Below are 107,564 nucleotides of genomic sequence, written 5' to 3'. Positions count from 1 at the left end.
ACTGAACGACTTATCACCAGTAGTGTTCGAACAACAAACTGTTAAATTATAAGTTCCAACTTTTGGGGTACGCCTCAGCTTTGGCTTCAAAATGGCCCATGGCGTTCCAGCATTTTAGGAACCAACCGGCAGGCGGCAATTTCAACTAGTACCAAGCGTAGTGTCTATTTAGTCGTAAATCACTAAATTTCACTAAAGGGCCCAGCATTAACAGACAACGACTATTAATTGGATTATAATAATTGAGAATCTGTATGCAGGTAAAGGGAGAATTTGGTTGATGAAGATGTTTAAGGAGATTATGAGCTGGGTGATACCAATCATCGTGGGGCTACTGATTGCGTTACTTATTCGGCGGTTTGTATTTACAATGGTCCGGGTCGATGGCCCGTCAATGGAAGCTAATCTGGAAAACAATGAGCGGGTCGCCGTTGTGAAGACCGTGGCGATCAAGCATTTGAGCGTGATTGTCTTCAATGCGTATCGGGTTGATCCGGATGCGACTTCGAAAAACGTGAAGTATGTGAAGCGCGTGATTGGCATGCCTGGGGATACAGTCAGTTCGCGGGATGGTCAGCTCTATGTCAATGGTAAGCAGGTCAATCAAAGGTTTATTAGCCAATTTGAGCGTACGCAAGGGACCGGTGACTGGAACCTACAAGGCTTGTCCAATAAGAATGAATGGTCGATTCAGACGACGAAGGTTCCTAAGCATAGTTATTTTGTCTTAGGGGATCATCGTTCGGTCTCGAATGACAGTCGGTATTGGGGCTTTGTGCCAGCTAAAAAGGTTTTAGGTGTCGTGAAGGTCCCATTCTGGGATACAAGCGCGACTAAGCGGCATAATGTAAATGCAATTGGATATTAAAAACGTAATCGTTGCGCAACTAACCGTTTTGGTTAGTTTGCGGAACGATTTTTGTTTAGATAAATAAACAAATCTGTGGTCACTAATTGAAATCGCTTTAAAACAAGGCTAAACTGAAGGCAAGTTAATTAACAAACATGCGCTGCTGGGAAGTATCGGTAGTGCCGAAAAACTTAAAATGGGGGTCATTAGAATGGCAATAGCATTAACACAATCAGCTTTGGCTGCCATGCGTGCAAAACAAGCTACTGATCCGGTGGGGCCAGTATTGACGCGGACAATTACCAAGAATGGTTTAAAAGCCGCCAGTTATGATCAGACGGCGGCGAGCCGATTAGACCGGACATTTTCAGTGGAAGTGCCGACTGGTAAGGTCAGCAATCAGAAGCATAGCGGTCGTTGCTGGGAGTTCTCATTATTGAACACGTTACGGCATAAATTTGCCGCTAAAAATCATGTTAAGGATTTTGAATTATCAGAAAGCTATTTATTTTTCTGGGATAAAATTGAACGAGCAAACAGTTTTTACCGCAATGTGGAACAAACGGCGCGGCAACCGATCAATGATCGACTCGTTCAGTTCTTGTTCGACAATCCGGGTGAAGATGGTGGTCAATGGGCGATGGCAGCAGGACTTGTACAAAAATACGGCGTTGTTCCCGCTAGTGCCATGCCTGAGACGTATAACAGTAACAACACCAGTGATTTTCAAGCCGTTTTGTCGCGGAAATTACGCAAAGATGGCTTAAAGTTACGGCAATTAGTCATGGATGGTGCGAGTGAAGCTGAGTTACAGTCTTTAGAAAAGTCGATGTTACAAGAAGTTTATCGGCTAGCGGTTTATGCTTTCGGCGAACCACCGACCAAGTTTGATTTGGAATACCGAGATGACGATAAAACCTATCACCGAGTCGCAGATCTCACACCACAAGCGTTCTTTAAGGATTATTTTGCAACAGATCTGGATGATTATGTGGTCGTCACGAACTCGCCGGATAAGCCACTGAATCAGTTGTATAGTTTACTAGACGAAGACAATATTATCGGTGGTAAAAAAATTACCTTCTTGAACGTTGATATGGGTGTACTGACCGATGTGGCGGTCCAACAATTACAAGCCGGCGAAACTATTTGGTTCGGGAATGATGTTTTGCGGCAACTAGATCGTAAAGCAGGTTATTTAGATGCGCATTTATATGAAACGGCTAAGTTGATTGGTGTTAACGATCATTTAACGAAGGCGCAACGGCTACAGACGGGTGAAGGCGAAGTCAGCCATGCCATGACTTTGACGGGCGTTGACTTGGTGGATGATACGCCAACTAAATGGAAAGTTGAAAATAGTTGGGGAACCGCTAATGGCGATCAAGGTTACTTTGTGATGAGTCAGGATTGGTTTAATGACTATGTCTATGAAGTGGTCGTACACAAGCGGTTCTTAGCCCCTGAATTTCAAGCATTATTGACGGAACCAGCTAAACGGTTGCCAGCTTGGGATCCGTTGCACTAAGCTATTAGGAGGAATACGTCCATGAGTGTTTTTGCAGATCGGTTAAAAACGGCAATGCAACAAGCCAATGTGACTTCCGCCCAATTATCAAAGCAAACGGGTATTGGTCGCTCCTCAATCAGTCAATGGTTGAGCAGCAAATATGTGGCGAAGCATGATAAGGTTACGACCTTGGCGCAAGCATTGGCGGTTAATCCAGATTGGTTGTTAGGCACTGAACCCGTTGTTGAATCAACAACGGACAGTCCGGTCACGCCGGTTATTGATGATGAGTTAACAACGTTGTGGCAACAATTAGACGCGGTGGGTCAACAGAAATTACTGAAAAAGGCCCGTAAGTTAGTGGCAAAGCAGGCCCAGCCAACAGTTAAACCTAAGAAAAAAGGCAAAAAGAAAAAAGCAAAGAAAAAGTAAGCTTTAAAAAAGAACAAGTTGACTGTTTAGTCAGCTTGCTCTTTTGCTTTGCATTATTTAGTAGGCCATTGTTCCCAATCACGAGCCCAGATTAAGCCCATCACGCCTTCGCCAACATGCACACCGACCACTGGGCCAATTTCGCCTTCAACGATCTTAATACCTGGAAAGCTAGCTTCTAGGTCAGCGGTCCATTCAGCTTGCATCTTGGGATTATTCCCATTTTCGATAGTGACCCGTAGCGGATAATCGGCGGCATCAATGGCCGCCGCTAGCTTGGCCTTGATAGCTTGATACGCTCGCCGCATCGTTCTCTCTTTTTGAATCGCCACGATTTTCCCATCTTCAAAGGTCAGGACGGGTTTGATACGTAAGAGGTTCCCGACTAAACCGGAAGCGTTTGATAAACGGCCGGTACGCACGAGGTGACTGAGATTGTCAACGACAAAGTAAACCTCAGTCGTGTCGCGCAATACTTCTAATTGTGTGATGACTTGCTCAGGTGTTTGCCCCGCAGCGATTAACTTAGCGGCTAATAAGGCCATATACGCTTCACCGCCCGCAGTAATCAAGGAATCAAACGGGTAGACTTTGATATTCGTAATATTGGGTAAGTAGCTCTCCAGATTCGTGATGAAGCTGGTGATTCCAGAAGATAGGTGGATACTGATAACGGCATCGTAACCTTCAGCGGCTAATTGGTCGTACATTTGTTGCATTTGTCCCAACGTGATTTGTGTCGTTGTTGGCAATTCGGGCGCAGTGCGCATCCGTTCGTAGAATTCTTTGGACGTCATTTCAACATTTTCTAAATATGTTTGTTGGCCAAAGATGACCGTGATCGGTACAACGTGAATGTCGTACTTTTTGATAGCTTCTGCTGATAGATAACTTGCACTATCGGTTACAATTGCTGTTCGCATGGTTCCCCTACTTTCATCATGACAGATTATTACCGTATTATACCGCTACTGCGGGTTTGAAGCTAGTTAAGGGGCGTGTCAGAGGTGCTAAATAAATGACAGCTATGAGGCCTTGATTAAAGTCCAAAAATAATCAGTATAGCCTGCTGAGGCGATTATAGAATGAGGTATCACAAAAGTCTGTTTTAAGGAAAATTAATTAGTATACTTGAAGGATAGGCTAATCGTTAAAAGATTGTTTTTTATCCAGCAAACTCGCATAATAAGAAGCAATGACGGACGCAATGGGGGTGCTGAATAATGGCAATGATTCAAATTAAACCGGCAACGGCAGCAGATTATGCAGCCTTAGCACAGATCTATCTAATTGATCGGCAACAGGATTTTCCTTGGGTGACGCAGCCAAAGTTAGCTGATTTTGAGCAAGATAGTCGCGGGGAATTGATTCTGGTGGCCTGGATTGATGGTCAGCAGGCCGGTTTTAGTTCATTTTATCGGTTAGCTAACTTTATTCATCTACTATTTGTCGCCCCTGACTTTCGACAACAAGGGGTCGGCGCGGCCTTGCTAACGGAATTACGGCAGTATGCCACGGCCCCGTTAACGTTGAAATGTGTGATGGAAAATGAGTCGGCGTTGCGGTTTTATCGTCGGGTTGGCTTTCAGATTGTTAAGGCGGACCGCGATGCGTTACCGCCAAATTATACGTTGCGGGATACGCATACTGAGCAGTATATTCGTATAAAACAAGATAGTTCAGAAAACTGAATTTAACTATCAAAAAAAGTGAACTGGGGTTTCCAGCTCACTTTTTTATGATTGAGATTATTTAACGCGGACAAAAACAGCTTGGGTGACGTCTTTATCAACGTCGCGGGCCACATGGTAGCCTGTTAATTGTAGCTTGCCATTAGTGCCGTTAACGGTCTTTTTCAAGGTTAACGTCTGAGCAAAATCAATACCAGAGAGCTTCCCTTTGAGTTTGACGACCGTTTGTTGTTTTTTATTCTGGCTGACCGTGTAATTGACGGTACCAGAGACGTTCAAATTATTAGCCTTTTTAGCAGCGGCTTTACTACTATAAAACTTTGGAATGTTATAAATGACGACTTTACCGTTCTTTTTGAAGTCATAAGCTTCCATGCCGTTCCCACTGTTCGGCTTCTTGATACTACCAGCAATATACCATAAACGGTTGGTTACCCGGACCGTCTTCTTAACGTAAGCGGGCTTTAAAGCTGCTTGCGTTGTTGGTTGACTACTACTGGACTTAGTCGTCTTGCTGCCATGCTGATTAGTTGCTAACCAGCCCCCGATCACGATTACGGCCACAACAACAATGGTCCCAATAATCGCCCATAAACGATTCTTTTTCATTTCTATTCACCTCATATTTTCCAGCCTATTATATCATAGTCGTCTGAGAAGGCTGGGGCGTCGGGAAAAGCTTAACTGGGATTTTAAAACAATCTCATCTTTTTTTAATAATTTAGCTTGACAAGTCGAAAAACCGGCGCTAAACTCTAATCATTAATTAAATTTAGATTAAAGACTTCGAGAAGGAACGGTATTAAGATCACCTAGTTAGCGAGCTGCAGATTGGTGCAAGGCAGTCATGGCGACTTAATATAAGATCACCTTTGAGTTGAACCCCGAAAGCAATGGAGGCGGTTCTGGATGGTGCCCATTAGTGTACCGGCGTATCGCCGTTTGGCTGTACGCGCTAAGGTGTTGGCTGTGAGGTCAACGCGAACAAAGGTGGTAACCCGTTTTATCAACGTCCTTTAACGAACTCAATGGAGCTCGTGAAGGACGTTTTTTTGTTGTCAATTAAAGGTGGTGAGGACAGTGGAATCGGACATTCGGGTGGCTAGTTACCCAAGGGGCGTAAGTCGGATAGCTAGCCGATTGGTCAACCAAACTTTGCGGATTCAAGTCCTCCAAAGATGGTTAATAGTAGGTCAATACTAAGTTAATCGGGACACATAACGCGTCGCATTTAGACGCTCACATCGTAACAACACATAGTACTTTAAGGCCGCGGCATGCGGACACATAATGAAAAACATAGAAAAGAACATAGAAAAAAACATATTTTAGCATACACATAGCATAGTAACTAAGTACCAACACATAGAAATGGAGATCACGCTTATGACAACAACGACTACTGAAACAGAAACACAATTTGCCCAACAATTATTTGATGCTTACCAGACACAACATGCGTTAACCATGGCCGACTTTACTGACACCGTTGCAGATGAGGATGCAGCTTATCGCGTCCAAGCGCAACTGACCACTCTCAAGAATCAACCGGTTGGCGGTTATAAAGTGTCGTTAACTAGCGAAGAGACCCAAAAAATGTTTGATGCGCATGCACCGTTGTACGGAGCACAATTCAGCAATCATTTCTTAGCGGCGCCCACGACGGTGCGGTTAGGCCAGTTAATGACGCCACTAGTAGAAGTTGAATTGGTCTTTAAAGCCAAGGAAAAGCTTTCACCGGATGATTCTTTAGATGAGTTACGGCATAAGACGACGGTTGCACCGGGACTGGAACTACCAGATTCACGTTTTGCTGACTGGTTCCCAGATTTACCGAAGAACTTAGTGGTGGCCGATGCCGCGGTTGGCGGGTTAGTGGTCTATGGTGAAGAACGCGATACTGATCAGCAGTTTGCTTCCGTTGATGCGGTGGCGACTGTCAAATGCAGTCTTACGCATGATAATGAACATTTAAAAGATGGGGTGGCCAGTGAAGTTTTAGGCAATCCGTTAAAATCATTGCACTGGTTAGTGGGCAAACTGGCGGCGCAAGGCAAATCGTTAACAGCTGGTCAACGGGTTTCTTCCGGGACCTTTGTCTTACCACCATTCTTAACGGCTGGTCATTGGCAAGCTGATTTTGATCAAAACCTTGGCAGTGTCCAACTCGATGTGACTAACGATTAAGCTTCTATAGTAGATAAACGATTTCTAACACGATTAAAAAATAAAAAGCGATCGTTATTGATGAATTTTCATCAGTGACGGTCGCTTTGATGTTTCACGTGAAACAATTATTTTTTGATTCGGTGGTAATCGGCATCGAAGTAGTTGCCGTTACGAATATCATCTGGTAAACCGGCGTAAGGCGCTTCACTAATGACCTCATCGTTGTCTTGGCCAGCGTTACCCATGTAAGTGATCGTCGCAAATTCAGGGACGACCAGTTTAGGATAAGTGGCATACTTTTCACGGGCCGCTTCCATGACATCAATATGTTCATTTTGGAAGGTAACGGTGATTTCAGGATGTTCTTGAACCCATTTTGGGAAGAAGATGGTCCCATTGACTTTGCCTTCATTAGGTAAGAAGTCTAAAGCAACGTCGGTTCCGGTTGGTTCTGTCCAGGCGACTTTATAAATACCAGCGGTTAACATCACGATGTTAGCTTCTTGATCTTTGACCCAACGACCGGCCACCATGCCGCCGTGAATCCGGTAATCAACGGTATGGTCATTCTTGGCATACCATTCGTATTCCCAGCCATTATCGTAAGTATAAATAAAGTGGGTGCCTAAAAAGTCGTCTAAAGTTTTAAATGTTTTGCTCATTTTTGTCAAAGCCTTCTTTGTTTAAATTAGGTTAATTAAAACGTGTAATTAATGACATGTTTTAAACAACAAGGTTAGTGTATACTGAAGTTAACATTTCGTCAAGGGGGTTGCTCGTATGGCACAGAAAAACAAACTGCAATTTATTATTTTAGGTTTGCTCAATCAACAACCATTAACCGGGTATGATCTGACTAAAGCGTTCGATAATGAGATCGGTGAATTTTGGCAAGCTCAGCATAGCCAAATTTACCCACAACTAAAGCGGTTGGAAGACCAAGGTTATATCACGCATGAAGTGACAATTAGCGGGGCTAAGCTGGAAAAAAAGCTGTATCATATTACGGCTACCGGGGCACAGCTCTTGCATACTTGGATTAGCGATGGCACCCCGGATTTGACGGCGACCAAGGACGAGTTTATTTTGAAGCTGTATTTTATTCGGACTAGTCGTGACCCCCGCTTGGTACCGATGCTATATGAACAGCGACGGCTGCACACAGATAAGTTGGCACACTTGCAAGCACGGTTAAAAATGGTCTTTCCAACCAAGGCTAGCCAGACTGAAAATTACGGTCATTATTTGATCTTACAGCATGCGATTGGTCGGGAAGCTTACTATGTGAACTGGCTGCAACAGACGTTACTTGCCATTCCAAAAGCACGTTAGGTCGACCTAAACAAACCGGCGAGCCGTAGTTGAAACTGTTATAATAACAGTGGCAGATACCAAGTCAACTCAATGCGGAGGTACGAAATATGGAGAGCAGTAAAATGAATGATCCATTGATTTATCGACGGGTCTTATTAACCGTGGATGAAGATGATAATACGTCATCAGAACGGGCATTTCGTTATGCAACGACCTTAGCGCACGATTATGATGTGACACTGGGAATCGTCTCAGTAATGGAAAGCGAAGATATCAATATTTTTGATTCGCTGACCCCTTCAAAGATCGACGCCAAACGAAAGCACGTGGAAAATGTCGTGCAAAGTTATGTCCAATTGGCTGAAAAGGCCGGCATCAAAAAGGTTGAACCGCTCGTTTATGAAGGCGGAGATGTAGACGACGTGATTTTGGAGCAAGTGATTCCTGATTTTAATCCCGATTTGTTAGTTACTGGGGCCGATACGGAATTTGCACACTCGAAGATTGCGGGCGCGATTGGGCCACGGTTAGCACGAAAAGCACCTATCTCAGTTATTGTGGTGCGGTAACTAAAAAAACTAAATATCAACCCCTCAGGAGTTGGATGTGGAAAGAGGGCGGACCGTTTTGAAACCGAAAACGGACGAAAAAAAGCAGACCAGTAAGTTCATTAAAGAAACTGGGACCCAACGAAAGAGCCTAGATGAAATCAATGGCACGATTGAAGTGCCGGAAAATAAAGGTTATTTCCGGACATTGCTAGCCTATACTGGACCAGGGGCCCTGATTGCGGTCGGGTACATGGATCCCGGGAACTGGATCACCTCGATTGGTGGGGGTGCGCAGTTCAAGTACACCTTGCTGAGTGTCGTTTTACTATCTAGTTTGATTGCGATGCTCTTGCAAGCGATGTCGGCCCGGCTCGGTATTGTGACCGGCCGTGATCTCGCGCAGTTGACGCGGGAGCGGACGTCCAAGTGGGCGGGTATTGGCCTGTGGATCATTACAGAATTAGCAATTATGGCGACTGATATTGCTGAAATTATTGGGTCTGGGATTGCGTTGGAATTATTGTTCGGGTTCCCACTGATTGTCGGGATTACGATTACGGCTTTTGATGTGTTGATCCTCCTCTTCTTAATGAAGTTGGGGTTCCACAAAATCGAAGCGATTGTGGCCACTTTAGTTGCGGTCATTTTGTTAGTCTTTGCCTATGAAGTCTTCTTATCGAAGCCCGATGCTTTAGGCGTTTTAAGTGGTTATGTACCGCGAGCTAAGATCTTAACGAATCAACCGATGTTGTACTTGGCGTTGGGGATCGTTGGGGCCACGGTGATGCCACATGATCTGTACTTGGGGTCATCAATTTCACAGACCCGGAAGTATGACATTCACGATGAAGCCTCTGTCAAAAAGACGATTCGCTTCACCATCGCGGATTCAAATATTCAACTAACATTGGCATTTGTGGTCAACAGCTTGCTCTTAATCTTAGGTGCGGCGCTGTTTTATGGCACGCACAGTAGTTTGGGCCGTTTCGCAGATTTATTCAATGCATTGAGCAACCCACAGATTGTGGGGGCGATTGCCAGTCCGATGCTGAGTATGTTGTTTGCGATTGCGCTGTTAGCTTCTGGTCAAAGTTCTACGATTACCGGGACGTTAGCCGGGCAGATCATCATGGAAGGCTTTATTCATTTGCGAATGCCATTATGGGCGCAACGGTTATTGACGCGGCTGATGTCGATTACGCCGGTCTTAATCTTTGCAGTTTACTACCATGGCAATGAAGCTAAGATTGAAAGTCTCCTGACGTTGTCACAAGTCTTCTTGTCGATTGCGTTGCCATTTGCGATGATTCCGCTGATTATCTTTACGAGTGATAAAAAGCTGATGGGATCATTTGCGAACCGGAAATGGGTCAAGTATACGGCTTGGGTCGTCGCGGTAGTGTTAATTATTTTGAATTTGCAATTAATTTGGACGACGTTAACTTAAGGTTATTGAAGAGTATCGGGATTAACCGATGCTCTTTTTTGACCCACTAGGTTTGGTGCTAGTTGGTTTAAATTGTCACTCTGGCCCGCCCGCCGTTAGTTAATCGGAACTAATAATTATCTATTGTCGACCACAAATTTAGGAACCAATTAGCAGGCGACAATTTCAACTAGTGCCAAGTGTAGACACACTAAAAAGCAGTTCACGGGAAGTTTTCCGATGAACTGCTTTTTAAAGTTGGATGATTGTTAATCAGGTCGTCGAACTAAGCCAAAAAGGCATTGGCGCGTTCAACGAAATCAGGGCCATTTTGGAAGATACTACCGTGGCCAGCGTCGGGATAAATCACGAGATCGCTATTAGCTAGTTGTTGGTGCAAGTCGTAAGTATTCGGCTTGGTTGGGACCATCCGATCATGGTCACCGTTGATGACTAAAACCGGCTGCCGAATGACAGAAAGGTCAGCCGGTTGGGCCCGGCCCCAGCGATTGATCGCTCTTAATTGACGCCGATAAGCGCCCCAAGAAATCGTGCGGTCACGCTGTTGTTGACGTCGTTTGAGACGCGTTATAAATTGTTTGGCACTGGCTTTGCCATTAACGGTTCGGGTAAAGAATAAGGTTGTTTTGATATCGGTAAAGGTGACGAGGGCGCGAACCAAATCCAAGTCGGAAATCTTGGTCACATTTTCGATCCCTTCGCCACCACGAGGGCCAGTTCCCGCTAAAATAACGCGCTGAACCGCTTTAGGTTGTTGAAGTAACATTTCTTGCGCGACCATGCCGCCCATTGAAAAGCCGAGGAGGTTAACCTTAGTCAGCTTAAGGGCTTCGATAAATTGCCACGCATCCTTGGCCATGCCTTGAATGCTGCTTGGAACTTTTCCAGTTGAACTGCCAACGCCTTGATAATCAAAGGTGATGACGCGCTGATGTTGGGCCAGACCGTCAATAACTTCTGGATCCCAATTATCCAAGTTAGCCGAGAGATGCGTCAAGGTAACTAGTGGGATGCCAACTGGGTCGCCTAAATCACGATATGCATAGGTGACGCCATTGTTGCCTGTTATTTTTTGGGTGGGTGCTTTCGTATAATCAAAGTTTCTCATAGTAGTTACCTTCCTAAAATTTGATGAGGACTTTCCCTTTAGGGTGTCCGTTTCCAACTAGCGCTAAAGCTTCATTTACTTGGTCAAGGGTAAACTCAGTCGGATCAATCGCTGGGATAATGTTTGCTTGTTCCACAATCTTGGTGATTTTGGCTAGCTGTTCACCATCACTGCGGACAAAAATAAAGTGATATTGGACGCCGGCTTTTTTGGCTTGACGATCAAGTGAGGCCCCCGCCATTGAAAAGAGTAGTGTCTTGAAAGCTGATAACTGGTGTTGTTGGGCAAAACGGCGATTAGGACCGATGCGTAATGAGAGTAAACGGCCACCGGGTTTCAAAACGGATAATTCATGAGCTAATTCGCGTTTGCCAATGGTATCAATCACAAAATCAACTGGCGCAAGGTGTTCCCAATAATTTTCTTTTTTATAGTTGAAATATTGTGAGACGCCCATAGCTGCAGCACTTTGTTCCCCGCGTGCATTTCCGCTGACCATCACGTTTAGCCCTAGGGACTTGGCAATCGGAATGGCAAGTTGCCCAAAGGAACCGGAACCGCCAGGAATCATGACAGATTGACCAGGGTGTGCCGCTAATTCTTCAGTGAATCCTTGATAGGCTGTCAGACCGGTCAAGGCAACGGCCGCACTATGGGCAAAGTCAAGATTCCTAGGTTTTAAGGCGACGGCGTTCTCGTCAATGGCAACATATTCGGCGAAAGCACCAATCTTTGTCAGTGGTAATCGTGAATAGATCTCATCTCCGACTTGGAAGTGCTGCACTTGTGACCCAACTGCGGTGACGATCCCAGCTAATTCGTTACCCATGGTTACAGGCATCGGATAATTTTGGATCAACTTCACACTGCCACTGCCAATCAAGTGTTCCAATGGATTGACCGCGGCCACTTTAACTTGAACGAGGACTTCATGGTCATATGGCACTGGTTTAGGAATGTCGCGGACGACGAGTTTGAAATTTTTGTCATATTTCATTAATTGCGCTGCTTGCATGTTTAATAAGCCCCTTTTTATCTGACTCAGGTAATATTTTGTCGTTTTTGTAACTGAAACTAGCATAACAAGAAAAGTTACAAAAATCAAATAAAGTAACTTTATTAATTGAATTATGTTAAACTAAGCTCAATTAAACGCTTAAGGAGAGGAAAAATGGCACGAAATACACGCGACAACATTATTGCCACGGCTGAGATGTTAATCACTCAAGCCGGTAATGGCGGAGTGACCCTTAACCAGATTGCGGCCCAACTTGGAATGACCCATGCGGCTATTTATAAGCACTTTCGCAACAAACAAGCCCTTTGGGAAGCAGTCGCTGCGACTTGGTTTAAGCGGGACATCATCGATAAGATTCAACGCACAACGGCTGGAACACCGGCCGAACAATTGCATGCTTGGTTGTGGGCGTTCGTTACGGCTAAAAAAGGAACCTACAATACGAATCCACAACTATTTATGCTCAATACCCAATACATTGATAACCAACCGTTAGCTTTGCGAGCGGTCTTAATGGATGCTTACCGGGTGATTGATACGATCATGAACTATCATGATGAAAATTATGCCCGCGCTGAACTCATTTTGTCGACATTTGCCACGTTTACGCTACCTAACTTTAAAGCAACTTGGAATGCCCCTGGTTACCAAGCTCGGTTTGAGCGGCTCTGGCGGTTGATTGAGAAAGGCTTGTAATTGGGCTTGATCATTATTGAGTCGTTGATATGAATAGAAGAGACAAGAAAGGACCTGGGATTATTTCCAGGTCCTTTAATGTTACTGGGTAACTTATCGGTAGTAATAGCGTCTTAAAATCGCGTAGAAATTTTCATGAGAACCAGCCACTAGTAGCAAAACGGTTGTTGCGTCGTTAATGACGTATGCAATGTGATAACTAGTGCCGTGATACTTAAATGTTTGAACGTAAATACCATGTAAATCACCAGACTTTTCTATTTCGGCAGTTGGGTTAATCGCGATAACTTGGTAAATAATATCGACAAAATATTGTTTTAATCTGGGATCCTTAAGCTTCTTTAAATAGTTTTTGACTAGTCTGGAAGGTTGAATATTATAAGCCAATTTCATGCTCAAAGTCTGACTTTGATAGGGGCGCTTCGTTGGCTAGTGTTTCCTTGGCAATCTTTTCAAAAGTTTGAGGAACACTTTGTTGTCGTTTCTTGAATTCGTGTACGAGGTTGTAAGTTGGTGTACCTTCTGCAATGAGGTCAGTTAAAATATCAGCGTCAAAGTTAAAAATTGGATTATCATCGGTGAAACGATAAAAAATACCTTCAGTGGTTAGCTCTGGTTCAACGGTAACGCCGGCTTGAATATTGAATTTGCTGGGAACAGTTAGGGTGATTGAGTTCCCTTGCTTACGGGTTTTTGTTCGGTTTTTCAATGCGCTCATCTCCTTAATGTACAAACTAGTAATTACATTTAAAGAATAGCACATTAATGATGTCATTACTAGTTTGTACTTTGGCCATTTTCGGGTCATAAGATGGCCCACTTATACGCTAAGCGGCCCGTCTTGTTAAGAAACAAACTTAACAGCCGAACTTTTCTGTTGACAACAAATGCCGACAAATCAACGTTTTAAAATAAAACTAAAAAAACTATCAAACTAATTTTTAGAAAACGCTTGCAAAATCACAAGCCAATCGTATAATAGAGCTTGTAAATTAATTCACAAGGAATTTTGAAACGGAGGAACGCACCATGCTCAAAGAAAACAAGACAAAGGCAACCACTGTAGAAACTGAAGTCGACCAACTAGTGCAACGTTCTAAGAAAGCCTTGGCGGTATTGAAAGACTATTCACAAGAACAAATTGATAATTTATGTGAACAAGTAGCCGTTGCAGCTCTAGATAATCATATGAAATTGGCTAAAATGGCCGTTGAAGAAACCAAGCGTGGGGTCGTGGAAGATAAAGCGATCAAGAACATCTACGCCAGTGAATATATTTGGAACAGTATCCGTCATGACAAAACCGTTGGGATCTTGGAAGACGACGATGAAACCCAAATGATGAAGATTGCTGAACCTGTCGGGATCGTAGCTGGGGTTACCCCAGTAACTAACCCAACGTCAACGGTTGTTTTCAAGAGCTTGATTTCATTAAAGGGTCGTAACACCATTGTCTTTGGCTTCCATCCACAAGCTCAAAAATCTTGTGCCGAAGCTGCTCGCATTCTCCAAACGGCGATTGCTGCGGCTGGTGGCCCAGCTGATGCGGTCCTCTATGTTGAACATCCAAGTTTGGAAGGTACCAATGCTTTAATGCATCATCCAGATGTTGCCACCATCTTAGCAACTGGCGGTCCTAGCATGGTTACCGCCGCTTACTCATCAGGTAAACCAGCCTTGGGTGTTGGTCCTGGTAACGGCCCAACCTACATTGAAAAGACAGCTAACCTCAAGCAAGCCGTTAATGACATTGTCTTATCAAAGACTTTCGATAATGGGATGGTTTGTGCGACTGAAAACAGTGCGATTGTGGACGCTGATATCTATAGTGATGTTAAAGCTGAATTCAAACGTTTAGGTTGCTACTTTGTTAAACCAAAGGACATTGCTGCATTAACGGAAGCTGTTATCGATCCTAACCGGCACACCGTTCGTGGCCCAGTCGCTGGTCAAAGTGCTTATAACATTGCGAAGATGGCTGGCTTAACCGATGTACCAAAGGACTGCCGGGTCTTAATCGCTGAAATTAACGGCGTTGGCTTGAAGTTCCCACTTTCAGGCGAAAAATTATCACCAGTCTTGACCCTTTACAAATCAAAGGATCATAAAGAAGCCTTCAAGATTTCTGACGAACTCCTTCATTATGGTGGCTTAGGCCATACTGCTGGGATTCATACCGAAGATGACGACTTAGTTAAAGAATTTGGCTTAGCAATGCCAGCTTGCCGGATCTTAGTTAACACCCCATCATCAGTTGGTGGTATCGGGAACATCTACAATAATATGCAACCTTCCTTGACCTTAGGGACTGGCTCATATGGTGGTAACTCAATTTCACATAACGTCTCAGATATGGACTTGATTAATATCAAAACAGTTGCGAAGCGTCGGAACAACATGCAATGGGTAAAAATGCCTCCCAAGGTCTACTTCGAACGTAACGCCGTTCGGTATCTAGAACATATGGCAGGAATCAAGCGCGTCTTCTTAGTATGTGACCCCGGGATGGTCAAATTCGGTTATGCTGACCGCGTTACCGCTGAATTAGAGAAGCGTGACGAACCAGTCGACATCGATATCTTCTCTGAAGTTGAACCAAACCCATCAACGGACACCGTTTACAAAGGGGTTGCCCGGATGAAGGCCTTTGAACCTGATACAATCATTGCTTTAGGTGGTGGGTCCGCAATGGATGCGGCCAAAGGGATGTGGCTCTTCTATGAACATCCAGAAGCTTCATTCTTAGGCGCTAAGCAGAAATTCTTGGATATCCGGAAGCGGACTTACAAGGTCCCAGTTGCTAGCAAGGTAACTTATATCGGGATTCCTACGACGTCTGGGACTGGTTCTGAAGTAACGCCATATGCGGTTATCACGGACTCCAAGACCCATGTTAAGTACCCGGTAACTGACTATGCGATGCAACCAGATATCGCCATCATTGACCCACAATTTGTTGAAACGGTTCCAGCACGGACAACGGCTTGGACTGGTTTGGATGTCATTACCCATGCCACTGAATCATATGTTTCAACGATGGCTTCGGACTACACTCGTGGCTGGTCAATTCAGGCCTTACAATTAGCCTTCAAGTACTTGAAAGCCTCATATGATGGTGACAAGTATGCACGTGAAAAGATGCATAATGCGTCAACCTTAGCTGGGATGGCTTTTGCCAACGCCTTCTTGGGGATTAACCACTCCATTGCCCACAAATTAGGTGGGGAATTCAATCTCCCTCACGGCTTAGCCATTGCAATCACTTACCCACAAGTTGTTCGTTACAACGCCGAAATTCCAACCAAGTTGGCAATGTGGCCGAAGTATAACTACAACACCGCTTTGGGCGACTATGCTAACATTGCACGGGCGTTAGGCTTACCAGGTAAGACTGATGAAGAATTGAAGGAAAGTTTGGTTAAAGCATATATTGATTTGGCACATTCAATGGATGTTACCTTATCATTAAAGGCAAACCGGGTTGAGAAAGCTCATTTCGATCAAAGCGTTGATCACTTAGCTGAATTAGCTTACGAAGATCAATGCACGACCGCTAATCCTCGTGAACCATTGATTAGCGAATTAAAGACCTTGCTCGAACGTGAATGGGACGGCGAAGGTGTTGAAAAATAAGGCTTCTATCCGATTCACCTTGTTGAATTAATTAAAATCGGACTAAAAGTGGACCGCACTTGGCGGCTTAGCTTCGGCTAGGCACGTCGGGTGCGGTTCTTTTTGGCTAGAGTGGGACAAAAGGTGACAGGTTGTGAGCATTAACCCAAAAGCCATGACTATTCTTGGGTATGGAATAGTCACGGCTTTTGGGTTAAGCGGAGCAAACTGCCTTTTGTCGCACGGTTTAGCTATTAAGATAGCGACAAAAAGATCGGGATTACTTACGCTTGATACGAGTTGGATATGATTGCCTGGAACGTGGTGGCTGCGGTTGTCAGTCAAAGTACGGTCTCACAAGCGGGGCTTTATCTAAGTCGCCAAATCACGACTAAGATAAATAACACCGCTGAGCCAATTCTGGGCCGCCCGGCGTTAATTATTGGCTACCATGTTAATACATTGTAAAAGGTAAATGTCAATTTTAGAGATTACCCAACGTAGTGGTTGCCTTTTGATTAAGTAAACTAGACTAAATGGTAAAGTTGACCGCAAATGAATAAACTCTTGGCGGTTGCGTTTAAAATCGGAAATACTAGGTTATTAATAATTGCCATCGCGATGGTTAGTAGCGTCGTGGTTATAATCACGACTAATTAAATTCAACCACAAAAAAAGTCCGTTGTGGGACAACGGGCTTAGGTTGTTTTAAAAGCAACAAGATATTATAAAACTTCTTAGGTCGCGTCACAATCAATAAGCGTACGTTGCAAGTATTGATTGAAGCCAAGGACTAGCGTGATTCCTGTCATGCTAGTCCTTTTGTGTCGTCACACAAACGACCCTATACATATAGTATACGTGAATGTAGCGTTTAGTCAATTAAAGTCATACGGTACTTGGCTAAGTTTAAAACTGGAAACGTTAGGTTAAAGATAACCAGTGTAGTACAATTAAATCGGCAACAATTTCTGTGTGCGATTGCTGGTGGCGCGTCCTAAATATAGGAGGTGTTGCCAGTGGATGAGTATTTGCTTGGCAATTTAGTTAGGAGACGGGTCTTCAGTTTGTTCTTCATCAAGCTGAACGTCGCAAAAGCGTTGAGAGAATTTCGAAAATTAGCACACGACGTTCAGTTAGTATTGATCGTTGCTATGGTTATTGCCATTGCAATTATCGGTACTGTCATCGTGCTAAGCGCGACTAATTAGAGATCCAGCCACAAAAAAAGTCCGTTGTTTGTACCAACGGGCTTAAGTGGTTTTTAGCTTCATTTAGCAAGAAACTTCTTAGGTCGCGTCACAACCAATACGAGCACGAAGCAAGCATTGATTGAAACCAAGGACTAGCGTGATTCCCGTCATGCTAGTCTTTTTGTGTCATTACACAAACGATCCTATACATATAGTATACGTGAATGCAGCGTTTAGTCAATTAAAGTCATACGGCACTTGGCTAAGTTTAAAACTGGAAACGTTAGGCTAAAGATAACCAGTGTAGTACAATTAAATCGGCAACAATTTCTGTGTGCGATTGCTGGTGGCGCGTCCTAAATATGGGAGGTGTTGCCAGTGGATGAGTATTTGCTTGGCAATTTAGTTAGGAGACGGGTCTTCAGTTTGTTCTTCATCAAGCTGAACGTTGCAAAAGCGTTGAGAGAATTTCGAAAATTAGCACATGACGTTCAGTTAGTATTGATTGTTGCCGTGGTCATTGCCATTGCAATTATCGGTACTGTCATCGTGCTCAGCGCAACTAATTAGAGATTCAGCCACAAAAAAAGTCCGTTGTATGCAGCAACGGGCTTAAGTGGCTTTAAAATGTAATAATTATCAGAAGCTTCTTAGGTCGCGTCACAACCAATACGAGCACGAAGCAAGCATTGATTGAAACCAAAGGCTAGCATGAGTCCAATCATGCTGGTCTTTTTGTGTCGTGACACAAACGATCTTACAGTTTTATTATACTTGATTACGTTTTCCAGTCAACTAAAGCAAAGCAGTATTGACGGTTGAGAAATGGCTTTTGGAGTTTAATGGGATCGCGTGATAAAATAGTGTCCATTAATCAGTGGACACTTAAAAGAAAGCGCTAACAATATTAACTGATATATTTGAAAGCAAGGAGGTCAGCCAGCATGCGCACAACGACTTATCAAATGATTTTAACTTATTTAGCGAGTCAGTCACAGTACGTTAAAGCTCAGACCGTCGCGGATTATTTTGGGGTTTCTGCCAAGACGATTTATCGGGCTATTCATTATCTTAATACGTTAATGGCTCAACCGGTAGTTATAACGGTCAAAGGGAAAGGGGTCAAGCTGACGCCTAATCTGGATCAGGCGGCTTTAACCACGCAATTGCAAGCAACGGGTTATCCAGCGGCTCAGCGGCGACGATTATTAGCTTTGGAGTTACTCTATCGATCCCCTAATCATCAACGCTTAGCTGACTGTGCGGCTCATTTTTTCGTCAGTGAATCGGTTATTAGTATGGATTTGGTGAAGCTGGCGCAGCAATTACAATCATTTCAATTGAAGGTCAGTCGTAGTGCACATCATGTGACCATTCTGGGTAACGAAACGGCGGTACGTAAGGCAATCTTGGCACAAACTGATCAAATGCGGGCAATGCAATTAATGGATGCCAGTAGTTCTAACCGGGTTATGGAACCAGCTAATCAGATTGACGTCTTGTTCATTACGAACGAGATTGAAAAGATTGAACGGCTGCTCCAAATTAAACTACCGCATCCTTACGATATCAATTTGTTTACGCATTTGCATATTTTGGTCCAACGTACGCGTACGACCGGGACCGCCCGGCTTTCACAAGTGCAGCTGACTGCCAATGAGCAACAGTTGATTACTGCCAATAACACTGTTTATCAAGTGTCAAAAGTGATCAAGCAGGATATTGAACAGTTTTTAAACGTTAGCTTGTCGGCAGTAGAAGCGTTCTATGTGTTTGAGTATTTAATTTCGTCGCATTACTATGAGCGGCTACCCAAAGGGCAAACACAATTACCACTAACGGCGCAAGTGGTCGCGCGCTACCTCCAATTAGTCCCGTTATTTTTAGCGCATCCGCTTGATTTTAGTCCGATTCGCCCGGCGTTGACCGCGCATATCGGGCCAATGCTGAATCGACTGCAACAACAAATTGTGATGAAGAACAACTTGTTAACGGCTGTTCAAATGGAATATCCACAACTGTTTGCGGCCGTGCAAAAAGCATCGCTTAAAATCTCAGCGGAGTACCAGTTAGCACCGGTGCCGTTAGATGAAGTTGCGGCGACAACGGTGTACTTTGCCACTGAACTGGAACGGCATCCATATCAGCTGAAAACGCTAATTATCGGGGATACTCGGATTGGGACGGCTGAGTTATTGCGCAGTAAGGTCACGCGTTTATATCCGGAATTGCAAGTTGTGGGCGTGCAATCCAAGCGAGACTTTGAACAACATCCCGTCCCAGCTGTCGCGTTATTACTGGCGACGACATTGGTTGACAGCGACTTGCCAACGGTCATGATTAGTCCCATCTTGGGTGCTAGTGATCGTGCACAAGTCCGGCAAAAGATTCGTGAACTGCGGGTGGCTCGTTAATGAAGGGGTCACCAGCAACTTAAATGAAGTAAAGGTGGCTCAACAACATGCGATTTGATGAAATTGATCAGTTAGCCGTGAATACGGTGCGAATGTTAGGTATTGATAGTATTGAGGCGGCTAAGTCGGGGCATCCGGGGATTGTCTTGGGGGCTGCACCGATGAGTTATGTCTTGTGGAACTATTACTTAAAAGTTGATCCAAACCAACCGAATTGGGCTGACCGTGACCGCTTCGTCTTATCGGCTGGTCATGGTTCGGCAATGCTTTATAGTCTGTTACATCTTAGTCATTATGCGGTCAGTTTAGATGATTTGAAACATTTTCGGAAGTTAGGGTCGAAGACACCAGGTCATCCGGAGTATGGGGTGACGCCCGGAGTGGAGGCAACGACCGGACCATTGGGCCAAGGCTTCGGGATGGCAGTTGGGATGGCGATGACCGAAAAGCATCTGGCCGCACAATATAATCGGCCAGGATTACCGATTGTTGATCACTATACCTATGTGGTAGCGGGTGATGGTGACTTGATGGAAGGGGTATCGCATGAGGCCGCTAGTCTGGCTGGTCATTTGAATTTGAATAAGTTGGTTGTTTTGTACGATTCCAATGATGTCGTATTAGATGGTCCACTCAGTAATAGTTTTAGTGAAGATGTGGCAGCCCGCTTCAAGGCTTATCATTGGAACGTCTTGCAAGTTGCTGATGGGACCGACTTGGCTGAGGTTAGCGATGCCTTACAAGCTGCTAGATCGAATCAACATGGGCCAACCTTAATTGAAGTTAAGAGTACGTTGGGCTACGGATCGCCACAAGCCGGGACGTACAAAGTTCATGGGTCGCCATTGGGTCAGCAAACGACTGCCACTAAATCAGCATTAGGCTGGGAACAACCGGCTTTTACGGTCCCAAGTGTGGTCGCGGATCGATTTGCTAACGAAATTGTGGCTCGCGGCGAAACGGCCCAAGCAACTTGGCAAGCCCTATTCGATCGTTATCAGCACCAATATCCGGTCTTAGCACAACAGTTCCAAACAGGACTAATGGGTCAGCTGCCAGCTAATTGGCAAACGCCTTTGCAAGCCGTACCGGCTAAAGGGGATGAGGCTACTAGAGCTAGTAGCTCTCGGGTCTTACAAGCTGCTGCGCAAACAGTACCAAACTTATGGGGTGGTTCGGCCGACTTATCATCATCTAATAAGACATTCATCCAAGGTGAACAATGGTTTAGTAATAATCAGCCGTTGGGACGTAACATTGCGTTTGGCATTCGGGAGTTCGCGGAAGGTACGGTGATGAATGGTATCGCGCTACATGGGGGTACTCGAATCTTTGGCAGTACGTTCTTAGTCTTTGCGGACTATATGAAGCCAGCAATTCGCTTAGCGGCGTTGCAAAAGCTGCCTGTGATTTATATCTTTACGCACGATAGCATTGCGGTTGGTGAAGATGGGCCAACGCACGAACCAATTGAGCAAGTTGAAAATCTGCGTAGTATTCCAGGTTTGACGGTCATTCGACCAGCAGATTTGCGGGAGACCAAAGCCGCTTGGCAATTTGCGTTAAGCCAAACGACGGGACCAACCGCCTTGATCTTATCGCGGCAAGCCGTACCACAACTGACGGTTAAGGCACCAGCGGCATTGCAATTGCTGGACGGCTATATTGCCGCGCCAGCCAAGCAGTCAGCGGCGTTGACAATTCTGGCAACTGGGTCAGAAGTCGGTTTGGGCTTACAGGTTCAAGCTGAACTTGCAGCCCAGCAGATTGATAGTCAGGTCGTTTCGGTGCCGTCGTATGAACGCTTTAACCAGCAGTGTGTAGCTGATAAGCAAGCGTTGATTGGTGATTCGGGCCATCCGCGGGCGGCAATCGAATTCGGTGTCGGCAATTACTGGCACCGTTATGTTCAACAGCCGGAACTGGTCTTTGGAATTAATCAATTTGGTGTGAGTGGATCAGTGGACGAGGTGTTGCGCAGCTTTGAGATGACCCCAACCGTGATTGCTCAGCAGATTGTTGCGGCGATGGGTTAAAAAGGAAGTTTAAGGGTTAGAAGTCTTGATTCATAATGAATTGAGGCTTCTTTTGTGAACTAGGTGAAGATTGGCGCGACTTGGCAAAAGTATTGAAACAGTTCGATCGATTAGATCACGACGTTCAGATTGTGCTAATTATCGCAGTGGTTATTGTCATCGCGATAGTTAGTAGCGTCGTGGTTATAATCACGACTAATTAAATTCAACCACAAAAAAAGTCCGTTGTGTGCTCAACGGGCTTAGGTTGTTTTAAAAGTACCAATCAACAATGAAACTTCTTAGGTCGCGTCACAATCAATAAGCGCATGTTGCAAGTATTGATTGAAGCCAAGGACTAGCGTGATTCCCGTCATGCTAGTCTTTTTGTGTCGTCACACAAACGATCCTACTCCTACATTATACGTGATTAGGACCACTAGTCAATCAATTAAAAGACGACTCTGTTAAATGGGTTGATAGGCTTATTTAACTGCACCAACAGCATCAATAAAACGGGTGGCAATTTCAAGTGGCCGTGTAATTGCGCCCCCGATGACCATCCCAGCTGGATGCAGGCTAGCAACTTGCTGGGCCTGTTGCGGTGTGTGGATTCGGCCTTCCGCGATGACATCAATGTGATGGTCGATTAATTGTTGAATCAGTTGCATATCTGGTCCGGTTAATTGCGGGCTTTCAGCTGTATAGCCGCTTAAAGTTGTCCCAACAAAGTCAACGCCGCACTGCCAAGCATTCAAACCTTCTTCAAGCGTCGCGGTATCGGCCATGAAGAGTTGGTGTGGGTATTTCGCTTTAACTTGGGTGATGAAGTCATTAATGGTTAAGCCATCATGGCGTGGACGTAAGGTACAATCGAGTGCAATAACGGCCACTCCTGTTGCGGCTAAGGCATCAACTTCCGCCATAGTTGCTGTGATAAAGGGCTTTTCGGGCGGATAGTCTTTTTTGATAATGCCAATAATCGGTAGATCCACCGCGGCTTGAATTTCTTTGATATCACGAATTGAATTGGCACGAATCCCAACGGCGCCAGCTTGCTGGGCGGCCTTAGCCATTAACGGCATCACGCCCCCGGTTGGGCTATATAGCGGTTCGTTTGGCAGTGCTTGGCAAGAGACGATGACGCCGTGGCTTAGTTGTTTTAAAAGTTGTGTTTTAGTAATCATTCCAAAATCCTCCATTTTATAAAATATATGGATTCTATCTCCAAAACAACCATAACATGTCATTAGCCTTAGGTAAAGCGCTTTCCTGACATTTTGGAGTAATTATCCAAAAGTGGCGTATAATATAGGCCAAAAGGATGGTGACGAAGATGCGCTATGATCACTTGATTCAGGAACATTACCCAACCTTAACGCGGTCAGAAAAAAAGGTTGCGGATTACGTCCTCAAAGTCGGCAGTCAGTTGATGTACGCCACGATGAGTGACATTAAGGCGGCTACTAAAGTCGGGGACGCCACAATTATCCGTTTTTGTCAGAAATTAGGTTATAACGGCTTTTCTGACTTTAAAATTGAAATTGCCAAGGAAGATTTTACTCAGCAGGAACAGACCCGGCCGACCGATTATTACGATGAGATTAGCCAGCACTTGCAGGAGGCCTTAACTGCGACGGCGAAGCTCATTGAACCGGCCAGATTGAATCAGGCCATCGATTTGTTGAGTCAAGCACACAAGGTCTACATTTTTGGAGTCGGTGGCAGTGGTCAGGTCGGGGCATCATTTGCTGCGATTCTATTGCGAGTGGGCATTCAAGCGACTCCGGTTGGTGATCCGCATATTCAGGCTCAGGTTGCCTCGTTACTTGCACCTAGTGACCTAGTGATTGGCTTGTCATTGACGGGACGTACGAAGGATACGTATGATTCGCTGAAGATTGCTAAGGATAACGGTGCGCGGATTATTGCGATAACTAATAATCTAAATAGTCCAGTGGCTAGCTTAGGGGATGTCATTCTGCAAACCGCGATTGAAGAGTTCTTAAACGGGGGCTCCGTAGCGGGACGCATCTCGCAACTGTATATTTGCGATGTCTTGACGCAAGGGTATGAGAATCGCAATCAAGTAGATGCGGTCGCCTTGCGAGAGAAAGTTTTGCGGTCGATTATTGATAAAAGTATTGATTAGAAGTTAGCTAGTCGCAAACTTTGTTGCAGCTAGCTGTTTTTATGTGGATAGAAAGGGTGGTCCAAGATGTCTAAAAAGCCAATTATCCCAGTGCCCAGCGGAACCGTTCAGCTAGACTTAGCTACTTTTCGGCAATGGCAACAAGTGATGATGATGATTAATGCGGCTAGTTGTGGTGCGACGGATCAACAAGTGCAATTCGATACAGCTAAGATCGAAAGCATGCTGACCTATTGTGTTGGGTTAACGCAATCGGGTAAAACGGCGCAGTTAGTGACTCATGCGGTTAAAGCAACGACTAAGCTGATTGTGTCGCCAACGGTTGCGGGTGGGGCCGACCTACTAGCCGATGACCAGTCACACGCCAAGCAAAGCCAACTCTCGGAAGCAATCATGCGGCGTTACCACTTACATGCAGGTGACGTGATTACAGTGACGTTGAGCCCGATGGTCATGTTGATGAGTTACAAAAGGTGGCTCAAGTTACTCTGAATAATGATTTGGACGGGTTATCACATGCGTTGGTTGAAGCGGGTGATGAACTTGGGCTACCAGGGCATTTAATGGTTAGTCATAATCAAACGACGACGCTAACGGATAGTAGTGGGATGCCGTATCCATATGTGATTCCAGCAGCGGTCGTGACAGCGTTCAAGCTAAAAGCAGGTGACCAAGTTGATTTACGTTGGTATCATGATGAGCTAATGACGATGCAGGTTATTTGGCGATACTAGATAAAGAAGATTGTTCAAGCAAAATAAATAACAGCTAATTATTCAAGCAAAATAAATAATTAGCTGTTATTTATTTTGCTTGAATACAAGGTTCTGGGCATGATTTATCAAAAAAGCAAATGTAAGCGTTGACATTTTGAAGGCAAAGGCATATGATACAAATGTTCAGTAATAAAACATATGTAAGGAGCGAGTTAATCATGACATTATATCAACAGTTAGAAGAACGCGAAGCAGAAGGTAATCCAATCAAAGTAGGTGTTATTGGCGCCGGTCAAATGGGCTTTGGGATGATTTCACAAATTGCCGGTATTCCGGGGATGGTTGTCAAAGGAATTAGTGATATTAATATTGATAATGCAAAAAAAGCTATGGAATCATTCAATGCTAATTCAAAGAAACCCGAAGAAATTTTAATTTCTACTGATTTTAAAGAAATCGTTCATTCTGATCAAGTTGAAGTAGTTGTTGATGCCACTGGGGTAACCGAAGTTGGTGCTCAATTGGCACTAGAAACATTAATTGCAAAAAAACATCTAGTTCTCTTGAACGTTGAAATTGATGTTACGATTGGACCGTTAATGAAGAAATTATATGATGCTGGGAATCTTGTTTATACCGGATCTGATGGTGATGAACCAGCTGTTACTACAGGTTTGTTTGAATTCGCCAAATCAATGGGCATGAAAGTTTTAGTTGCCGGTAAGGGGAAAAATAATAAGATTCGTCTAGAAGCTAACCCGGATACTGCGAAGGCTGAAGCTGATAGTAAACATATGTCACCACATATGTTAGCTGCCTTCCAAGATGGTACAAAGACGATGGCTGAAATGACACTATTGTCTAATGCAACTGGACTTTTACCTGATATTACCGGTATGCATGGTATTAAAGGTGATTTAGATAAAACAGTAGCTGACTTGGATCTTAAAGAAAATGGTGGGGTCCTTGATAAGTTTGGTGTTGTTGAATATGTTGATGGTATTGCACCAGGGGTCTTTGTAATTGTTGAAGGTCAAAATGAAGGCGTTGCCAATGAGATGAATTATTTGTTAAAGAAGGGTGATAGAAAACATCATATTCTTTATCGGCCATTCCATTTAGCTAGTCTTGAAACGCCATTAACAATTGCCAAAGCAGTTATGAATCATGATCATGCGATTGTTCCAATTGGTGCACCAGTTTCAGAAACAATTGCTGTTGCTAAAAAAGATATTAAAGCTGGAGATGTCATTGATGGAATTGGTGGTTACTCAGTTCGTGGTGTAATTGAAGCACATAAGGACTTTGTAGTTAATAATCATATTCCAGTTGGTTGTGTTACTGGCCAGACGGTTGCCTTAAAGGATATTAAAGATGGTGAAGCTTTGACCTCTGAAAATACGCAATTAGATAGTAGTGCAATGGTTGTTAAATTACGTCAATTACAAGATAGTGTTTTTGCTGGTAAATAAAAAAGTAAATTTGTACAATAAAGCCAGAGTATATTTAAATAAATAAGAAAAATGGTCACACGTATTTTAAAGTATATGGAATACCTGACAACTACTAAATCTATGCACGTATTTACAGGTTAGGAGATTGGTTGTACGTGTGCAACCATTTTTCTTTTTTATATTAATTGTAAGCGCTAACAACAGGAGAAGTTAAAAATGAAAACTAAAATTACAATGGTTGGTCAAGAAGTTCAGGAATTATTAGATGGTGGTGTTTTGATTATGTTTAATCCAAATGCACCACAGGAACTAAAAGATGTTGCAGCATTACATGAGAAACAATCTGATGAACAAGATGTGTTGCGTGTTGGTGGGACGATTAGTTTTGGTGATCAAGAGTTTAAGATCGATTTTGTTGGTAGCGAAGCTAACAATAATTTCAACGAATTGGGTCACTTGTCTGTCTATTTTAATAATACTGATGAAGATACTGGTAAACTACCAGGTTCGATTTTTGTTTCATCTAGCAAAATAAAAGCGCCGGTAATTGAGCCTGAACAAATAGTTTCTATTGATTAGAGCTGTTATTCACGAATATTGAACGGAGGAAAAAGATGGATGCTTTAACTAACGCAGCCTCGGCTTTTATTGGACTTTTCAAAGCTGGCGGAAATGTTTTTATGAGTTATATGACTGGCATTATTCCGTTGCTGATTGCATTGATTACTGCAATTAATGCTTTGGTAAAGTTTATTGGAGAAGACCGAGTCAATCGGTTTATGGCAAAGCTAACAAAGTTTGCAATTTTACGTTATACAGTCTTACCAATTCTGGGGGTATTCTTTTTTACAAATCCAATGTGTTATACGGCTGGTCGTTTTTTACCGGAAAAATATAAGCCAGCCTACTATGATTCATGTGTTTCTTTTCTACATCCGGTTACAGGATTATTCCCGCATGCTAATTCAGCAGAGCTATTTGTCTTTTTAGGAATTGCTAATGGGTTTACTAAGGCTGGAGGAGATCAAGCTAAGCTGGCGCTACTGTATGCATTGTCGGGAATTGTCATTATTTTTATTCGAGGATTAGTTACCGAACGTTTTAGTATGTATTTCTTTAAACGTAATGGGAATACGAAAATCTTGAATCAGAATACTGATGTTAATGATTTAAAAAAGACAAATGCACAGGAGGCCTAAATCATGAGTTATAGTAGTGTGAAAATTTCAAAGGGTAACCATGGTTGGGGTGGCCCTCTAACTGTTACACCAACTGATGAAAAGCCATATGTAATCAGCGTAACCGGTGGTGGAATTGACCCTGTTGCTCAAAGAATTGCTGATTTAACAGGAGCAAAAGTGGTAGATTCTTTTGCTAATCCAGTGCCTAAAGAAGAAACTTGCGCTGCAGTTATTAATTGTGGTGGTACGGCGCGGAGTGGTGTTTATCCTAAAATGGGGATCTTAACGATTAATACTGTAGCTATTACACCAGCAGGACCACTATCTAAATTTATTAAAGAAGATATATTTGTTTCAGGTGTAACCGCGAATGATGTAGCTAGTACTGAAAATATTGAAATTCCAAAAGAATTACAGGAAAATATTGCTTCGCCTGAAGTATCACAAGTTAAGAATGATGCAGAAAAGGTTGCACAGGATTCTAAGGGACAAGAAGAGAGTCGATTATTAAGATTAATTGATGCGGTTGGTAAGGTTGCCGGGGACTTTGTTAATACTTTCTATCAAGCTGGTCGTGATACGATAGATACTTTAATAAAGAATGTTTTACCATTTATGGCGTTTGTTGCTACATTAGTGGGTATTATTAATTATTCCGGTATTGGTAAAGTACTGGCCAATATTTTAAGTCCGTTAGCAGGAAATATTGTTGGATTAGTTATTTTGAGTATTATTTGTGCTTTGCCGATTCTTTCGCCAATTTTGGGACCGGCTGGCGTTATTGCTGCAGTTGTCGGAACGTTGATTGGGCAACAGATTGGTACAGGAATCGTACCAATGTATCTAGCTTTACCAGCATTATTTGCGATTGATGCACAGGCTGGATGTGATTTTATACCAGTTGGTTTAACTTTAGGCGAAGCTGAACCCGATACCATTACTTCTGGAACACCAGCAATTCTATTTTCTCGTTTATTTACGGCTCCATTAGCAGTCCTAATTGCATATGGATTTTCATTCTTATTGAGATAAGTGAGGTGTTTTAGCTATGAGCGGCTTAAGTTTTGTACTTTTTTTAATGGTAATTATTATTTCTAAGCAAGCTTTAAGCATACTTAACAGTAGAATTTATGTAAGTGAGTATCGAAATGTTGTTCAAAATAATTTAGATGGTTATTTAGGTGTTGGCACTTTTCAACCTAAATTAGGAGTTGGACAAGTCTGTTTGGTAGTTATTGATAGAAATGGTGTTATTAACGATTGTCGCTTAATTAAAGGAATCTCAATATTTGCTAGATTTCATAAATATACTCCGGTCATAGCACGTTCCATTACAGATGAAGTTATTGATAATGATCAACATCATAAAGTACTATTAACGGCAATTGAACATGCTCAACAGCAGATAAATTAGGAGTGTGTTTTTGGAACTTGTTGTGTAATTGGCAAGTTTATTTGTTAGAACTAAATTAAAGTTGCCTAAAATAATTATCTGCAAACTGTTCAGAGCGTAACAAATTGTTTTCTTATACTATAATTATGAATGATGAGTCTAAAAAAGCAATTATCAATAGTTAGGCAACTTACGTTAAAATTTAGTGAGGCAAATATGACAAAAAATGAATTAACTAACCACGATCAACTTTTGAGGGCTGCAATTTTGTATTATGAACAAAATATGACCCAAGAGCAGGTCGCTAAATCCATTGGTGTATCACGCCCAGTAGTTTCAAAATTATTGCAGCGGGCTCGCGATAATCATTTAGTTGAGTTCTTTGTTAAAGATCCAGATAAGCAAAATTGTGAATTAGAGTTGGAAATTCAGAAAAAGTATAACTTGAATAGTGTAAAAGTAGTTTCTACACGTTTTAATCGCACTTCTAGTTCTGTTCTTAGTCAGGCAGGTTTCTTGACGGCACAATATCTACGTTCAATTATAAACAATGTGAGTAGTATTGGTATTGGTTGGGGAAATGCTATTTCGTATTTTGTAGCTGAATCTGAATATATAACAGCAGGAAAATTAACAGTTGTACCATTGGTTGGTGGATTGGGGCTCCTTAATTTAGATATTCATGCTAATCATTTGGTAGCAGAGTTGGCAAGTAAACTTGATGCTCGGTACTCTACTTTTTATGCACCTGTTATAGCAGATTCTGAGGAATCTGCTGGAGAATTAAGGAAGTCATCGCTTGTGTCTTCTGCACTAGATGCTGCTAAGAATGTGGATGTTGCATTCATTGGTGTGGGTAATGATGTAGAAACATCAACATGGCGTAAACTTGATTATATTACGGAAAGTGAAACGCAAGAGTTAACAGATGCAGGTGCAATTGGTGACGTGGTGGCAGATTTTTTTGATGATAAAGGTTGTACGGTGCATACCGATTTCTCTAATCGATTGATAGGTATTACAATTGATGATTTGAAAGACATCAAGAATGTAGTTGTCACTGCTGTTGGGGAAAAGAAAGCTAAGGGAATTAAGGTATTATTAGAAAACCATGTTATTAACACACTAATTATTGATCGAGACATTGCTGAGAAGGTGGTTTAAATAATTAGGTAGTGAATATTCTAAATTATAAGGAGTTGCAAAACAATGAGTGAAACAATTACCAAAGACAATTCTGTTGATTATTCTTCAGATGAATACTTAAACCGCGTTGACGCGTACTGGCGGGCTGCCAACTATGTTTCTGTTGGTCAACTCTACCTATTAAATAATCCATTATTAAGAGAACCACTTAAGGCTACGGACGTTAAAGTCCATCCAATCGGCCACTGGGGGACGATTGCCGGCCAAAACTTTATTTATGCCCATTTAAACCGGGTCATTAATAAGTATGGCTTGAACATGTTCTACATTGAAGGACCAGGTCATGGTGGCCAAGTCATGGTTTCAAACTCCTACTTAGATGGGACTTATACTGAAACCTATCCAAAGATTACCCAAGATACTGCCGGGATGAAGCGTTTATTCAAGCAATTCTCATTCCCAGGCGGCGTGGCTTCCCATGCTGATCCTAAGACACCAGGTTCAATCCACGAAGGTGGCGAACTTGGCTACTCAATCTTGCATGGTGCCGGTGCTATTCTTGATAACCCTGGCTTAATTGCCGCTACCGTTGTTGGTGATGGGGAATCCGAAACTGGCCCATTGGCAACTTCTTGGCAAGTTAACAAGTTCATCAACCCAATCACCGATGGGACCGTCTTACCAATCTTGAACTTAAATGGTTTCAAGATTTCTAACCCAACTGTCCTTTCACGTGAATCACATGAAGAACTTGAAGACTACTTTAAGGGCTTAGGCTGGGATCCTCACTTTGTTGAAGGTACTGACCCTGCTAAGATGCACAAAGAAATGGCTGCTGAATTGGACAAAGTCATCGAAGAAATCCATGCTATTCGTAAGAATGCCAAGGATAACCATGATGAATCTCGTCCTAAATGGCCAATGATCGTCTTCCGCGCACCTAAAGGCTGGACTGGTCCTAAGACTTGGGACGGCGAACCAATCGAAGGGTCATTCCGGGCTCACCAAATTCCAATTCCTGTCGACCGTAATCATATGGAACATGCCGATAAGTTGGTCGCTTGGCTCAAATCATACAAGCCAGACGAATTATTCGATGAAAACGGGACTTTGAAACCTGAAATTGCTTCATTAGTACCTGCAGGCAACGCTCGGATGGCTGCTAACCCCGTTACTAACGGTGGTAAGTTAACCAAAGACTTAATTACACCAAACATCGATGATTATGCTTTAGATAACAAGGATCACGGTAAAGAAGACGGTTCAGATATGACTGAACTTGGTAAGTATATCCGTGATTTAATCGAATTAAACAAAGATAACAAGAACTTCCGTGGTTGGGGTCCTGATGAAACCTTATCTAACAAGTTAGGTGCGGCTTTTGAAGACACGAAGCGTCAATGGCTAGAACCAATCCATGAACCTAACGATGCCTTATTAGCACCTGAAGGCCGCATCATCGACTCCATGTTGTCAGAACACATGGACGAAGGGATGTTGGAAGCTTACAATTTAACTGGTCGTTACGGTTTCTTTGCAAGTTACGAATCATTCTTACGCGTTGTGGATTCAATGTTAACCCAACACTTCAAGTGGTTACGGAACTCGCATGAAGAAACCCCATGGCGGGCTGATGTCCCTTCACTTAACGTGATTGCTTCATCAACGGCCTTCCAGCAAGATCATAATGGGTACTCTCATCAAGATCCAGGTATCATCTCACACTTGGCTGAAAAGAAGACCGAATACGTTCGGGCTTACTTGCCAGGCGATGCCAACACCTTGATTGCCACCTTTGACAAGGCGATCCAAAGCAAGCAATTGATTAACTTAATCATTGCCAGCAAGCACCCACGTCCACAATGGTTCACGATGACCGAAGCTAAACACTTAGTTCGCGATGGTCTTGGTGTTGTTGACTGGGCAAGTACTGATAATGGTGAAGAACCTGACGTTGTCTTTGCAACTGCTGGTTCCGAACCAACCACTGAAAGTTTAGCAGCGGTTTCAATCTTGCATGCAGCCTTCCCAGAAATGAAGATTCGTTTCGTGAACGTTGTCGATATCTTGAAGTTGAAGAAAGACGACCCACGTGGCTTGACTGATGCTGAATTTGATTCATTCTTTACTAAAGACAAACCAGTTATCTTCGCATATCATGCTTACGATGACTTAGTAAAGACCATCTTCTTCGATCGTCATAACCATAACTTACACGTTCATGGCTACCGCGAAGAAGGCGACATTACCACCCCATTCGATATGCGGGTCCGTAATGAACTCGACCGTTTCCACTTAGTTAAGGCTGCCATCTTAGCAACCCCAGCTTATGCCGAAAAGGGTGCTCATCTTGTTCAAGAGATGAACGACATGCTCGACAAGCATCATGACTTCATTCGTGCTGAAGGTGCAGATCTCCCTGAAGTTGAAGATTGGAAATGGACACCATTAAATTAGTTTATTAAACCTCCTTATGGATTAAAATTTACAAATGTGATAAGAGCCTTGCAAGGTTATGTGACTTTGCAAGGCTTATTTATAATATACTTGATTTATTAATGTTGTATAGAGATTTTTGCTTCTAGAAAGGAATGAAATTAATGGCGTACAAAACAGTTCTGTTTGATATTGATAATACGTTAATTGATTCAGCAAAAGTTATTGCACAAGTCTTACAAAGTGTAGTTTCTGCTAAGAATAAGGAAATACCATTGATAGAGTTTCGGAAAAGAATTGGGAAACCTGCGGGTGAAATCTTAAAGGACTTGGGTATTGATGAAACGGCACAAATTATAGATGAGTACGAAAAGAAACTGCAAAAAGCGACTCGTGAGTTAAAATATTTTCCAGGAATTGAGCAGCTTATAAGACAGCTAAATCGAATGAATGTTCAAATAGGTGTGGTTACCTCTAACAATCGGAAACAGTTCGATTCAGAAACGGAATATTTATCGTTAGTGTCAAATATTGAGATGGTCACAACATCTGATTTAACAAAATATCCCAAACCAAGTGGTGATCCATTAATCTATACAATTAAAAAGTACGGTCTTAGGCGTGATTATACACTATATATTGGAGACAGTATTTTTGATATGCGGTCAGCTATGGAAGCGGGGATTGATTTTGCTGCAGCTGGTTGGGGAGCTTTTGACGATACAGTGTTTAGTGGTGCAGAGTATGTGTTAAGACAACCGGAAGAACTATTACAAATTATTAGTCAAGATTAGTGAGCGGGCTGTTTTTACCAATTTTCTCATAGTATTTTGTTTGAGCACGTTAAACCTGATGTATTCACAAAAAAGAAAAGTCATGATGAAATTGTAAAGCTTTAACAATGTCATGTTTATCCATAATAAAAACCTCACCAAATTTATTTGATGAGGCAATCATATCTTGTTTAGTTGGCACTTAGAAGACGGTCAGTTATTGGGTGCTTACGATTATTTTCGTAAAAATATAAATGTTCTTGGATTAAATTAAAAAATAATGATAAAATTATTTTAAATTAAATTTAGATTAGAGGACAAGCTATGAAATATGCAATGATTGGTACTTGGCGAATGGCACAGGACGGTGTGGTAGCTGCTTTGCCAAGTTTAGCCCAAGGTGGAATCGCTGGCGATGCGGTTGAACAGGCAATTATGACAATTGAAGATTACCCTTATTTTAAATCAGTTGGATACGGTGGGTTACCTAACGAACATGGAATTGTTGAAATGGATTCAGCTTTTATGAACGGCGATAACTTTCAATTAGGTGCCGTTGGTGGTGTTCGCAATATTGCCAATCCTATAAAGCTTAGTCGTTTGCTTAGCCAGCAACGGGTCAATAATGTGTTAGTTGGTGCGGGGGCAGAAGAATTTGCGGATGAACATTTATTGCCACGTAAAGGTATGCTGTCAGCGCGTGCAAAAAAACGCTGGGATAAAAAAGTTGACCAGGTTAAACAGGGTGGAAGATTAACGCCGTATGATGGCCATGATACGGTTGGTATGTTGGCATTGGACCGATCTGGGTCAATGGCAGTGGGAACTTCGACATCAGGGCTGTTCATGAAGCATGCAGGTCGTGTCGGTGATTCACCTCTAGCAGGCAATGGTTTTTATGTAGATAGCCAAGTTGGTGGTGCAGCGGCGACTGGGTTAGGTGAAGATATGATGAAACGTCCACTTTGTTTTGAGATTGTTCAAGCTATGGAACGTGGTGCTAATGTTCAAACAGCGGTTGATCAGACGGTCTATCCGTTTATTGAAAAATTGGGCCAACGTAATGGGCAAGTTGGTGAATTTTCATATGTGGCTATGGATAATCAAGGAAACTATGCGATTGCTACCAATGTTGAGTTTTCGTTTGCTGTTGGGAATGAGTATTTAAAACCAACAGTGTATGTTGCGATACCAGGAGAACTTGGTAAGGTGGAGATTAAACCGGCTACGCAGGCATGGTTAGATGCTTATTTGGCACGAGTTCAAGCAGAGGTGAAATAAAGGATGTCAGTTTTTAATTTTAAAACAGCATTAAAACAACAAGAGCCAACTTTTCTAAAAATATTAGCGCAGGTGATTGCTGTTCCTAGTGTACAGGGATCAGCTAAACCCGATGCACCATTTGGTGTTGAGCCTAAACGAGTCTTAACGACGGTTTTGAATATTGCTGAGAAGATGGGATTTGAAACTCATAGCGTTAATAATTGTGTTGGTTGGGTCCAATATGGCGAGGCACCTGAATATATAGCAGTATTAGGACATTTAGACGTAGTTGCAGCGGGAACAGGCTGGGATACTGATCCATTTAAACTCACAATTAAAGACGACTATATGTATGGTCGTGGTACATTAGATAATAAAGGACCGATTATGGGTGCATTATTTGCTTTGAAATTAATTAAGGAGCAGTCTCTAAATTTAAAGCACAGCATTCGCCTGATTTTTGGAACGAATGAAGAGTCTGGTAGTGCTGATATTCCGTTTTATAACCAAGCCGAACAAGCTCCTATTGGTGGTTTTACACCTGACTGTAAGTATCCGGTTGTCTATGCAGAGCGTGGCATGCTAGGATTCCGAGTAACGGCTGAAATCACGGATGGATCATTAGCTAATATTCGATCAATTACGGGCGATTTTAATGGCAGCTATATTCCCGATGCCGCTGTGGTGAACTTGTCTGATGGGATGACCAAGAATTATGTTGGTAAAAAAGCACCTAGCAATGCGCCTGATTTGGGAGTTAATGTCATTAAACAGATTGCGGCTGATTTGAAAAAGCAAGCTGGTCAAACAGGAGAATTCTTTAATTGGCTTAATGTGATTTTACAAGATACAACTGGAAAAGCATTTGGTTTTGAATATCAAGATCAAGCGTCTGGTATGACTCAGTTCTCACTTAGTATTTTGACCAAGACAGCAACAACTTTGGCGGTAGATGTGCGAGTTCGCTATCCTGTTAGCGAAACACGTACTCAGCTAGTAGATGCAATTAAAGTAAAATTACCAGCTGGGTTAATACTAACAATTACACGTGATTTTCCATCAATGTATAAAGATCCCACTTTGCCGATGATTCAAATCATGCAACGGACGTATGAACAAGTTATGCAAACTGATGGGAAACCGGTGACCACTACTGGTATCACCTATGCGCGTAGTTTGCCGAATATTGTTGCATTTGGACCGTCATTTCCAGGACAAAGAGGAATTGCACATAAAGAAAATGAATGGTTAAAATTATCAGATTGGCGCAAGATGATGGAAATTGATTATTTAACAATGATTTCATTAGCAAATGAGTTATAATCTAATTGTTTTTAATAAATATTAAAATTAAATTAAAAAGTTATTGTTATTTTCTAACCAAAACTTTAGAATAGACCTAAGTTCATTTCGGGGAGGAAAGGTCTATGAAGAAACAGTGGTTAATTGGTTCAGCTTTAGCTGCAACATCATTTTTACTAGTGGCGTGTGGTAATAATACAAAAACTAGTAACAGTAATGCACAACAAAAGATGAATTTATCTGTAGTTAGTGAAATTGCAACGATGGATCCATCGCATGCTTCGGATACAACGAGTATGCAACAATTGGAAAATACTGGCGAAGGCTTTTTGCAGTTAGGTAAAGATAGTAAGATTGAAAATGAATTAGCGACGAAGATTCAAGAATCAAAGGATGGTAAAACCTACACGTTCACATTGCGGCACGATGGTAAATGGAACGATGGGGCAAAATTAACGGCACGAGACTTTGTTTATGGTTGGCAACGGACGATTAATCCTAAGACTGCTTCTGAATATGCCTATTTGTATTCAGGTATTCAAAATGCGGATGCAATAATGAACAACAAAAAGAATTATCAATCATTAGGGATTAAAGCTGTTGGCAAATATAAAGTAGTTGTTACTTTGGATCATCCTATTTCTTACTTTAAGTTGTTAATGGCGATGCCGGTCTTTTATCCGCAACAGAAATCAGCGGTAGATAAGTTTGGTAAAAAGTATGGTACTAGTTCTAAATATATTGCTTCTAACGGACCCTTTGTTCTAAAAGGTTGGAATGGAACTAACAATACCTGGAAGTTAGTTAAGAATCAAAATTATTGGGATAAAAAGCATGTTAAACTCAGTTCGGTTGGTTTCCAAGTTGTTAAGAGTCCAACGACCTCATTTAACCTCTATCAAACGGGTAAGTTAGATCAGACCCAGCTATTTGATCAACAAGTTGCTAATAAGAAGCATGCCTCGGACTTCGTACTTGAAAAAAATGCTTCCATGCTTTATTTACAGATGAATATGAAAGCCCAAAACGCAACCTTGAGGAAGGCTTATAATAATATAAATATTCGAAAAGCTTTGTCGTTAGCATTAAACCGAAAGCAGTTGGTTAATAAAGTTTTGGCAGATGGGTCATTAGCACCCAAAGGTTTTGTAACTGAAGGTCTGTCTAAGAATCCAACAACCGGTGAAGATTTTGCTAAAGAGTCAGCGGTTAAAACGAGTGTTAGTTATAATTTAACTGAAGCTAGAAAGTATTGGAAGAAAGGTCTGGCTGAGATTGGTGTCAAGAAGTTATCAATGAATCTATTGTCAGATGATACTGATACGACTAAGCAAGTCGCTGAATATGTCCAAGGCCAGTGGAAAAAACTGGATGGGTTGAATGTAACACTGTCTAATGTGCCTGCTAAGACTCGGATTGATCGTTCTAGCAAGGGTAATTTCCAAGTTGTTATTTCTGGTTGGGGTGCGGATTTCTCGGATCCAGTAACGTTCTTGAACCTTTATGATAAGGGCAATTCTGGTAATGCCGGTAACTGGAATAATGCAACGTATGACAAGTTGCTCACTAATATTAATGGTGTTGATTCAACTAATCCTACGAAGCGTTGGCAAGATATGGTTAAGGCAGAAAAGGTTCTAATGACTGAGCAGGCAGCAATTCCTCTGTATCAGAAGTCAAATGCTTTCTTGCGTAGCAAGAAAATCAAGGGATTGATTACTAATTCAGCTGGTCCTGCCCATAATTACAAATTTGTCTCTATGAGTAAATAGTGGTGAAAGAATAAAGGAGTGAGCTGCATTTTGGCAATCAAAAACTATTTAGCCATAGATATCGGCGGTACGTTTTTAAAATATGCGCTCATTCGAGCTGATGGTCAGATAATCATTAAAGGGAGTAATCCAACTGCTAAGTCTGGTCAAGAGCCTTTTGTTGCACAGATTGTTGATTTGATTCAACGACATCAAGATCAAATTAGTGGGGTCGGATTCAGTTTGCCTGGAGTAGTCGATGCTCAAGCGGGTAAAGTCATTAGTTCTGCTACATTGCCATTTCTGGAAGGTAGTAATTTTATTAACTTGATTCAAGCCTTTTTTCCGAGCCTATTAATTACGATTGAAAATGATGGTGATGCTGCGGCTTTGGCTGAAAGATGGCTTGGAAATCTAGCTGGTATTGATAATGGTGCAATTTTAGTGCTTGGCAGTGGTGTTGGTGCCGCGATTTTCATTAACGGTCAGTTATTTCAGGGAAGCCATTTTGTGGCGGGTGAACCGAGCTTTATGATTATTGATCGGACTAAGGGAATAACGCCGGCCAGTACGGCTGCCAGTCTTTCAGCAGTGGGAATGGTTCATCAGATTGGTAAAAAATTAGGTTTAATTGATCCAACCAATGGATATGACGTTTTCCGAGCGATTAGTGAACGTCAAGAGGTTGCTATTAAAATCTTTCAGCAATTTTGCCAAGAAGTGGCGGTTTTAATCTTTAACATGCAGTCAACATTAGATTTAGAACGGATCATTATTGGTGGAGGTATTAGTGCTCAGCCGCTGGTAGCGAAACAGATTCAGCACGAGTTTGATCAACTTAAGCAAGTAACGCCGTTATCTGCTAGAACAATTGTCACGCCAGAGATTATGAATGCTCATTTACAAAATGGCGCAAATCTTATCGGAGCTGTTTATCGATTAAGTCAAATGAGTCAGTAACTGCTAGAATCAAAGATTAGAAGTTTTATTGAGGTCTGTTTGATTATCGAAAAGATGGTCAAACAGGCCTTTTCTATATTAACAAAGCAAAGTGCCATTAGGTTACTAGTAGGAGTGAGACTAGTAACCTAATGGCACTTTTGTGGAATTATTATAAAGTGGTTCACTTAAATAACTTTGTCTGGATTCAGAATATGATTAGGATCCAGAGCGGTCTTGACCGCACGCATAGCAACTAAATCGGCATCTGAAGTTGTGTTTTTTAAATAATTGCGTTTGGCATAACCAATTCCATGTTCCCCAGACACTTTACCATCTAGGGCACTAGCTTTAGCATACAAAGCATTGAAGACCGTGGATAATTTGGCTTTCCAGGTCGTATCATCATAGTCATCTTGGCAAATGTAGAGGTGTAAGTTGCCATCACCAACGTGACCAAATCCCGGAATGCGAATTTTTTCTTTTTTAGCTAAATCATGCGTATATTGCACAAATTCTGCAGTTGCGCTACGTGGTACGACTGCATCTGCTTCGTCCATATCAGGGGTTGAGGCCTTGATAGCTTCCAGGAAGGTATCACGTGCTGACCATACTGCTTTTTTTAGTTCATCAGTATCAAGCACGTAAGCATCAGAAGCACCGTTATCTAAGCACAATTCTGCGATAGCTTCGTAGTCGCTTTCAACGATTTCGTCACTCTGTTCATCAAACGTTAAGAGCAAGTATGCTGCAGCACCAGATTGTGGGAATTTTTGTGACGCAAAACTTTCCCAACATTTGACAGAATCAGCTTCAAAGAACTCCACAGCAGTGGGTTGAATACCGGATTGTAGAATCTTTGGTACGGTTCCTAGGGCAGCTTTAAAGTCATCAAATGGCACCATTAAGCTAGTATTAGCTTTAGGTAGTGGTCGGATACGCAAAGTTGCTTCAGTGATAATTCCTAGGATGCCTTCAGAGCCAATAAAGAGGTCCTTCAGGTCTAATCCGGAACTGGTCTTAACAATCTTACCACCAAGTTTTAGCACGTCTCCTTGGGGCGTTACGACAGTCAGTGCACGCACTGATTCTCGGGTAACGCCGTATTTAACGGCACGCATTCCACCAGCATTAGTAGCAATATTCCCACCAATTGAGGCTGTTTTTTCGCCAGGATCAGGTGCATATAGGAAACCTTGATTGGCAGCGTAGGTCGCAACATCCTTCAACATTGCTCCAGCTTCAGTAGATAAGGTTAAGTTATCAGCATCGAGTTCTAAAATCTGATTCATTGCCGACAGATCAATTAGTATTCCGCCTTCCATTGGAACACAGCCACCAACTAATCCAGTCCCAGTCCCGCGCGCGGTTACCGGAATTTGATATTGATTAGCTAACTTCATAACTAATGAAACTTCTTGCGTTGTCTTAGGCCGGACAACGATATCTGGCAAATGTTGGAATGATTCCATTTCATCATGACCAAAATCAGGATTGATTTGGTCACCAAATAAAAGTGACTGATCGTCAAAAGTTTCTCCTAATTGCTGATAAATAGTCTGGTAATCAGTAGTTGTTGTAACTGTCATAAATAATCCTTCTTTCTATTTATGCCTCATAAGATTCTTTGGCACCTTTTAAATAGTCGATAAAGTGTTGAACGACCGGTGATAATTGCCGGGTATGATTATAAGCAATGTAGACCATGCGAGTATCACTAGGAACATCGAGTGGAATCTTTTTGAGATTGAATGTGTCTAATAACATTGTATTAGCAACAATCCCGACGGAACCATTTTCGGCAATTTGACCGGCAATGGTAATCTCACTGTCTAATGCTTCAGCAAATGATAAGTTAGGACACTTAGCATTTAATTCCTGATGAACTGCGTTACCAATTGGCGTATTGGTGTCATAGGTGACTAAGTCATAGGGGCGGAGCATGTTAGGATCAATCAACGTTTCTTTAGCGAGGGGATGATCGGGTTGAACAATGACCATAACTTTCTCGGAAAAGAATGGGATAAATGAAAGATCCTTGTAGTCGGCATCACGTGAACAGATGCCGACATCATAGTTTCCATTGGTAAGGCCTTCCAAAATTGGCAATGAGAATTCATCATGCAAAATGAAATATGGTGAACTTGTATTGTTGGTTTGGAATTGTTTGATTAACTTAGGTAGTCGAGTCCCAATTGAAGTTGGAATACAAGCAATATTAATAATTCCCGCATCACTCTTGATCTTTTGCTGAAGTTCCCGCTTACCTTCATCCAAAATGTTAAGCGTTGAGCATGTCGTATTATAAAACATTCTTCCATATTCGGTTAATTGGACATTTCTTCCTGATTTCTTAAACAACACGCAACCTAATTCTTTTTCCAAAGACTTCATGGCGTTGCTCAAACTAGGTTGACTAATGTAGAGTTTCGCAGCAGCTTTTGTATAATGTTGATATTCTGCTAATGTCCGGAAATAATAGAGCTGATTTAAGTTCAACAAAAATCCCTCCTGGTAGCGTACTAATTTATTTAACAATTATTATCTATCTATATAATACAATGAAAACGGTTTCCATTGAAAATAGACTTTGACTATGATTATATAGTCTTTTGCTATGTCAAGCAAAGACACCTAGAGAAACCCGGGTTTTAAAAACAAATTTGATAAAAAAATCACAAAAAAAGTTGATGGTTAAATAGGTCAATCACGCTTTTTAAAGCCGAAATAAAAGGATTATTCAAAAAAGTTATCGATTTCGCATTTTTAAGAATTTTTAATTTGTGAGGTAACACACTACACTAGAACTTGTAAGAAAGCGATACCAATTCACCCCGAAAGGAAGGAGGTTCGTGATGGAAACAACTAATGCAAAAGTAGTTCGACGATCGCATGTGTTTACCGCCGCGTTCCTGATTATCTTTTGTTGTGCAGCATCATCAGCTTTTTCAGTCTTTTCAGTTCCGTTACAACATGCAACAGGAGGCACTGAGTCTCAAGTTGCATTGACGTTAACCTTGTATGAATTTTTCATGGCGTGCTTCGGAGTGGCCTCTGGGCACATAATGGATAAGTTCGGTGCCAAGAAGTTAATGTATTTTGGTGGATTAATCTTCGGGCTGGGCTGGTTGTTAACCGCTTTCGTTCATAATTTATTTTTCCTTTACATCACTGTTGGTTTGATGGCCGGCGCTGGGAATGGGATCATGTATAATCCCGCCCTACTAACTGCCTTGAAATGGTTCCCAGAAAAACGGGGTACGGTTTCAGGTTTCTTGTTAGCCGCCGCATCATTAGGACCGTTAGTTTTGGCTAAAGCTGGCGCAATCCTATGTGACCAATATGGGATGAATGGGTTCATTCCAATCGGATTAGCATATCTCGTCATCTGCTGGGCAGTTGGTTGGATGATGGATACGCCAACGGAGCAAAATCAGGATAAAAGTGCAACGGATCCCGCCGCACCTGTCAATGATTACACTCCTCAAGCGATGCTTAAGACGTGGCAATTCTGGTTATTGTTATTATTATTCTCAATTGCTTGTACGGCTGGGATTATGTTGATTGGATCGTTATCAATGATTGCGCAAGTGCAACTTAGCATGACGCCAATTGTTGCTGCTAACATGGTTGTTGTTAATACTTTGGCTAACTTTGGTGGTCGGATCTTAACTGGGACGATTACTGATAAGTTGGGTCAAACTAAGACGCTAGCTGGTATCTTAGCATTAACGATTATTGGTTTAGCTGGTTTGAGATTCTCAACTGGCTTGGTTAGCTTCACGATCTTCTTAATCCTTTTAGGAGCTTCGTTCGGTGGTGTCCTAGTGGTCTATCCGACCTTGACTGGGAATGCCTTTGGGACGACTCATTCGGGTATTAATTATGGTTTAATGTTTTTCGGTTATGCAATTGGCTCATTAGTTGGTCCTCAAATTGCAGCTTTGTTCATTAATAAAGGTGCTGGGACCGCAGCTTATTATCCTGCCTACATGGTTGCCATTGGTGTAGCTGTAGTTGGTCTGATTATTGATTTGTTCTTGATGGCGAAAGGCGTCGGAGCATCACAAACTAAGGAGAGTGCAAAATAATGGAAGCAACAGAAAAATTACCTTATGAACCAACCAAAAAATTAGTTCACACAAAACCAGGTACAAAGATGACGAATGAAGAATTCGCATTGTACTTGAAACAAATTAAGCATTTAGCAGAAAACGAATTCGATTACTTACAAAAAGAAGTCGAAGTTACGAACCGTTTCCCAAAGAAGTTCTTTGAATTAGCAATTGATAATGACCTTTATCGTTTCGCTTTACCATTGAAGTATGGTGGCTTTGGCTTAACTTGCAACCAAATCTTCCAAGTACAAGAAATGTTCTCACGTGGCCCTGGTGGTATGCGGATGCATTTACACTATGCAGCTGATTTGAACTGGCGGATTATGGATGAATTCGGCCAACCAGAATTAAAGGCTGAAGTCATGCCAAAGCTACAAGATAAAACCATCTTCACTTGTTTCGCTTTAACTGAAGAAAGTGGCGGTACTGGCGCTGACTTGCATACGACTGCTGTTAAAGACGGTGATGACTACATTCTTAATGGTGAAAAGACTTTAATTTCACATACTGACTGCAGTGACGCTGCTTATGTAATCGCTGTCACAGATCCAGATGCTGAAGGTGACAAGCGTTTGAGTGCCTTCTATGTACCTGTTGACACCCCAGGATACGAAATTGTACCAATGCCTCATATGATGGGTTGCCGTGGTGCTGGTCATGCCGGCTTGAAGTTTACGAACATGCGAGTTAACAAGAAGTACTTGCTTGGTAAGGAAGGCGACGGTTTACACGTTGCGATTGCTTCATTATCAATTTCACGTGCTCACATTGCCTCAAGTAACTTAGGAATGAGCCAACGGATGCTTGAAATGTCAATTGCACGGGCTAAAGATCGTGTAACCTTTGGCAAACCACTTGTAAAACGTCAAGCTATCCAACAAGAAATTGCTGATATGGGTACTGAAATCTTTGCCTTACGGACTATGCTTCACAACTTAGCAGAACAATATGACCGTGGCGAAGATATTGAAGAAAAGGCTGCAATGTGCAAGCTATTCAGTATTAACACTGTCAAGTTGGTTTCTGACTATTGCCTTGAAATCTTCGGTGGGATTGGCTACTTTGAAGACAACCCTTACGGCCCTGTTGAACGGATGTATCGTGATTGCCGTGCAATGTGGCTTGAAGAAGGTCCACGTTCAGTACAACGTTTAACGGCAGCTCGTAAGCTGATCGCTAACGACGGGATTATCGAATAATAAAAACGCACATAACATGCCGATAGTATAGGTGAGAACCAACACATGCTATCGGCATGTTTACTTAGGAGGAAGTTTTCATGAGTAAAACTTTAGATGGAGTACGTATTGTTGACATGACAACGTTTTTGGCAGCACCAACCGTTACCCGAGTTTTGGGTGAATGGGGCGCTGACGTCATTAAGGTTGAACCTCCAAAGGGCGATGCTGAACGGACACAAGGTGCCGTTTTCAACATGCACTATTCAGATGACGAAAACTTAGGCTTTGATATTTCAAACCTAAACAAACGTTTTGTTACTTTAAATCTGAAAAAAGATGATGGGCGGCAAGCCTTTTACGACTTATTGAAAGATGCCAATGTCTTTGTAACTAACGTTCGGACAAAGTCACTGGAACACTTAGGAATTGATTATGAAACATTAAAACAAAAATTTCCAAAATTGATTTTTGCACAAGTTCTAGGCTATGGCGAACATGGTCCACAAAAGGATGCTGCTGGCTTTGATGCAACGTCTTATATGGCTCGTGGTGGTGTTTTAGGAACAACTTTGGAAGCTGGTCAAAGCCCAATGAACCCTGCTAACGGTTATGGTGACTTCCAAGTCTCCATGTGTTTAGCTGCTGGTATCTGTGGCGCCTTATTAAAGCAAGCTCGCGAAGGTAAAGGCGATAAATTGACCGTCAGCTTACATCACGCGGCAATCTTCATGCAAAATGTTGCCATGGTTTCGGCTCAATATGGTAACGAATATCCAAAGAGTCGTTTGAATGTCGCTAACCCATTCAATGATTGCTTTAAGACTAGTGATGATCGTTGGTTCGTAATGTGTGTTCCAGTCTTTAACCGCGACTATAACAAAGTTATGACGCTAATTGGTCGTAAAGATTTAGTTGATAATAAGCGTTACAACAATATTGACCATATCAATGCTGAGAATTTGAATAAAGAATTTATTGGTATTTTGGATGAGCAGTTCAAGAAGCAACCATTACAGCATTGGGTTGATATCTTTAAAGAAAATGATTTACCACTCGAAGCTTGCTATGTACCAACTGAAATCTATAAAGATGATGAAGCTTTGGATAACGATGAATTACGGAAGATTAAATTCCCATCTGGTAATGATCGTATGATTCCTACGAACCCAGTTCGTTTTGCATCGATGGGAAATCCAGATTTGAAAGTTTCACGGCCACAAGGTGCTGACACTAAGAGTGTCTTGAGTGAAATTGGTTATTCTGATGAAAAGATTAATCAACTATTGGATGATGGGGCAGCTGCCACTACTAGACATATTGGCGACCCTGTTAAATAGAAGGGTGTGAATTAACGATGGCATTGTTATATACGGATGAACAAAAAGATTTTTTGAAAATGGTAAAGGAATTTGCCGATGAAACTTTAACACCAGAAGTTGTTAAAGAATGTGATGAAAAAGGTGAATGTCCAGAAGAATTATTCAAACCAGCTTTTGATATGGGACTTCATATGTTGGAAATCCCTGAAAAGTTTGGTGGGGCTGGCTTATCATATGCAACCACTGCAATGATTTTTGAAAAATTAGCTAGTTATGATCCTGGGTACGCGATTACATTAGTCTCAACTTTCGTGGCACTACGTTCAGTAATGATTGCTGGGACCGATGAACAGGTTCAACATTTTGCTGATATTATTGCACCAGGTAAGTTTGCTGCGTTCGCTTTAAGTGAATCTAACGCAGGTACTGATGCGGGCTCTGTTCAAGCAACAGCGACTCGTGAAGGCGACGATTATATCTTAAATGGTGATAAAACATTTATTACTAATGGTAGTTTAGCAGATGTTTTTGTTGGTATTTTCCGGACCTCTGATGATGGCAATAAGGGCTTGAGTGCCTTTATCGTTGAAAAGTCACGTGGTGGTATTGCAGCTGGTAAGCATGAAGATAAGATGGGCTTGCGGCTCTCTAACACGACTGATGTTACTTTTGACCATGTTAAAGTACCAGCAGCTAACCGGATTGGTGATGAAGGCCATGGATTAAAAGTTGCTTTAAATAGCTTGAACTTATCTCGTGCCTTTGTTGCAACCTTGGCAGTTGGGATTATGCAACGTGCCTTGGATGAATCAGTTAAGTATGCCAAGTTACGTAAACAATTTAATCGGCCAATTATTAAGTTTGAAGCAGTTCAAGAAATGCTAGCCGATATGGCAACTCAAACTGAAGCTTCACGTTTAATGGTTAATAACACCATGAAAATGATGGATGAAGGTAGTCTGGTTCGCAAGGAAGGCGCTATGACCAAGACATTTGTTACTGATGCCGTTCAAAAAGCAACATCAGATGCCGTTCAAATTTTTGGTGGTTATGGTGTTTCGAAAGATTACCCAGTTGAAAAATTGATGCGGGATTGCAAAGTCTTCCAAATCTTTGAAGGTACAAATCAAATCCAACGCGTCACCATCGCGAATGAATTAAATCGTGAATATAGCGATTAGGAGATGAATCTCATGAATAGTCTAGTCTTTATTAAAGGGGTGATTGTCCCCACAACAAAACCAGAATTAGATGATCAAGGGCAACTAACAGCTGAAACTAGTGGTGCAATTTTAAACCCAGCTGATAAGAATGCGATTGAAGCAGCTTTACAATTAGCTGATGGGCAAAACGGTACGGTTACGGTAGCTTCATATGGTAGTGCAGATGCAACTGAAAAAGCACTGAGAGCAGCTTTAGCATTAGGCGCAACCAGAGCTGTAACGGTGAATAGTGATTTATTAAAGGCCGGTGCTGACAATAATAGTGCAGTTGGGGTTGTTCTAGCTGAGGCAGCCAAAAAGTTAGGTGATTTTGATGTTATCTTTACAGGTGATCAAGCACTAGATACACCGCAAGGCTATGTTAGTGCATCGATTGCCAATAGTTTGGGATTACCATACTTTGATGATGTTAATGCTTTAAACGTTGATGGTGATCAATTATCCTATGTAACCTTATGGGAAAAGGGTGAATTAACTGGCAAAGTGCAAACACCAGCTGTGATCTCTGTTACAGAAGATATCAACAAGCCTCGGCTACCAAGTTTCAAAACTAAGATGGTTGCAAAACGTGCTGAATTAGAAACCGTTACTATTGATAGTATTACTGTGATTGACCAGGATGCTTGGAATCAATTAAGCTCTGAAGCGCCAACAAGTCGGTTGGCATTCATTCCAGAGCAGAAGAAACAAGCAGTTATTTATAAATTAGCTGATGATGATCAATCAGTTAGCAAGCTAGTTAATCAATTACAGACACAAGGAATTTTATAAAAGGTGGTGTTTACCATGACGAAGCAACCAATTTATTTAGTATTATTAGCTGATCCGAAATTTGAAGATAAAAATTTGAATTTGATTCATTTCGCGCAAGATAATTTTGATGGCAATGATTTAAATGCGGTGGTGGTAGCACCATCTGATCAAGGTATCGAAGAAAAGTATGGAACGGCCGGATTAAAAGAGATTGATATTCTGGCGTATGCACAATTTTCAAAAATTAATCTCGCACAAACCACCAATGCGTTAAGCGAGTACTTTGCTGGACAAGCCCACTCTTTGATTTTATTTGCTAATGATAAGGGTGCCACAAGTATTGCAAAGCGCGTTGCAGCTGAGTTAAAAGAAAACTTCATTATGCAAGTTAATCAGCTGACGGTTACGACAGATAGCATCGTTGCACAAAAGAAAGCTGAAGAGGCAACAATGTTACAGCAAGTAGCCTTGGCTAGTGATGCCAATGCCGTTATGACTTGTGATATGACTGGGGTCAATGAACAAGTTGTAACTGGTTCAGCAGCAAAAGTGGCAGTTAAGGCTGTGGATAATCCAGCACAAGCTGATCAAGTCGATTATTCTGCTTTACCACTTAAGAAAAATGATTTGGAAAATGCAAAAGTTGTTGTATCCGGTGGTCGTGGCATGCAAGGTCCAGAAGGATTTGAATTGTTGCAACAACTAGCTGATAAGTTACATGGTAGTTTAGGGGCTTCACGTGTTGCAGTTAATGCTGGCTGGGTCGATAAGTCGACGATGGTTGGCCAGACTGGCAAAGTTGTTGCGCCTGACGTCTATATCGCAGTTGGTATTTCGGGTGCATTGCAACACACTGTTGGGATGGATCAATCAAAATGTATTATTGCCATTAATACTGATCCAGCAGCGCCAATTTTTAAGTTAGCAGATTACGGGATTATTGGTGACGGCGAAACCGTGGTTAAGCAATTGTTAAGCGAGTTGTCGGCACCGGTACCAAGTTAAAAGGAGGTCCGGCATAATGATTGGTTCATATAAATTACCTACAGCCAGTACCTTTCCTCTAACCATTGCGGAAGTCTGGCAGGAACGTTGTGAAAAGACACCTGATAAAATCTTTTTGGCTCAAGCAGATCGTCAAGTTACTTACCGTGAGTTTGATGAATTGAGTGAACATGCTGCCAAGTTTTTAGATAAATTGCAATTAACAGCAGGTGATGTAGTTGCAGTACAAATGGCAACTTGCATGACTGAAGTGCAATTAATTATTGCTTGCCTGAAACGTAAGATTACGGTGCTCCCATTAAATCCGCATTTGGATCAAGAAGAAGCGGTCGCGTTAATTGGTAGATTTCAACCAGATTTGATTGTTACCCAAGCCGATGGTCGCAATTCATTGAGCTTTGAAAATATCAGTCAGATTGATTATATGACCAATCGAACTAAGCTTAATCAAGTGCCATTAATCCTGTTAGAGCCTACTAATAAATCTAATGAAGAGCATGTTAAACCTGCACCAGCAGTTATCCTATGTACTTCAGGGACGACTAGTTATTCTAAAGGTGTCATGTTATCTAATCAAAACGTATTATATAGTGAGTTACAGTTTAATCGGATGTATGGGATTGAATCAGGAGACGTTCAAATTTTACCTTCTGGTCTGTACCATGCGATTGGGTTCCATCATGGCTTAGTTTCAACTATTTTAGCTGGAAGTACGTTAGTCTTAATGCAACGGTATTCGGTAGAAGGGCTACAACGTTTAATTAATCGTTATTATTGTACCTATTTGGTAACGGTACCAACAGTGATTTATGATATCTTGGGTTGGTTTAAACAACCTAGCACATTGACTCGAGTTATTTCGGGTGGTGCTCGCTTAGGTGATGATATGATGCAGAAAGCTAAAGAAGTTGGCTTACCGGTTTATAATATTTATGGCTTAACCGAAAGTGCACCCTTCTTATGTACGTCACCAGCTTATTTTAAAATGAAGCAAGGTGAGACGACCGCAGGATTTCCAATTGATGGGGTACAAGTAAAGCTAATGGATGAACGTCAACGTCAGATTACAGCGGCTAATCGAATTGGCCAAATTGCGGTACGTGGACCAGTTGTCTTTAGTGGATACTATCATGATGAAGCAGAAACTAAAAAGGCATTGAGTCTTGATGGTTGGTTTCAAACGGGTGACTTGGGGCATTGGAATGATGATGATGCTTTGGAAGTTGATGGTCGGAGTAAGGATATGATTATTCGCGGTGGTGAAAACATCTCAGCTTATATTATTGAGCAGAAGTTGTTGCATCATCCGGGGATCAAAGAAGCCGCAGTAGTTGGTTTGAAGAATTCGCGTTTAGGTGAAATTATTGGGGCATTTGTTGTGATGCAACCAGATTATTTACCGTTAACTTTAACACAAGTTAAACAATTCTTTGAAAAAACTGATGTAGCGAAGAAGTTTTGGCCTGAAAAATTGACTGTTGTTGCAACTTTGCCGAAGACTGGTTCGGGGAAAGTCCGTAAGCATTTGTTGGCCAAGATGGTTGAGCATGGTCATCTTGAGTATGAACAGCCAATGCGACATGTCAGTGGTGATAGCGGCTGGGGTCGGTAAGTCGCGCTGCGATATCCAATAATATGCACATTAAAAGAGGTCGGTAAAGATGGAGAAAAATACGTTTTATCAAGTTGAATCAGGTGACTTTTTTGTAGATGCTGATATGCTCAATCATTTAAATATCTTACATGGCGGGGTGTTGGTTAAGCATTGTGATTCTACGATTGGTTTATTGGCTAATCGGTATACACATTCACGAGTTTTAACGGTGGCTATTAAAGAGTTTAACTTTGCAAAACCAGCCCACGTTGGTGATCATATTAGCTTTAGTGTCACATTACTTAAAACTAGTAGGCATACAATGACGTTTCATGTGGAAGTGCGACGTCAGACTTATGACAGTGACCCAGTAGCAATTGGTAATGGTATCTTCATCTTTATCGCTGTTAATGCAGATTTAAAACCGATTCCGGTACCAGCGTACACTGTTCAAGATCCAGAACAGCAAGCGTTTATTAAGCAGATTCGTGAAAAGTTTGCTGTCTAGATTGTAAAAATGAGCTTGCTGAAGTTTATAACTTTAGTAAGCTCATTTTAGGTTGACGGAGTCGTTACGTATGTAAGTTAAGGAGAACGGCAAAATGAAATTTGTAACTTCAGATCGAATTACTCTGGATTATACTGATGAAGGAATAGGTCAGCCAATCGTTATTCTAACTGGTTTTGGTGGATCTAAAGAAATCTGGCATGGACAGGTCTCGGTACTTGTTACTGCAGGCTATCGGGTTGTGAACATTGATAGTCGATGCCATGGATTGTCGGAACGTACTGGTAAGGGATTGCGAATGAGTCGTCGAGCTATGGATGCTTATGAGCTGATACAGCAATTAAAGCTAAAACAACCAATTCTATTAGGTAACTCAATGGGAGCAGCAACTTGGTTCGCATATGTTTCATTATTCGGTGATCAATCAATTAAAGCTGTGATTGATGTTGATCAAACACCAAAAATGATTAATACTACGGATTGGCCATATGGATTTAAAGATGTTACTTGGTCGGACTTTCCGGATTACTTTTATAATCCATTAGGTCCGTCAACTCATAAACACATTGACGATACAACTTACAAGTTAGTCAAAAGGGTCGCGAAGCAATCGCCATTTGATGAAAAGGCAACTTTACCATTACTAGTTGATCATGCTTTTCAGGATTGGCGAGATGTCGTTGCAGGTTTAACAATCCCATTTCTAATCATTGCTGGTGAGAACTCGCCTTATTTTGATTCAGCGTTTGCTGCAGTGACTGCTAGGACTGCCATTAAAGGACAATCGGTTGTGGTTCCAGAAGCTGGTCATATTGTAATGGCAGAACAGTCACAAGCTTTCAATCAAGCCTTATTAAGATTTTTAGAAACTCTAGAATAGGTTGTTTTACTATTTATTGATTTTACTAAATTCATCCGGCCATCATTGACAGCGCTTGCAACAGTTGCTAGCATGAAAGTCTTACATATGAACTTAGTTGCTTATTACACTAAGTGCCATGGTGAAAGGAAGAGAGAAAATGTCAGCATTTCCAGAAGGATTCTTATGGGGCGGCGCTACGGCGGCGAACCAACTAGAAGGCGGCTACCAAGAAGGTGGTCGGGGGCTATCCATTGCCGATGCCTTACCAGGTGGCAAGGATCGGTTTAAGATTGTGGCCCAACCAGATTTTGATTGGACGATTGATGAAGATAAGTACACGTATCCTAACCATATGGGGATTGATTTTTATCATCACTATAAGGAAGATATTGCGTTATTCGCTGAGATGGGCTTTAAATGTTACCGTTTCTCGATTGCTTGGTCAAGAGTTTACCCTAACGGTGATGAAACGCAACCGAATGAAGCCGGGCTAAAGTTTTATGATGCCGTAATTGATGAGTGTCTAGCACATCATATTGAACCAGTCATCACGATTTCACATTACGAATTGCCTTTAAACCTAGCCACCAAGTATGGTGGCTGGAAGAATCGTTATTTGATCGAATTCTATGAAAACTTTGCGCGGACAATCCTAACTCGGTACGCTGATAAAGTTAAGTATTGGATGACTTTTAACGAAATCAATAGTGCAGCGCATTTTCCAGTGATGGGGCAAGGCTTGGTACCCTCAACCGGGGCCAACGACAAGCGCAACGTCTTTCAAGCTTGGCATAATCAATTTGTCGCCAGTGCTAAGGCAGTCAAAATTGCCCATAACTTGAAGAAGGGCCTCCGTGTCGGTTGCATGATCTTATACGCCACCAGCTACAGTTACGATGCTAATCCGAAGAATCAATTAGCTAATTTACAAGAGAATCAAGAATTGAATTTCTTCTGCAGTGACGTGCAAGTTCGGGGTGAATATCCCGCTTACACGAAACGGTTGTTAGCCAAGTACGGGCTGACCTTTGATGACCTGGAAACTAATGATGGTGAACTGGCGCTACTCAAGCAATACCCAGTTGACTATATTGGGTTCAGCTACTACATGTCATCTGCCGTTGAAACGACTGGCCAAGTTAAGGATACCGTGAACGGAAACCTAATGGGTGGGGTCAAGAACCCATTCCTAGCAGCTAGTGACTGGGGTTGGCAGATTGATCCAACTGGTTTACGGATTGCGTTAAACCAGCTCTACGACCGTTACCAAAAGCCATTATTCGTGGTTGAAAATGGTTTTGGTGCGATTGATAAGCCTGACAAGAATTTCTACGTTGAAGATGATTATCGGATTGACTATTTGAAGCAACATATTCAAGCCATGGCCGGGGCCATCGCTGATGGTGTTGACTTGATGGGGTATACGCCATGGGGCTGCATTGACTTAGTTAGTGCCTCAACCGGTGAGATGAGTAAACGCTATGGCTTTATTTACGTTGATCTCGATGATGAAGGTCAGGGGACGTTGAAGCGGTATCGGAAGAAGTCATTCTACTGGTACAAAGATGTGATTGAGAACAATGGCTTGGAAAAGAAAAAGCCTAAGGAAGACACCACTAAAGCACCGATTAGTTTAGACTTAGATTAGTCAAAATAAGACCATTGATAGCCGATTTTGGGGTTATCAATGGTCTTATTTTTAGGCCGAAGTCAATTGGTCTTTGAGCATCGTTAAAGCCTGGTAGGCGAGATCGTGGTCTTCTTCATCGGTTAAGCCGGAGACAACCAAGCTACCAATGATCCCCGTACCGGTAATGCCAATCGGGAAGCCACCACCAACAATTGCATAGTCTTGATGACTTAGGCCGCCTTTTTGATAAAAACTTTCGGGATCATCACGATACTTAGCTTTTTCAAATAGCGAACTGTGGTCAAAGGTCGCGACTACATTGGCTTTTTTACGAATCCAAAGATTATTTTCATTGGTCGTTTGAGTGCCAGCGTGGAAGAAGACTTCCCGTTGATTGAGCTTGATTAAAATACAAACCCGGTTAAAGTTAGCTTGGCCAATGGTCTTTAGGTCAGCTACTAGTGTGTCAATATCGGCTAGTCCGAAATGAGGCAATTGAGCCGCCTGTTCTTGAGCAATGATTTCAGTTAATGAGCGCATAAGAGTCCTTCTTTCTATAGGTTAATTGTCAATCTAAGGAAGGGTTATCGTCAATCAAATACAGTAATCGTTTTCATAAATAGATTTAATGGATCCAATTAAGTAGATAAAAAGGTTCTCGCCCAGCCACATGCCTTTTTAGTGGATAATGATGCCATGGGAGTGAAGCCAAGCTTGCGGTGCCCCAACGAGTTAGCATTATTGGTTTCAATGATAGCTTAGTGGCAACCTATACGAATCCACAGTTAAGTACGGTTCATGCCTACAGTGAAGAGATGGGTAAATTAGCCATTGACCAATTAATTCGTCGCATGCAAGATCCGGAGCGTTTACCGCGGATGGTGACGTTACCATCGAAGATTATCTATCGAGAAAGTTCAGTTTAAGGTTAAATAGTGTGTAAAAATCCCAACTAAGATGGTTTTTATCAAATTATCTTAGTTGGGATTTGATTATTGTTAGGTGATTTGTATGTGTAGGAGTTATTGGTTGCTTTAGACTTACTTAGCCAGTAGTATACCTGTTGATACCAAAAAAGATACTGTAAATTTACGTGAATTATATCTAATAGTTACAATTTAATGGTATTCTGAAATTAGAGTTATAACGTTAAAAGGAGGGGTATAATGACGACACAATATACGGCTGACCAGGTTGCCGATTGGTATTTGGCTCAGGATAGTATGTCACCGAAGAAGCTGCAGAAGTTGCTTTACTATGCATATGCATGGGTTTTGACCCTGACAAATGAAGATGATCATCATCTGGATAATCAGTTATTTAATGATCACTTTGAGGCTTGGGTACATGGCCCAGTTTTACCAGAAGTTTATCGTAAGTATCGCGAATATGGTTATCACAATATTCCCAAACAAGTTAATGTACCGCAATTTTCAGATGAAGTTGAAGATATTTTGCAGCAAGTCTGGGAAGAATATGGTAGTTATACTGCTGATGAATTGGAAAGTATTACGCATCAAGAAAAGCCTTGGCAAATGGCACGTCAGGGAATATCACCTTTAAATGCCAGCTCCAAAGAGCTTAGTGACCAGGCTATTTTTGATTACTATATGGCTCAGTCGGTGATTTAATGGCAAGAAAAGTTGCGAATCGGAAAAAACCGCATGGAATGGTCAAAAATAACACGGATAGTGGGTTAGTCGAAAAACTTTTCATTGATTTTAATCACTATCCTAATTGGACCCATGCATATGTCGGACGCAAGTTTACTAATGCATTGTCGAATGAACATGAGGCTGCGCAACATTTTTTCTTCTTGATCAACGAATTTTTTGGTGATATTGAAGCAAATATTAAGCCAATTTTAGCTAATAATCAAAGACATTGCCACCGTTTGACAGATGTAGAGCGTGAACTGGCGTTAAAAGTGATAGGAAAATTACATCCTAATGTCAAGCTAGATGAGGAGTCAAACATTTGGCAATTAGCCGCGAAGCGTAGTTCTGGTATTCGGGTTATTGGTGTCATTGTGACTGAATAGCTCTATTATTTTTATCCATTGTTTATTGATCATCATCACCTCTTGTTGCCATCAAAAAAGTACAATCAACGTGACTATAAGAAATATAACTTTTTACCACAAGAGTCTTGGTAGTTGACCGCTCAAAAGGAACTGATCCTTTTGGCGGTCGATTTTTTGTTGAATTTAAACGTATAAAAAGTAAAAATTTACTAAATAAGATAAATTTATCTGCTATAATGAAAACGGTTTATTAAACACGGAGGTGTCCTATAGTGGAAACAAAAACAAGTGATTTTGGCGCAGTCGACGGCCAACCGGTGATACGCTATACATTAATTAATGATCAACAGACTCGTATTTCAGTGCTTAGTTATGGGGGGACTTGGCAAGAATTCGTCGTCAATGAAGATGGCGTTGAGAAGCCGCTAATCTGGAGCTTAGATAGTATGGCTGATTACCAGCGTGTCGGCTTTTGTTTGTGCCAGTCGATTGGTCGGGTCGCTGGTCGAATCGGCGGCGCCCAATTCAATATCGATGGACAGACGTATCATGTGGATATGAATGAGAAGACACATTCCTTACACGGGGGTGCGCATGGTTTTAATACGTTACATTTTGCGGGTGAATTGAGTCAAACTGCTGATAGTGCTAGTGTGACGTTGCGTCGTCATATTGACCATACTGAGGATAATTACCCGGGAAATTTAGACGTGCAGATTAAGTTCACGTTAACGAATGATAATCGGGTGTCGATTGCCTTTACGGGTGATACGGATGCGGCTACTTTATTTAATCCGACTAATCATGTGTACTGGAACACGACTGATGACCGGACGAGCTTAGCACAACAATGGTTACAGATTCATAGTGCGACTCATTTGGAATTTAATGACACGAAGATTCCGACTGGTAAACGACTTTCTGTTAAAGACACGGCGTATGATTTCAATTATCCGCAACCAGTACAAGATTCACTTAACCAATTAAAAGTGGAAACGGATAAGATCGAATTCGATGATGCTTATGAAGTCACACCAAGCGCTGATCAACCAATTGCGAGTGTTGGTGATTTAGCCGGTAAACGTCGAGTTGATTTGTATTCAGATCGGAATAGTCTGATTATTTATACGGCTAATCCATTTGATCAGGATCAACAAAAACAACATCATTACAACGCCTTAGCAACGGAAGCACAAACATTGCCTGATGCCATTAACCATGCTGGCTTTGGGGATATTGTGTTACGTCCTGGCCAGCCGGTCACACAGACGATTAGTTATCAATATCAAGCTTTAAAGTAACCGAATAAGGCAAAAAGTTAGGGCCACAGCAATTGCTGTGGCCCTAACTGTACCTAATAATTACTATTATAATAGCACAAATTTCTAATCATGACATTACTTTTGTTTCGATTTCTTATGCGTGGGCAGCTGAGCTTGGGTTTCGTTTTGACTTTGAGCCAAGTTGACGGTTGTCTCAGTTGCTTTAGCGTGATCTTTTGGCCAGAAGAAGGCTTCGATTTCTTCCAAGGTCTTATCCTTAGTCTCAGGGACGAAGAAGTGGACCCCCACAAAGATAATGATATTCATTACGGCAAAGAAGATGAAGGTGTTGCGACCGCCCCAAGCACTTAACATGACCGGTGTGAATTGACCAACAGCCCAGTTAGCACCCCATAAGAAGACGGTACAAATTCCAGAAGCCCGTGCCCGTAAGTAAGTTGGGAAGAGTTCGGGAATCATGATCCATGGAATCGGCCCCATGGAGATGGCAAATGAAATGACGAACCCAAATAGACTGACTAAGAGCAAAGTCCCATTACCGGTCGCAAAGGCATAAGCAATTGCTGCGGACCAAGCGGTTAATAAGACCGCGCCAATCATTAAGAGCTTTTTACGCCCAGCGCGATCAATCATTAAGGTGGCGCCAATCGTGGCAATCATATTGACGACCCCAATTCCAGCAGTGGCCATAAATTCAGAGTTACCACCAAAGCCGGCTGTTTGAAAAATTTGGGGACCATAATACATAATGACATTCATCCCGGCTGCTTGATTACAGAAAGCTAGGAAAATCCCAATAAGTAAGGCGCGTCGTAAACCTGGTTGGAATAATTTAGCTAGAGTTGAGTTACGGTCACGCCGAATCGCCGTGGCGATTTCAGTCATTTCATGTTGTGCGCCAGTTTGACCGTTGATTTTGACTAAGATGTTAAATCCCTGTTCAACTTTCGTATGTTGAATCAGCCAACGCGGACTTTCAGGGGCAACGACTAAGGCAATGAAGAAGAGTAAAGCCGGAACCGCGCCAATGCCAAGCATCCAGCGCCAACCAGTAACTTCGCCCCAGTGATAGCCACCCTGGTTCACGATTAGAAGATTCACAAAGTAAGTTAAGGCAATCCCAATCGTGGTCAAAAGCTGATATAAGGAAGATAACGTTCCGCGAATCGCCGCGGGGGCGACTTCGGAAATATAGGTAGTAGCTAATGAGGAGGCTAACCCGATCCCAATTCCGCCAATGATGCGGGCACCGACTAATTCGGCTGGGGTGTGGGTCATGGCTGAAAGTAAGGCCGCGATAAAGAATAAGCCCGCGCCCCACATTAAGATCATGCGCCGACCAAAGCGATCACTTAAGAACCCTGAAAAGGCAACCCCGATAACCCCGCCAATCATAATACTTGAGGTAATGAAGCCTTGTGCAGCCGGTGAGAGATGATAGAACGTCTTTAAAAAGCCAATGGCCCCTGAGATACAAGCAGTATCGTAACCATATAGTAAGCCCGCCATCCCGGCGGCAAGTGAGATTAAGATGACGTAGAATTTACGGCGGGTATTTTTCTCTGTTGATGCCATATTTTAAATCCTCCTAAATAAGGTAACTGTTTTGTTGTTTGTTTACTAAAGTTTACTTAAAGCAGTTTAGTTCAAGGTGTAACGGATTGTCAAGCGCTTTCTTTACTTATTTAACCTGACTCAAGTGACATTAATGATGGAAAATGGTAAGTTGACGCGGTTTTGAGCCGATGAAAACAAGTTGATAAAATGAAAACGATTAAAACGTATTGACGCGAACCATGAAAAGGCTTATATTTATGTCAGTAAAACTTTTAGTAAAACAACTAAAAACAAACGGAGGCTCTATTTATGAAAACCAGCGACTTAAAACAAGAATTTAAAGCAATCTTTGATAGCGAACCAGAACGGGTCTTCTTCTCGCCCGGCCGGATCAACTTAATTGGTGAGCATACGGATTATAATGGTGGGCACGTTTTCCCATGTGCGATTACGATTGGGACTTACGGCGTCTATAAAGCTCGTCAAGATTCGACGGTTCGGATGTATTCCGCTAATATCGCTGATCAAGGGATTGTTACCTTTGATATCAATGATTTAAGTTATGATAAGGCCGCTGGTTGGACTAATTATCCTAAAGGGATGATGGACGAGCTAGTTAAGACGGGTGTGACTTTCGACCATGGCTTTGACTTATACGTCCATGGCAACATGCCTGATGGTGCCGGTTTATCATCGTCAGCGTCGATTGAACTATTAACGGGGATTGTGCTAAAGACCGCCTTTAACTTGAAGGTTAGTCAATTGGATCTCGTCAAAATTGGCCAAAAGTGTGAAAACAACTATGTCGGTGTTAATTCAGGGATCATGGATCAATTTGCGGTCGGTATGGGTAAAAAGGACCAAGCAATTTTACTAGATACCAATACGATGGATTATTCATATGCGCCAGTTAAGCTCGGCAACCACGTTATTGTGATTATGAATACGAATAAACGACGGGAATTAGCTGATTCAAAGTACAACGAACGGCGCTCCGAATGTGAAGAAGCCTTACGTCGGTTACAGACAAAACTGGATATTAAATCATTAGGTGATTTAGATGAACACCAATTTGATGAAGCAGCTTACCTCATTAATGATGAAACCTTAATCAAACGTGCCCGCCATGCTGTTTTCGAAAACCAACGTGCGATTCGCGCAACGAAAGCTTTAGCCGCGGATGATTTGACGACTTTTGGCACGTTAGTTACGGCGTCACATGTGTCGTTACACTTTGACTATGAAGTAACTGGTAAAGAGCTTGATACGTTAGCCGAAAGCGCTTGGCAACAACCAGGGGTCTTAGGTGCCCGGATGACCGGGGCTGGTTTTGGCGGTTGTGCGATTGCAATTGTGCAAAAAGACCAAGTTGACGCTTTTAAGGAAAATGTTGGGCAAGCTTACCGTGATGCGATTGGGTATGACGCTAGCTTTTATATCGCTGAAATTGCGGATGGCCCACGGGAACTTGCTTAGAGTGTGAGGTGAAGCGGGTTGGGGTCGAGCATTGCCTAGTATCTAGAATGACCCGGTGATTTTCCGAGTCGTTCTAGATGCGTAGCAAGCGGAGTCCCCAGCTTTGCCGAGCACGTTTCGGCAAACTAAATAGAAACAAACATGTTTGGTACTAGTTGGATTAGGGTGCCACTCTGGTTGGGCCAGAATCGGCTGGAACGTGGTGGCCACGTTTTCGAGCCATAGTGCGGTCTCGAAAGCCGGGCTTTATCTAAGTCGGAAAACCACGACTAAGATAAACGACACCACTGAGCCAATTCTGGCCCGCCCGGCGTTAGTTAGTCGATATTTATAAAATGTTCAATCAACAAATTTAGCCGAGCCGTTGGGTCCTAAAATGCTCAGCCATGGCGTTCCAGTGTTTTAGGAACCAACCGGCAGGCGGCAATTTCAACTAGCATCAGGTATACGATTGTAGATGGGAAGCGCCTTTGAAACAGAGAGACTTTACAAAGGTAGCGCAAGTAGCGGAGTAACAGCTAGCTACTTTAAAAGGTAAACATAAAACAAACAAAAAATCAGGAGGAACTAAAAAATGGCAGTTTTGGTACTAGGTGGCGCCGGTTATATTGGGTCACATGCAGTTGATCGATTAATTTCAAAGGGTTATGACGTGGCCGTCGTTGATAATTTGGTTACCGGTCATCGGGCTGCAGTCAATGCTAAAGCGCGGTTTTATGAAGGTGATGTGCGCGATAGTGACTTTTTGAATTCAGTATTCGATCAAGAAGATATTGAAGGGGTAATTCATTTCGCTGCTTTCTCAGTAGTTCCGGAATCAATGAAGAAGCCGTTAAAGTATTTCGATAATAATACGGCTGGGATGATTAACTTGCTAGAAGTGATGCATGCGCATGACGTTAAGCGGATTGTCTTCTCATCAACCGCCGCAACGTATGGCGAACCTAAACAAATTCCGATTAAGGAAACTGATCCGCAAGTGCCAACCAATCCTTACGGTGAAAGTAAATTAGCGATGGAAAAGATCATGCATTGGTCGGATGTCGCCTACGGAATTAAATTCGTGGCCTTACGTTACTTTAACGTTGCTGGTGCCAAGCCGGATGGCAGTATTGGTGAAGATCACCATCCCGAGACCCACTTAGTGCCAATTATCCTTCAAGTGGCGGCTGGTGAACGCGACCAATTGCAAATCTTTGGTGACGACTATCCAACTCCTGATGGGACCAACGTTCGTGACTATGTCCACGTAGTTGATCTGGCTGATGCCCATATCTTAGCGTTGACTTACTTGCAGCAAGGTCATGATAGTGATGCCTTTAACTTAGGTTCTTCAACTGGTTTCTCAAACAAACAAATACTAGATGCGGCCCGTGAAGTCACGGGTCAGCCGATTCCAGCGGTAATGGCCCCACGGCGGGCTGGTGACCCTAGTACGTTAGTGGCGGCTAGTGATAAAGCCCGTACCATGTTAGGTTGGGACCCACAGTTCGATGATGTTAAAGAAATTATCAAGACCGCTTGGAACTGGAAACAGACTCATCCTAAAGGCTACAACGATCGAGGAGGCCAAGCTTAATGACAACTGTTGATCAATTTGTGCAGGCTGTGTTGGCGTCACCATCGCCCTACACTGGCTTAGATCAAATCTATGTCCACAATCGCATTTTAGCGCTGGTCGGTGACGATAATCCAGTTACTGCTGTCGATGACCAACTAACGAGCTTAACGGATGCGTTAGTCCAAACGGCGCTCACTAATGGCAAAATTGAAGACACGCCATCTGATCGCGATATTTTAGCTGATCAGTTGATGGACTTAGTCACACCATTGCCATCAGCGTTAAATCAGACGTTTTGGAACAAGTATCAGACGAGTCCGCAAGCGGCGACGGATTATTTCTACCACTTAAGTAAAGCCAATGACTACATCAAAACGCGGGCGATTGCTAAAAACGTGGTCTTCCCAGCGACGACGGACTTTGGTGATTTAGAAATCACCATCAACTTATCGAAGCCAGAAAAGGACCCGAAAGCCATTGCGGCGGCGCGTAATCAACCGCAAGACGGCTATCCACTTTGCCAGTTGTGCATGGAGAATGAGGGCTACTTAGGGCGCTTAGGTTATCCTGCCCGCAGTAATCATCGGATTATTCGTTTGACGCTTGGCGGTGAAACTTGGGGGTTCCAATATTCGCCGTATGCTTACTTCAATGAACATTCGATCTTCTTGGACCAAGTTCATCGGCCAATGGTGATCAATCGTCAGACGTTTAGTAACTTGCTCGAAATCGTGAAGCAGTTCCCACATTACTTTGTCGGTAGTAATGCCGATCTCCCGATTGTAGGTGGCTCGATGTTGTCACATGAACATTACCAGGGTGGCCGACATGTTTTTCCAATGATGAAAGCGCCGATTGCTCGTCAGCTGGATTTAGGGATTGCTGGGGTTGAAGCCGGAATTGTAAAATGGCCGATGTCGACGATTCGTTTGACGAGTACCGACCAAGTCGCCTTGTTGGATGCGGCTACTAAGATCCATAACGTTTGGATGAACTATTCTGATGAAAGCGTGGATGTCAGAGCTTATACTGATAATGTCCGGCATCATACTACGACGCCGCTTGCCCGGAAAGTCGGCGATCAGTATGTCTTAGACCTTGTTTTGCGGGATAATCAAACGTCCAAGCAATATCCAGACGGCATCTTCCATCCACATCAGGACGTCCAACATATTAAGAAAGAAAATATCGGCTTGATTGAAGTCATGGGTCGCGCGATTCTACCAGCGCGGTTGAAGACCGAACTTCAAGAGGTTGCAAAATATCTCTTAGGCCGTCATAATCAAATGGTAGCGATGCACCAACCGTGGGCAGACGCGATTAAAGCGAAGACTGATATTACTGCGGACAACGTTGATGCGGTGATCGACCGTGAAGTTGGCCAAGTCTTTGCGCGCGTCTTAGCTGATGCCGGAGTCTTCAAGTGGGATGCCGCTGGTGAAGCCGCATTCAATCGGTTTGTGGCCGCGGTTAAAGCAGACTAAATCAAGGGGGCCAAATCAATGGCGACAACTTTAAAAGATATCGCAAAAGAAGTCGGGGTTTCGCTGGCGACGGTCTCGCGCGTCTTAAATTATGATCAATCGTTATCAGTTGGCGATGAGACCCGGCAACGGATCTTCACCGTTGCGGATAACTTACAATATTCAAAGAATAAACGGCATACCAATCCGTCTGTCGCCAAGAAAAAGTTGGCAATTGTGCAATGGTATTCTGAATCCAAAGAACAAGATGACTTGTACTATATGTCGATTCGAATGGGAATCGAACGTCAAGGTCAAGCTAAGCAGTTTGAAGTGACGCGGATTTTCCAGAGTGATACGGGTCAGCTGGATGCCGATGTCGATGCAATCATTGCGGTCGGTAAGTTTAGCCCGCAACAAGTCGATGCCATGGCGACGTTGACGGATAAGTTGGTCTTTGTTGATAATGACCAGTTTGCAGCCGGTTTTGACAGTGTTTTGACGGATTTTAAATTGGCGACGGAACACGTTGTTGACTACTTCTGGCATCAGGGCATTCAAGATATTGGCCTAATTCACGGGATAGAAACGACGACTGACCATGCGTTACAAGTACCGGATCAACGCTTGCTTAGTTTTAAGCTGGCAATGGATAAGCGCCATGCGTATAATCCAAAAGCTGTTTTTCAAGGCGACTATACGAGTCAGTCCGGCTTTTTAATGATGAAGCGCGCGATTGAAACGTTAGGTAAAGATTTACCACGCGCGTTCTTTATTGCTAATGATCCAATGGCCGCTGGAGCGTTAAAAGCGTTGCAGTCCGCAGATATTAAGGTGCCGGAACAAGTTAAATTGTTTAGCTTTAACAATACTTCGTTAGCAACTTTTGTTTATCCGGAGTTGAGTTCGGTGAATGTCGAGACGGAGTTAATGGGTGAAACGGCGGTCAACCTGATCGTCAATCGCCTACAAACGGGCCGTAAAGCCCCCCAACGCGTGGAATTAGGTACTAGCCTAGTGGAACGTGATAGCACTAAATAAATCGATTAATTACAACTACTGTCAAAATTTGACGGTAGTTTTTTTATTAGTTGCCACTCTGGTTGGGCCAGAATCGGCTGGAATGTGGTGGCCACGTTTGTGAGCCGAAGAGCGGTCTTACAAGCCGGGCTTTGACTAACCCGGAAAAATCACCGGCTAAGTCAAACGACACCACTGAGCCAATTCTGGCCCGCCCGTCGTTAATTAGTCGACATTTATAAAATGTTCAATCAACAAGTCTAGCCGAGAGGTTGGTTCCTAAAATGCTCAGCCGTGTCGTTGGCCTTAGTGCGAGTGGTCTGCTCGGACTTAGGCCAAGGCCAATTTTGGAGACCGTACTTTGGCTTCAAAATGGCCCATGGCGTTCCAGCGTTTTAGGAACCAACCGGCAGGCGGCAAGTTAGGCTGGTACTAGAAGTTGGAAGATTGTTAGTTCAGCTTACTAAAGTGAGGGCGGTAGTGCTTGAGTTGCGATTGGTGACACTAATTGTTCAAAATGGGCTAGCTGTTATAATTAGTAAGTAAATCGTGCAAGATATACTTTTAGAATGTCGAGGTTTGGTGTTACACTGGAAGATAATTATGACGTAGAGAACGCGTCGTTAAAAGTGTTAGTCATTAATAATTTTTAACGATAACTATACATACTAAAAATAAACGAGGGTTGACTCATGAAGATTGTGATTGTTGGGAGTACGCATGCGGGGACTGCAGCCGCGAAACAAATTTTGAAGCGCCATCCAGAAACGGACGTCACGGTGTATGAGCGTAACGATAATATTTCGTTTGTCTCAAGTGGGATTTATTTGTATTTAACGGGGAAAATTGATCGTTTAGAGGATATGTTCTATGCGTCACCAGAAGACTTAGTCAAGATGGGCGCAACTGTCCGGCTTAAGCATAATGTGCTACGGATCGATACGAAGACGAAAACGTTGCAAGTCGCTGATATGCAGACTGGGAAAGTCTTTAATGATACTTACGACAAGTTGATTATGGCGACCGGTTCATCTGTGGCTGTGCCGCCAATTATTGGGATTGACCAGATGAATGTCCTGTTATGTAAAAACTATGAACAGGCCCAGGCCATCTATGCGAGTGCCAAGGAGCATCACCATATTGCGGTGATTGGTGCGGGTTATATGGGGACGGAATTAGCCGAAAGTTATGCCGAAACTAATCATGAAGTGTCGTTATTTCAGTCGCATGATCAGATCCTAAATAACTATATTGGGCCAGAATTATCTAACAAAGCCATCCAGTTATTGAAAGACCATGGCGTGCATTTACACATGGAAGAACGGGTTACAAGCTTTGATACGGCGGATGATGGTCAGGTCATCATCGAATCATCGGGTGGTAATTATCGGGCAGACTTGGCAATTGTCTGTACTGGATTTGTCCCGAATACGGACTTGTTGCGCAAACAAGTCAAGATGGATCGACATGGGGCACTCATTATTAACGATTATGTGCAGACCTCGGACCCTGATATCTATGCGGCTGGCGATGCATGTGTCGTCAACTTCAATCCGACTGGGACGCCAGCCTATACGCCGTTAGCGACGAATGCATTACGGCAAGGAGCGTTGGCCGGTATCAATGTTTTCGGTGATATTCAGCCTTATATGGGGACCCAGGCGACTTCGGCAATGAAGTTATTTGACTACACGTTGGCGACCACGGGATTAACGTACGTTGCCGCCAAGCGCGACAAAATGCCAATTCGCCATGTCGTCTTTGACGGCCCCTATCGGCCAACTTACATGCCGAATCCGACCGAGTTATTGATCGATTTAGTGTATAACTATGAAAATCGGCAGTTGCTGGGGGCACAATTCTGGAGTAAACATGATGTGTCGCAATCTGCAAATACGATGTCGGTTATGATTCAAAATGGTAATACCATTGATGACTTGGCTTATGTCGATATGCTGTTCCAGCCGAATTTCGATGAACCGTTTAATTATTTAAATCAGGTCGGTCAACAGGCGGTGGAGCAAGAATTACAACTAGGCAACGACCAGCCACGGGTCACCGCGACTGGTAATTGGCAAAACTAGCGGAGGGTAATGATGCGACAACTTTATCTCAATCAAAAGGTCTGGTCCGTGCGCGAAAAGTTTGCGGTTTTAGATCATCAAGATCGTCCCGTCTATCAGGCGGTTGGTAGCTTGTTTAAGATACCAAAACACTTTGATATCTTAGATTTGCATGATCACATTGTGGCCACCGTAACCAAGCAGCCGTTTTCCTGGTTACCACGCTTTTATTTAAAGATTGGTGACCAGCAAGTGGCGACGATTCAAAAACGGTTTACTTTTTTCAAGCCGCGTTATGATTTAGTCGCGGCCGGTTTAACGGTGACGGGAGACTTTTGGGACATGAATTTTGATGTCAGTCGAAAGGGCCAGTTAGTCGGTCGGGTGGCGAAACGCTGGTTCAGTATCGGCGATAAGTATGAGATGACGATTCAGGATTCAGCTGATGAATTGTTGATCGTTGGACTGGTCATTGCGATTGATTATGTCAAACGGGTTGAAGCCGCCGCTGCCAGCAGTTCTACTAGTAATTGAAATTAACATTTATGGGTGCTGATAATCAGATCAGTGCCTTTTTTGTACGGTCAGTTAACCAGCTAACGTGGCTTGCTAGACTGAAATCATTAATCCCATGACTAATATTTGGCGTCGCTTATTGTAGTTATGACAGAGTTAGTTTACACTAAAAATTGTAAATGATTTTAGCAACAATCTTTGGAGGAGTTTTTATGATAATTAAAAAACGGTGGTTAGCCGCATTGGTCACGTTACTAGCAGTTGGTAGTTTAGCTGGTTGCGGGTCCAACAATGCGGGTAGTGGTAAGGTGTTGGGTAAGCATGCCAGCAGTAGTCAGACTAGTACTGCAAAATCAACCAGCACCACGGATAACAGTAAGCTGAAAAAGGCGGAAGCCATCTTAAAAGATGCCCAAGCTTTGAATGCAGACGGTAAGTATAAACAATCTAACAAAAAGCTAAGCTCAATTGATTTAGCGGATTTAAATAAAAAGTCATTCAGTGCTTTGAAGACCGAGTTCTTCACGTTGCAGAAGAGTAATGACAAGTTCTTGTTGAAGAAGAGCAAGGACAGCAGCAATAAATCAACAACGACTAAGAGTGGTAATACGGCCACCACCACGACAGCCAAATCGACGCCCGCAACGAATAATAGTTTTGACAATTATTCTAAGTTTGTCGGCGATTACTCATTCTATAATTATGATGAGGATCGGTTACAATCTGACTTAACGATCAGTTCTGATGGGACCGTTGTCCAGAATAATACGGACGGATCGGCTTTCCATGGGGTCGCGACGGTTAAAGCATCCGGCGCTTCGGGCATCTTATCTTACGATGTGACTTCGGATTCCAGTGATACGAAGAGTATCAAAGCTGATGTCGAAATTGACGTCACTTGGAGCGGCGGCGACCATGAAACCTACTATGGGTATACCTCTTATGATAATTACAGTGTCTTAACGGATGGTAAATCATATGACGGCGACTTAGTTAATGAAGTCTGGGTCCAATAATGAACTGAAACCGTGCTAAACCAGCTTGAAATTAGCCGGCTTGGCATGGCTTTTTTAGTTGGATACGAGGAGATTAAAAATGAAAAAATGGGGTATCTTACTTTTAGGGAGTCTCTTAGGTGTTGTCCTGTTGAGTGGTTGCCAGTCAAAATCAACTAAAGTCGCACCTAAAACGAGTTCAGCTAGTCGGCAGTCAGCTAAAACCAGCGCATCTCAGTCAACATCTAAAGCGAAGTCGGCCGTTGCTAAACGAGCAAGTTCAAAGCCTAAAGCGGCAGTAGCTTCACCATTCAAAGGTATTGTTCAACAGACGATGGGTAAGCTAGGTGGTCAGAATTCAGTCTATATTCAGACGACCACGGGGCAAACGTATCAGTGGCATAATCAATCGCAAAAGGCTGCCAGTGATATCAAATTATTCATCTTAGCGACCGTTTATCAACAAGTTGCCGCTGGAAAATTGAATTTGGCGACAACCTATACTTTGAAAGCCACGGATAAGGTTGGCGGTACGGGGAGCTTGCAAGGGATGGCGACTGGCTCGACATTTACAATTCAGGAATTACTCCATTATATGATGACGGTTAGTGACAATACGGCGACCAATATTGTGATTGATGAAGTTGGTGGGATTAGCGCCGTCAATCAGGAAATCAAACGATTAGGGGCGTCACAAACGGTGTTGCGCCGCAAAATGATGGATCAAAAAGCGTTGACGGCGGGTCGGGATAATGTCACGTCGGTGCGTGATCTGGGGCAATTGTTGATGAAATTATGGCATCATCGGTTAATCTCGGCAACGGCTGATACGGCGATGTTAAAGTTAATGGCGGCGAACACGAACCATACGAAGCTACCAAAGCTACTGCCAGGGACGCGGACCGTTTACAATAAGACTGGTGAGTTTGATACTTATGGCGTTGAAAATGATGCGGCTATTTTCGTCCAAGGTCAGCGGGCAGTCGTGATTGTGGCTTTGTCACAAGGCGGGCAGTTATCACAGCAGGTACCGGCGATGAATCAATTGGGTAAACAGGTGGATGTGACGGTATTTAATTAGTAGTGTTAGGAACATGAAATTGGTTGATAAGATAAATTGTAAATTGACCAAGTTGGTCACTTACAGAAGTTAAATTTCTGGGTGGTACTGGCTTGGTTTTTGTTTTAGACTGATGATAGGTTACTATATGTGGTGCTGCTTAGGCTTTAAATGATAGTAGTTGACGCTTGGTCTTGAAAACTGACCTTGGCCTAAGTCCGAGTAGACCACTCGCATTAAGGCCAACGACATGGTTGAGTATTTTAGTAACCAACTTCTCGGCTAAATAAGTGGATTATGAATAATCAATCGTTGATTTTTCAATCCCCGTTAGTTAACGCCGGGCGGGCCAGAATTGGCTCAGTGGTGTCGTTTATCTTAGTCGGTGATTTTCCGACTTAGATAAAGCCCGGCTTGGAAGACCGCCCTTTGGCTTTCAAACGCGGCCACCACGTTCCAGCCGATTCTGGGTCAACCAGAGTGGCAATTTAAGTCAACTAGCACCAAGCGTAGTAGCTATAATTGTAAGCGAATTCAAGAAAGGATTGTGACTCATAATGAAGAAAATTCTGAATGATCCTAAAGACGTTGTCTCCGAAATGGTCGATGGGCTAGTGCGCGCTTATCCGCAATATTTAATGCAACTACCGGATACCACGGCGATGGTACGCAGCGACCAAGCCTCAATGGTTGGTAAAGTTGGTCTCGTCAGTGGTGGTGGCAGTGGTCATGAACCGAGTCATGCGGGCTTTGTTGGCAAAGGGATGCTGAGTGCGGCCGTGGCTGGTCAAGTCTTTACATCACCAACCCCAGACCAGATCTATGCCGCCATTAAAGCGGTTGACCAAGGTAAGGGCGTGTTTTTAATCATTAAAAATTACTCAGGCGATGTGATGAATTTTGATATGGCGAAAGACATGGCAGAACTGGATGATATTGATGTGAAGTCAGTGGTCGTTGACGATGATATCGCGGTCGAAGATAGTCTGTATACCCAAGGTCGGCGCGGTGTTGCGGGGACGGTACTGATGCATAAAGTCTTAGGGGCAGCCGCAGATCAAGGGGCTAGCTTAGATGAACTTGATCGGTTGGCCCACGCGGTCTTACCGCAGATTAAAACGATTGCGGTCGCCTTATCTGCGGCCACAGTCCCTGAAGTCGGCAAGCCCGGTTTTGAATTGGCCGATGATGAGATTGAATATGGGGTCGGAATTCACAGTGAACCCGGATATCGCCGCGAAAAGATCAAGCCATCTAAAGCCTTAGTGGCAGAATTACTAGGTAAATTAGATGAGTCCGGCCATTTAGACAGCCAGCATCAATACGCCGTTTTAGTGAACGGCATGGGTGCGACACCGTTAATGGAACAATACGTCTTTAGTCATGACCTATTGGATGCTTTAGCTGAAAAAGGGATTAAACCAGCTTTTATGAAAGTTGGTAATTATATGACGTCAATTGAAATGGCGGGTATCTCATTGACCCTATTTGACTTAACCGATGCTAAGTGGCTGGATTATTTGAACTATCCCGTTGAAACGATTGCTTGGTAGAAAGGACGGATGGCATGTTAACAACAACGCAAACGATCGCGTGGTTAAACAACTTCGCGGATAAGATTGAGACGAATAAGGCTTATTTGAATGACTTGGATACGCCGATTGGTGATGGTGATCACGGGAGTAACATGGTCCGTGGCTTGACAGCCGTTAAGGCGACTTTAGCTGATAAAAGCGACGCCGATTTAACAACAGTTTTCAAAGCCGCTGCGCTGGCGTTAATTAGTAAAGTTGGCGGGGCGGCTGGACCGTTATATGGTACGGCTTTCTTGGAAATGGCTAAGGCCAGCAAAAACGGGGACGCTGATTTAGACCCCCTGTTAACTGCAGCTTTAGCTGGACTTAAGAAGCGTGGTGGCGCTGTCGCGGGTGACAAGACGCTGATCGATGTTTGGACACCAGTGACAGCGGCTGTTCAGGCGGATCAATTAACGCCAGCCGTTATTAGTGAAGCTGTTGAAAGGACCAAGCCAATGGTAGCTAAAAAAGGCCGCGCGTCCTACTTGGGTGACCGGTCAATTGGGCATCTCGATCCTGGTGCCGTCTCCAGCGGATACTTATTTACTGCCTTACTAGAAACGGTGGCGCAGTCATGAACTTAGGCATTGTCGTTGTTTCACATGTGCCAGAAGTGGCGGCTGGTGTGGTTACATTGATCAAGCAAGTGGCCGCTAATGTGCCGATAACTTACGCTGGCGGGACTGACGACCAGCTGATTGGGACCAGTATGGCCAAGATTAGTACGGCTTTTGAAGATAATTCAGCTGACGAACTATTGGCCTTTTATGACCTTGGCAGCGCGAAGATGAATCTTGAAATGGCGATTGAAATGAGTGATAAAACGGTGCATTTATACGACACGGCGTTAGTCGAAAGTGCGTATACCGCGGCTTCTTTACTGCAGGCTGGGGTGCCGTTAGCAGCAGTTGAAGCGCAGTTAGCGCCATTAAAAATCAAGTAAGGGTCGGTGAAGCGGGATGCAAGGATTTTTAGGTGAATTTTTAGGAACCATGGTTTTAATCGTTTTTGGGGTTGGTAGCGGTGCGGGGGTTAATCTGAAACGCACGTATGCGCACGCGCAGAATTGGACGTTTATCTCTTTAGCTTGGGGATTAGCCGTTACATTTGGCGTTTATGTCGCAGGTCAATTCGGGTCGCAAGGTCATTTGAATCCAGCCGTGACGATTGGGTTTGCGTTGTTTGGGTTCTTCCCTTGGGCACAAGTCTTGCCTTATCTACTCGGACAATTCTTAGGTGCGTTTGTGGGCGCGGCCATTGTGATTGTGCAATATTATCCACATTTTAAAGCTGCTAAGCGCCCAGTAGATGGGAATACGGTCGGCATCTTTGCTACCGGGCCAGCGATTCCCAATCCCGTCTTTAACTTTTTAAGTGAAACGATTGCGACGTTTTTCTTTATCTTCCCATTATTGAACTTAGGGAACTTTACGCAAGGCTTGAAACCATTGATTGTGGGCTTATTGATTGTTGTGGTTGGGTTAACCCTTGGCGGAACGACCGGCTTTGCGATCAATCCGGCCCGGGATTGGGCCCCGCGGTTGGCGTACACGATTTTGCCTGTACCGAATAAATCTAGTGCAAACTGGTCATATGCTTGGGTACCGATGTTTGGCCCCTTATTAGGCGGTATTTTGGCCGCGGGATTGCAAGCTTGGATTGCTTAAGCATGCCTGTGAAGTCTGACGATGTGGTCAGGCTTTTTTTGATTGGGTTGCCAAGTACAGTTAGCGATAATGACTTTAAATCAGTCAGCGTTGTAGCCGTATTTGGTAGGTACTTGATGAGTAGTCGTGGTAAGCTCAAGGCAAACATTCACTAGAGGTGGCTATGATGAACGACCGTTTTCGTGTTTATCCAGTGAATATTAGTTATGAACCTGATGATACTGATGTACCATACTTGGTCACAATTCCGCTGTTTGACGGTGTGACGCAAGGGGTGTCGGTCGCCGACAGTATGCGAATGGCGCGTGATTATATTGAGTTAGTAAGTTGTGACTGGGACCCAGATGACCTGCCAGCTGGGTCGACCGATCTGCCGGTACCGCTACATCCGGGTGACTTGGTGGTGTTAGTCGATGTTGATTTAAATCGTTATCGTCAGGGGATTGAAGTATTGTAATCTGAAACTGGCGCCACAAAAACAACCGCTAACGACGAGCAAACTCAGCTGAGCTGGTTTCGTCATTAGCGGTTGTTTTAGGTTTGAAAATAATTAATCGCGGTTGCCAACCGTCGTCGTGGCGTGATTACGTGATCGTTGTCGCATCATGTAATGTAAAGTGCCAAAGACCGCGCCAACTAAGGCGGGCACTAACCAGTCCATGCCACTAGTAGCTAATGGCATGAAACTTTGAACGTGCGCCATGGCTTGTCCAAGGGCACTTTGGCTAACGACGGCAGGAAAGGCCGCGACCATGTCGAAGACGGCGGGGACCACGGTGAAGACAACGACCCAGCGGTAAACAACGGCGTCTTGATGGAACAATGGTGACAAGATTGATAAGAAGATCAACGCCATTGCGAGTGGGTAGAGGAACATTAACACGGGTGTTGACCAGGCGATGATTTGGTTTAAGCCGATGTTAGCAGTCAAAAATGATGCTAAACAAGTGATCCGTAACCAAGCTTTGTAGCTTAAGAAACTGAAATGCTTATGGAAATCTTGGGCAAAGGCCGCAACTAAGCCAATGGCAGTCGTTAAGCAAGTGGTGATGATTAAGACGGCTAACACGGCTTGGCCGAAAGTGCCCATATAGTGATTGACGATTTGATTAAAGGCGATCCCGCCATTAGCAGAAAGTTTGAACATGCCTAATGATTGGGCACCGACTAAGATTAATAAGACATAGATCAAGCCTTCAAATGACATGGAGAATAACCCAGCGCGGGCAGTGACCCAAGCGGCTTTGTTCGGGTCAGTTTGACCCATGAATTTAACAGCCGTGACGATGGTAACGCCTAAAGCCAAGCCGGCTAAGGCATCCATTGTGTTATAACCTTGTAAGAAACCATTTGTAAATCCAGCACTGACGTAAGCGGCGGTCGCAGTCGTGTTGCCAGCGTGAGCGAGTGGACTGCTAAAAGCAACGAAGAACACGACGACTAAGAGTAAGAGGAATAGGGGATTAAGTAGCTTCCCGACCCGATTCATGATTTTATGTTGTTCTAGTGATAAAACGTAAGCTAAGCCAAAGAAGACGGCTGAGAAAACGAGTAAGGCAACGGTTTGATATTTAGCTGCGAAGAATGGTGCCAGCCCAACAGTAAAGGAAACTGTGGCGGTCCGTGGTGTCCCGAAGAATGGGCCGATGGTAAAGTGAATCAAGACCATGAAGACGATGGCGAAGGTTGCACCTAAAGGCTTCCCAATATCATAAACGCCTTTGGATTTTGTGACACAGACCGCTAAAACAGATAATAATGGCAATAAAACAGCGGTGACTAAGAATCCAACGGCGGCCATGCCCCAGTGACTACCGGCTAATTGGCCGAGATGTAAGGGGAAAATCAAGTTGCCGGCCCCGAAGAAGAGCGCGAAGATCATGGAGCTTAACGTGACATAATCACGTTTGGTTAAGTTTCGTTTTTGAACTTTATTTAGCATATATGTAAACCTCCATAATTTTAAATCGGTTAAACAAAAAACGTCCTTGCAAGCTGAGTTTTGACTCAGATTACAAGGACGTTTAAAACGCGTTACCACCTTAGCTTCACGATCACATTACTGTCATCGCCTTAAAGGTACGGTCAGTGACCGGTCACTGACGATACCCTGGCTCGATAATGGGAGCACCCAACGACAACTAGCACCTACGCTTCGTCATCGCCGCTCAAAACTGATTTTCGGTTACGGCTTCTTTATGCCCTCTCACCAAGTCGGCACTCTCTAAAAAAGAAGTCGCAACGTACTGTGTTTATCAACGCGTTTGTTAACCGTTTTTTAATGTGTCTTTAATTTACAACCAGTTTGAGAAATTGTCAACGTTTTTTCTGAAAAAGTTTAAATCGGTAGTGCGAACTGGTTGGGAATGATGGATAATGGAGATAATTATTTGTGACTCTGGTTGGGCTAGAATTGGCTGGAACGTGGTGGCCGCGTTTATGAGCCAAAGTGCGGCCTCATAAGCCAGGCTTTGACTAACTCGGAAAATCACCGACTAAGTCAAACGACACCACTGAGCCAATTCTACCCCGCCCGGCGTTAAATGGATTTAAAATTCGTTGACTGGCTGCTTGATTCAAAGAATTTATTTAAAGCAGTCCCAAGCAGAATCACAGTAGAACTAAATTTAAAATAAGAAAGCAGGTGACGGCATGGCGACAACCGATTCAAAACGTATCCCCACTTGGCAGAGTAACCAAAATCGGCATACCCGATTTCGAACGATTGTCAGTGTTTTACGTCAATATAATGTATTGAGCAACTTAGCGCGCCAAAAACACCCGAGTCAAGTCCGGATGGCTTTTGAAGCGTTAGGACCGACTTTTATTAAAATTGGCCAAATCTTGTCTTCGCGGACGGATATCGTCAAGCCGGCATTTGCTAATGAATTTAAAAAGCTGCAAGACAATGTTCGCAGCGATGATTTCAGTGTGGTCAAGCAAACGATTGAAACGCAGACCGGTAAGCCGATGACTGACATGTTTGCCGATTTTGATGAGCAGCCATTTGCTTCGGCTTCAATGGGACAAACCCATCACGCAACTTTACTGAATGGTCAAAAGGTGGTAGTGAAGGTCCAGCATCCGGGGATTGACGCAGAAGTTGCGCTGGATATTTCATTGTTTGAACGGGCGTTACCGTTATTGAAGTATATCCCGGAATCGTCGGTCGTTGATTTACGTGAAATGGTCGCTGAGATTAAACGATCATTATTCAATGAATTGGATACAAGTATTGAAGTCCGTAACGGCACCCGTTTTTACCGATTGAATAATCATGATGATATTATTCAAGTTCCACGAGTTTACGCCGATTACAGTACCCAAAAAGTATTGGTCAATCAATATATGGCGGGGACGAGTATTCAACATTTTCTGGCGAAGGTGACGGCTGCCGATGCGGATGAGAATCATCAGTACGATGACGAGCGGCGGTATTTAGCCCATACGTTAGTGACTAATTTCTTAAAACAAGTTTTTGAAGATGGTTTTTTCCATGCCGATCCGCATCCAGGGAATATTTTGTTACGGGAATTGAAGTCGAGCGATATTGGGTATACGGATAAAGCGCCGCGTAAGCCCGGTCATTTAGGACAACGGACGTTACCACCGTATCGCCTAATCTACTTGGACTTTGGCATGATGGGGGCGATTAGTCCGGCATTGATGGACGGGATTGCGAACGTGGTCATCGCCGTCACAACTGAAAATACACGGCAAGTTGGGAAAGCCATTCTTGCCATTTCTAATCGGACTGGCGAAGTTGATGAAGAAGCGTTTTTTAGTGCGTTGGCCCCATTTTTAGGTCAGTATTATAATTCGGGCTTAGGCGATATCGACTTTCAAGGATTGCTATTTGAAATGGTTAAAGTTTGCCGCAATAATAATATTCAAGTTAATCCGGCGGTGACATTGCTTGGCAAGGCGTTTGGGACGATTGAGGGTATTGTTGAGATCTTGGATCCAAGTCTTTCTATGATGGATGTCGCCCGGCCATTTGCGCGTAAATATATGCGTGAGCATTTGAATCTACGTAATGAGCTAGAAGATGCAGCCTTGGCAACGTTGCAAGGCATCCGCGATACGCCTAAGTTACCATCCCGGTTATTGTCCGCCTTGGATACATTTGAAAATGGGCAGACCCGCGTGAATATCGTGTTCTCACATCGTAAGCAATTCATTGATCGAATTGATACGATGGTCAATAAAGTGGTACTGGCGGTGATTCTGGCCGCATTAATTGTGGGCTCATCGTTGTTAGTCCAGAGCCATTCCGACAATAGTTGGATTACCAACATTGGGATATTTGGCTATGTAACGGCGGTGGTCGTGATTATTGGGCTGACAATTGGCACGCTGCATTCGTGGTATCGACATTGGCGCCGAAAACCCTAACCGTTATTTATCAGTTGGATAAGTTAAATTAAAGCCGCATGGTCACTGCTTTTGGCAGTTGCCGATGCGGCTTTTGAATTAGGATCGTGATTGAAATTTAATGCCAGTTGGTGCGGTTGCTATTGACTGTTGTGTCTTATATTGAGCAGGAGTTAAATCCAAGTATTTTGCAAATAATTTAAATAAGGAAGGGGCACTCTGATAGCCCACGCGTTCGGCGATTTCGGCGACAGAATAATTGGTCTCCAGCAATAGCTCTTGGGCTTCAGCTAAGCGTTTTTTGTCAATTAAACCCTTAAATGTACTGCCCGTTTCGGCTTTCAATTTATTGCCAAGGTAGTTTTTGTTATAGCCGAACTTTTGACCAAGCTCGGCTAGCGTCAGTTGCGTGTAGTGTTTATCAATATAGCTTAAGAGTTGCATCAAGTTATTATCCGCATCGGCCGCGTCTTGAGCGGTTACTTCGATTGAATTGGCAAGCTCGGTCAAAATCAGTGATAGCAGTAAGTTCATCGAACGACTGCGATAACGATCATGACTGAAGCTTTTAATAATCAGTTCGTTAATGAGGGCGATTGCCATGGTGTTTTGGCGGATATCAAAGACGACGAAATTATTATGAATAGCATCGACGCGTGACGCATTCACCATAAATTCAGTCGCCAGATTTTTAGACTGGGCAAGATTGGCTAGGATATTTGTCAGGATGGAATCATCGCGGACTAAAATATTAATTAAAATATCGTCTTTACCAATATAGTCGATTTTTTGAACGATATCTTTATCCATCAAGATAATCTCGTGTTCACGGAGCTCAATCTTTTCACCGTTAATATATTGGGTGCTGTGACCAGCATACATATAGTTGAGCTCAATAAAGTCATGAGTGTGCGCCGGCATATATGAGTAACGATGATGCTTGTTAATGAAGATGTTGCCACGCTTGAAAAAGGTCGCTTTGGGCATCTGTGGGGCTTGGTTAGGTACGGCTGTAGTTTGGACATCGTGGACGTTGCCACCGTGTAAACGTTGTTCTGTTTCGACCGGATCTTCCGCTCGTAACTGCTGATCTAATTCACTGAAATCCATGAATTGACCTCCTTGTAATCGCTTTTAAATCTATTATACGCATAAAATAGTGACTTGACAGTTAAATAATCATTACCTGTGATTACGCAATAATTTGTGTGTGGTTGTCATATTGAATTCAAACATGGGGCGTTGTTTAATTGATAATGAAAGCGATATCAATAGTACGGTTAATTAGACTTAAAGGGGCGTTTAAAAATGGCATTTACATTTCAAATTAATCATGATGTTCAATTTAATCATGATGCTGACTTGCTGGCAAAGGCCGAAGCCAACCGACCAACATTGCAACATGCAGTTGTAAAACCGCAGCGACTGGTCAAAGTTGTGGCGGATGACGCGGCATTTAATGGGTTTCGAGCGGAACCTAGTGATCAGGATATTCAGCAGTTACCCAGTTATTTGTTGAAGAAAGATGATAAGTTAGTTTTGGATTTTGGCGATCATCAAGTGGGCCATTTTGCGATCGATATTGATGCGGTTGGGTCGCCAATGGATGCGCCGTTGACCTTACATTTGACCTTCGCCGAGACGCCAGCTGAGATTGGGGTGGATGCGGCTAGCTATGATGGCTGGCTCAGTAGTTCTTGGATTGCGGAAGAAACGTTGCACTTAGACGTTTTACCAACGCATCTAGCGTTACCGAGACGGTATGCGTTTCGGTATGTTGAAATTGAGGTGAAGGATACTTCGCCTAAATGGCAAGCTAGTTTCAGTAATCCCGCGGTCACCACTAGTAGCGCAGTTAAAATGTCAGCGGTTCCGGCGGTCAAAATTGATGATCCAGAATTAAAACGGATTGATGAAGTCAGCATCAAAACGTTGCATGATTGTATGCAAGACGTTTTCGAAGATGGTCCTAAACGGGATCGGCGTTTGTGGTTGGGCGATTTACGGTTACAGGCGTTGGCAAACTACGCCACCTTTAATGATGCGACTTTGGTTAAGCGGTGCTTGTATTTATTTGGCGGGATGACGGCGACTGATGGCAAGATTCCAGCCAATGTCTTTACGTCACCGAAATTAACGCCAGATGACACGTTTATGTATGATTATGGTCTATTCTTTATCTCAACTTTGAAAGATTTTAATGATCAGTATCACGATCAGCAAGTCTTAACCGATCTATATCCAATTGCGAAAAAAGAATTAACGGTGGCTCTAACGCAGGTTAATGATCAAGGGTTACTGGTACCAAATGAAGACTGGCCGGTCTTTGTTGATTGGTCCAATGACATTGATAAGACAGCGGCTGGACAGGCGATCTTAATCTATGTCCTGAAACAATCTGTGGTCTTAGCACAGGCCATGGCTGATCCTGCGGCGGCTAAGTATGAAGCATTGGTTCATACGTATACAGATGCTGCTATTAAGACATACTATGATGCGGATCAAGGATTGTTTGTGAGTGGTCCTAAGCGTGAAGTGAATATTGCTAGTCAAGTGTGGATGGTCTTGGCCCATGTGTTAGATGATCAAGCCAACGAAGCGTTAATGACGACGGCGGTTGCTAAGCTTTTCCCAGTAACTGGGATTGCAACGCCATATATGTATCATCACATTGCTGCGGCATTGTTTGAAGCGCATCATCAAGCCGATGGGATTCAACTGATTAAAGATTATTGGGGCAAGATGGTCTCGTTAGGTGCCGATACGTTCTTTGAAGCCTTTGAACCGGAAGACTTGCAGTTCTCACCTTATGGCAGTCCAATTCTAAATAGCTATTGTCACGCTTGGAGTTGTACGCCAACGTATTTGATTCGGAAGTATGTGGTGTAGTTGTGTTCTAATTAACGTAAAAAAGGCCTAAATAAAACCACTAACGAAATCTTCGTTAGTGGTTTTATGCGTCCAAATTAATCTTCACTACCCAATAACCGTGAGCAGTAAGCGGCGAGAACTGCACCAACTTCGGGGGCTAAAATGTAGACCCATAAGTGTGAAACAGCGGTACCGCCAACAAAGATAGCTGGGCCGATTGAACGGGCGGGGTTCAAGGAACCACCGGTCAAGTTCAACGCCACGATGATTAAGAAGGCTAAAGTAACCCCGATAATCAAACCAGCAAAGTCACTGTTGCCATGAGCCGCACTCGTCACATTCAAGATGACCATTAAGAAGATGAATGTCACTAAAGCTTCAACGAAAAACGCCATGCCGCTGTTGATCTTACTAAAGTCGGTTTGACCAAGTGAGTTAGTTGCTAAACCGGCTGCACTGACGAAACTGCGGATGGCCGCGGAAGCCACAATCGCACCAAGAATCTGGCCGATGATGTAACCGAGAGCATCCCGCATTTCCATCCGACGATTAATGAGCATCGCGGTGGTGACTGCTGGATTAAAGTGACCACCTGAAATTCCCCCAAAGGCATAAGCGGAAACGGTGATGGCTAACCCAAAGGCCAACCCAATTGTTAAAACATCGCCTTTACCAATGACGACGGCGCCAGTCCCAAGAAAGACTAGCATGAAGGTGCCGAGAAATTCGGCAAAATATTTGCGCATAAAAGCCACGCTCCTTTTTTAGAATAGATTGCTAATACAGCCTTATTTTACAATACTTTTGGCTACGTCGCTTGTAATATACTTACGATATTAATGATTTAGATAAGTTAAATACAATTGTTTTAGTAGGCCGGTCGCGGTCTGAGCCTTATTATGATGGCGAATTGATGATTAGCGGATAGGGACACTTGTTAATCATATAAAAATGATGTTAGGCCCAAGTCGGTTGACGATAGCCCGCTAAGTTGGTTAACTTAACCAAGAGGCACAGAAATGAAGTAAAAAAACGAATTATATAGATGATGGACCTTTTCAATCTAAAATCAGCGGGCAACTGTTTTATAATTAGACTAATTATGCGATTGATGAAACGACGACAGTAGAGATAACTTAAAAGGGGGACCACTAGATGCGTTTTTTACATACTGCGGATTGGCATTTAGGTAAGAAACTACATGGATTTGATCTGCAGGCAGAACAGCAGGCGGCCTATGAACAGATTTTAAAGCTGGCACTGGATGAACAAGTGGACGCGGTTGTGATTGCGGGCGACTTATATGATCGGGCAATTCCGAATGAAACGGCGGTCAAACAATTAAATAGTATGTTAATGGACATGAACTTAACGCACCGGTTACCCTTATTAGCGATTAGTGGGAATCATGACAGTGCGGCCCGGTTACGGACAGGGAGTGCGTGGTTTAAGGCGACGAACTTCTACTTAAATACGAAGTTGAGCCAAGCGTTTACCCCGATTACGATGGGTGATACGCAGTTTTACTTACTGCCTTATTTCGAGCCCTTTGAAGCGCGACAATACTTTGAAGACGATGACTTACGCACCGTTCAACAAGCAATGGTCAAGATTGTTGCGGCGATGCAGGCGACTTTTGCGCCTGATAAAAAGCACGTTTTAGTGGCCCACTTTTTTGCGGCCGGTAGTGAACATGTTGATTCGGAAACGCAGGTCACAGTTGGTGGCTTAAATGCGATTCCGGTCGATTTGTTAGCACCGTTTGATTACGTAGCACTAGGCCATCTGCATGGTAAAGATGCTTTGCAAGCAGCACGAGTTCGGTATAGTGGCTCACCAGTTAAATTCTCGATTTCCGAGGCTACGCAAACAAAGGGCGTTTGGATTGTAGATACCGATCCATTCAAATTAACCTTTAAACCGCTCACCCCAATTCGCGATGTGCGGGTGTTAACGGGGAGTTTCGAAACATTAACCACACCAGCTTTTTATCAGCAACAAGCAAAAGATGATTATTTGGCTGTTCAGCTAACTGACCAGCGGGTGATTCCTAATGTGATGCAAGCGTTAAGGGACGTTTATCCGCATATCATTGAGTTAGAGCGGGTCAATGGGCCGGTCTTGACGAACAATCCAGCGACCAAGATTGATCCCAATCTTGATCCAATGACGTTGCTAGCAAAGTTCTTTGAGCAAACGACCGATGATGACTTGACTGATCAGCAGCAGCAGTGGGCGCAAACTGCGCTAACAGCGGCGATGAAAGAGGAGGGGTAGCGATGCGACCATTAACGTTAAAATTAGACTTTTTCGGTCCATATCGGCATCAAACGATTGATTTTACCAAGTTCAATGATTTCCCCGTCTTTTTGATTAGTGGTAAGACCGGTGCTGGGAAGACGACGATCTTTGATGCGATGTGTTTTGCGTTATTTGGTGGGACTTCCGGTGGTGACCGTGAAGTCCGGCAGATGCGCTCAGACTTTGCGACGATGACGGATACGACGAGGGTCACCTTTACATTTGCCCATAAAAAGCGCACTTATCAAATTGTTCGGGAACCTGAACAAATTGTGGCTAAGAAGCGTGGTGAGGGCACCCATAAGCAACCAGCGGCAGTCACGTTGACCGTCTTTGATGTCAATGATCAAGAAATTGATGAGTATACAAAGGTCAATGCAGTTCAATCATATGTGCGGGACTTACTCCAGTTGACGCGGGAGCAATTTTCACAGATTGTCCTATTACCTCAGGGCCAATTTCGACAATTCTTGATGGCCAATAGCGATGACAAAGAAAAAGTGTTGCGCGATATTTTCGGGACAAGCTTATATAGTCGTTGGGCCGGACAGCTTAAACAGCAATTAAAGCAACAGCAAAAAGCCAATGAAGTCGCTACCCAAAAGTTACAAACTTATCAGCAACAGTTAACTTGGCAGGACTTATCTGTCGAAGATGCGGCCGACCTTGCACCGCAAGCCGCCGTCGATCAGCAGTTAGTTGAACAGCAGACCCAACAGGTTACTTATCAGGAATTAGCTGGTCAGTTTGAAACGGCTAAAGCGACTTTAAAACAAGCCCAGGCAGCGCAGCAAACTGGTCAAGCCTTACAGCAAAATCATGCGGAATTGACTAAGTTGTTAGCTGATCAACAGGTGTTAACGACACAAGCGCCGACAATTGACCAACAACGCCAACAGGTTCAGGCCTTAGAATGGGTGCAAACGTTGGCGCCCACAGCTCAGCAGCTACAAACGGCGCAACAACAGGTCCAAACGCAAACTACCCGTCAAGATAAGTTGACGACACGACAGCAGCAATTAACCAGTGATCAGCAGGTAGCCAAAACGGCGGCCCAACAATTAACTGATCAAGCAGCAGAAGCTAAAGCGCGCCAAGCAACCATTACGACGTTAACGGCCAAAAAAGCTGTTTATGAACAGGTCGATCAAACGTCAGTCGCTTTAAAACAGGCCCAACAGACATTGACTGACGCTAAAGCTGCACAAACGACCGTAGCTGCTAAGTTACAGCAAGCAGATGTCCAACAACAAACGTTGACCACCACGAGTAATCAGTTACCAGAACTAATGCAACAACAGGCTAGTTTAACGACGCAACGTCACGATTTGGATGCGGTGACGACTCAAGTCAAGTTAGTAGAAAAACAGCAACATTTGGTTGATCAGCAACAAGTTACGATTGATAGCCAAGTGAAGGCGGTGGCCCAGCAACAGACTGTAGCTGATCAAGCCTTGGCTGTTTATCAACGGTTAGATAGTGATTGGGCAAGTGAACAGATTGCGATTTTAAGTCAACATTTGCAACCTGGAACGCCTTGTCCAGTCTGTGGGAGCTTGGAACATCCTGCACCGGCCTCGAACGAGACGGTAACCGTGTCAGAAGCCGCCGTTAAAACAGCACAAACTAAAAGTAATCAAGCGGCCGCTAAGCTGGCGGACTTACAAGGCCAACTTAGAAGCTTACAGACGCAGCAAATAACTGCACAGCAAGAACTAACGGATACTGCGGCAATGTTACAGCAGGTGGTCACCACCAAATTAGCTTTGACTTATACCACGTTGTCACAGTTACAAACGGCGATGACTGAACGGCAAGCGCAACTGGATCGTGACGTGACGGCTAATCAAAACGCACAAACAGCAGCGCAGACCGCTAAGACTGCCTTAGTTGAATTGACAACCACGATTGCAGATCTACAGCGCCAACAACAGCAACAAGCCACAGCGGTGACGACGGCCCAACAAACCGTCGTCCAATTAGAAACCAAATTGGCTGATCAGCGACAACAATTATCATCAGATTATCCAACGTTGCAAGCTTTAGAAGCTTATTTGCAACAATTGACGGCGGCTCAGAATAACTATGAACAAGCCGTTACGCAAGCCCAACAGCAATTGAGTACTGTCGAAGCCCGATTAACGGCAACAACGGCCCAATTAAAGACTGCCGGTACAGATCTAGCAACTGCAAAGTCAGCGGTGACTTTGCAGCAACAACACTTAACAGCAGCAATGGTGACCCGGTGGGGGGCGGCTGATTTTGACCGCTTAACGGCCCAATTGACCGCAGTTACCCAGTTGCCAGCATTACGAGAGACCATTAAGACGTATGACCAGCAACAATCACAATTGACCGGTCGGATTGCAACGGTTAAACAAACGATCGCTGATCGTCCGGTGCCAGATATGGCGGCATTGGACATAGCCGTTACTGAGGCGACGACCGCGGAACAACAAGCAGAAACGGCTTACTATCAATTACAGCAGACAATGCAAGCTAATCAAAAGTTAGTCGAGCAGATGCAGCGGATCCTGACACAAGTCCATGACCAGCAGGCGGCATTAGCCCAGTTGGCCCAATTATCAGCGGTGGCCAATGGGAGCGGTCAACAGAAGCTAAGTTTGGAACGATTTGTCCTGCAAACTTATTTGCAAAAGGTTCTGGCAACCGGTAATACACGGTTGCGGCAACTGACTGGTGGTCGTTACCAATTCCAATTAGATGAAGCAGTCGGCACGTATCGTAATGGCACTGGACTTGAAATTAATATTTATGATGACAATGCTGGTAAAGTTCGGAGCGTCCATACTTTGTCAGGTGGTGAAAGCTTTATTGCCGCGTTGTCCTTGGCGCTAGCGTTAGCGGAAGTGATTCAAAATCAAGCAGGCGGCATTAAGATCGATGCCTTGTTTATCGATGAAGGCTTTGGTTCATTAGATGAGGATGCGTTAGCGATGGCGATGGAAGCTTTGCAGACGGTTGAGGGCCAATCACGGATGATTGGCATTATTAGCCATGTCAGCGAATTAGAGGAACAATTACCCGCTCAATTACAAGTGATTCCTAATGGGAATGGAGAGAGTCATGTACACTATCAATTAGAATTTAACTAAGGTTTTAAATCAAGGAAGGTGACAGAATGGCTAAGCAATATGCCATTTTTGACTTAGATGATACGCTGTTAGATTTCACGCGGGGTGAAGCTGAAAGTATCACTAAGTTGTTAAAACAGTGTGGAATTACCGATATTCAACGGGGATTAAAGACTTATACCCAAGTCAATCTTCAAGCCTGGCAACAGATTGAACAGGGAGCCGCACGGGAACCATTACTGGAACAGCGGTTTACCCAAGCCTTTAATAAACTGGGTGTGACCGTGGATGGTGCCGCGTTGGAACAGCAATATAGTCAGATGCTTGATCATAGTTACTATACGCTTCAAGGAGCACCACAATTACTACGTCAGCTACAGCAGGCTGGCGTTCACTTAATCGTTGGGACTAATGGGGTTAAGTCTACCCAGTTGAATCGCTTAGCTGGTGCGGGGCTGACGCCTTACTTTGAACAAGTCGTGATTTCTGAAGATGTGGGCTACGCAAAGCCGGATGAACGTTTCTTTACGCCGATTTTTAAGCAACATCCAGCGCTGACGAAGGCCAATACACTAATGATTGGCGATCGACTACAGTCGGATATTTTAGGGGCACGCCATGCTAATCTCGATAATGTGTGGTTTAATCCGCACCATCGTGTCAATCAGGAAGGCTATCAGCCAACGTATGAAGTTGATGATTTTGATGGGCTGAGGCAACTCTTGTTGGCTGAATAGCAAGATTGTCAAGACTAATTAATGTTTCACGTGAAACAAATAAGGAGAGAATATGGCATTATCTTATCAAGCAATGTTAGCGGCGGTGCCGGTAGTCTTAAAAGCTGGCAATGTGCCCAATATCGTTGGTGAAGCTGGTATCGGTAAGTCCGCTTTAGTGGCGGAAGTTGCGACTCAATTACATGCCAAGCTGTATACCACGGTAGTGAGTTTATCTGAGAAAGGCGACTTAGCCATTCCAATTCCGCCGTTAACGAGTGAGTCGTTTATTGAAACGGCAGACTATGGTCGCCTAGCAGATGTACAATTTGGCTATACCCATACGTTGATTGAAATTATCCGCTATGCTGAAGCCCATCCGCAACAGCCGATTATTTGGTTCTTAGATGAATTCAACCGGGGGACGCAAGCGGTTCAGAGTGAATTGATGAACTTGGTCTTACAACGGACTATTAATACCTTGACGTTGCCCAATCAAGTCCAGTTGGTGTTGGCGGAAAATCCGGATGCCAGTATGCGCGGCTTTGAGACTAGTACGTATGGCGTCGTGGCTAGTGATGCGGCGATTAAGGATCGAACGGTACGACTAGTGTTGACCAGCGATGCGGATGATTGGCTACAATGGGCCGCCCAGACTAATCCAACGACTGGTCAGCCAAATATTCATCCGTTAGTTCAACAATTTATTAGTGAAGATGTGACGCGTTTGAATCAAGCCGATGCCGCGGATGACTTAGTGGCCACCCCCCGCGCCTGGGAACGGGTGTCAGCGAACTTAACGGCGTTAGCGGACTTACCAACGGCCACACAAGCGATGATTGCCTTAGATATCTTTCAAGGAGATATCGGGACTGAGTTGGGATTAGCATTTGAACAGTTTTTAGAACAGCAAGCCATTCATCTTACACCGCAACAATTATATACTGGTGAGCCGAGTGGTGCCGTGGTTCCAGCTGAACTTTTGACGCAATTCAAAGCGATGAGTGAACCGCAGAAGAGTACGGTATTACGGAGTTGTTTACAGTTAACGACAACCTATCCTTTAACGGTCGATGCGAATGCGGGGCGGTTCTTACAATTACTACAAATGCTTAGTCAGGATGGCCAGTTTAGTTTGGTTCAACAATTAGGTCAGAATCGGGACTTACTGAAGCAACTTTACACGGCTAATATTGCTCAGCAGAGTCCGTATGTCACGGCGCTGTATCAATATTTGCAACAAGTCGCTAGTTGGTCGAATCAATAGGAGGCGGATAGGGTGATTAATAATGCCATGGCCTATGCTGAGTGGCGTCAGAAACTGCTGGCGGCTCCGACTGAGGCCACTTTAGCAATGGGACCGGTGATGGTTGAACGCGCCATTATTGAATTGCTTGCTATTGACCAATTTTATGGCGAACTATTGACCCGTTTGCCCAGACACACGTCAAATCAGCTAAAGACGCCCTTTGCACTAACTTGGCGAGACAATCGCCTGGAATTGACAATGGCGGTTGTTCCGTTAGCCCAGACATTTACGCGCTTTGATGAATTACAAGCGGGATTAAAGCACGTGGCATTACATGTTCTTTGGCAACATCCATTACGTTATCGTCAGCAGGCAGCCCGGCAACCGGAATTAGTGACCTTGGCAACCGATTTAGCAGTGAACCAATATGTCACTGGCTTACCTAAGCACAGTACCGGATTAGCCACGGTTCAACCGTTAGTGCGGGTGGCCCTACCCGCTAAAGCTGATTCCGGTGTTTACTTAAAGTTGTTGCAGTCGCCAGTCCAACGTCAAGCTGGTGGTCAGTCGACTCCCCAGCCACCGCAACCGGCGGGAAACTCGGCTGCGAGCACTGGGTCGCAACCTATGCAATCACCGATTGATGCAGTTGCGGGCTGGCAAGGGACTACTGGTCAACTGACGAATCCGAATCTAGCAGCTAGCCGGTTACAACAATTAGCCCGTGATGCTTGGACACATACGCGAGAAGCTGGTCGGGGGTTAGTGGCTGGTCAGGTTCGCACGCAACTTAAAGTTCAGCGCTGTCCTGCTGATGTCGATTGGCGTCGATTATTAGTGAAGGGCTTGGGCCAGCTACCGACTGGCAAGCAGGCGTCTTATGCCCGTTTCAATCGACGGCAACCTGCCCGGATGGAACTGCCTGGACAAATTAGTGATACGCAACTGCAATTACAAGTCTACGTTGATCATTCAGGTTCGATTAGTGATGCCACGTTGCAGTATTTATTGAGTCAAGTGGCGACGTTGACGCGAGCAGTGACTGCCACGATTACTGTCAAACCGTTTGACGCCATTGTGCGGCCGGGACAAACGTATCAAGCGACCTTGCCGCAACAGATCAGGTTCACTCGCCAAGGCGGTGGCGGGACGGTCTATCAAAGCATCTTTGATGATTTGCAACGAACACATGCCACTAATCAAACGACCTTAGCTGTGATTTTAACCGATGGCCGTGGTGAACGGGAGCTTGACGCGCATCGGTTTACCAATGTGATTTGGCTACTAGCTCATCCGAATGACCGATTGTCAGTTCAGCCGGTTATCGGGCAAGTCGTGACCTTAAAGAAAGGGGTGGATAGCGATGACCCAACCGCTTAAACCGGCCGATATGCAATCGTTGTTAACGCATGATCACCGTTATCGACGGGCCGTAGCCGTGTTAAAAGGCCAGTGGTTGCCAATGATTGCGGAAGAAGACCAGCCATTTCGGCAACAGATTGCGGTAGCTGACTTACAATTTGCTAAAGCCCTGTTAGCAAGTGGCAGTGCGACGAGTGCATTCGACTTTACCAGTTATGCAGGTGTGCAACAGCTTCGGCAACATTTCGGTAGTCAACTTAATGCTGCTGCCCAACAATGGTTAATTCAGCCTTATTTATAGGTAAACAAAAATTCCTACCGGTTTATTGACGGTAGGAATTTTTATTAGGCTGAAACGCCAAGAAAGGTTGTCCAACTTTGCTGACGTTGGGAGATGTCTGGATGACTGCCCTGCCGTAAACGGGTTTGTAAGCCAATCCGAGCTTCTAGCAGTCCTTGCGCTAAGCTCATGCTGGATTGAGTCGTGATGATGGTTTGGTTAGCTTGACCTTTTAGGATAGTCGAGGCCATTAGAGTCAAATAATCGTCATAATAGCGATCGGTGAGTTGCTTAATATCCGGATCGTCGGTGGCGAATTCAGCGACCGCGTTATCCATCAAATCACCGGTTGGTTGGGAATCGTCAGTGGTCAGGCCTTGGGTAAAGAGCATCATTAGAACAGCTAGTGGGGTGGCGCCGCCTTGTTCCAAGTCCTGCATGGCATGGGTAGTTGCAGCCAGCATTAACTGATGGTAGTGCTGGAGTGCTTTGAGATAGATGGTGTGCTTGTCACCAAAGGCATTATATAAGCTTTGCTTTTTAACGCCGCTTAGCGTGACGAGTTCATCCATTGAAGTGTGGTAATAACCGTGTTGCCAAAATTGGCGCATGATTTGGTCGAGTACTTGGTCATTATCAAAAGTCTTTTTAGCTGGCAAACGTGATCCCTGCTTTCGTTAAAGGGTTTATTTTCTAGTATAGCATAGCGATTTTGTCGGTTTATGACTGCTGATATTAATATCTTTGTTTTTAAAGACTATTTTAATGAAAAATAATTGTAGCCTAGCAATTAGCCGTTAGAATTAATTTGCTTTTTGACTAGACTGCCAACTGTGTGATTGTGAATTTGCTTAATGGTATCAGCGATGTAAGCGGTATTTTTAACGTTTGAATTTATGGTATGTTATTATGCTTACGAAAAATAATATCTAATGGATATTCACATTAAAGTTTAATCTTAATATAATGTTGAGGCCGATGTTGATTAACCGGCTTAATAAATTTATAAAACCGATTTTTTGAGATTCATGAAAACCGTTGCTATTAAACTGATTAAAACAGGTTCTATAAGATAATTTATAGATTTATGAATATGAGGAATTGCCAACAAAACTGTTAGAAAGGCTTCCAGGGTGGATAGTTAAACCCTATCATCAATTGACGGTGCTTCTAAAAACGTGCTATATTGTGGGTGCTGAAAGGGAGAAAACGTTTTTAAAAGAATGAGTTAACACCGTTCAGTAGCTGATGTTACTTAATTGTAGAAACAAGTGAAAGGTGTGATTGTGATGGATTGGCAACTTAATGGACTTGCTTGGCTAAGCCCCCTTCAGCTAGGTGATATTCAACAAAGTACCTATCATATTACGGTTACGCCCGCCGCTAGCCATGGCGCCACCATTAATCCGGGGCCCTTGGCGGGGGTGTTGCCGCAGATGAATGAATTACAACAGTGGGTGTTGTGCGGCATCGCATTATTAATCATTAGTCTAGTCGGGTTATTAATTAAATTTTGGTGGAACAGCCATCAACACACAAAGGAGCAATCGTAATGAAAAAATATGTCGGAACATTTATCGCCAGTGTTGCATTATTGACCGCACTACCCTTAGCTGCTAATGCTGCGGATGGTGACGCAGATACGCAAAAGACAACCCAAGCAGAAATCGAATTGACACAAGGTGATAAAAAAGATATTACCCTAGATACGGTACCAGGAGTGAAGTTTGGTAGTAACGAAAGTAAGAATGAAACCGTTACTTATCCTGCCAAGACCGTTAGTGATCACGTGCAAGTTACCAATCCTGGGAATGCTGAAGGTTGGGATGTCCAGGTTTCTGGGACGGCGTTTAAAGAAGGCAATAAAGAAATAAAGGGTGCCAAGCTAAAATTTGCCAATGGGAAGGTTACCCCTAATGATGGTGCTAATGAATCTGATTTGCCAACTACCAAAGATACGACGATTACTCCTGATGCGCAATCAATTCTGACTGCTGGTGCCGGTGCTGGGGTTGGGGCCTTTACACTGACGCATACAGCGACTAGTGTCAGCCTATATGTACCAGCGGGGAATATTGCTGGTAATTATAGTTCAACTTTGACTTGGAAATTAGTGAATGCGCCAACTGGTGCTATAACAACGCCTAGCAAATAAGCATTCAAAAAATATGAGCTTCGCCGGCAGAACTGAGGTGCAACGATGCCAAAGCTAAGCAAACCGGCGTGGTGGTTATTGGTTGTAAGCTGCGCGGGCTTTAGCGGCGGATGGTTACCTCTGAATGGTCGTGCAGCAGTGCAACAATCGCACGCCGAAGTGGAGATTACCCCGGGAAATGGTGATGATGCGGTTAAGCCGGTTGATCCGAATGACCCATCAAAGCCTTACCCGGGTGATCCAGTTGATCCGGGCAATCCGGGGACTGGTTCTAAAGGTCATTTAACAATCGATTTTATTAGTAACTTAAAGTTTGAAGTTGATGGTGGCGAGCAGGGGCCAATTACGACGACCGCTAAGAATCAGTTAGCGATGGTTCAAATTTCTGATCGCCGTTCAACCGGGGCTGGGTGGACATTACAAGTTCATCCTAGTGTGCCAACCAGCCGTCAATATACGTTACAGACGACGATTGACTTGGGTGCTGTTAAGCTCAAACCGGTAACGGCTAATGTGAGCGCGGCCCCACAACTGGTCAATCGGGTCTTACGTGCCGGCATGGTCAACAATGTGCTAGTCGCTAATCGGCAAGCCGGTGTCGGTACGTGGTTACTAGTTTTGAATCAAACCAATGCGCCGACGCAATTAGTCATTCACAATCAAACGTTACATGCTGGGAATTACGTGGGTACGATGACGTGGTCATTGACCAACGCGCCCAGTTAACGACCGGAGACGTTTTAGGCGTCTCCATACATAGCTAAGTCACTTACCGTTGAAAAAAGGAAAGGTAAATCATATGAAAACTAAACTCTGGCAATTAGTGTTATTAATGGGCGTCTTATTTGGAAGTCTCACAATGGTCGCTAAAGCGGATAATCTTAAATATACCGTGACTGCCGATCTACCCAAAAATCAAATCACGGAAAAAGTGTCGTATTTTGACTTAAAAGTGAAGCCCGGTCAAAAGCAAACTTTGACGATTCGGATTAAGAACAGTGATAGCCAGTCGCATCGCTATGTCGTATCACCTAATCGCGCTATTACCAACGATAACGGGGTAATTGATTACAGCCATGCGAATGCCAAGGCGGATTCGTCAGCGCAATTTGACTTGAATACGGCCTTATCTGGTAAGCAAACGGTGGATGTTCCAGCCAAGACAACTAAGAAAGTTGCGATTAAACTGAGTGTGCCTCAGCAGGGCTTTAAAGGGATTGCGCTTGGCGGGATTAGTGTGACCCAGGCTGTCAGTGCAGCTAAAAAATCGAGCGGGATGACGATTCAAAATCAATATGCTTATGTGATTGGGATGCAATTACAAGAAACTGAAACGATCAAGATCAAACCGGTGATGAAGTTATTGTCGGTTCAAGCTAAACAGATTAATTATCAAAATTACGTGACAGCAACTTTACAAAATACCCAGCCAGTCATTATGCATGGTTTGAAGATTAAAAGTTATGTCACGGCCGTTGATGGAACTAAAAAAGTTTTGGCAACGACTAAAGATCATTTAGCGATGGCACCAAATAGTAGTTTTAACTTTGCGGTCGGTGATGGCAAAGAACCGCTAAAAGCTGGGAATTACACCTTGCATTTAGCTGCCAGCGCCAGTGATGGTAAGTACAAGTGGAACTTTACCCGTAACTTTACGATTAGTGAGCAAAAGGCCAAGCAGCTGAACGATTCAGCGGTCGGCCAAAAGCAGCAACCAAACTATTTCTGGTGGTTTGTCGCTTTAGGTGCCGTGATTATTGCCTTATTAGGTGCAGTTATCTGGTTACTTGTTAAGAATCGGCGGCGCAACCACGATTAATTAGCGAGAGGGGTTGGCAACATGCGCAAAAGTCTGAAAATGTTATTAGTCGGTTTGACCATGTTGATAGGGTTGTGGGCCAGTACCGCGCGATCACAAGCAGCGGAAGAATTAGCCGCAGCCGCACCGTTGACGACGGCTCCGGCTGGGCTGAATCAACTCGAAAAGATTTTTGTGTTGCCAAGCTCGTTTGCTAACGGGGTCACGAATGCGGCTAGTATTCAAAAAGTCACGAATGCCAATGCCCCCAATACCCAAGCCATTGAAGTGAATAGTGCGAAGAAACAACTCGGTGGGGCTTGGTCAACCGATGCGAATCGGCTGGACTTAAACAAAAATGCGACCATTAAGTTATGGGCGCATTTTGGCGCATCCAGCAGTAAGGCCGGCGATGGTCTAGCTTTAGTCTTACAAAATGATCCGAATGGGACCCAAGCTGCTTCAAGTTATACGAAGAAGACGATTATTGGCGAAACAATGGGCGTTTGGGGTGTTGATAATGATACGGACCGTACGGAATCGGCGGACTTAGCTGCGACTGGAATTCAAAATAGTTGGGCGTTGGAGTTTGACACGTATGCCAACACGTCAATGTCTTTTGGGGATGCTGGTAGTGGGACTTCTTTTGATGCTGGGATTAAGGGGCAACACATTGCCACTGGTTATCCGGGTTCGGCTGATCAATATATCGGCCAAAAGGCGTCAGGGTTTGTGTTGATTGGTATTTGGGGAACGCGTCGCTTCTTTACGCAAACCCATTTTGATCCGAAACCCAATCAGAATTTAACCGATGGGCAATGGCACCATTTAACGTTACAGTGGGATGCCAGTGCGAAGACAATGACTTATATTTATAACGATGTGAATCCCGATGGTACTGAAACTGAAAACCCGGTTACTCATGTGGAAGTCATCAATACGGATGCTTTTCATAGTGAAGATGGTAAAGTCCGTTGGGGCATTACGGGGACTAATGGGAGTAACGCGGGTAATAGTCTAGTTGTGTTTGAATCCATCCCTAACTTAGTCGATGCTAAAGCAGCGGTTAGAGTTACCGACTTAACGAAAGAAAAACCCGTGATAACAGGATCAAAAGTTAAGGCCAACGATGAGTTGCAATATGACTACAGTTTGACGTATAACGATGGTCAGCAGGATTGGGAAAACATCCAAGCCAAACTCGACTTGCCAGAACACGTGACGTTTACGAGTGTTAAAGTGGCCTATGCTAATGGTAGTGAACAGACGGTCGATATTCCGGCTGGTGAGACGAAGACATTCAGATTTGAACTTGCCCAGGCGTTATCTAAGGACAATCCAACTGCCAAGATAACGCTGAAAGGCAAGGCTAATAATGTAAGCGTTAACGGTAATACGACCGCCACGACGAGTACGTTTACTAGCAATAACTTCGAAACGAAGACGACCGCACCAGACTATACGATTACAGTTGACCAATTAATTGAACTCTTCCTAATTAAAGGTGGTGTTCAAACTGTGGCCAAGGGTGAAGATGCCAAAGTCACTGGATTAGTGGTGGCAGAAGATTCTGAACAATTAGATAACAGTAAAATCACGGTTTATCCAACGCTAAATGGTAAAGCTTTACCTGACTTTAAAATGAGTAATGCAGATGAATCTGGACTCTTCACGTTTACAGCTAAAGCCGATGACTTAAACGTGGGGAAAAACACCTTGGAATTTTATGTGATTGATGACGATGAGAACGAATCAGCACCTGCTACGGCCACGATTACGGTTAAAAGTGGCGCATTGGGTTTTAAGACGGTCGCCGAAACGAGTCGGTTTAAGACGGTGACGCTAGATGGGACCGCGAAGCTGGCTAATCGTGATAACGACTGGGACTTAGTGGTTGCCGATGAACGCGGAACCGGGTCGAGTTGGCAGTTGCAAGCTAGTGTGACCGACTTCGCTAATGAAGATGGGCAAAAATTACCGGGTAAGCTGATCTACAAGCAAGATGGGACGACCACGACAATCAATAGTGAGGGCACTGTGATCGACAGTCATAAGAGTACTAGTGATACGGATCATTATGATGTGACGAAAAAATGGAATGATGACGCGGGCATGTTTTTCGAAACTAATGCTGGTGCGGTTCCGGGAGCCTATACTGGAACGGTGACTTGGACATTGTCTAATGCGCCGAGTTAAGTTTTTAGATAGGGCTAGAAGGGGCTAGTTGGATTAGATTGCCACTCTGGTTGGTCCAGAATCGGCTGGAACGTGGTGGCCGCGTTTGCGAGCCAAAGAGCGGTCTCACAAGCCGGGCTTTATCTAAGTCGAAAATCGCGACTAAGATAAACGACACCACTGAGCCAATTCTGGCCCGCCCGGCGTTAACTAACGAAAATTAAAAAATTAACGATTGATTATTTTAAGCTCGGTCATTTAGCCGAGAGTTTGGTTTCAAAAAGGGTCATAGTTTAGCAATTAACTGGCAGGTAAGTGTACCAGTCATGATTATAACAATATCGATAGCTTGTGAATTAAGAAGTCAGATTCTTAATTCACAAGCTTTTTCTACAATAATGACGTTAATCATCACGTTAGCTAGTTAGCACAGGGTGGGGCTGGATGACGCTCAGTGACCACCACGTTTCAGCTGATTCTGATTCAACGGGAGTGACAAGTTAACTCAATCTGATTTTTGCACGTCAAAAGTTTTGTTTGGCGAGTTGCTTAATGAATCGTCTGGATACGTTCTGACCCATAAGATGCAGTATCGTACAAATGGTAGTAACGGTTTTGGTCTTAATGACTGATAACCGGTAAGGCTAAGTTAGAGAATAGGGAGTGAGGGAAACTTGAAAACTTAAGTTGCCAGCTAAGCGTTTAAATAGAATTGGGGGTAAAAGCGATGCGCAGCAAATTCATGGCAGTGCTACTCGGCCTAGTTGCGTGCTTAGCATTGCTGCTTACCATTGGTGGTACGGCACAGGCGAAAGTGATCGAGACGTCTGGGCTTAATGGCAGTGATGCCACCGTTAAAGACCGGTATGGTAATGTCATTACCGATACGACGACGATGAGTAAATGGAGTAATTATGATGTTGGTTATAATTGGTCGATTCCAGACGGTGTCAAGATTCAAGCTGGCGATACCGCGATTGTTCAGTTGCCTGAAGGTGGGATGAAGGCGTCAGATTTGACGATGCCGTTAGTTGATTCGACTGGTCAGACGATTGGGACATTTACGATTAAAGCTGGTGAAACGACTGGGACGATCACGTTTAACGATGCCTTCGCACATACGTCTATTAATCGTAAAGGAACGCTGAATTTCTATGCGAAAGGGAGTACCACGGGCGATGTGCATTTTAATTGGACCGTCAATAAAGTTGGCTGGGTCGCCGGACGCGATGAGAATGGCATTCCGACGGAGGTCACGTGGAACGTGGCCTTTAACCCAACTGGCAAAGATTTAGGAACGGTCGTTGTTCACGATACGTTGGGACCTAAACAAACCTTTATCCCAGGATCAGTTGTGGCACATACGGGTACCTATGATCAAAATGGTCATTTCAACGCAACTGGGACAATTACCCCAACGGTCGTTCAAAACGGCAACGAGCTGACCTTTACCTTTGAGAATGTCAATACCGCGGTTAATGTGGTGTATAACGCTAAACTAGGTAATCCTGAAGATAGTGGCGAAGTGGTGAATACCGCGACCATGAATGGAGAAACTGTTAGCGGCCAAGTCACTTGGGGCGGTTCCGGGACTGGTCAAGGTGATCCGTCCGGTGGTTCCGTCAAGTTAACGAAGACTGATGCGACTACGTTACAAGCCATCGCCGGGGCTGTCTTTAAGTTAGTTGATAGTAAAGGCGACGTGGTTAAAACTGATTTGACAACGGATGCCAAAGGTCAATTGGCTTTGGACAATTTGGCACCTGGCAAGTATACCTTTGTTGAAACTAAGGCGCCAGATGGCTATGCGTTGAATACGGAGCCAATTCCGTTCGAAATTATCGAAGATTCGACTGCCGTAGCCAACGTTGAGTTAGCGGATAAAGAAGTGCCACATACTGGGGCCGTTACGTTAACCAAGACGGATGCAGCCAGCAAACAAGCTTTAGCAGGCGCCGTTTATGACTTACGCGGCAGCGATGGTGAGGTGTTGATCTCTAACTTAATCACTAATGCTAAAGGTGAGTTACACTTGGATAACTTAGCACCTGGTAAGTATCAATTAGTCGAAGTCAAAGCACCAGATGGGTATGAGCTAGCCACCGAACCAGTCTCATTTACGATTGTGAGTGGGGAAACGGCTACAGTTATGGTCACTGCGACTGATACGAAGACCCCGACGAATCCAAGTGAACCTGAAAATCCAGAGAACCCAGAGAACCCAGAGAATCCAGAGAACCCAGAAGAACCCGGGACACCAACTGAACCGGGTAATCCGGAGAACCCAGAAGAACCTGGGACACCAACTGAACCAGGCAAGCCGGGGGAACCTGAAAAGCCTGGTGAACCTGGAACAACTGAACCAGGCAAACCGGGAGAACCTGAAAAACCAGGTGAACCTGGAACAACTGAACCTGGTAATCCGAGTGAGCCTGAAAAACCAGGTGAACCTGGAACGACTGAACCCGGTCATCCAGGTAATCCTGACGATGAAGGATCCGGTCAGACCGGTGTTCCAACTGAACCCGGGACACCAACGCATCCGGCTAAACCTGAAAAACCAGCGAAACCAAGCTATCCAGGGACTGCTGGTCAATCTGAACAGCCCGAAATTCCCGGTCAATCTGGGACCACGACTGGTCAAACAACAACACCAGCAGTAACGCCAAGTCAAGCTAATCAAGGAACCACCAACGGGCCGACAGCCAGTTCAACAACTGGCACGACCACGGGTGCTGGTTCCACAACTAGTGGGATCCCGGTCAACGGGACGACTGGTAATGGGACGGCTGCCGCAAGCAGCAATGCGACAACAGGTCGGTTACCACAAACTGATGAATCAGGGACGCATCCGCTAGTCGCCTTAATTGGGACCATCTTGTTAGTCATTCTCGGCGGCTTTGGTCGTTGGACATGGCGGCGGCAAGCATAGTGCGTCGGCATAAGTTTGAGCGGCACGTTTAACGACGTGCCGTTTTTTAGACAAAGAAACACCCCAGCAACCGCGCAGTTGTTGGGGTGTTTTCGTTAACCTAAACGGGGGTTAGGGTCAAAGGGATCCTTATTCGGTCACAGCTTGATCAGCTTGGGCAATGGCTGCTTGACCTAAGATGTTCAAGTAGTTAAATGGCCGGTCAAACTGTGGTTGGAAGAACATGTCAACAAAGCCGAGATCATCAATCGTGTTGTTATTTTGAATCATCACGGAGATGGTGTTGGCGGATTGTGACACATCATATTTACTCATAAATTGCGCACCCAGAATTGCCCGAGTTTCAGGATTATAAACCAGTTGCATGAGTACTGGTGTGGTCGTTGGCATGAATTCTGGTCGATAGTTATCTTCAACCGTAACGGCCGCAGCAGGGATGTTTTCTAATTGCGCATGTTCTAAGGTCATCCCCGAAGCACAGATGGTCGTGTCAAATAACATTAAGCCGGAAGTTGATTGCGTGCCCATATATTTACGCGTGGGTTTGAAGATATTCAGTCCCACTAAGGTTCCTTGACGAACGGCGTTAGTTGCTAATGGAATATAAGCGTCTTTGTGGGTTGGATTGTAATGGACAGCCACTGAATCGCCGGCACCATAAATGTCAGGGTCAGAAGTCTGCATATAATCATTGGTAATAATAGAGCCATTCTTATTCATGTCGACTTTACCTTTCAGCAAGCCGGTGTTTGGCCGGAAACCAACACAGAGAATGGCCATGTCAGCGGTGTATTCGCCTTGGTCCGTGGTAACGGTGACGGTGTCGCCATCACCGCTAAAGCCTTTAACCATTTGATTTAAGGCCAGTTTGATGCCGTGGTCAACAAAGTCTTGTTGCACGCGGTCAGTAAATTCAGTATCTAAATATTTATTTAAAATTCGAGGAAGACCATCAATTAACGTGACTTCTTTCCCTTGACGTTGATAAGCTTCAACGAGTTCAGTTCCAATGTAGCCACCGCCAATAACGATAATGCGTTTGGCATCTTTGGCGTCAGTCCATAACTTTTGGGCATGGTCCCAGTTCTTGCAAAGATAGACGTTGGGATTATCGATACCATCGATTGGTGGAATGATTGGCCATGAACCAGTTGTGACAACCAACTTGTCATAGTGATCAGTAGTCGTTTCACCACTAACTAAGTTCTTGACCGTGACCACGTGTTGGTCGGTATCGATGTCGGTCACGTCGTGTTCCATTTGAACGTTAGCGCCAAGTTCGGCTAATTTTTCGGGGCTAGAATAGAATAAACCTTGTGGATCTTTAACTTCGCCGCCTAGATATAGCGCGATGCCACAAGATAAAAAGGAAACGTTGTCATTTTTTTCATAAACGGTTACTTCGGTATCGGGATTTGCCGTTAAGATCTGATTAACAGCGGCGGTGCCTGCGTGGGTACAACCAATGACGATAACTTTCATTCTAAAACACTCCTTAGTCAATGTACGAATCTTCACAAGAAAGATTGTATAACGTGAATTTGTTAACAATTATATTGTACTAGATTAAAAAGAAAACGCAACCATAAAGTGGTTAAAAGTTTACGCCGTTGACCAATCGAGTGATAAACAGTCTTGAGTTGAGTGAGACTAGTCAGGTTTGAAAACTTAATTATCATGATAACTAGCAACGACCGGAATCGTTTTGGCTAGGAAACTAAAGTTTGTTAATTAACCGTCTAAATCAGAAACAGTCCTCACAAGCATTATGCTCGTAAGGACTGTTTAAACTAAAACTATGGTAATTGATAGGTGATTCGGTCGGTGGTAGTTGCTGGGGCTGACCGGAAGTGAAGCGCGGTTAGGACTTGAGTTGCAATGGTATCGGTGACGGGTAAGGTGACAGTCAGCTGGGTGAGCCCCAATTCTTGTGTGCCAAACTCAGTTAGGCGGGTATACAATTCGGCTAACGTGGTTTGTTGATGGGCAGCCGGCATGACGTGCACTTGGAGGGTTGCCGTCTGCTGATCAGTATCAATCGGATCAAAGCCGGCTTGACCGATGAATTGATCATCTGCTCGCCGACTGATGCCCCAGACCAACTTTTGGTCGTGGAAGATGTCACGCATCGTGTGGTTAATTCGGTCGGCAGTTGTCAGCATGGTAGGTACCGTCTCAGTCACCGGGGTAAATTGTTGATAAAAAGCCAAGACGTCTTTGGCCCGGGCTTTAGTTAGCCAATCAAACGTATAGTGGGGCGTTAAGATTGGATGGTATTTTTCAAATTTGGGCATGGTGCACTCCTTTCAGTCAATAAGAAGAGCGCGAGAGTTATTCTCGCGCTCTACCGTACTTTTGTTTTTGAAATGATGATTACCAGATCTTAACGCGTTGGTCCGGTGCTAAGTACATCGGATCAGCTGGTTGAATATCGAATGTGGTAAAGAAATCATCGAGGTTCTTAACTTGGACGTTGGCCCGTAGCTTAGCTGGGGCATGGACGTCAATTGAGAGCAATAATTGCATATATTGCTTGGTGGCTTTCATCCGCCAAACCATTGCCCAGTTCTCAAAGAAAGCGGCCAAGTCGACCTGATCCTCACTCTTAGCAGCTTCTTCGGCACAACTAAGGCCACCAGCATCGGCAATGTTTTCCGAAACGGTCAACGTCCCGTTAACTTTGGCACCGGCAAAATCTAAGCCATCGAATTCGTTGATCATTGATTTGGCCAGTTCTTTAAAGTGCGCGGAATCGTCGTCAGTCCACCAATTATGCAAGTTCCCAAATTCATCGAATAAGGCCCCATTATTATCAAAGGCATGAGAGATTTCGTGAGCGATGACCGCTCCAATCCCACCGTAGTTAGCACTAGGTGCTTGTTCGAGACTGTAGAATGGCGCTTGTAAGATGGCAGCTGGGAAGACAATGATGTTCATGAATGGATGGTAATAGGCATTCACCGTATCGGCACTCATTTCCCAACGGGTCCGATCAGTCGGCTGATTCCATTTGGCAAACATGTCTTTGCGAGCAACGCGACCAAAATGTAACACGTTGCTTAAGACACTGCCGCCTTCTGCTGCGCTGTGGGTCTTAAACTTAGTGAACAATGGGTCAAGCTTGTCAGGATAACCGACTTGAATGCCTAAATTATCCAATTTGACGATCGCTTTTTCCCGGGTTGCGGCGCTGAGCCAAGTATTGGCTTGTAGTCGGTTCTTATAAACACCGATCATCTTTTCGACCATGCGATGCACATCGGCCTTGGCCGTTTCACCAAAGTATTTGTGACCATAGTAGAGACCGACAACTTGGTCAAAAGTACCGGCAGCTAAGTAGTAGGCACTCTTGGCTTGGCTACGTGGCTCTTTCTGCCCAGATAACGTCCGGGAATAAGTCGTCCCCACCGTCCGCATGTCATCGCTAAGATAACCGCTGAGACGTTGGACTAACTTCGCTTTCATCCAGTTCTTCATCATATTGAAGTTTTCTGGATTGATAACGTCGTTAAAATGATCGAAGAAAGCGGGTTCTGGTAAAATGACCGTTTCCGGATTACCCGCAATCACTGAATAGGTAATCGCCGCTAAATCGAGGTAACGACTGGTATTCGTAAAGTCTTTAAAGCTGCGGGGATTATACATTTTACTATAGTCGGCCGCTTCTTCAGCACTTTTGACCCATGGCACGATCAGTCGATCGAATTTCAACGTATCATCGACGATTTGTTGCGCTTCGGCTTGATCGTAACCGGTCATTTGCAAGAGCTTGAGCATCATTTGCCCATAGACGGCTAATAGCTTTGGTCCTTGTTGATTGCCCTCATCATAGTATGTCTTATCAGGTAAAATCGTCCCGGGCGCTTGTGCAAATAAGGCATTAACCTTGGTATTCTTCATATCGGCATCGACATCGAGGCTGAATGGCAATGGTAAGCCATCGTAGATCCAGTCAGGCATGCGGTGTTGCAAGTCAGTTAAGTCACTGAGACTATCGATTTGTTTTAAACAAGGTTGAATCGGTTGGGCACCTTCCGAGTTGCGCTTGGAGAAGTCCGTCGTTAATTGATAAAATTTAATGAATTCGGCGACTTGCGGGTCGGTCGGGGCAACATCGCCCGCGGCCATCGCGTCAAAATCATGCATAAGCGTTTTTTCGATAGCATCAACAAGGTCCATGAAGCCCCCAGTCGACGCATGGTCGTCTGGAATTTCGGCGGTCTTGAGCCATTCACCGTTGACGGCATCGTACAGATCATTTTTCACTGCTGCTTGACTGATTGTAGCCATTAAATCCACTCCTCGATTAATTTTCTAATTCAACGTTAATTATAACGTAGATTTTGTTTCGTTGCGCTGATTGTGTCGGCAAAAATCAAGCGGGGTGACGGTTGTTATTTTCAGCAGGAAAGACGCTGAAAAAGAGTCAGTAGGAGAGCCAACAATCAGTACACAAAACTAGCGGTTCAGCAGTCGGTGACGACGTTTTGAACCGCTAGTTGCTTATTCCACTAGTAATAATTGATCGGCATCGTTGATTTGGATCACTTTGCCAGGTTTTTGAGTAATTAGGCCTTGTTTTTCGAATCTAGTCAGTTTACGGCTAATTGTTTCCGGCGTGGTCCCCAAAAAGGTGGCCAGGTCTTTTTTCTTTAGTGGTAGTTTAAAAGCTTGAACGTCTAGTGAAGCGGCTGTTTCGGTCAGATAATTAGCCAAGCGCGCTTCCACGGATTCGGTGGCCGTACTAGTGGTTTGCTTTTCTAGTTGGGTCAAGCGTTTGCCGAAAACATTCAGCACATTGATGCTAATGCTTGGATATTGTTGCATTAGTTGTTGAAAGTCGTCACGACGAATACTGCAAATATCGGTCGGTACTAAGGCTTCCGCGTAAGATGTTCGCTGCTTATTTTCGAATAATGCAGCCTCGCCATCAATATCACCGGTCTGCAATAGATAGAGTAACTGTTCGCGACCATTGGCAGCTAATTGGTAAACTTTGACCTGACCGCCAGCGACAATCAATAAGGTATCTAAGGAATCTTCAGCGTTGAACAGGGTCTCACCAGTTTGGTAATGATGGTGTTGAACGATCGATTCGATGGTATCTAATTGTGAAGCTTCAAGTTCTTGAAAGATGGGCACGAGTTGAACACATTCATGAGTAGCGTGTGCTGACATGGCAAAAACCTCCTTATAAATCTTCATCATAACTATAACAGATATTTTTCAACATCGACTTTTTATGTCTAGATTATTAATAATTAATATTTTGAGTGACTTTAATGCTGGTTAAGTTTTCCGCCTGCCGGTTGGTTCCTAAAATGCCGGAACGCCATGGGCCATTTTGAAGCCGAAGTGCGGTCTTCAAAGCTGGCCTTGGCCTAAGTCCGAGCAGCCCACTCTGGTCCAACCAGAGTGGCAACTAACTATGATTATCATACGCGCAAAAAAGAATTTATTTCTTGATGGCGGTCAAGTTTTAATTGGCGGATTCTCGTTATGATAGAGCCATCAACTTGAGATAACGATCACGGAGGTAATGATGATGACAAAAGCAATTATGCAACTAGATACGTTAACCTGCCCATCATGTATGACTAAGATTCAAAAGGCCTTAGCTAATCAAACGGGTGTCGCTAGCGTCAAAGTGTTATTCAATGCCAGCAAGGTCAAGCTTCAATTTGATGACACCCAAACGACAGCGGATCAACTAGCCGCGGTCGTGACGGGTCTTGGCTATACGGTTAAAAGTATTAAAGTTAAACAACCAAAAGTTGCGTAAGCTTGACGGCGGTCAAGTTTTTAAATGAACTTAGCCGTTATGATAAGAACATCAAGTAAAACAAATCAATTCGGAGGTAATCATTATGGCAAAAGCAACGATGCAATTAGGAACCTTAACCTGCCCATCATGCATGACTAAGATTGAAAAGGCGGTCGCTAATCAAACGGGCGTTGAAAAAGTTAAAGTATTATTCAATGCCAGCAAAGTGAAAGCTGATTTTGACGACTCAGTAACGAGTGCAGATCAATTATCAGATGTGGTCACTGGCTTGGGGTATGAAGTTGAAAGCATGAAGGTTAAATAGGAGGAATTCGCATGAGTGAACTAACAATTGAAGATCAATACGCCGCAGAATTAAAGCAAAGTGATATCGACCATCATGTCCCAACTGCTGGGGCCATGACGAATCATATCTTATCAAACTTAATGGTCGAATACGTCAAGTTAAACCAAGTTAAATGGTATGTTAAAGGTGCTAATTACTTTGGGTTACAAGCTGAATATGACCGCTTGTTACAAGAGAATACAGCCCACTTTGCTGAATTGGGCGACCTGTTATTAGATGAAGCTCAGAAGCCTTCTTCAACGACAGCCGAATTAACTAAGTATTCAATGCTGGAAGAAAATGGCGCGTTCAAGTATAGCGATGCTGATACGCTGGTGGCAGCGACGATTAAAGATTTTGATACCGAAAATCTATTCGTTGACCGGGCCATCAAGTTGGCGGAAAAAGAAGAACGCCCAGCTTTAGCCGCTTGGTTAGTCGGCTACCGTGGCAGTAATAATCGCAATATTCGTCAGTTGCAAGCCTTTGTGGGTAACGAGGCACGGACTGGTTTGGACGAAGAAGACGATGATGATGACGAAGATTAACCGTTACTGAAATTAAGTACGGCCTGAATCAGTGAAAACTGATTCAGGCCGTTTTGCTGTCAACGAACGCCAGCTATTGGTTGTGTAAATTATGGGTCAGGTTAGTTTAGGTTGGTATAGATGTTATGATTAGCGAAGCAACTTAAGATTGATGGTAGCAAGTAAGGGTTGGTTGAAGTTGCCGCCTACCGGTTGGTTTCTAAAACGCTGGAACGCTGTGGGCCATTTTGAAGCTAAGGCCCGATCTTCAAAACTGACCTTGGCCTAATTCCGAGCAGACCACTCGCGCTAAGGCCAACGACACGGCTGAGCATTTTAGAAACCAACTAGCATCAAGTGCATTCTTTGTATCGATGTTTATGATCATGGCTAGTTGCGTGAGGCTAGAATTCTGCGCTATACTAACGCTAACAAAAAACAAAGTATTTAAGTTAACGGCGTTGGGGGCAATGAAGATGACAGTAAGTGATATTATCGTCTGGACATTTGTATTTATCTTGTTTACCGCCTTTGTCACAATTGTGACGACCGCCGTCTTAATGCGGCAGGCGAAACGACACCCACGTGATCCCCAGGAACCCAAAGAAGATGACTGGGATCGTGATGACTGGTCGAAAGATGACTGGAAAAAGGGCGGTTGGGACAAATAGATTGGTAAAATTGAATAAATGAAAAGGCGTGCTGAAAAATCGGCACGCCTTTTTAAAAGTCTTATTTGGTTTTTAATAACAGGTCCAATGAATGGGTCAGCTTTTCAGCATCAACGTTAGCTTGATCGTCGACGCAATTGGTAATATTGCGAGCAATAACCAGCTTCATTGCCTTATCAACGCTAGATTTAACTGCGGCTAATTGGACCAGGACATCTTCACAAGGCCGATCTTCAGCCATCATGCGTAAGACACCGTCGAGCTGGCCAGCGGAGCGCTTAAGACGAGTCGTAATTTGTTTACTGGTCACGTAACTATCGGTTGTCGTTGTCATCGCTTCACCTACTCGAGGGCTTTTTTTAGTTCGAGTTCAAAGTTGGCTTTAGGCCGGGCGCCAACCAGGTGGCTGACCACTTCACCGTCACGCTTGATTAGGAAAGTTGGAATCCCTTGGACTTGGAACTGACTCGCTACGGCTTGGTCATTGTCAACGTTTAAGGACACAAAGTTTACTTTGTCTTTGTAAGCTGGATCTTCTGAGAGTGATTTCAGAATTGGGTCCATCATCTTACATGGTGGGCACCAGTCGGCCCGAAAGTCAACAACGGCAATCCCTGTATCAGTTTCAGCAGCAAAATCTTGGTCATGAATTTCTTTAATCATTAGAAAATCCTCCAGTTATGATTACCCTAGTAGGTATTAGTTAATAAACGTGTGTTTTAAAGGAAACACTTAGAACTTTTAAGCAACGATTCTTAATGAGTACGCCATTTAATATACCCCCATAGGTATAGTAAAGCAACTATTTTGTTTAATCGAAAAAATAACCTACCAAATTGGCAGGTTATTTAAAGGGGGTTAGCTTAAGCAGTGGTCGTTTTCGGTTGCGCAACCAGTGCTGGTTGGGCTTTATCAAATTTAGTTTGGAACTTGATTAAGCGCATCGCGTTGAAAATGACGACTAAGATGCTGGCTTCATGGACGAACATGCCGCTAGCCATGTAAATGTAACCGAAGATTAAGCCAATCAATAAGAAGGCTACCGTAGCAATTGCGATGAAGATATTTTCGCGAGTGTTTAGGACGGTTTTCTTGGCTAAGCCGTGAGCATGAACTAAAGCTGGAAAGCTGGATTGCATTAAGACAACATCGGATGTGTCAATGGCGACATCTGTCCCGCTACCCATTGCAATCCCAATATCAGCGTTGGCAATTGAAGGACTATCGTTGATGCCATCACCGATGAAAGCAACGGTATTACCGGCTGCTTTCAATTGTTTGACGTAGTCGACTTTTTCTTCAGGGAGTAAGTTTGCATGAACTTCATCAATGTTTAATTCCCGGGCCACGGCGTCCGCAGTTAATTCATTGTCACCAGTCAACATGACCAAGCGTTTGATTCCTTGGGCTTTTAAGGCGGCAAGTGATGCTTTGACGTTTGGTCGTACTGTGTCTGAAATACCAAAGATTAATTGGACAATGCCATCGATGGCCATGATAACAGTTGATTTACCAGCATGCTGCATGGCATTTAAATCAGCAGCTTGAGCGGTAGTTAAGTCAATATGATGGGCAGTTAACATCTTTTGATTCCCGATGACGACTTGTTGATGATTGACGTCGGCACAGATACCTTGGCCCTTGACCGTTTCCGTATTGTCTAAAGTTGGAACGGTCGTTGCTTCAGCTTTCTGACCGGCATAATCGATAATTGCTTTGCCAAGCGGATGATCGGAAACGCCTTCGATGGTGGCGGCTAAAGTTAATAGTTGGTCGGATTGACCGGTGTATTGCTTAAAGCTTGAAACGGCGGTATTGCCTTCGGTTAAGGTCCCCGTTTTATCGAAAACTAACGTATCGACTTTGGCAAACGTATCAACGACTTCGCCACCCTTGATTAGGATGCCGCGTTTAGCGCCATTCCCAATCCCGGCGACGTTCGAGACGGGTGCGCCAATGACCAACGCCCCAGGGCAACCGAGGACCAACACGGTAATCGCCAGTCGGAAATCACGCGAGAAGACGAAGACTAATGCGGCCAAAACTAAGACAGCGGGGGTATAATACTGAGCAAAGCGGTCGATGAATTTTTCAGCTTTCGACTTTGTGTCTTGGGCTTCTTCGACCAATTCAATGATTTTAGCAAAGGTCGTGTCGTCACCGACTTGGGTGGCTTGAATCTTTAAGTAGCCGTTTTCGACTAAGGTGCCTGAAAAAACTTGGTCGTCTAAGTTTTTGTTGATTTGGCGGGATTCACCAGTAATTGAGGCTTCATTAATATAGCCGTTACCTTCAACGACAACACCGTCAACGGGGACTTGGCTCCCAGTCTTGACTAGGACGACATCACCTTCGTCAACATCATCGACGTCGACTTCTTCAGTACCGTCATCAGTCACTAAGGTAGCGGTGGTTGGAGACATATCTGTTAAGCCTTTGATAGCGTTACGTGTCTTTTGTAAGGTCTTGCTTTCGAGGTAAGAACCGAATAAGAAGAGGAAGGTCACAATGGCGGATTCGTTGAATTCACCGATGATGAAGGCCCCGATAACGGCGATGCTGACTAAGAGTTCAATACTGAAGACTTTATTGATCAGCGCACTCCAAGCTCGCACAGCAATTGGAATGACGGCGATAATAGACGCAACGGCTAAAATAACTTGGTAGCCGAGGGTAAAGTTAATGAGATATTTGCTGAGATAACCAAGTACGATTAAAATCCCAGTAATGAGCGTAATTTGGTTCGTATGTTTAGTTAAAAATTGTTGAAGTTTCATATTTAGGGCTCCTTACGTGATTTGATGACCCTAGTATATAAGCAATACCTTGATTGGAACTTGATGGTAGTCAAGTTTGGCAAAAGAGAATGAATTTAAATGGAGGCAGCGACATGCATTATCAATTAACGACGGCCAATAATCCGGTCATGACGGCCTATTTTCAAGGGCGCTGGGCAGCCAAAGAGTTGCAGCAGACGCCCGTGATGACTAGTACGAACTTAGGGGCCGAGTTCTGGCTGCAAGTGACCGGTGCCAGTTATATCACGTTGGCATTTTTAAATTTGACGACGATTAGTAGTTGGCTTGCGGTGCAAATTGATGGCTTGCCTTATCAACGTTTCCCAGTGGCAAGTGCCCCGATTCGATTAACCTTAGACGCAGCCCCGCATATTTTGCGCGTGGTGATGAGTGGTAATACTGATGAGGATCAGGTCTGGACGACCGCGGCAAGTTTTGCGGTCAAAGGTGTTCAGACAGATGGCAAATTGGCAGCTGTTAAGCCTGGTCAGCACAGTATCACCTGGATTGGTGATTCACTGACGGCTGGTTGTTGGGTCGCTGGTCGCCAGCCTGCGGAAGATTATCGTGGCGAAGCTAACTATGCGGCAATTGCGAGTGACTTGCTAGATGCCCGGAATGTTCGGCTGGCCTATAGTGCCATTGGCCTCAGTAAACCTGGAACGGGTGGCGTCCCACCACTACCAGATGTGTTAACGGCTTTGGATCGATCAACGCCGTGGGAACCGGTACCGACGGATGTGGTGGTGGTCAACGTTGGGACGAATGATGGCCGGTTAACGGCCGATGAGTTTGCTGCGCAATTGAGACAGTTTTTAAATCAAGTTCAGACGTTGTATCCTAATAGTCGCTTAGCGGTCATGATCCCGTTCAGCCAGCGTTTTGACCGAATCATTCGGTCAGTCGTGGCCAGCTTTATGCAGATTGACCTGATTGAAACTGCGACTTGGGAGCCTACGACTACGGATCATGTTCATCTTGATAGTGTTGGTTCGCAAGTGGCTGGTCAACTGACGGCGGCTGCGTTGCGTCAATTGTATCCACGGATCTTTAACTAACTGGTAGATAGAAGTGTTGTAATGCTTGATATTAGTTATGCTTGGTGCTAGTTGGTTTAAATTGCCACTCTGGTTGGTCCAGAATCGGCTGGAACGTGGTGGCCACGTTTGT

The 107,564-nt window shown here is 43.8% G+C and carries 98 protein-coding genes, 1 pseudogene and 1 other annotated feature; of the genes and pseudogenes, 76 read left to right on the top strand and 23 right to left on the bottom strand.

All coding sequences use genetic code 11. The features are described 5' to 3' along the window. The first annotated feature begins 280 nt into the window (after positions 1 to 280). The 3 genes from lepB to FFM77_RS07580 all read left to right on the top strand — a co-directional run bounded on the left by lepB (position 281) and on the right by FFM77_RS07580 (position 2,792). On the top strand, positions 281 to 868 hold the full coding sequence (gene lepB / locus FFM77_RS07590; RefSeq protein WP_137635170.1) for a signal peptidase I: 588 nt from the start codon (positions 281 to 283) through the stop codon (positions 866 to 868). 193 nt (positions 869 to 1,061) lie between these two features. Continuing rightward, positions 1,062 to 2,378, top strand: coding sequence for a C1 family peptidase (locus tag FFM77_RS07585; RefSeq protein ID WP_137635169.1), 1,317 nt, complete (start codon positions 1,062 to 1,064; stop codon positions 2,376 to 2,378). 21 nt (positions 2,379 to 2,399) lie between these two features. Then, a complete protein-coding gene (locus FFM77_RS07580; RefSeq protein ID WP_137635168.1) occupies positions 2,400 to 2,792 on the top strand; it encodes a helix-turn-helix domain-containing protein in 393 nt (130 codons plus the stop codon). A 53-nt stretch (positions 2,793 to 2,845) separates the two neighbouring features. Here FFM77_RS07580 and FFM77_RS07575 read toward each other — a convergent pair whose 3' ends face one another. Further along, positions 2,846 to 3,715, bottom strand: coding sequence for a DegV family protein (locus FFM77_RS07575; RefSeq protein WP_137635167.1), 870 nt, complete (start codon positions 3,713 to 3,715; stop codon positions 2,846 to 2,848). A gap of 300 nt (positions 3,716 to 4,015) precedes the next feature. Here FFM77_RS07575 and FFM77_RS07570 point away from each other — a divergent pair, with 300 nt between their 5' ends. Then, entirely contained in the window at positions 4,016 to 4,483 is a 468-nt protein-coding gene (locus FFM77_RS07570; RefSeq protein ID WP_223876804.1) for a GNAT family N-acetyltransferase, read from the top strand. 57 nt (positions 4,484 to 4,540) lie between these two features. Here the strand turns inward: FFM77_RS07570 and FFM77_RS07565 are convergent, their stop codons facing one another. Beyond that, a complete protein-coding gene (locus FFM77_RS07565; protein ID WP_137635165.1) occupies positions 4,541 to 5,092 on the bottom strand; it encodes a hypothetical protein in 552 nt (183 codons plus the stop codon). A gap of 777 nt (positions 5,093 to 5,869) precedes the next feature. On the opposite strand from FFM77_RS07565, the gene FFM77_RS07560 reads away from it, so the two are divergent. After that, positions 5,870 to 6,670: a 2-keto-4-pentenoate hydratase gene (locus FFM77_RS07560; RefSeq protein WP_137635164.1), complete on the top strand. Its 801-nt coding sequence runs from the start codon at positions 5,870 to 5,872 to the stop codon at positions 6,668 to 6,670. Positions 6,671 to 6,777: 107 nt separating this feature from the next. Here the strand turns inward: FFM77_RS07560 and FFM77_RS07555 are convergent, their stop codons facing one another. Then, positions 6,778 to 7,314: a phenolic acid decarboxylase gene (locus tag FFM77_RS07555; protein WP_137635163.1), complete on the bottom strand. Its 537-nt coding sequence runs from the start codon at positions 7,312 to 7,314 to the stop codon at positions 6,778 to 6,780. Between the two features lie 118 nt (positions 7,315 to 7,432). Here FFM77_RS07555 and FFM77_RS07550 point away from each other — a divergent pair, with 118 nt between their 5' ends. From FFM77_RS07550 to FFM77_RS07540, 3 genes are all read left to right on the top strand, one after another. Beyond that, on the top strand, positions 7,433 to 7,984 hold the full coding sequence (locus tag FFM77_RS07550) for a PadR family transcriptional regulator (protein ID WP_137635162.1): 552 nt from the start codon (positions 7,433 to 7,435) through the stop codon (positions 7,982 to 7,984). 89 nt (positions 7,985 to 8,073) lie between these two features. Further along, a complete protein-coding gene (locus FFM77_RS07545; protein WP_137635161.1) occupies positions 8,074 to 8,535 on the top strand; it encodes a universal stress protein in 462 nt (153 codons plus the stop codon). 58 nt (positions 8,536 to 8,593) lie between these two features. Next, complete coding sequence (locus FFM77_RS07540; protein WP_137635160.1) at positions 8,594 to 9,964, top strand: Nramp family divalent metal transporter; 1,371 nt, start codon at positions 8,594 to 8,596, stop codon at positions 9,962 to 9,964. A 265-nt stretch (positions 9,965 to 10,229) separates the two neighbouring features. Here FFM77_RS07540 and FFM77_RS07535 read toward each other — a convergent pair whose 3' ends face one another. Both FFM77_RS07535 and FFM77_RS07530 read right to left on the bottom strand, forming a co-directional pair. Then, on the bottom strand, positions 10,230 to 11,072 hold the full coding sequence (locus FFM77_RS07535) for an alpha/beta fold hydrolase (RefSeq protein WP_137635159.1): 843 nt from the start codon (positions 11,070 to 11,072) through the stop codon (positions 10,230 to 10,232). A gap of 13 nt (positions 11,073 to 11,085) precedes the next feature. Beyond that, positions 11,086 to 12,087 (bottom strand): NADP-dependent oxidoreductase, encoded by a 1,002-nt coding sequence (locus FFM77_RS07530; RefSeq protein WP_137635158.1) that lies wholly within the window; start codon positions 12,085 to 12,087, stop codon positions 11,086 to 11,088. A gap of 156 nt (positions 12,088 to 12,243) precedes the next feature. Here FFM77_RS07530 and FFM77_RS07525 point away from each other — a divergent pair, with 156 nt between their 5' ends. Then, a complete protein-coding gene (locus FFM77_RS07525) occupies positions 12,244 to 12,786 on the top strand; it encodes a TetR/AcrR family transcriptional regulator (RefSeq protein WP_137635157.1) in 543 nt (180 codons plus the stop codon). Positions 12,787 to 12,879: 93 nt separating this feature from the next. Here FFM77_RS07525 and FFM77_RS07520 read toward each other — a convergent pair whose 3' ends face one another. Together FFM77_RS07520 and FFM77_RS07515 are read right to left on the bottom strand one after the other, a co-directional pair. Beyond that, entirely contained in the window at positions 12,880 to 13,179 is a 300-nt protein-coding gene (locus FFM77_RS07520) for a type II toxin-antitoxin system RelE/ParE family toxin (RefSeq protein WP_223876803.1), read from the bottom strand. Next, positions 13,163 to 13,495: a toxin-antitoxin system gene (locus FFM77_RS07515; RefSeq protein WP_223876802.1), complete on the bottom strand. Its 333-nt coding sequence runs from the start codon at positions 13,493 to 13,495 to the stop codon at positions 13,163 to 13,165. The genes FFM77_RS07520 and FFM77_RS07515 overlap by 17 nt, the downstream gene beginning before the upstream one ends. 320 nt (positions 13,496 to 13,815) lie before the next feature. On the opposite strand from FFM77_RS07515, the gene adhE reads away from it, so the two are divergent. The 6 genes from adhE to tkt all read left to right on the top strand — a co-directional run bounded on the left by adhE (position 13,816) and on the right by tkt (position 22,041). Next, entirely contained in the window at positions 13,816 to 16,419 is a 2,604-nt protein-coding gene (gene adhE / locus FFM77_RS07510) for a bifunctional acetaldehyde-CoA/alcohol dehydrogenase (protein WP_137635155.1), read from the top strand. Between the two features lie 285 nt (positions 16,420 to 16,704). Continuing rightward, positions 16,705 to 16,866 carry a hypothetical protein gene (locus FFM77_RS13965; RefSeq protein ID WP_171001578.1) on the top strand — a complete coding sequence of 54 codons (162 nt, stop codon included), beginning with the start codon at positions 16,705 to 16,707 and terminating at the stop codon, positions 16,864 to 16,866. A gap of 551 nt (positions 16,867 to 17,417) precedes the next feature. Further along, positions 17,418 to 17,609 (top strand): hypothetical protein, encoded by a 192-nt coding sequence (locus tag FFM77_RS07505; RefSeq protein ID WP_137635154.1) that lies wholly within the window; start codon positions 17,418 to 17,420, stop codon positions 17,607 to 17,609. A 360-nt stretch (positions 17,610 to 17,969) separates the two neighbouring features. Further along, on the top strand, positions 17,970 to 18,161 hold the full coding sequence (locus FFM77_RS07500; protein ID WP_137635153.1) for a hypothetical protein: 192 nt from the start codon (positions 17,970 to 17,972) through the stop codon (positions 18,159 to 18,161). Between the two features lie 374 nt (positions 18,162 to 18,535). After that, entirely contained in the window at positions 18,536 to 20,005 is a 1,470-nt protein-coding gene (locus FFM77_RS07495; RefSeq protein ID WP_137635152.1) for a BglG family transcription antiterminator, read from the top strand. Between the two features lie 47 nt (positions 20,006 to 20,052). Continuing rightward, a complete protein-coding gene (gene tkt / locus FFM77_RS07490) occupies positions 20,053 to 22,041 on the top strand; it encodes a transketolase (protein WP_137635151.1) in 1,989 nt (662 codons plus the stop codon). A 464-nt stretch (positions 22,042 to 22,505) separates the two neighbouring features. Here the strand turns inward: tkt and FFM77_RS07485 are convergent, their stop codons facing one another. Continuing rightward, complete coding sequence (locus tag FFM77_RS07485) at positions 22,506 to 23,207, bottom strand: N-acetylmannosamine-6-phosphate 2-epimerase (RefSeq protein WP_137635150.1); 702 nt, start codon at positions 23,205 to 23,207, stop codon at positions 22,506 to 22,508. Positions 23,208 to 23,356: 149 nt separating this feature from the next. On the opposite strand from FFM77_RS07485, the gene FFM77_RS07480 reads away from it, so the two are divergent. The 15 genes from FFM77_RS07480 to FFM77_RS07410 all read left to right on the top strand — a co-directional run bounded on the left by FFM77_RS07480 (position 23,357) and on the right by FFM77_RS07410 (position 38,547). After that, positions 23,357 to 24,172, top strand: coding sequence for a MurR/RpiR family transcriptional regulator (locus FFM77_RS07480; RefSeq protein ID WP_137635149.1), 816 nt, complete (start codon positions 23,357 to 23,359; stop codon positions 24,170 to 24,172). Between the two features lie 66 nt (positions 24,173 to 24,238). Beyond that, complete coding sequence (locus FFM77_RS07475; RefSeq protein WP_137635148.1) at positions 24,239 to 24,664, top strand: hypothetical protein; 426 nt, start codon at positions 24,239 to 24,241, stop codon at positions 24,662 to 24,664. Then, positions 24,646 to 24,906 carry a hypothetical protein gene (locus FFM77_RS07470; RefSeq protein ID WP_137635147.1) on the top strand — a complete coding sequence of 87 codons (261 nt, stop codon included), beginning with the start codon at positions 24,646 to 24,648 and terminating at the stop codon, positions 24,904 to 24,906. Before FFM77_RS07475 ends, FFM77_RS07470 begins: the two co-directional genes overlap by 19 nt. Positions 24,907 to 25,106: 200 nt before the next feature. Next, entirely contained in the window at positions 25,107 to 26,360 is a 1,254-nt protein-coding gene (locus FFM77_RS07465) for an NAD(P)H-dependent oxidoreductase (protein WP_137635146.1), read from the top strand. A gap of 198 nt (positions 26,361 to 26,558) precedes the next feature. Beyond that, complete coding sequence (locus FFM77_RS07460; RefSeq protein ID WP_137635145.1) at positions 26,559 to 26,921, top strand: PTS glucitol/sorbitol transporter subunit IIA; 363 nt, start codon at positions 26,559 to 26,561, stop codon at positions 26,919 to 26,921. 35 nt (positions 26,922 to 26,956) lie between these two features. Beyond that, positions 26,957 to 27,541: a PTS glucitol/sorbitol transporter subunit IIC gene (srlA, locus tag FFM77_RS07455; RefSeq protein WP_137635144.1), complete on the top strand. Its 585-nt coding sequence runs from the start codon at positions 26,957 to 26,959 to the stop codon at positions 27,539 to 27,541. Positions 27,542 to 27,544: 3 nt separating this feature from the next. Further along, a complete protein-coding gene (srlE, locus tag FFM77_RS07450; protein WP_171001577.1) occupies positions 27,545 to 28,555 on the top strand; it encodes a PTS glucitol/sorbitol transporter subunit IIB in 1,011 nt (336 codons plus the stop codon). A gap of 16 nt (positions 28,556 to 28,571) precedes the next feature. Beyond that, the gene (locus FFM77_RS07445) at positions 28,572 to 28,937 is read left to right on the top strand and encodes a transcriptional regulator GutM (protein ID WP_137635142.1); all 366 of its coding nucleotides are present in this window, start codon (positions 28,572 to 28,574) and stop codon (positions 28,935 to 28,937) included. A gap of 195 nt (positions 28,938 to 29,132) precedes the next feature. Next, the gene (locus FFM77_RS07440; protein ID WP_137635141.1) at positions 29,133 to 30,080 is read left to right on the top strand and encodes a sugar-binding transcriptional regulator; all 948 of its coding nucleotides are present in this window, start codon (positions 29,133 to 29,135) and stop codon (positions 30,078 to 30,080) included. Between the two features lie 45 nt (positions 30,081 to 30,125). Next, entirely contained in the window at positions 30,126 to 32,519 is a 2,394-nt protein-coding gene (locus FFM77_RS07435; RefSeq protein WP_137635140.1) for a phosphoketolase family protein, read from the top strand. 143 nt (positions 32,520 to 32,662) lie between these two features. After that, positions 32,663 to 33,292: an HAD family hydrolase gene (locus tag FFM77_RS07430; protein WP_171001576.1), complete on the top strand. Its 630-nt coding sequence runs from the start codon at positions 32,663 to 32,665 to the stop codon at positions 33,290 to 33,292. Between the two features lie 303 nt (positions 33,293 to 33,595). After that, positions 33,596 to 34,552, top strand: a complete 957-nt coding sequence (locus tag FFM77_RS07425) for a glycosylasparaginase (RefSeq protein ID WP_137635138.1) — start codon at positions 33,596 to 33,598, stop codon at positions 34,550 to 34,552. Between the two features lie 3 nt (positions 34,553 to 34,555). Beyond that, positions 34,556 to 35,857, top strand: a complete 1,302-nt coding sequence (locus FFM77_RS07420) for a Sapep family Mn(2+)-dependent dipeptidase (RefSeq protein WP_137635137.1) — start codon at positions 34,556 to 34,558, stop codon at positions 35,855 to 35,857. A gap of 104 nt (positions 35,858 to 35,961) precedes the next feature. Then, complete coding sequence (locus FFM77_RS07415; RefSeq protein WP_137635136.1) at positions 35,962 to 37,608, top strand: peptide ABC transporter substrate-binding protein; 1,647 nt, start codon at positions 35,962 to 35,964, stop codon at positions 37,606 to 37,608. 30 nt (positions 37,609 to 37,638) lie between these two features. After that, on the top strand, positions 37,639 to 38,547 hold the full coding sequence (locus FFM77_RS07410) for an ROK family protein (protein WP_223876801.1): 909 nt from the start codon (positions 37,639 to 37,641) through the stop codon (positions 38,545 to 38,547). Positions 38,548 to 38,714: 167 nt separating this feature from the next. Here FFM77_RS07410 and FFM77_RS07405 read toward each other — a convergent pair whose 3' ends face one another. Then, positions 38,715 to 40,115: an FAD-binding oxidoreductase gene (locus FFM77_RS07405; protein WP_137635135.1), complete on the bottom strand. Its 1,401-nt coding sequence runs from the start codon at positions 40,113 to 40,115 to the stop codon at positions 38,715 to 38,717. A 19-nt stretch (positions 40,116 to 40,134) separates the two neighbouring features. Further along, a complete protein-coding gene (locus FFM77_RS07400) occupies positions 40,135 to 41,025 on the bottom strand; it encodes a LysR family transcriptional regulator (RefSeq protein ID WP_171001575.1) in 891 nt (296 codons plus the stop codon). 356 nt (positions 41,026 to 41,381) lie between these two features. On the opposite strand from FFM77_RS07400, the gene FFM77_RS07395 reads away from it, so the two are divergent. From FFM77_RS07395 to FFM77_RS07350, 10 genes are all read left to right on the top strand, one after another. Then, positions 41,382 to 42,617, top strand: coding sequence for an OFA family MFS transporter (locus FFM77_RS07395; protein WP_137635133.1), 1,236 nt, complete (start codon positions 41,382 to 41,384; stop codon positions 42,615 to 42,617). Beyond that, on the top strand, positions 42,617 to 43,843 hold the full coding sequence (locus FFM77_RS07390) for an acyl-CoA dehydrogenase family protein (RefSeq protein WP_137635132.1): 1,227 nt from the start codon (positions 42,617 to 42,619) through the stop codon (positions 43,841 to 43,843). Before FFM77_RS07395 ends, FFM77_RS07390 begins: the two co-directional genes overlap by 1 nt. Before the next feature lie 80 nt (positions 43,844 to 43,923). Then, the gene (locus FFM77_RS07385) at positions 43,924 to 45,162 is read left to right on the top strand and encodes a CaiB/BaiF CoA transferase family protein (RefSeq protein WP_137635131.1); all 1,239 of its coding nucleotides are present in this window, start codon (positions 43,924 to 43,926) and stop codon (positions 45,160 to 45,162) included. A 17-nt stretch (positions 45,163 to 45,179) separates the two neighbouring features. Continuing rightward, on the top strand, positions 45,180 to 46,325 hold the full coding sequence (locus FFM77_RS07380; RefSeq protein ID WP_137635130.1) for an acyl-CoA dehydrogenase family protein: 1,146 nt from the start codon (positions 45,180 to 45,182) through the stop codon (positions 46,323 to 46,325). Between the two features lie 12 nt (positions 46,326 to 46,337). After that, on the top strand, positions 46,338 to 47,138 hold the full coding sequence (locus tag FFM77_RS07375) for an electron transfer flavoprotein subunit beta/FixA family protein (protein WP_171001574.1): 801 nt from the start codon (positions 46,338 to 46,340) through the stop codon (positions 47,136 to 47,138). Positions 47,139 to 47,153: 15 nt separating this feature from the next. Then, positions 47,154 to 48,125 (top strand): electron transfer flavoprotein subunit alpha/FixB family protein, encoded by a 972-nt coding sequence (locus FFM77_RS14260; RefSeq protein ID WP_307722469.1) that lies wholly within the window; start codon positions 47,154 to 47,156, stop codon positions 48,123 to 48,125. A gap of 16 nt (positions 48,126 to 48,141) precedes the next feature. After that, positions 48,142 to 49,737, top strand: a complete 1,596-nt coding sequence (locus tag FFM77_RS07365; protein ID WP_137635128.1) for a class I adenylate-forming enzyme family protein — start codon at positions 48,142 to 48,144, stop codon at positions 49,735 to 49,737. A 49-nt stretch (positions 49,738 to 49,786) separates the two neighbouring features. After that, entirely contained in the window at positions 49,787 to 50,227 is a 441-nt protein-coding gene (locus tag FFM77_RS07360) for an acyl-CoA thioesterase (protein ID WP_137635127.1), read from the top strand. Between the two features lie 94 nt (positions 50,228 to 50,321). Continuing rightward, a complete protein-coding gene (locus FFM77_RS07355) occupies positions 50,322 to 51,107 on the top strand; it encodes an alpha/beta fold hydrolase (protein ID WP_137635126.1) in 786 nt (261 codons plus the stop codon). Between the two features lie 139 nt (positions 51,108 to 51,246). After that, a complete protein-coding gene (locus FFM77_RS07350; protein ID WP_137635125.1) occupies positions 51,247 to 52,737 on the top strand; it encodes a glycoside hydrolase family 1 protein in 1,491 nt (496 codons plus the stop codon). A 51-nt stretch (positions 52,738 to 52,788) separates the two neighbouring features. On the opposite strand, the gene FFM77_RS07345 is transcribed toward FFM77_RS07350, so the two are convergent. After that, positions 52,789 to 53,259, bottom strand: coding sequence for a heme-degrading domain-containing protein (locus FFM77_RS07345; RefSeq protein ID WP_137635124.1), 471 nt, complete (start codon positions 53,257 to 53,259; stop codon positions 52,789 to 52,791). Between the two features lie 176 nt (positions 53,260 to 53,435). On the opposite strand from FFM77_RS07345, the pseudogene FFM77_RS07340 reads away from it, so the two are divergent. The 4 genes and pseudogenes from FFM77_RS07340 to FFM77_RS07325 form a co-directional block, all read left to right on the top strand. Continuing rightward, positions 53,436 to 53,645, top strand: a pseudogene (locus tag FFM77_RS07340) (substrate-binding domain-containing protein); the annotation flags it as partial. 240 nt (positions 53,646 to 53,885) lie between these two features. Continuing rightward, on the top strand, positions 53,886 to 54,350 hold the full coding sequence (locus FFM77_RS07335) for a Panacea domain-containing protein (protein WP_137635122.1): 465 nt from the start codon (positions 53,886 to 53,888) through the stop codon (positions 54,348 to 54,350). Beyond that, positions 54,350 to 54,760, top strand: a complete 411-nt coding sequence (locus FFM77_RS07330) for a hypothetical protein (protein ID WP_137635121.1) — start codon at positions 54,350 to 54,352, stop codon at positions 54,758 to 54,760. The genes FFM77_RS07335 and FFM77_RS07330 overlap by 1 nt, the downstream gene beginning before the upstream one ends. Before the next feature lie 254 nt (positions 54,761 to 55,014). Continuing rightward, a complete protein-coding gene (locus FFM77_RS07325) occupies positions 55,015 to 56,043 on the top strand; it encodes an aldose epimerase family protein (protein ID WP_137635120.1) in 1,029 nt (342 codons plus the stop codon). 96 nt (positions 56,044 to 56,139) lie between these two features. Here the strand turns inward: FFM77_RS07325 and FFM77_RS07320 are convergent, their stop codons facing one another. Next, positions 56,140 to 57,600, bottom strand: a complete 1,461-nt coding sequence (locus FFM77_RS07320; RefSeq protein WP_137635119.1) for a sugar porter family MFS transporter — start codon at positions 57,598 to 57,600, stop codon at positions 56,140 to 56,142. A gap of 291 nt (positions 57,601 to 57,891) precedes the next feature. Between FFM77_RS07320 and FFM77_RS07315 the strand changes: the two genes are divergently transcribed. The 13 genes from FFM77_RS07315 (at position 57,892) to FFM77_RS07255 (ending at position 71,437) form a co-directional block, all read left to right on the top strand. After that, positions 57,892 to 59,058: a galactokinase gene (locus FFM77_RS07315; RefSeq protein ID WP_137635118.1), complete on the top strand. Its 1,167-nt coding sequence runs from the start codon at positions 57,892 to 57,894 to the stop codon at positions 59,056 to 59,058. Positions 59,059 to 59,632: 574 nt separating this feature from the next. Then, a complete protein-coding gene (galE, locus tag FFM77_RS07310) occupies positions 59,633 to 60,637 on the top strand; it encodes a UDP-glucose 4-epimerase GalE (protein WP_137635117.1) in 1,005 nt (334 codons plus the stop codon). Beyond that, positions 60,637 to 62,103, top strand: coding sequence for a UDP-glucose--hexose-1-phosphate uridylyltransferase (locus FFM77_RS07305; protein WP_137635116.1), 1,467 nt, complete (start codon positions 60,637 to 60,639; stop codon positions 62,101 to 62,103). Before galE ends, FFM77_RS07305 begins: the two co-directional genes overlap by 1 nt. An 18-nt stretch (positions 62,104 to 62,121) precedes the next feature. Beyond that, complete coding sequence (locus FFM77_RS07300) at positions 62,122 to 63,123, top strand: LacI family DNA-binding transcriptional regulator (protein WP_137635115.1); 1,002 nt, start codon at positions 62,122 to 62,124, stop codon at positions 63,121 to 63,123. Between the two features lie 671 nt (positions 63,124 to 63,794). Beyond that, complete coding sequence (locus FFM77_RS07295) at positions 63,795 to 65,186, top strand: FAD-dependent oxidoreductase (protein WP_137635114.1); 1,392 nt, start codon at positions 63,795 to 63,797, stop codon at positions 65,184 to 65,186. A 12-nt stretch (positions 65,187 to 65,198) separates the two neighbouring features. Next, positions 65,199 to 65,699, top strand: coding sequence for an LURP-one-related/scramblase family protein (locus FFM77_RS07290; RefSeq protein ID WP_171001573.1), 501 nt, complete (start codon positions 65,199 to 65,201; stop codon positions 65,697 to 65,699). A gap of 194 nt (positions 65,700 to 65,893) precedes the next feature. Beyond that, positions 65,894 to 66,697 carry a hypothetical protein gene (locus tag FFM77_RS07285; protein WP_137635112.1) on the top strand — a complete coding sequence of 268 codons (804 nt, stop codon included), beginning with the start codon at positions 65,894 to 65,896 and terminating at the stop codon, positions 66,695 to 66,697. 79 nt (positions 66,698 to 66,776) lie between these two features. Continuing rightward, entirely contained in the window at positions 66,777 to 67,757 is a 981-nt protein-coding gene (locus FFM77_RS07280) for a serine hydrolase (protein WP_137635111.1), read from the top strand. Positions 67,758 to 68,293: 536 nt separating this feature from the next. Further along, positions 68,294 to 69,289 (top strand): dihydroxyacetone kinase subunit DhaK, encoded by a 996-nt coding sequence (dhaK, locus tag FFM77_RS07275; protein ID WP_137635110.1) that lies wholly within the window; start codon positions 68,294 to 68,296, stop codon positions 69,287 to 69,289. A 14-nt stretch (positions 69,290 to 69,303) separates the two neighbouring features. Further along, positions 69,304 to 69,891 carry a dihydroxyacetone kinase subunit DhaL gene (gene dhaL / locus FFM77_RS07270; RefSeq protein ID WP_137635109.1) on the top strand — a complete coding sequence of 196 codons (588 nt, stop codon included), beginning with the start codon at positions 69,304 to 69,306 and terminating at the stop codon, positions 69,889 to 69,891. After that, positions 69,888 to 70,256 (top strand): dihydroxyacetone kinase phosphoryl donor subunit DhaM, encoded by a 369-nt coding sequence (dhaM, locus tag FFM77_RS07265; protein WP_137635108.1) that lies wholly within the window; start codon positions 69,888 to 69,890, stop codon positions 70,254 to 70,256. Before dhaL ends, dhaM begins: the two co-directional genes overlap by 4 nt. Positions 70,257 to 70,272: 16 nt before the next feature. Beyond that, positions 70,273 to 70,980 carry an MIP/aquaporin family protein gene (locus FFM77_RS07260; RefSeq protein WP_137635107.1) on the top strand — a complete coding sequence of 236 codons (708 nt, stop codon included), beginning with the start codon at positions 70,273 to 70,275 and terminating at the stop codon, positions 70,978 to 70,980. A gap of 166 nt (positions 70,981 to 71,146) precedes the next feature. Next, positions 71,147 to 71,437 carry a type II toxin-antitoxin system HicB family antitoxin gene (locus tag FFM77_RS07255; protein WP_137635106.1) on the top strand — a complete coding sequence of 97 codons (291 nt, stop codon included), beginning with the start codon at positions 71,147 to 71,149 and terminating at the stop codon, positions 71,435 to 71,437. Between the two features lie 93 nt (positions 71,438 to 71,530). Here FFM77_RS07255 and brnQ read toward each other — a convergent pair whose 3' ends face one another. Then, entirely contained in the window at positions 71,531 to 72,922 is a 1,392-nt protein-coding gene (gene brnQ, locus FFM77_RS07250; protein WP_137635105.1) for a branched-chain amino acid transport system II carrier protein, read from the bottom strand. Positions 72,923 to 72,993: 71 nt separating this feature from the next. Further along, positions 72,994 to 73,248, bottom strand: a binding site (T-box leader). A gap of 384 nt (positions 73,249 to 73,632) precedes the next feature. Between brnQ and FFM77_RS07245 the strand changes: the two genes are divergently transcribed. After that, the gene (locus tag FFM77_RS07245) at positions 73,633 to 75,375 is read left to right on the top strand and encodes an ABC1 kinase family protein (protein ID WP_137635104.1); all 1,743 of its coding nucleotides are present in this window, start codon (positions 73,633 to 73,635) and stop codon (positions 75,373 to 75,375) included. A 78-nt stretch (positions 75,376 to 75,453) separates the two neighbouring features. Here the strand turns inward: FFM77_RS07245 and FFM77_RS07240 are convergent, their stop codons facing one another. After that, positions 75,454 to 76,464 (bottom strand): AraC family transcriptional regulator, encoded by a 1,011-nt coding sequence (locus FFM77_RS07240; RefSeq protein ID WP_137635103.1) that lies wholly within the window; start codon positions 76,462 to 76,464, stop codon positions 75,454 to 75,456. A 198-nt stretch (positions 76,465 to 76,662) separates the two neighbouring features. On the opposite strand from FFM77_RS07240, the gene FFM77_RS07235 reads away from it, so the two are divergent. Next, positions 76,663 to 78,243, top strand: a complete 1,581-nt coding sequence (locus FFM77_RS07235; RefSeq protein ID WP_137635102.1) for an alpha-L-rhamnosidase-related protein — start codon at positions 76,663 to 76,665, stop codon at positions 78,241 to 78,243. 77 nt (positions 78,244 to 78,320) lie between these two features. Here the strand turns inward: FFM77_RS07235 and FFM77_RS07230 are convergent, their stop codons facing one another. Continuing rightward, positions 78,321 to 78,980 (bottom strand): MIP/aquaporin family protein, encoded by a 660-nt coding sequence (locus FFM77_RS07230; RefSeq protein WP_307722468.1) that lies wholly within the window; start codon positions 78,978 to 78,980, stop codon positions 78,321 to 78,323. Between the two features lie 400 nt (positions 78,981 to 79,380). Here FFM77_RS07230 and FFM77_RS07225 point away from each other — a divergent pair, with 400 nt between their 5' ends. The 6 genes from FFM77_RS07225 to FFM77_RS07200 are packed head-to-tail and all read left to right on the top strand — an operon-like array spanning position 79,381 to position 87,249. After that, positions 79,381 to 80,502 carry an exonuclease SbcCD subunit D gene (locus FFM77_RS07225; protein WP_137635100.1) on the top strand — a complete coding sequence of 374 codons (1,122 nt, stop codon included), beginning with the start codon at positions 79,381 to 79,383 and terminating at the stop codon, positions 80,500 to 80,502. A gap of 2 nt (positions 80,503 to 80,504) precedes the next feature. Further along, complete coding sequence (locus tag FFM77_RS07220; RefSeq protein WP_137635099.1) at positions 80,505 to 83,642, top strand: AAA family ATPase; 3,138 nt, start codon at positions 80,505 to 80,507, stop codon at positions 83,640 to 83,642. A gap of 26 nt (positions 83,643 to 83,668) precedes the next feature. Next, positions 83,669 to 84,358 carry a YjjG family noncanonical pyrimidine nucleotidase gene (locus FFM77_RS07215; RefSeq protein WP_137635098.1) on the top strand — a complete coding sequence of 230 codons (690 nt, stop codon included), beginning with the start codon at positions 83,669 to 83,671 and terminating at the stop codon, positions 84,356 to 84,358. A 52-nt stretch (positions 84,359 to 84,410) separates the two neighbouring features. Beyond that, positions 84,411 to 85,604, top strand: a complete 1,194-nt coding sequence (locus FFM77_RS07210; protein WP_137635097.1) for a P-loop NTPase family protein — start codon at positions 84,411 to 84,413, stop codon at positions 85,602 to 85,604. 12 nt (positions 85,605 to 85,616) lie between these two features. Beyond that, positions 85,617 to 86,966, top strand: coding sequence for a vWA domain-containing protein (locus FFM77_RS07205; RefSeq protein ID WP_137635096.1), 1,350 nt, complete (start codon positions 85,617 to 85,619; stop codon positions 86,964 to 86,966). After that, the gene (locus FFM77_RS07200) at positions 86,950 to 87,249 is read left to right on the top strand and encodes a hypothetical protein (protein WP_137635095.1); all 300 of its coding nucleotides are present in this window, start codon (positions 86,950 to 86,952) and stop codon (positions 87,247 to 87,249) included. The genes FFM77_RS07205 and FFM77_RS07200 overlap by 17 nt, the downstream gene beginning before the upstream one ends. A 44-nt stretch (positions 87,250 to 87,293) precedes the next feature. Here FFM77_RS07200 and FFM77_RS07195 read toward each other — a convergent pair whose 3' ends face one another. After that, positions 87,294 to 87,887: a TetR/AcrR family transcriptional regulator gene (locus FFM77_RS07195; protein WP_137635094.1), complete on the bottom strand. Its 594-nt coding sequence runs from the start codon at positions 87,885 to 87,887 to the stop codon at positions 87,294 to 87,296. Between the two features lie 630 nt (positions 87,888 to 88,517). Here FFM77_RS07195 and FFM77_RS07190 point away from each other — a divergent pair. The 6 genes from FFM77_RS07190 (at position 88,518) to FFM77_RS14240 (ending at position 96,288) form a co-directional block, all read left to right on the top strand. Next, entirely contained in the window at positions 88,518 to 88,781 is a 264-nt protein-coding gene (locus FFM77_RS07190; RefSeq protein WP_137635093.1) for a cell surface protein, read from the top strand. Further along, positions 88,781 to 89,383, top strand: a complete 603-nt coding sequence (locus FFM77_RS07185; protein WP_137635092.1) for a WxL domain-containing protein — start codon at positions 88,781 to 88,783, stop codon at positions 89,381 to 89,383. Before FFM77_RS07190 ends, FFM77_RS07185 begins: the two co-directional genes overlap by 1 nt. A 138-nt stretch (positions 89,384 to 89,521) precedes the next feature. Then, the gene (locus tag FFM77_RS07180; RefSeq protein WP_171001572.1) at positions 89,522 to 90,109 is read left to right on the top strand and encodes a WxL domain-containing protein; all 588 of its coding nucleotides are present in this window, start codon (positions 89,522 to 89,524) and stop codon (positions 90,107 to 90,109) included. A gap of 73 nt (positions 90,110 to 90,182) precedes the next feature. Then, a complete protein-coding gene (locus FFM77_RS07175; protein ID WP_137635090.1) occupies positions 90,183 to 91,202 on the top strand; it encodes a WxLIP family cell surface protein in 1,020 nt (339 codons plus the stop codon). Positions 91,203 to 91,223: 21 nt separating this feature from the next. After that, positions 91,224 to 93,377 carry a lectin-like domain-containing protein gene (locus tag FFM77_RS07170; protein ID WP_137635089.1) on the top strand — a complete coding sequence of 718 codons (2,154 nt, stop codon included), beginning with the start codon at positions 91,224 to 91,226 and terminating at the stop codon, positions 93,375 to 93,377. A gap of 706 nt (positions 93,378 to 94,083) precedes the next feature. Then, positions 94,084 to 96,288 carry a SpaA isopeptide-forming pilin-related protein gene (locus FFM77_RS14240; protein WP_137635088.1) on the top strand — a complete coding sequence of 735 codons (2,205 nt, stop codon included), beginning with the start codon at positions 94,084 to 94,086 and terminating at the stop codon, positions 96,286 to 96,288. A gap of 129 nt (positions 96,289 to 96,417) precedes the next feature. Here FFM77_RS14240 and FFM77_RS07160 read toward each other — a convergent pair whose 3' ends face one another. The 4 genes from FFM77_RS07160 to FFM77_RS07145 form a co-directional block, all read right to left on the bottom strand. Beyond that, positions 96,418 to 97,770 carry an FAD-dependent oxidoreductase gene (locus FFM77_RS07160; protein WP_137635087.1) on the bottom strand — a complete coding sequence of 451 codons (1,353 nt, stop codon included), beginning with the start codon at positions 97,768 to 97,770 and terminating at the stop codon, positions 96,418 to 96,420. Between the two features lie 314 nt (positions 97,771 to 98,084). Then, positions 98,085 to 98,582 carry a GNAT family N-acetyltransferase gene (locus tag FFM77_RS07155; RefSeq protein WP_137635086.1) on the bottom strand — a complete coding sequence of 166 codons (498 nt, stop codon included), beginning with the start codon at positions 98,580 to 98,582 and terminating at the stop codon, positions 98,085 to 98,087. Between the two features lie 79 nt (positions 98,583 to 98,661). Beyond that, entirely contained in the window at positions 98,662 to 100,578 is a 1,917-nt protein-coding gene (locus FFM77_RS07150) for a M13 family metallopeptidase (protein ID WP_137635085.1), read from the bottom strand. A 213-nt stretch (positions 100,579 to 100,791) separates the two neighbouring features. Further along, positions 100,792 to 101,466 (bottom strand): Crp/Fnr family transcriptional regulator, encoded by a 675-nt coding sequence (locus FFM77_RS07145; protein WP_137635084.1) that lies wholly within the window; start codon positions 101,464 to 101,466, stop codon positions 100,792 to 100,794. 364 nt (positions 101,467 to 101,830) lie between these two features. Between FFM77_RS07145 and FFM77_RS07140 the strand changes: the two genes are divergently transcribed. The 4 genes from FFM77_RS07140 to FFM77_RS07125 all read left to right on the top strand — a co-directional run bounded on the left by FFM77_RS07140 (position 101,831) and on the right by FFM77_RS07125 (position 103,596). Further along, complete coding sequence (locus FFM77_RS07140) at positions 101,831 to 102,070, top strand: heavy-metal-associated domain-containing protein (RefSeq protein ID WP_223876800.1); 240 nt, start codon at positions 101,831 to 101,833, stop codon at positions 102,068 to 102,070. 85 nt (positions 102,071 to 102,155) lie between these two features. Further along, positions 102,156 to 102,377: a heavy-metal-associated domain-containing protein gene (locus FFM77_RS07135; protein WP_171001006.1), complete on the top strand. Its 222-nt coding sequence runs from the start codon at positions 102,156 to 102,158 to the stop codon at positions 102,375 to 102,377. A gap of 11 nt (positions 102,378 to 102,388) precedes the next feature. Next, positions 102,389 to 102,946, top strand: a complete 558-nt coding sequence (locus FFM77_RS07130; protein ID WP_137635081.1) for a Dps family protein — start codon at positions 102,389 to 102,391, stop codon at positions 102,944 to 102,946. 455 nt (positions 102,947 to 103,401) lie between these two features. Then, positions 103,402 to 103,596 carry a hypothetical protein gene (locus FFM77_RS07125; protein ID WP_137635080.1) on the top strand — a complete coding sequence of 65 codons (195 nt, stop codon included), beginning with the start codon at positions 103,402 to 103,404 and terminating at the stop codon, positions 103,594 to 103,596. A gap of 61 nt (positions 103,597 to 103,657) precedes the next feature. Here the strand turns inward: FFM77_RS07125 and FFM77_RS07120 are convergent, their stop codons facing one another. The 3 genes from FFM77_RS07120 to FFM77_RS07110 form a co-directional block, all read right to left on the bottom strand. Then, the gene (locus FFM77_RS07120) at positions 103,658 to 103,930 is read right to left on the bottom strand and encodes a metal-sensitive transcriptional regulator (RefSeq protein WP_137635079.1); all 273 of its coding nucleotides are present in this window, start codon (positions 103,928 to 103,930) and stop codon (positions 103,658 to 103,660) included. Positions 103,931 to 103,938: 8 nt separating this feature from the next. Continuing rightward, positions 103,939 to 104,259 carry a thioredoxin family protein gene (locus FFM77_RS07115; protein ID WP_137635078.1) on the bottom strand — a complete coding sequence of 107 codons (321 nt, stop codon included), beginning with the start codon at positions 104,257 to 104,259 and terminating at the stop codon, positions 103,939 to 103,941. 200 nt (positions 104,260 to 104,459) lie between these two features. Next, positions 104,460 to 106,373: a heavy metal translocating P-type ATPase gene (locus FFM77_RS07110; RefSeq protein ID WP_137635077.1), complete on the bottom strand. Its 1,914-nt coding sequence runs from the start codon at positions 106,371 to 106,373 to the stop codon at positions 104,460 to 104,462. Between the two features lie 113 nt (positions 106,374 to 106,486). Here FFM77_RS07110 and FFM77_RS07105 point away from each other — a divergent pair, with 113 nt between their 5' ends. After that, positions 106,487 to 107,452, top strand: coding sequence for a GDSL-type esterase/lipase family protein (locus FFM77_RS07105; RefSeq protein WP_137635076.1), 966 nt, complete (start codon positions 106,487 to 106,489; stop codon positions 107,450 to 107,452). Positions 107,453 to 107,564 lie beyond the last annotated feature (112 nt).

The sequence above is a fragment of the Lactiplantibacillus songbeiensis genome (genome assembly GCF_005405125.1).
In the GTDB taxonomy this organism is placed as follows: domain Bacteria; phylum Bacillota; class Bacilli; order Lactobacillales; family Lactobacillaceae; genus Lactiplantibacillus; species Lactiplantibacillus songbeiensis.
The sequence above is the reverse complement of the archived record's forward strand: the minus strand, read 5'-3'. Positions and strand labels throughout refer to the sequence as shown.

Coding starts and splice junctions, on each gene's coding strand:
- lepB (WP_137635170.1), top strand. CDS start 281: ATGAAGATGTTTAAGGAGATTATGAGCTGGGTGATACCAATCATCGTG.
- FFM77_RS07585 (WP_137635169.1), top strand. CDS start 1,062: ATGGCAATAGCATTAACACAATCAGCTTTGGCTGCCATGCGTGCAAAA.
- FFM77_RS07580 (WP_137635168.1), top strand. CDS start 2,400: ATGAGTGTTTTTGCAGATCGGTTAAAAACGGCAATGCAACAAGCCAAT.
- FFM77_RS07575 (WP_137635167.1), bottom strand. CDS start 3,715: ATGCGAACAGCAATTGTAACCGATAGTGCAAGTTATCTATCAGCAGAA.
- FFM77_RS07570 (WP_223876804.1), top strand. CDS start 4,016: ATGGCAATGATTCAAATTAAACCGGCAACGGCAGCAGATTATGCAGCC.
- FFM77_RS07565 (WP_137635165.1), bottom strand. CDS start 5,092: ATGAAAAAGAATCGTTTATGGGCGATTATTGGGACCATTGTTGTTGTG.
- FFM77_RS07560 (WP_137635164.1), top strand. CDS start 5,870: ATGACAACAACGACTACTGAAACAGAAACACAATTTGCCCAACAATTA.
- FFM77_RS07555 (WP_137635163.1), bottom strand. CDS start 7,314: ATGAGCAAAACATTTAAAACTTTAGACGACTTTTTAGGCACCCACTTT.
- FFM77_RS07550 (WP_137635162.1), top strand. CDS start 7,433: ATGGCACAGAAAAACAAACTGCAATTTATTATTTTAGGTTTGCTCAAT.
- FFM77_RS07545 (WP_137635161.1), top strand. CDS start 8,074: ATGGAGAGCAGTAAAATGAATGATCCATTGATTTATCGACGGGTCTTA.
- FFM77_RS07535 (WP_137635159.1), bottom strand. CDS start 11,072: ATGAGAAACTTTGATTATACGAAAGCACCCACCCAAAAAATAACAGGC.
- FFM77_RS07530 (WP_137635158.1), bottom strand. CDS start 12,087: ATGCAAGCAGCGCAATTAATGAAATATGACAAAAATTTCAAACTCGTC.
- FFM77_RS07525 (WP_137635157.1), top strand. CDS start 12,244: ATGGCACGAAATACACGCGACAACATTATTGCCACGGCTGAGATGTTA.
- FFM77_RS07520 (WP_223876803.1), bottom strand. CDS start 13,179: ATGAAATTGGCTTATAATATTCAACCTTCCAGACTAGTCAAAAACTAT.
- adhE (WP_137635155.1), top strand. CDS start 13,816: ATGCTCAAAGAAAACAAGACAAAGGCAACCACTGTAGAAACTGAAGTC.
- FFM77_RS13965 (WP_171001578.1), top strand. CDS start 16,705: ATGATTGCCTGGAACGTGGTGGCTGCGGTTGTCAGTCAAAGTACGGTC.
- FFM77_RS07495 (WP_137635152.1), top strand. CDS start 18,536: ATGCGCACAACGACTTATCAAATGATTTTAACTTATTTAGCGAGTCAG.
- tkt (WP_137635151.1), top strand. CDS start 20,053: ATGCGATTTGATGAAATTGATCAGTTAGCCGTGAATACGGTGCGAATG.
- FFM77_RS07485 (WP_137635150.1), bottom strand. CDS start 23,207: ATGATTACTAAAACACAACTTTTAAAACAACTAAGCCACGGCGTCATC.
- FFM77_RS07480 (WP_137635149.1), top strand. CDS start 23,357: ATGCGCTATGATCACTTGATTCAGGAACATTACCCAACCTTAACGCGG.
- FFM77_RS07475 (WP_137635148.1), top strand. CDS start 24,239: ATGTCTAAAAAGCCAATTATCCCAGTGCCCAGCGGAACCGTTCAGCTA.
- FFM77_RS07465 (WP_137635146.1), top strand. CDS start 25,107: ATGACATTATATCAACAGTTAGAAGAACGCGAAGCAGAAGGTAATCCA.
- FFM77_RS07460 (WP_137635145.1), top strand. CDS start 26,559: ATGAAAACTAAAATTACAATGGTTGGTCAAGAAGTTCAGGAATTATTA.
- srlA (WP_137635144.1), top strand. CDS start 26,957: ATGGATGCTTTAACTAACGCAGCCTCGGCTTTTATTGGACTTTTCAAA.
- srlE (WP_171001577.1), top strand. CDS start 27,545: ATGAGTTATAGTAGTGTGAAAATTTCAAAGGGTAACCATGGTTGGGGT.
- FFM77_RS07445 (WP_137635142.1), top strand. CDS start 28,572: ATGAGCGGCTTAAGTTTTGTACTTTTTTTAATGGTAATTATTATTTCT.
- FFM77_RS07440 (WP_137635141.1), top strand. CDS start 29,133: ATGACAAAAAATGAATTAACTAACCACGATCAACTTTTGAGGGCTGCA.
- FFM77_RS07435 (WP_137635140.1), top strand. CDS start 30,126: ATGAGTGAAACAATTACCAAAGACAATTCTGTTGATTATTCTTCAGAT.
- FFM77_RS07430 (WP_171001576.1), top strand. CDS start 32,663: ATGGCGTACAAAACAGTTCTGTTTGATATTGATAATACGTTAATTGAT.
- FFM77_RS07425 (WP_137635138.1), top strand. CDS start 33,596: ATGAAATATGCAATGATTGGTACTTGGCGAATGGCACAGGACGGTGTG.
- FFM77_RS07420 (WP_137635137.1), top strand. CDS start 34,556: ATGTCAGTTTTTAATTTTAAAACAGCATTAAAACAACAAGAGCCAACT.
- FFM77_RS07415 (WP_137635136.1), top strand. CDS start 35,962: ATGAAGAAACAGTGGTTAATTGGTTCAGCTTTAGCTGCAACATCATTT.
- FFM77_RS07405 (WP_137635135.1), bottom strand. CDS start 40,115: ATGACAGTTACAACAACTACTGATTACCAGACTATTTATCAGCAATTA.
- FFM77_RS07395 (WP_137635133.1), top strand. CDS start 41,382: ATGGAAACAACTAATGCAAAAGTAGTTCGACGATCGCATGTGTTTACC.
- FFM77_RS07390 (WP_137635132.1), top strand. CDS start 42,617: ATGGAAGCAACAGAAAAATTACCTTATGAACCAACCAAAAAATTAGTT.
- FFM77_RS07385 (WP_137635131.1), top strand. CDS start 43,924: ATGAGTAAAACTTTAGATGGAGTACGTATTGTTGACATGACAACGTTT.
- FFM77_RS07380 (WP_137635130.1), top strand. CDS start 45,180: ATGGCATTGTTATATACGGATGAACAAAAAGATTTTTTGAAAATGGTA.
- FFM77_RS07375 (WP_171001574.1), top strand. CDS start 46,338: ATGAATAGTCTAGTCTTTATTAAAGGGGTGATTGTCCCCACAACAAAA.
- FFM77_RS14260 (WP_307722469.1), top strand. CDS start 47,154: ATGACGAAGCAACCAATTTATTTAGTATTATTAGCTGATCCGAAATTT.
- FFM77_RS07365 (WP_137635128.1), top strand. CDS start 48,142: ATGATTGGTTCATATAAATTACCTACAGCCAGTACCTTTCCTCTAACC.
- FFM77_RS07360 (WP_137635127.1), top strand. CDS start 49,787: ATGGAGAAAAATACGTTTTATCAAGTTGAATCAGGTGACTTTTTTGTA.
- FFM77_RS07355 (WP_137635126.1), top strand. CDS start 50,322: ATGAAATTTGTAACTTCAGATCGAATTACTCTGGATTATACTGATGAA.
- FFM77_RS07350 (WP_137635125.1), top strand. CDS start 51,247: ATGTCAGCATTTCCAGAAGGATTCTTATGGGGCGGCGCTACGGCGGCG.
- FFM77_RS07345 (WP_137635124.1), bottom strand. CDS start 53,259: ATGCGCTCATTAACTGAAATCATTGCTCAAGAACAGGCGGCTCAATTG.
- FFM77_RS07335 (WP_137635122.1), top strand. CDS start 53,886: ATGACGACACAATATACGGCTGACCAGGTTGCCGATTGGTATTTGGCT.
- FFM77_RS07330 (WP_137635121.1), top strand. CDS start 54,350: ATGGCAAGAAAAGTTGCGAATCGGAAAAAACCGCATGGAATGGTCAAA.
- FFM77_RS07320 (WP_137635119.1), bottom strand. CDS start 57,600: ATGGCATCAACAGAGAAAAATACCCGCCGTAAATTCTACGTCATCTTA.
- FFM77_RS07315 (WP_137635118.1), top strand. CDS start 57,892: ATGAAAACCAGCGACTTAAAACAAGAATTTAAAGCAATCTTTGATAGC.
- galE (WP_137635117.1), top strand. CDS start 59,633: ATGGCAGTTTTGGTACTAGGTGGCGCCGGTTATATTGGGTCACATGCA.
- FFM77_RS07305 (WP_137635116.1), top strand. CDS start 60,637: ATGACAACTGTTGATCAATTTGTGCAGGCTGTGTTGGCGTCACCATCG.
- FFM77_RS07300 (WP_137635115.1), top strand. CDS start 62,122: ATGGCGACAACTTTAAAAGATATCGCAAAAGAAGTCGGGGTTTCGCTG.
- FFM77_RS07295 (WP_137635114.1), top strand. CDS start 63,795: ATGAAGATTGTGATTGTTGGGAGTACGCATGCGGGGACTGCAGCCGCG.
- FFM77_RS07290 (WP_171001573.1), top strand. CDS start 65,199: ATGCGACAACTTTATCTCAATCAAAAGGTCTGGTCCGTGCGCGAAAAG.
- FFM77_RS07285 (WP_137635112.1), top strand. CDS start 65,894: ATGATAATTAAAAAACGGTGGTTAGCCGCATTGGTCACGTTACTAGCA.
- FFM77_RS07280 (WP_137635111.1), top strand. CDS start 66,777: ATGAAAAAATGGGGTATCTTACTTTTAGGGAGTCTCTTAGGTGTTGTC.
- dhaK (WP_137635110.1), top strand. CDS start 68,294: ATGAAGAAAATTCTGAATGATCCTAAAGACGTTGTCTCCGAAATGGTC.
- dhaL (WP_137635109.1), top strand. CDS start 69,304: ATGTTAACAACAACGCAAACGATCGCGTGGTTAAACAACTTCGCGGAT.
- dhaM (WP_137635108.1), top strand. CDS start 69,888: ATGAACTTAGGCATTGTCGTTGTTTCACATGTGCCAGAAGTGGCGGCT.
- FFM77_RS07260 (WP_137635107.1), top strand. CDS start 70,273: ATGCAAGGATTTTTAGGTGAATTTTTAGGAACCATGGTTTTAATCGTT.
- FFM77_RS07255 (WP_137635106.1), top strand. CDS start 71,147: ATGAACGACCGTTTTCGTGTTTATCCAGTGAATATTAGTTATGAACCT.
- brnQ (WP_137635105.1), bottom strand. CDS start 72,922: ATGCTAAATAAAGTTCAAAAACGAAACTTAACCAAACGTGATTATGTC.
- FFM77_RS07245 (WP_137635104.1), top strand. CDS start 73,633: ATGGCGACAACCGATTCAAAACGTATCCCCACTTGGCAGAGTAACCAA.
- FFM77_RS07240 (WP_137635103.1), bottom strand. CDS start 76,464: ATGGATTTCAGTGAATTAGATCAGCAGTTACGAGCGGAAGATCCGGTC.
- FFM77_RS07235 (WP_137635102.1), top strand. CDS start 76,663: ATGGCATTTACATTTCAAATTAATCATGATGTTCAATTTAATCATGAT.
- FFM77_RS07225 (WP_137635100.1), top strand. CDS start 79,381: ATGCGTTTTTTACATACTGCGGATTGGCATTTAGGTAAGAAACTACAT.
- FFM77_RS07220 (WP_137635099.1), top strand. CDS start 80,505: ATGCGACCATTAACGTTAAAATTAGACTTTTTCGGTCCATATCGGCAT.
- FFM77_RS07215 (WP_137635098.1), top strand. CDS start 83,669: ATGGCTAAGCAATATGCCATTTTTGACTTAGATGATACGCTGTTAGAT.
- FFM77_RS07210 (WP_137635097.1), top strand. CDS start 84,411: ATGGCATTATCTTATCAAGCAATGTTAGCGGCGGTGCCGGTAGTCTTA.
- FFM77_RS07200 (WP_137635095.1), top strand. CDS start 86,950: ATGACCCAACCGCTTAAACCGGCCGATATGCAATCGTTGTTAACGCAT.
- FFM77_RS07190 (WP_137635093.1), top strand. CDS start 88,518: ATGGATTGGCAACTTAATGGACTTGCTTGGCTAAGCCCCCTTCAGCTA.
- FFM77_RS07185 (WP_137635092.1), top strand. CDS start 88,781: ATGAAAAAATATGTCGGAACATTTATCGCCAGTGTTGCATTATTGACC.
- FFM77_RS07175 (WP_137635090.1), top strand. CDS start 90,183: ATGAAAACTAAACTCTGGCAATTAGTGTTATTAATGGGCGTCTTATTT.
- FFM77_RS07170 (WP_137635089.1), top strand. CDS start 91,224: ATGCGCAAAAGTCTGAAAATGTTATTAGTCGGTTTGACCATGTTGATA.
- FFM77_RS14240 (WP_137635088.1), top strand. CDS start 94,084: ATGCGCAGCAAATTCATGGCAGTGCTACTCGGCCTAGTTGCGTGCTTA.
- FFM77_RS07160 (WP_137635087.1), bottom strand. CDS start 97,770: ATGAAAGTTATCGTCATTGGTTGTACCCACGCAGGCACCGCCGCTGTT.
- FFM77_RS07155 (WP_137635086.1), bottom strand. CDS start 98,582: ATGCCCAAATTTGAAAAATACCATCCAATCTTAACGCCCCACTATACG.
- FFM77_RS07150 (WP_137635085.1), bottom strand. CDS start 100,578: ATGGCTACAATCAGTCAAGCAGCAGTGAAAAATGATCTGTACGATGCC.
- FFM77_RS07145 (WP_137635084.1), bottom strand. CDS start 101,466: ATGTCAGCACACGCTACTCATGAATGTGTTCAACTCGTGCCCATCTTT.
- FFM77_RS07140 (WP_223876800.1), top strand. CDS start 101,831: ATGATGACAAAAGCAATTATGCAACTAGATACGTTAACCTGCCCATCA.
- FFM77_RS07135 (WP_171001006.1), top strand. CDS start 102,156: ATGGCAAAAGCAACGATGCAATTAGGAACCTTAACCTGCCCATCATGC.
- FFM77_RS07130 (WP_137635081.1), top strand. CDS start 102,389: ATGAGTGAACTAACAATTGAAGATCAATACGCCGCAGAATTAAAGCAA.
- FFM77_RS07125 (WP_137635080.1), top strand. CDS start 103,402: ATGACAGTAAGTGATATTATCGTCTGGACATTTGTATTTATCTTGTTT.
- FFM77_RS07120 (WP_137635079.1), bottom strand. CDS start 103,930: ATGACAACGACAACCGATAGTTACGTGACCAGTAAACAAATTACGACT.
- FFM77_RS07115 (WP_137635078.1), bottom strand. CDS start 104,259: ATGATTAAAGAAATTCATGACCAAGATTTTGCTGCTGAAACTGATACA.
- FFM77_RS07110 (WP_137635077.1), bottom strand. CDS start 106,373: ATGAAACTTCAACAATTTTTAACTAAACATACGAACCAAATTACGCTC.
- FFM77_RS07105 (WP_137635076.1), top strand. CDS start 106,487: ATGCATTATCAATTAACGACGGCCAATAATCCGGTCATGACGGCCTAT.